At 53.0% G+C, this 115,343-nt stretch carries 106 protein-coding genes, 1 rRNA gene and 1 riboswitch (1 of these 108 running past the window's edge); of the genes, 68 read left to right on the top strand and 39 right to left on the bottom strand.

What is annotated here, in order from left to right; genetic code table 11:
- Together rrf and LGT44_RS09715 are read left to right on the top strand one after the other, a co-directional pair.
- Window positions 1–80, top strand: a 5S ribosomal RNA gene (rrf, locus tag LGT44_RS20325); the annotation flags it as partial.
- 135 nt (window positions 81–215) lie between these two features.
- Window positions 216–1,601, top strand: coding sequence for a DEAD/DEAH box helicase (locus tag LGT44_RS09715; RefSeq protein WP_230330393.1), 1,386 nt, complete (start codon window positions 216–218; stop codon window positions 1,599–1,601).
- Between the two features lie 56 nt (window positions 1,602–1,657).
- On the opposite strand, the gene LGT44_RS09720 is transcribed toward LGT44_RS09715, so the two are convergent.
- From LGT44_RS09720 to map, 3 genes are all read right to left on the bottom strand, one after another.
- Window positions 1,658–2,500 carry a pirin family protein gene (locus LGT44_RS09720; protein ID WP_230330394.1) on the bottom strand — a complete coding sequence of 281 codons (843 nt, stop codon included), beginning with the start codon at window positions 2,498–2,500 and terminating at the stop codon, window positions 1,658–1,660.
- Window positions 2,501–2,600: 100 nt separating this feature from the next.
- Window positions 2,601–5,294, bottom strand: a complete 2,694-nt coding sequence (gene glnD, locus LGT44_RS09725) for a [protein-PII] uridylyltransferase (RefSeq protein WP_230330395.1) — start codon at window positions 5,292–5,294, stop codon at window positions 2,601–2,603.
- 3 nt (window positions 5,295–5,297) lie between these two features.
- Complete coding sequence (map, locus tag LGT44_RS09730; RefSeq protein ID WP_225690959.1) at window positions 5,298–6,077, bottom strand: type I methionyl aminopeptidase; 780 nt, start codon at window positions 6,075–6,077, stop codon at window positions 5,298–5,300.
- 370 nt (window positions 6,078–6,447) lie between these two features.
- On the opposite strand from map, the gene rpsB reads away from it, so the two are divergent.
- The 15 genes from rpsB (at window position 6,448) to rnhB (ending at window position 20,967) form a co-directional block, all read left to right on the top strand.
- Entirely contained in the window at window positions 6,448–7,197 is a 750-nt protein-coding gene (rpsB, locus tag LGT44_RS09735; protein ID WP_145469984.1) for a 30S ribosomal protein S2, read from the top strand.
- Window positions 7,198–7,281: 84 nt separating this feature from the next.
- Window positions 7,282–8,136, top strand: a complete 855-nt coding sequence (gene tsf / locus LGT44_RS09740) for a translation elongation factor Ts (protein ID WP_145469985.1) — start codon at window positions 7,282–7,284, stop codon at window positions 8,134–8,136.
- Between the two features lie 225 nt (window positions 8,137–8,361).
- Window positions 8,362–9,096: a UMP kinase gene (gene pyrH, locus LGT44_RS09745; RefSeq protein WP_145469986.1), complete on the top strand. Its 735-nt coding sequence runs from the start codon at window positions 8,362–8,364 to the stop codon at window positions 9,094–9,096.
- A gap of 2 nt (window positions 9,097–9,098) precedes the next feature.
- The gene (frr, locus tag LGT44_RS09750) at window positions 9,099–9,656 is read left to right on the top strand and encodes a ribosome recycling factor (protein WP_145469987.1); all 558 of its coding nucleotides are present in this window, start codon (window positions 9,099–9,101) and stop codon (window positions 9,654–9,656) included.
- 13 nt (window positions 9,657–9,669) lie between these two features.
- Complete coding sequence (locus LGT44_RS09755; protein ID WP_145469988.1) at window positions 9,670–10,437, top strand: isoprenyl transferase; 768 nt, start codon at window positions 9,670–9,672, stop codon at window positions 10,435–10,437.
- Complete coding sequence (locus LGT44_RS09760; protein WP_145469989.1) at window positions 10,430–11,275, top strand: phosphatidate cytidylyltransferase; 846 nt, start codon at window positions 10,430–10,432, stop codon at window positions 11,273–11,275. Before LGT44_RS09755 ends, LGT44_RS09760 begins: the two co-directional genes overlap by 8 nt.
- The gene (ispC, locus tag LGT44_RS09765; RefSeq protein WP_230330396.1) at window positions 11,272–12,465 is read left to right on the top strand and encodes a 1-deoxy-D-xylulose-5-phosphate reductoisomerase; all 1,194 of its coding nucleotides are present in this window, start codon (window positions 11,272–11,274) and stop codon (window positions 12,463–12,465) included. The genes LGT44_RS09760 and ispC overlap by 4 nt, the downstream gene beginning before the upstream one ends.
- Window positions 12,462–13,802 carry an RIP metalloprotease RseP gene (rseP, locus tag LGT44_RS09770; protein ID WP_230330397.1) on the top strand — a complete coding sequence of 447 codons (1,341 nt, stop codon included), beginning with the start codon at window positions 12,462–12,464 and terminating at the stop codon, window positions 13,800–13,802. The genes ispC and rseP overlap by 4 nt, the downstream gene beginning before the upstream one ends.
- Window positions 13,803–13,834: 32 nt before the next feature.
- A complete protein-coding gene (gene bamA / locus LGT44_RS09775) occupies window positions 13,835–16,393 on the top strand; it encodes an outer membrane protein assembly factor BamA (protein WP_230330398.1) in 2,559 nt (852 codons plus the stop codon).
- Window positions 16,394–16,425: 32 nt separating this feature from the next.
- Window positions 16,426–16,920 (top strand): OmpH family outer membrane protein, encoded by a 495-nt coding sequence (locus LGT44_RS09780; protein ID WP_230330399.1) that lies wholly within the window; start codon window positions 16,426–16,428, stop codon window positions 16,918–16,920.
- 19 nt (window positions 16,921–16,939) lie between these two features.
- Window positions 16,940–17,962, top strand: coding sequence for a UDP-3-O-(3-hydroxymyristoyl)glucosamine N-acyltransferase (lpxD, locus tag LGT44_RS09785; protein WP_145469994.1), 1,023 nt, complete (start codon window positions 16,940–16,942; stop codon window positions 17,960–17,962).
- Window positions 17,962–18,426, top strand: coding sequence for a 3-hydroxyacyl-ACP dehydratase FabZ (fabZ, locus tag LGT44_RS09790; RefSeq protein ID WP_145469995.1), 465 nt, complete (start codon window positions 17,962–17,964; stop codon window positions 18,424–18,426). Before lpxD ends, fabZ begins: the two co-directional genes overlap by 1 nt.
- On the top strand, window positions 18,423–19,193 hold the full coding sequence (gene lpxA, locus LGT44_RS09795; RefSeq protein WP_145469996.1) for an acyl-ACP--UDP-N-acetylglucosamine O-acyltransferase: 771 nt from the start codon (window positions 18,423–18,425) through the stop codon (window positions 19,191–19,193). The genes fabZ and lpxA overlap by 4 nt, the downstream gene beginning before the upstream one ends.
- 2 nt (window positions 19,194–19,195) lie before the next feature.
- Window positions 19,196–20,329, top strand: a complete 1,134-nt coding sequence (gene lpxB, locus LGT44_RS09800) for a lipid-A-disaccharide synthase (protein WP_225690954.1) — start codon at window positions 19,196–19,198, stop codon at window positions 20,327–20,329.
- Window positions 20,329–20,967 (top strand): ribonuclease HII, encoded by a 639-nt coding sequence (rnhB, locus tag LGT44_RS09805; protein WP_145469998.1) that lies wholly within the window; start codon window positions 20,329–20,331, stop codon window positions 20,965–20,967. The genes lpxB and rnhB overlap by 1 nt, the downstream gene beginning before the upstream one ends.
- 21 nt (window positions 20,968–20,988) lie before the next feature.
- On the opposite strand, the gene LGT44_RS09810 is transcribed toward rnhB, so the two are convergent.
- Window positions 20,989–21,795 carry a lysophospholipid acyltransferase family protein gene (locus LGT44_RS09810; protein WP_186435986.1) on the bottom strand — a complete coding sequence of 269 codons (807 nt, stop codon included), beginning with the start codon at window positions 21,793–21,795 and terminating at the stop codon, window positions 20,989–20,991.
- A gap of 78 nt (window positions 21,796–21,873) precedes the next feature.
- On the opposite strand from LGT44_RS09810, the gene LGT44_RS09815 reads away from it, so the two are divergent.
- The 10 genes from LGT44_RS09815 to LGT44_RS09860 all read left to right on the top strand — a co-directional run bounded on the left by LGT44_RS09815 (window position 21,874) and on the right by LGT44_RS09860 (window position 34,204).
- Window positions 21,874–23,076 carry a BaiN/RdsA family NAD(P)/FAD-dependent oxidoreductase gene (locus LGT44_RS09815; RefSeq protein WP_328296346.1) on the top strand — a complete coding sequence of 401 codons (1,203 nt, stop codon included), beginning with the start codon at window positions 21,874–21,876 and terminating at the stop codon, window positions 23,074–23,076.
- A gap of 136 nt (window positions 23,077–23,212) precedes the next feature.
- Window positions 23,213–23,752: a heme NO-binding domain-containing protein gene (locus LGT44_RS09820; protein WP_230330400.1), complete on the top strand. Its 540-nt coding sequence runs from the start codon at window positions 23,213–23,215 to the stop codon at window positions 23,750–23,752.
- On the top strand, window positions 23,752–24,699 hold the full coding sequence (locus LGT44_RS09825) for a sensor histidine kinase (protein ID WP_145470001.1): 948 nt from the start codon (window positions 23,752–23,754) through the stop codon (window positions 24,697–24,699). Before LGT44_RS09820 ends, LGT44_RS09825 begins: the two co-directional genes overlap by 1 nt.
- Before the next feature lie 206 nt (window positions 24,700–24,905).
- A complete protein-coding gene (locus LGT44_RS09830) occupies window positions 24,906–26,504 on the top strand; it encodes an isocitrate lyase (RefSeq protein ID WP_145470002.1) in 1,599 nt (532 codons plus the stop codon).
- 315 nt (window positions 26,505–26,819) lie between these two features.
- A complete protein-coding gene (locus tag LGT44_RS09835; protein ID WP_230330401.1) occupies window positions 26,820–27,899 on the top strand; it encodes a GGDEF domain-containing protein in 1,080 nt (359 codons plus the stop codon).
- A gap of 313 nt (window positions 27,900–28,212) precedes the next feature.
- On the top strand, window positions 28,213–29,370 hold the full coding sequence (locus tag LGT44_RS09840; RefSeq protein WP_230330402.1) for a ferredoxin reductase: 1,158 nt from the start codon (window positions 28,213–28,215) through the stop codon (window positions 29,368–29,370).
- Between the two features lie 8 nt (window positions 29,371–29,378).
- Window positions 29,379–30,479 (top strand): fatty acid desaturase family protein, encoded by a 1,101-nt coding sequence (locus LGT44_RS09845; protein ID WP_145470005.1) that lies wholly within the window; start codon window positions 29,379–29,381, stop codon window positions 30,477–30,479.
- A gap of 288 nt (window positions 30,480–30,767) precedes the next feature.
- Complete coding sequence (locus LGT44_RS09850) at window positions 30,768–31,850, top strand: BMP family ABC transporter substrate-binding protein (protein WP_145470541.1); 1,083 nt, start codon at window positions 30,768–30,770, stop codon at window positions 31,848–31,850.
- A gap of 303 nt (window positions 31,851–32,153) precedes the next feature.
- On the top strand, window positions 32,154–33,134 hold the full coding sequence (locus LGT44_RS09855) for an isopenicillin N synthase family dioxygenase (RefSeq protein WP_230330403.1): 981 nt from the start codon (window positions 32,154–32,156) through the stop codon (window positions 33,132–33,134).
- 14 nt (window positions 33,135–33,148) lie between these two features.
- Window positions 33,149–34,204, top strand: coding sequence for an adenosine deaminase (locus tag LGT44_RS09860; RefSeq protein WP_230330404.1), 1,056 nt, complete (start codon window positions 33,149–33,151; stop codon window positions 34,202–34,204).
- A gap of 130 nt (window positions 34,205–34,334) precedes the next feature.
- Here LGT44_RS09860 and LGT44_RS09865 read toward each other — a convergent pair whose 3' ends face one another.
- Both LGT44_RS09865 and LGT44_RS09870 read right to left on the bottom strand, forming a co-directional pair.
- Window positions 34,335–34,853, bottom strand: coding sequence for a hypothetical protein (locus LGT44_RS09865; RefSeq protein ID WP_230330405.1), 519 nt, complete (start codon window positions 34,851–34,853; stop codon window positions 34,335–34,337).
- 400 nt (window positions 34,854–35,253) lie between these two features.
- Window positions 35,254–35,715 carry a carboxymuconolactone decarboxylase family protein gene (locus tag LGT44_RS09870; RefSeq protein ID WP_230330406.1) on the bottom strand — a complete coding sequence of 154 codons (462 nt, stop codon included), beginning with the start codon at window positions 35,713–35,715 and terminating at the stop codon, window positions 35,254–35,256.
- Window positions 35,716–35,914: 199 nt separating this feature from the next.
- On the opposite strand from LGT44_RS09870, the gene LGT44_RS09875 reads away from it, so the two are divergent.
- Window positions 35,915–36,715 carry a helix-turn-helix domain-containing protein gene (locus LGT44_RS09875; RefSeq protein WP_225690946.1) on the top strand — a complete coding sequence of 267 codons (801 nt, stop codon included), beginning with the start codon at window positions 35,915–35,917 and terminating at the stop codon, window positions 36,713–36,715.
- A 506-nt stretch (window positions 36,716–37,221) separates the two neighbouring features.
- Here LGT44_RS09875 and LGT44_RS09880 read toward each other — a convergent pair.
- Window positions 37,222–37,677, bottom strand: coding sequence for a hypothetical protein (locus LGT44_RS09880; RefSeq protein ID WP_230330407.1), 456 nt, complete (start codon window positions 37,675–37,677; stop codon window positions 37,222–37,224).
- Window positions 37,678–37,998: 321 nt separating this feature from the next.
- Here LGT44_RS09880 and LGT44_RS09885 point away from each other — a divergent pair, with 321 nt between their 5' ends.
- From LGT44_RS09885 to LGT44_RS09895, 3 genes are read left to right on the top strand one after another with little or no spacing between them, the layout of a single operon-like run.
- The gene (locus LGT44_RS09885) at window positions 37,999–39,117 is read left to right on the top strand and encodes a saccharopine dehydrogenase NADP-binding domain-containing protein (protein WP_230330408.1); all 1,119 of its coding nucleotides are present in this window, start codon (window positions 37,999–38,001) and stop codon (window positions 39,115–39,117) included.
- Entirely contained in the window at window positions 39,110–39,577 is a 468-nt protein-coding gene (locus LGT44_RS09890; RefSeq protein ID WP_230330409.1) for a DUF2269 family protein, read from the top strand. Before LGT44_RS09885 ends, LGT44_RS09890 begins: the two co-directional genes overlap by 8 nt.
- Entirely contained in the window at window positions 39,574–39,945 is a 372-nt protein-coding gene (locus LGT44_RS09895) for a DoxX-like family protein (RefSeq protein ID WP_230330410.1), read from the top strand. Before LGT44_RS09890 ends, LGT44_RS09895 begins: the two co-directional genes overlap by 4 nt.
- 167 nt (window positions 39,946–40,112) lie before the next feature.
- Here the strand turns inward: LGT44_RS09895 and LGT44_RS09900 are convergent, their stop codons facing one another.
- Window positions 40,113–40,868 (bottom strand): enoyl-CoA hydratase/isomerase family protein, encoded by a 756-nt coding sequence (locus LGT44_RS09900; RefSeq protein ID WP_230330411.1) that lies wholly within the window; start codon window positions 40,866–40,868, stop codon window positions 40,113–40,115.
- A 60-nt stretch (window positions 40,869–40,928) separates the two neighbouring features.
- Here LGT44_RS09900 and LGT44_RS09905 point away from each other — a divergent pair, with 60 nt between their 5' ends.
- Both LGT44_RS09905 and LGT44_RS09910 read left to right on the top strand, forming a co-directional pair.
- On the top strand, window positions 40,929–41,072 hold the full coding sequence (locus LGT44_RS09905) for a hypothetical protein (RefSeq protein ID WP_230330412.1): 144 nt from the start codon (window positions 40,929–40,931) through the stop codon (window positions 41,070–41,072).
- Between the two features lie 18 nt (window positions 41,073–41,090).
- Window positions 41,091–41,729 carry a DUF1287 domain-containing protein gene (locus tag LGT44_RS09910; protein ID WP_230330413.1) on the top strand — a complete coding sequence of 213 codons (639 nt, stop codon included), beginning with the start codon at window positions 41,091–41,093 and terminating at the stop codon, window positions 41,727–41,729.
- On the opposite strand, the gene uca is transcribed toward LGT44_RS09910, so the two are convergent.
- From uca to LGT44_RS09935, 5 genes are all read right to left on the bottom strand, one after another.
- Window positions 41,730–45,422: an urea carboxylase gene (gene uca, locus LGT44_RS09915; protein WP_230330414.1), complete on the bottom strand. Its 3,693-nt coding sequence runs from the start codon at window positions 45,420–45,422 to the stop codon at window positions 41,730–41,732.
- 137 nt (window positions 45,423–45,559) lie between these two features.
- Entirely contained in the window at window positions 45,560–46,195 is a 636-nt protein-coding gene (locus LGT44_RS09920; RefSeq protein ID WP_230330415.1) for an urea amidolyase associated protein UAAP2, read from the bottom strand.
- 11 nt (window positions 46,196–46,206) lie between these two features.
- The gene (locus LGT44_RS09925; RefSeq protein WP_230330416.1) at window positions 46,207–46,962 is read right to left on the bottom strand and encodes an urea amidolyase associated protein UAAP1; all 756 of its coding nucleotides are present in this window, start codon (window positions 46,960–46,962) and stop codon (window positions 46,207–46,209) included.
- A gap of 22 nt (window positions 46,963–46,984) precedes the next feature.
- Window positions 46,985–47,848 (bottom strand): ABC transporter ATP-binding protein, encoded by an 864-nt coding sequence (locus LGT44_RS09930; RefSeq protein ID WP_230330417.1) that lies wholly within the window; start codon window positions 47,846–47,848, stop codon window positions 46,985–46,987.
- Between the two features lie 45 nt (window positions 47,849–47,893).
- A complete protein-coding gene (locus LGT44_RS09935; RefSeq protein WP_145470020.1) occupies window positions 47,894–48,706 on the bottom strand; it encodes an ABC transporter permease in 813 nt (270 codons plus the stop codon).
- A 76-nt stretch (window positions 48,707–48,782) separates the two neighbouring features.
- A riboswitch (guanidine-I (ykkC/yxkD leader) is annotated at window positions 48,783–48,895 on the bottom strand.
- Between the two features lie 249 nt (window positions 48,896–49,144).
- Between LGT44_RS09935 and LGT44_RS09940 the strand changes: the two genes are divergently transcribed.
- Window positions 49,145–50,119, top strand: coding sequence for a DMT family transporter (locus tag LGT44_RS09940; protein ID WP_230330418.1), 975 nt, complete (start codon window positions 49,145–49,147; stop codon window positions 50,117–50,119).
- On the opposite strand, the gene LGT44_RS09945 is transcribed toward LGT44_RS09940, so the two are convergent.
- The 5 genes from LGT44_RS09945 to LGT44_RS09965 all read right to left on the bottom strand — a co-directional run bounded on the left by LGT44_RS09945 (window position 50,049) and on the right by LGT44_RS09965 (window position 53,555).
- Window positions 50,049–50,261: a hypothetical protein gene (locus tag LGT44_RS09945; protein ID WP_230330419.1), complete on the bottom strand. Its 213-nt coding sequence runs from the start codon at window positions 50,259–50,261 to the stop codon at window positions 50,049–50,051. The two genes, LGT44_RS09940 and LGT44_RS09945, sit on opposite strands and share 71 nt — an antisense overlap.
- 44 nt (window positions 50,262–50,305) lie before the next feature.
- A complete protein-coding gene (locus LGT44_RS09950; protein ID WP_230330420.1) occupies window positions 50,306–51,004 on the bottom strand; it encodes a glycine-rich domain-containing protein in 699 nt (232 codons plus the stop codon).
- 154 nt (window positions 51,005–51,158) lie between these two features.
- Window positions 51,159–51,575 carry a GFA family protein gene (locus LGT44_RS09955; protein ID WP_145470024.1) on the bottom strand — a complete coding sequence of 139 codons (417 nt, stop codon included), beginning with the start codon at window positions 51,573–51,575 and terminating at the stop codon, window positions 51,159–51,161.
- Between the two features lie 165 nt (window positions 51,576–51,740).
- Window positions 51,741–52,868 (bottom strand): NADH:flavin oxidoreductase, encoded by a 1,128-nt coding sequence (locus LGT44_RS09960; RefSeq protein WP_230330421.1) that lies wholly within the window; start codon window positions 52,866–52,868, stop codon window positions 51,741–51,743.
- A gap of 63 nt (window positions 52,869–52,931) precedes the next feature.
- Window positions 52,932–53,555, bottom strand: coding sequence for a TetR/AcrR family transcriptional regulator (locus tag LGT44_RS09965; protein WP_230330422.1), 624 nt, complete (start codon window positions 53,553–53,555; stop codon window positions 52,932–52,934).
- A 246-nt stretch (window positions 53,556–53,801) separates the two neighbouring features.
- On the opposite strand from LGT44_RS09965, the gene LGT44_RS09970 reads away from it, so the two are divergent.
- A complete protein-coding gene (locus LGT44_RS09970) occupies window positions 53,802–54,311 on the top strand; it encodes an NUDIX domain-containing protein (protein ID WP_230330423.1) in 510 nt (169 codons plus the stop codon).
- On the opposite strand, the gene LGT44_RS09975 is transcribed toward LGT44_RS09970, so the two are convergent.
- Entirely contained in the window at window positions 54,308–55,090 is a 783-nt protein-coding gene (locus LGT44_RS09975) for an SDR family NAD(P)-dependent oxidoreductase (protein ID WP_230330424.1), read from the bottom strand. The genes LGT44_RS09970 and LGT44_RS09975 overlap by 4 nt on opposite strands.
- A 185-nt stretch (window positions 55,091–55,275) precedes the next feature.
- Between LGT44_RS09975 and LGT44_RS09980 the strand changes: the two genes are divergently transcribed.
- The 10 genes from LGT44_RS09980 to LGT44_RS10025 all read left to right on the top strand — a co-directional run bounded on the left by LGT44_RS09980 (window position 55,276) and on the right by LGT44_RS10025 (window position 64,588).
- A complete protein-coding gene (locus LGT44_RS09980) occupies window positions 55,276–55,629 on the top strand; it encodes an ArsR/SmtB family transcription factor (RefSeq protein WP_225690930.1) in 354 nt (117 codons plus the stop codon).
- A gap of 2 nt (window positions 55,630–55,631) precedes the next feature.
- A complete protein-coding gene (locus tag LGT44_RS09985) occupies window positions 55,632–56,135 on the top strand; it encodes a DUF3087 domain-containing protein (RefSeq protein WP_230330425.1) in 504 nt (167 codons plus the stop codon).
- A 123-nt stretch (window positions 56,136–56,258) separates the two neighbouring features.
- Complete coding sequence (gene thrC / locus LGT44_RS09990; RefSeq protein ID WP_225690970.1) at window positions 56,259–57,662, top strand: threonine synthase; 1,404 nt, start codon at window positions 56,259–56,261, stop codon at window positions 57,660–57,662.
- Between the two features lie 142 nt (window positions 57,663–57,804).
- Window positions 57,805–59,079: a sensor domain-containing diguanylate cyclase gene (locus LGT44_RS09995; protein ID WP_230330426.1), complete on the top strand. Its 1,275-nt coding sequence runs from the start codon at window positions 57,805–57,807 to the stop codon at window positions 59,077–59,079.
- Between the two features lie 99 nt (window positions 59,080–59,178).
- Window positions 59,179–59,661 (top strand): DUF2947 domain-containing protein, encoded by a 483-nt coding sequence (locus LGT44_RS10000; RefSeq protein ID WP_145470032.1) that lies wholly within the window; start codon window positions 59,179–59,181, stop codon window positions 59,659–59,661.
- Between the two features lie 167 nt (window positions 59,662–59,828).
- A complete protein-coding gene (bfr, locus tag LGT44_RS10005) occupies window positions 59,829–60,293 on the top strand; it encodes a bacterioferritin (RefSeq protein ID WP_145470033.1) in 465 nt (154 codons plus the stop codon).
- A gap of 13 nt (window positions 60,294–60,306) precedes the next feature.
- The gene (bfr, locus tag LGT44_RS10010) at window positions 60,307–60,777 is read left to right on the top strand and encodes a bacterioferritin (protein ID WP_145470034.1); all 471 of its coding nucleotides are present in this window, start codon (window positions 60,307–60,309) and stop codon (window positions 60,775–60,777) included.
- Between the two features lie 229 nt (window positions 60,778–61,006).
- Window positions 61,007–62,035, top strand: coding sequence for an ATP-dependent zinc protease family protein (locus tag LGT44_RS10015; RefSeq protein WP_230330427.1), 1,029 nt, complete (start codon window positions 61,007–61,009; stop codon window positions 62,033–62,035).
- A gap of 17 nt (window positions 62,036–62,052) precedes the next feature.
- Window positions 62,053–63,597 carry an inactive transglutaminase family protein gene (locus LGT44_RS10020; RefSeq protein ID WP_145470036.1) on the top strand — a complete coding sequence of 515 codons (1,545 nt, stop codon included), beginning with the start codon at window positions 62,053–62,055 and terminating at the stop codon, window positions 63,595–63,597.
- A gap of 1 nt (window position 63,598) precedes the next feature.
- Entirely contained in the window at window positions 63,599–64,588 is a 990-nt protein-coding gene (locus tag LGT44_RS10025; protein ID WP_225690925.1) for an alpha-L-glutamate ligase-like protein, read from the top strand.
- Window positions 64,589–64,648: 60 nt separating this feature from the next.
- Here the strand turns inward: LGT44_RS10025 and LGT44_RS10030 are convergent, their stop codons facing one another.
- Entirely contained in the window at window positions 64,649–65,476 is an 828-nt protein-coding gene (locus tag LGT44_RS10030) for an HDOD domain-containing protein (protein WP_230330428.1), read from the bottom strand.
- A gap of 225 nt (window positions 65,477–65,701) precedes the next feature.
- Between LGT44_RS10030 and LGT44_RS10035 the strand changes: the two genes are divergently transcribed.
- Both LGT44_RS10035 and LGT44_RS10040 read left to right on the top strand, forming a co-directional pair.
- Complete coding sequence (locus LGT44_RS10035; RefSeq protein ID WP_230330429.1) at window positions 65,702–66,586, top strand: NAD(P)-dependent oxidoreductase; 885 nt, start codon at window positions 65,702–65,704, stop codon at window positions 66,584–66,586.
- Complete coding sequence (locus LGT44_RS10040; protein WP_230330430.1) at window positions 66,583–67,377, top strand: hydroxypyruvate isomerase family protein; 795 nt, start codon at window positions 66,583–66,585, stop codon at window positions 67,375–67,377. The genes LGT44_RS10035 and LGT44_RS10040 overlap by 4 nt, the downstream gene beginning before the upstream one ends.
- Window positions 67,378–67,399: 22 nt before the next feature.
- Here LGT44_RS10040 and LGT44_RS10045 read toward each other — a convergent pair whose 3' ends face one another.
- Both LGT44_RS10045 and LGT44_RS10050 read right to left on the bottom strand, forming a co-directional pair.
- Complete coding sequence (locus LGT44_RS10045; protein ID WP_230330431.1) at window positions 67,400–68,038, bottom strand: DUF1289 domain-containing protein; 639 nt, start codon at window positions 68,036–68,038, stop codon at window positions 67,400–67,402.
- Between the two features lie 166 nt (window positions 68,039–68,204).
- Complete coding sequence (locus tag LGT44_RS10050; RefSeq protein ID WP_145470041.1) at window positions 68,205–68,414, bottom strand: cold-shock protein; 210 nt, start codon at window positions 68,412–68,414, stop codon at window positions 68,205–68,207.
- Between the two features lie 317 nt (window positions 68,415–68,731).
- On the opposite strand from LGT44_RS10050, the gene LGT44_RS10055 reads away from it, so the two are divergent.
- On the top strand, window positions 68,732–69,640 hold the full coding sequence (locus LGT44_RS10055; protein WP_230330432.1) for a class I SAM-dependent methyltransferase: 909 nt from the start codon (window positions 68,732–68,734) through the stop codon (window positions 69,638–69,640).
- Between the two features lie 19 nt (window positions 69,641–69,659).
- Here the strand turns inward: LGT44_RS10055 and gloA are convergent, their stop codons facing one another.
- Genes gloA through LGT44_RS10070 form a run of 3 tightly spaced genes read right to left on the bottom strand, consistent with a single transcriptional unit; the run spans window position 69,660 to window position 71,998 of the window.
- Entirely contained in the window at window positions 69,660–70,061 is a 402-nt protein-coding gene (gloA, locus tag LGT44_RS10060; protein WP_145470043.1) for a lactoylglutathione lyase, read from the bottom strand.
- A 9-nt stretch (window positions 70,062–70,070) separates the two neighbouring features.
- Window positions 70,071–70,706: an endonuclease III gene (nth, locus tag LGT44_RS10065; RefSeq protein ID WP_145470044.1), complete on the bottom strand. Its 636-nt coding sequence runs from the start codon at window positions 70,704–70,706 to the stop codon at window positions 70,071–70,073.
- A gap of 50 nt (window positions 70,707–70,756) precedes the next feature.
- Window positions 70,757–71,998: a GGDEF domain-containing protein gene (locus tag LGT44_RS10070; protein WP_230330433.1), complete on the bottom strand. Its 1,242-nt coding sequence runs from the start codon at window positions 71,996–71,998 to the stop codon at window positions 70,757–70,759.
- A 115-nt stretch (window positions 71,999–72,113) separates the two neighbouring features.
- Between LGT44_RS10070 and LGT44_RS10075 the strand changes: the two genes are divergently transcribed.
- The 6 genes from LGT44_RS10075 (at window position 72,114) to rfbB (ending at window position 82,787) form a co-directional block, all read left to right on the top strand.
- Window positions 72,114–72,506 carry a thioesterase family protein gene (locus LGT44_RS10075; RefSeq protein WP_230330434.1) on the top strand — a complete coding sequence of 131 codons (393 nt, stop codon included), beginning with the start codon at window positions 72,114–72,116 and terminating at the stop codon, window positions 72,504–72,506.
- Between the two features lie 180 nt (window positions 72,507–72,686).
- Window positions 72,687–77,717: an alpha-2-macroglobulin family protein gene (locus LGT44_RS10080; RefSeq protein ID WP_230330435.1), complete on the top strand. Its 5,031-nt coding sequence runs from the start codon at window positions 72,687–72,689 to the stop codon at window positions 77,715–77,717.
- A 40-nt stretch (window positions 77,718–77,757) separates the two neighbouring features.
- Window positions 77,758–80,175 (top strand): penicillin-binding protein 1C, encoded by a 2,418-nt coding sequence (gene pbpC, locus LGT44_RS10085; RefSeq protein ID WP_230330436.1) that lies wholly within the window; start codon window positions 77,758–77,760, stop codon window positions 80,173–80,175.
- A gap of 115 nt (window positions 80,176–80,290) precedes the next feature.
- Window positions 80,291–80,833: a dTDP-4-dehydrorhamnose 3,5-epimerase gene (rfbC, locus tag LGT44_RS10090; RefSeq protein WP_230330437.1), complete on the top strand. Its 543-nt coding sequence runs from the start codon at window positions 80,291–80,293 to the stop codon at window positions 80,831–80,833.
- The gene (gene rfbD / locus LGT44_RS10095; protein WP_230330438.1) at window positions 80,830–81,717 is read left to right on the top strand and encodes a dTDP-4-dehydrorhamnose reductase; all 888 of its coding nucleotides are present in this window, start codon (window positions 80,830–80,832) and stop codon (window positions 81,715–81,717) included. The genes rfbC and rfbD overlap by 4 nt, the downstream gene beginning before the upstream one ends.
- On the top strand, window positions 81,717–82,787 hold the full coding sequence (gene rfbB, locus LGT44_RS10100) for a dTDP-glucose 4,6-dehydratase (RefSeq protein WP_230330439.1): 1,071 nt from the start codon (window positions 81,717–81,719) through the stop codon (window positions 82,785–82,787). Before rfbD ends, rfbB begins: the two co-directional genes overlap by 1 nt.
- Before the next feature lie 41 nt (window positions 82,788–82,828).
- Here the strand turns inward: rfbB and dapD are convergent, their stop codons facing one another.
- Window positions 82,829–83,860, bottom strand: coding sequence for a 2,3,4,5-tetrahydropyridine-2,6-dicarboxylate N-succinyltransferase (dapD, locus tag LGT44_RS10105; protein WP_230330440.1), 1,032 nt, complete (start codon window positions 83,858–83,860; stop codon window positions 82,829–82,831).
- A gap of 51 nt (window positions 83,861–83,911) precedes the next feature.
- Window positions 83,912–84,247 carry an ArsC family reductase gene (locus LGT44_RS10110; RefSeq protein ID WP_255605610.1) on the bottom strand — a complete coding sequence of 112 codons (336 nt, stop codon included), beginning with the start codon at window positions 84,245–84,247 and terminating at the stop codon, window positions 83,912–83,914.
- A gap of 203 nt (window positions 84,248–84,450) precedes the next feature.
- On the opposite strand from LGT44_RS10110, the gene LGT44_RS10115 reads away from it, so the two are divergent.
- The 3 genes from LGT44_RS10115 (at window position 84,451) to LGT44_RS10125 (ending at window position 92,432) form a co-directional block, all read left to right on the top strand.
- Window positions 84,451–89,331: a PAS domain S-box protein gene (locus tag LGT44_RS10115; protein ID WP_230330441.1), complete on the top strand. Its 4,881-nt coding sequence runs from the start codon at window positions 84,451–84,453 to the stop codon at window positions 89,329–89,331.
- Window positions 89,328–90,278 carry a diguanylate cyclase domain-containing protein gene (locus LGT44_RS10120; RefSeq protein ID WP_230330442.1) on the top strand — a complete coding sequence of 317 codons (951 nt, stop codon included), beginning with the start codon at window positions 89,328–89,330 and terminating at the stop codon, window positions 90,276–90,278. Before LGT44_RS10115 ends, LGT44_RS10120 begins: the two co-directional genes overlap by 4 nt.
- Before the next feature lie 159 nt (window positions 90,279–90,437).
- Window positions 90,438–92,432 (top strand): methyl-accepting chemotaxis protein, encoded by a 1,995-nt coding sequence (locus LGT44_RS10125; protein WP_230330443.1) that lies wholly within the window; start codon window positions 90,438–90,440, stop codon window positions 92,430–92,432.
- Window positions 92,433–92,449: 17 nt separating this feature from the next.
- On the opposite strand, the gene LGT44_RS10130 is transcribed toward LGT44_RS10125, so the two are convergent.
- The 7 genes from LGT44_RS10130 to LGT44_RS10160 form a co-directional block, all read right to left on the bottom strand.
- A complete protein-coding gene (locus tag LGT44_RS10130; RefSeq protein WP_230330444.1) occupies window positions 92,450–93,148 on the bottom strand; it encodes an alpha/beta hydrolase in 699 nt (232 codons plus the stop codon).
- A gap of 75 nt (window positions 93,149–93,223) precedes the next feature.
- Window positions 93,224–94,021, bottom strand: coding sequence for an SDR family NAD(P)-dependent oxidoreductase (locus LGT44_RS10135; protein WP_230330445.1), 798 nt, complete (start codon window positions 94,019–94,021; stop codon window positions 93,224–93,226).
- Window position 94,022: 1 nt separating this feature from the next.
- Window positions 94,023–95,213 carry a DUF819 family protein gene (locus tag LGT44_RS10140; protein ID WP_230330446.1) on the bottom strand — a complete coding sequence of 397 codons (1,191 nt, stop codon included), beginning with the start codon at window positions 95,211–95,213 and terminating at the stop codon, window positions 94,023–94,025.
- Between the two features lie 40 nt (window positions 95,214–95,253).
- Window positions 95,254–96,516 (bottom strand): DSD1 family PLP-dependent enzyme, encoded by a 1,263-nt coding sequence (locus tag LGT44_RS10145; RefSeq protein WP_230330447.1) that lies wholly within the window; start codon window positions 96,514–96,516, stop codon window positions 95,254–95,256.
- A 270-nt stretch (window positions 96,517–96,786) separates the two neighbouring features.
- Window positions 96,787–98,052, bottom strand: a complete 1,266-nt coding sequence (locus tag LGT44_RS10150; RefSeq protein WP_230330448.1) for an inorganic phosphate transporter — start codon at window positions 98,050–98,052, stop codon at window positions 96,787–96,789.
- A gap of 143 nt (window positions 98,053–98,195) precedes the next feature.
- Window positions 98,196–100,490 carry a Fe(2+) transporter permease subunit FeoB gene (gene feoB / locus LGT44_RS10155; protein WP_230330449.1) on the bottom strand — a complete coding sequence of 765 codons (2,295 nt, stop codon included), beginning with the start codon at window positions 100,488–100,490 and terminating at the stop codon, window positions 98,196–98,198.
- Window positions 100,487–100,726 carry a FeoA family protein gene (locus LGT44_RS10160; protein WP_145470063.1) on the bottom strand — a complete coding sequence of 80 codons (240 nt, stop codon included), beginning with the start codon at window positions 100,724–100,726 and terminating at the stop codon, window positions 100,487–100,489. Before LGT44_RS10160 ends, feoB begins: the two co-directional genes overlap by 4 nt.
- A 368-nt stretch (window positions 100,727–101,094) precedes the next feature.
- Between LGT44_RS10160 and LGT44_RS10165 the strand changes: the two genes are divergently transcribed.
- The gene (locus LGT44_RS10165; protein ID WP_145470064.1) at window positions 101,095–101,562 is read left to right on the top strand and encodes a hypothetical protein; all 468 of its coding nucleotides are present in this window, start codon (window positions 101,095–101,097) and stop codon (window positions 101,560–101,562) included.
- Between the two features lie 79 nt (window positions 101,563–101,641).
- On the opposite strand, the gene LGT44_RS10170 is transcribed toward LGT44_RS10165, so the two are convergent.
- The gene (locus LGT44_RS10170) at window positions 101,642–103,570 is read right to left on the bottom strand and encodes a VacB/RNase II family 3'-5' exoribonuclease (RefSeq protein ID WP_225690903.1); all 1,929 of its coding nucleotides are present in this window, start codon (window positions 103,568–103,570) and stop codon (window positions 101,642–101,644) included.
- Window positions 103,571–103,840: 270 nt separating this feature from the next.
- Here LGT44_RS10170 and LGT44_RS10175 point away from each other — a divergent pair, with 270 nt between their 5' ends.
- The gene (locus tag LGT44_RS10175; protein WP_230330451.1) at window positions 103,841–105,643 is read left to right on the top strand and encodes an alkaline phosphatase D family protein; all 1,803 of its coding nucleotides are present in this window, start codon (window positions 103,841–103,843) and stop codon (window positions 105,641–105,643) included.
- Window positions 105,644–105,687: 44 nt separating this feature from the next.
- Here LGT44_RS10175 and LGT44_RS10180 read toward each other — a convergent pair whose 3' ends face one another.
- Together LGT44_RS10180 and LGT44_RS10185 are read right to left on the bottom strand one after the other, a co-directional pair.
- The gene (locus LGT44_RS10180) at window positions 105,688–106,368 is read right to left on the bottom strand and encodes a class I SAM-dependent methyltransferase (RefSeq protein WP_230330452.1); all 681 of its coding nucleotides are present in this window, start codon (window positions 106,366–106,368) and stop codon (window positions 105,688–105,690) included.
- Window positions 106,365–107,117 carry an MBL fold metallo-hydrolase gene (locus LGT44_RS10185; protein WP_230330453.1) on the bottom strand — a complete coding sequence of 251 codons (753 nt, stop codon included), beginning with the start codon at window positions 107,115–107,117 and terminating at the stop codon, window positions 106,365–106,367. The genes LGT44_RS10180 and LGT44_RS10185 overlap by 4 nt, the downstream gene beginning before the upstream one ends.
- Window positions 107,118–107,171: 54 nt before the next feature.
- Between LGT44_RS10185 and msrA the strand changes: the two genes are divergently transcribed.
- Together msrA and LGT44_RS10195 are read left to right on the top strand one after the other, a co-directional pair.
- On the top strand, window positions 107,172–107,786 hold the full coding sequence (gene msrA, locus LGT44_RS10190; RefSeq protein WP_230333587.1) for a peptide-methionine (S)-S-oxide reductase MsrA: 615 nt from the start codon (window positions 107,172–107,174) through the stop codon (window positions 107,784–107,786).
- Window positions 107,787–107,824: 38 nt separating this feature from the next.
- Window positions 107,825–108,562, top strand: a complete 738-nt coding sequence (locus LGT44_RS10195; RefSeq protein WP_230330455.1) for a ParA family protein — start codon at window positions 107,825–107,827, stop codon at window positions 108,560–108,562.
- On the opposite strand, the gene LGT44_RS10200 is transcribed toward LGT44_RS10195, so the two are convergent.
- Window positions 108,549–108,986 carry a hypothetical protein gene (locus LGT44_RS10200; protein WP_230330456.1) on the bottom strand — a complete coding sequence of 146 codons (438 nt, stop codon included), beginning with the start codon at window positions 108,984–108,986 and terminating at the stop codon, window positions 108,549–108,551. The genes LGT44_RS10195 and LGT44_RS10200 overlap by 14 nt on opposite strands.
- Window positions 108,987–109,086: 100 nt before the next feature.
- Here LGT44_RS10200 and LGT44_RS10205 point away from each other — a divergent pair, with 100 nt between their 5' ends.
- From LGT44_RS10205 to LGT44_RS10235, 7 genes are all read left to right on the top strand, one after another.
- The gene (locus LGT44_RS10205; RefSeq protein ID WP_230330457.1) at window positions 109,087–109,905 is read left to right on the top strand and encodes a TatD family hydrolase; all 819 of its coding nucleotides are present in this window, start codon (window positions 109,087–109,089) and stop codon (window positions 109,903–109,905) included.
- A gap of 151 nt (window positions 109,906–110,056) precedes the next feature.
- Window positions 110,057–110,659 (top strand): Yip1 family protein, encoded by a 603-nt coding sequence (locus LGT44_RS10210; protein WP_145470073.1) that lies wholly within the window; start codon window positions 110,057–110,059, stop codon window positions 110,657–110,659.
- Window positions 110,660–110,809: 150 nt separating this feature from the next.
- Window positions 110,810–112,153, top strand: a complete 1,344-nt coding sequence (locus LGT44_RS10215; RefSeq protein ID WP_225690897.1) for a DUF1329 domain-containing protein — start codon at window positions 110,810–110,812, stop codon at window positions 112,151–112,153.
- Window positions 112,154–112,328: 175 nt separating this feature from the next.
- The gene (locus tag LGT44_RS10220) at window positions 112,329–113,321 is read left to right on the top strand and encodes a murein transglycosylase domain-containing protein (RefSeq protein ID WP_230333588.1); all 993 of its coding nucleotides are present in this window, start codon (window positions 112,329–112,331) and stop codon (window positions 113,319–113,321) included.
- A gap of 61 nt (window positions 113,322–113,382) precedes the next feature.
- Complete coding sequence (locus LGT44_RS10225; RefSeq protein WP_230330459.1) at window positions 113,383–114,048, top strand: class I SAM-dependent methyltransferase; 666 nt, start codon at window positions 113,383–113,385, stop codon at window positions 114,046–114,048.
- 49 nt (window positions 114,049–114,097) lie between these two features.
- Window positions 114,098–114,655, top strand: coding sequence for a hypothetical protein (locus LGT44_RS10230; protein WP_225690894.1), 558 nt, complete (start codon window positions 114,098–114,100; stop codon window positions 114,653–114,655).
- 169 nt (window positions 114,656–114,824) lie between these two features.
- Complete coding sequence (locus LGT44_RS10235) at window positions 114,825–115,280, top strand: ferritin family protein (protein ID WP_145470077.1); 456 nt, start codon at window positions 114,825–114,827, stop codon at window positions 115,278–115,280.
- Window positions 115,281–115,339: 59 nt separating this feature from the next.
- On the opposite strand, the gene LGT44_RS10240 is transcribed toward LGT44_RS10235, so the two are convergent.
- Window positions 115,340–115,343, bottom strand: the end of a protein-coding gene (locus tag LGT44_RS10240) for an AraC family transcriptional regulator (protein WP_186435995.1). Its footprint extends 1,049 nt past the window's final position; only the last 4 of its 1,053 coding nucleotides appear in the window; its start codon lies beyond the right edge, outside the window — the gene reads right to left on this strand; the stop codon is at window positions 115,340–115,342.

A 115,343-nucleotide genomic window follows, 5' to 3' on the forward strand; every position in this document is an offset into this window, starting at 1 on the left:
ATTCCGAACTCAGAAGTGAAACGCAGCATCGCCGATGGTAGTGTGGGGCTTCCCCATGTGAGAGTAGGTCATCGTCAAGCTCTTATTCTAAACCCCCGTCAGCTGAGCTGGCGGGGGTTTTTCTTTGTCTGAAGAAAATACCTGCAATAACTTAAACGGTGGTGATGCCTGGCTTTTGTTATACTGCAGCTTCGTTTACACGTGAGAGTAATCCCTTGTTTGCCAATATCGAATTTAACGCCCGTCTGCTGACCGGCCTGGAACAGCTTAGTATTTCTACCCCGACTGAAGTTCAGGAGCTGATGCTTCCTTTGGCACTGGCTGGAAAGGATGTTCAGGTCTGTGCGGAAACCGGTAGTGGTAAAACACTGGCTTATCTGTTGCCGATCATGGAGCTTTTGCTGAATAAAGCAGCGGTGCCGAATGCGGCGACCCGTGCACTGGTCATGGTGCCAACGCGGGAGCTGGCCCGTCAGGTCTTTAAAACGGCTCAGCAATTCGCTGATCTGACTCATCTGAATGTCGGCTTACTGACTGGCGGTGATGAATTCAAATATCAGGCCGCTGTGTTGCGTAAAAATCCGGAAATTATTATTTCTACACCGGGTCGTCTGGTTGACCATATTAAACGTGGCACGGCAGAACTTAAGGACCTGGAGTTTCTGGTTCTGGATGAAGCAGACCGCATGCTGGACATGGGCTTTGCTGAAGACATGAATCTGGTGGTTTCGCATGCCAATAAAGATCGCCAGACCTTTATGCTGTCTGCGACTCTGCGTCATGAAGGTATTGGCCGTATTGCCCGTGCCATGCTGCGTGAGCCGGAAGTAATCACCACCCATACTGTGCAGGATCAGCATGAGTATATTCGCCAGCAACGCATTCTGGCGGATGACAATGCCCACAAAGACCGCTTGCTGGTGTGGTTGCTGGCCAATGAGACTTACGATAAAGCCATTATCTTTGTGAATAAGCGCATTGAAGTGCAGCGCCTGAACGAATTTCTGCGTCGTCACCGTAACGGTATTGCTATGTTGCATGGCGATATGACCCAGGACGAGCGTAACTATGTGATGCAGTCTCTGCGTGAAGGTAAGCGCAACATTCTGATCGCCACAGATGTTGCAGCACGCGGTCTGGATGTTGAAGGGATGGATCTGGTGATTAACTACGATCTGGCCCGTAAAGGTGATGAATATGTTCATCGTATCGGCCGTACAGGTCGTGCCGGAAAAACCGGTTTGGCCATCAGTCTGATTGCTGCCCATGAGTGGAATCTGAAAGCTTCTATCGAGCGGTATTTGCAGCAGCTGATGGAATCCCGTGAAATTCCGGAATTAAAAGGCAGCTATCGCGGTCCGAAAAAACTGAAGTCGTCCGGCAAGGCGGCCGGAGCCAAGAAAAAGCCAAAAGCCGGTAAAAAAACAGCGGCGGCTAAAGGTTCCGGGGCTAAAGGTGCGGGGGCTAAAGGCAGTAAGAAAAATGTGTCGGAGAAAAAGAAACTGGGTCCGCGTCCAAGTCGTCCGAAAGCAACAGGAACACTGATGGATTCTGAAGGTTTTGCTCCTATTAAGCGTAAAAAACCATCTCCGGATGCATAGAATGTAAAAGGGCCCCTGGGGCCCTTTTTTATTGTCTGTTTTCTGAGAGATGGCGTTCAGTCTCGGCCAAAGCGCCCGGCATTGTAGTCCTGAATAGCCTGTTCAATTTCTTCGATGCTGTTCATGACGAAAGGTCCGTAGTGAACGATTTTTTCTCCGATCGTGTTGCCACTCAACAGCAGAAGTTTTGTGTCACTCTGTGCATTCAGGATGAGCTGCTCACCTTTGCCAAATACCAGTAATGACTTTTCTGGTGCCAGCGGCTGTGTCTGTAATTGCCCCTGATACACAAAAGCGACGACATTCTGCTCTGCCGGTGTCGGCAAGCTGAGTGAGCTGCCGGCGGGTAATTCAATATCCAGATAACCGGCATGAGCGGCGAGATCCGTCAGTGGCCCCTGAATGTTGTTGCCTTCAATCTGCCATTGACCGGCAATCACCCGAACCTGCATACCATTGCTTTGAGTGATCAGCGGAATTTCTGCAACGCTGACATCACGGTATTTCGGTGCCTGCATTTTGTCTTTGGCAGGAATGTTGATCCACAGCTGGAAGCCATGCAGCTGTTGCATTTCACGGGCAGGCATTTCGCTGTGAATCACTCCGCGACCGGCGGACATCCATTGGGCGCCGCCGCTGTTGATCATGCCACGGTTGCCCATATGATCGCGGTGTTCCAGGCTGCCATGACGCAGGTAGGTCAGGGTTTCCATACCACGGTGCGGGTGTGGCGGAAAGCCACCGATAAAATCATCCGGGTTATCGGAAGAGAGTTCGTCGAGCATCAGAAAAGGGTCGGCTACCGGCTGATCGAACAGGGCGACGCGGCGGATTTTTACACCGTCGCCATCGGAGGTCGGATGGCTGGGAATAATGTGTTGCAGTTGGCGTTCGTTCATCGGATATCTCCTTGCACCTTTTTCAGATGTATTTATCAGAGATACTCTAGCCTGAGTCCGGTCGAAAAAAGAGCGCTATTTTTCGACCGAACCTTTCGAGTTATACGGCAGATTGTGCCTCTACCTGCTCTTCCAGGCCGTGGATGATGGCATCTTTCAGTTTGTGGCATTGTTCAGCATCGGAGAATGGCTGACCATTAGCATCGAGAATAAAGAAAATATCTGATACCCGCTCACCTTCCGTCAGAATTTTTGCGCCCTGCATCTGCGCACCGAATTCGGCAAAGATAGCGCCCATGCGCGCCAGTAAGCCCGGTCGGTCGGCGGCAATCACTTCCAGTACCGTACGTTGCATTACCGGGTCATTACTCATGGAAACCTGGGTTTCAACCTGAAACTGTTTCAGCGCACGCGGTGTACGGCGCTGAATAATGGTGGAGTAGTCTTCCGGATGTGACAGGGCTTCGATCAGGGTGGCGCGGATTTTTTCTATGCGCTGCGGGTCCTCAATCGGTTCGTTGTTTTCATCCAGTACGATGTAGGTGTCGACGGCATTATGTTCCTGCTCGGAGGTCATAATGCGGGCATCCTGAATATTCAGATTCAGCTGATCCAGTGTCGCGGTTGTGGCTGCGAATAAATTCAGCTGATCCTTCATAAAAATAAAGATCTGCGTCGCGCCTTCAAACTGACGGTCTGATGTCGGACGAATGGAAACCAGCGGTTTATTACTGCTGCCGTGGGCGTGAATTTCCAGTGTCTGCCAGACAATATTGTCGATTCCTTCGCGCAGGAAATAATCATCACCGGGCTCGCCCCAGATCTGCAGAATACGTTCTTCGCTCAGACCTTTGGCGGTGAGCTTGCTGATGGCTTCCTGCTGAATTTCTTCGATCCAGTCTTCTTTATTAATTGGATTGCCAAGACCGCGACGCAGCGCAGCCTGAGTATTGCGGTACAGGTCACGCATCTGTTCTGCGCGCCAGCTGGTCCACAGTTTCGGATTTGTACTGACAATATCGGCAACGGAAATCAGATACAGCAGATCGAGGTGGTTCTGGTCGCCCATTTCCAGCGCGAACTGGTGAATATCATCCGGATTATTCAGATCCAGACGCTGTGACGCCTGTGACATCGTCAGATGCGATGCACACAGCCAGGCCACCATATGGCTGTCGGTCGGGCGTAAATTATGTTGGCGGCAGAAAGCGGCAGCAATATCGCCGCCATTGGCGGTGTGATCACCTTCAATACTTTTACCTGTATCGTGCAGCAGGGCAGCCAGATACAGAATTTCTTTTTTCTGCACTTTATGAATCAGGCGCGAGGCGATTGGGAAGCGCTCGCGCACATCGCCAAAGCGCAGGTGACGCAGAAAACGCATCATGCGGAAGCTGTGTTCATCGACGGTATAAATATGAAACAGGTCGTGTTCCATCATGCCGATAATATGGCCGAACTCCGGAATATAACGGCCCAGAATGCCGTAGCGCATCATACGTGACAGCTCACGGACTACCCGTGAGCGGTTACGCATCAGTTGCATAAAAATCTGATTGTGTCCGGCGTTGGTGCGGTATTCGTCATTAATCAGGTTGCGGTGATCACGCAGGGCGCGGATGGTATCGGAGTGAATACCTTTGGCTTGCGGTGTTTTGGCCATCAGCAGGAATACCTGCAGCAGCCAGCCCGGCTCGCGCTTAAACAGATCTTTATCGATTAACTGCAGATAGCCATTACAGAGAACGAAATATTCATTCAGGGTTTCTATCTCATTGACCTTGTCGCATTTCATAAAGTCTTCGTTGAAGTGCAGCAGTAACAGGTCGGACAGTTCGGTCGTTGCCAGTTGGTTGCGGTAGAAGCGTGACATAAAGCGCTCTACGCCCAGTAACTTTTTATCATCAGCAAAACCGAGTAATTCGGCGATTTCGCGCTGCAAGTCAAACAGCAGGCGGTCTTCTTCACGCCCGGCGAGCATATGCAGGGCGTAGCGCACCTGCCATAAAAAATGGCGGCTGCGTTCCAGGCGCTCAAACTCAAAAGGGGTCAGAAAGCCTTTATCCTGCAGGGCGAGCAGGCTGCCCTGACCAAAGTGGCGCATGGTTACCCAGGTAATGGTCTGGATATCGCGCAATGCGCCGGGAGAGTTTTTAACATTGGGTTCGAGGTTGTATTCCGAATCGTTGTGCTTGCGGTGACGTGCCTGCACTTCCTGCCACTTGGCATTAAAGAATGCCTGAGCGGGCCAGATTTTATCGGCGGCGGTCGCCTGTTTCAGCAGCTGGTGCAGCTCTGTATCGCCAGCCAGTGAGCGGCTTTCCATCATATTGGTGATGATGGTGAGATCTTTCTCGGCTTCGCTGACGCATTCATCCAGCGTGCGCACGCTGTGGCCAACATCCAGCTTCAGATCCCACAGCAGGGTGATAAAGCCCTGCAGGGCCTCGCTGTTGGCATTAATGGCTTCTTCATTGCGCGCGAGGAGCAGTACATCAATATCGGAATGCGGATGAAGTTCACCACGGCCGTAACCACCTACCGCGACGAGAGCGAGATCGGTGGCGGGTAAGCGGCTGTTCTGCCACAGACACTGCAGTATCTGATCAATCAGCCGGGCCCGCAGCGGTACCAGTGTGCTGGCATCCAGCGTGGCGCGGAAATAAGCGTGGGCTTCTTCCTGAATACGCTTCAGGACTGGCTTGACCACCGGCAGCGGAGAAACCGCAGCCTGCAGATCAGCCAGTAACTGCTGCGAGTCGATCGACGGTAACGCAGGCGCCACAGCATCCATGGATTATTGTCCGAACCGGGTTTCTTCCTGACGACGGGTCAGCACTTCTGCGCCGGTTTCCGTTACCAGAATGGTGTGCTCCCACTGAGCAGACGGCTTGCGGTCTTTGGTGACCACGGTCCAGCCATCTTTCATCAGCTTATTAAAACGGGTGCCCTGATTGATCATTGGCTCGATGGTAAAAATCATACCGGCTTTCAGCTCCAGACCTGTGCCCGGACGGCCGTAATGCAGTACCTGAGGATCTTCGTGGAAGACAGTACCAATGCCGTGACCGCAGTACTCGCGTACGACTGAATAGTGGTTGCTTTCGGCGTGCTGCTGAATCACATGGCCAATATCCCCCAGGCGGGCGCCGGGTTTGACCAGATCGATACCCAGGTACAGACACTCCTGAGTAATTTCCACCAGGCGCTGGTTGGCCGGACTGGCTTCGCCGACAAAGAACATCTTGCTGGTGTCGCCGTGGTAACCATCTTTGATGACGGTGATATCGATGTTAATGATGTCGCCTTTCTTCAGGATCTTGTCATCACTCGGAATACCGTGGCAGATCACCTGATTGATTGAGGTGCAGATAGACTTCGGAAAGCCGCGGTAATTCAGCGGTGCGGGAATGGCTTGCTGAACATTCACAATGTAGTCATGGCAGATGCGGTCCAGCTCACCGGTAGAAACGCCGGGTTTTACATATTCACCGATCATTTCCAGAACTTCAGCCGCCAGACGGCCGGCAACGCGCATTTTCTCGATGTCCTCAGCGGACTTGATGATGACACTCATGGGGAGTTGTTTACCTGTTCATCAGACTTGTTTAGGACGCCATTGTACTGGTTGTGGCCACGGTATTGAACCAATGGTCTTCATAGTTAGCTTTAATCAGAAATTGCGCCTGTCGTTTGTGATGCTCAGCGGCGGCCGGGGCGTTCCGGATTACGTGGCGGAGGCCGTCGTCAGGCTGTTTTGTGCTGGCGTTGGCTGGGTAAAAGTGGTATAAAGCGCCCGCGAAAAAATCGCCGTGAAACGGACTGATCCGTTCCATGTAAATGACACACACGTATCACAACGTTGATCCGGGGTGCCCGGCCAGAGATGGCAAGGGTCGGAGAGATGGGTACGTGGAGGCCTAACCCAACTTATTAAGGTAGTTATCATGGCACAAGTAAGCATGCGTGACCTGCTGAAAGCAGGCGTACACTTCGGTCACCAGACCCGTTACTGGAACCCGAAAATGGGCAAGTACATTTTCGGCGCCCGCAACAAAATTCATATCATCAACCTGGAGCACACCGTTCCTGCGCTGAACGACGCGCTGAAACTGGTTGAGTCTATGGCTGCCCGTAACAACAAAGTTCTGTTTGTTGGTACCAAGCGCGCTGCAGGTAAGATCATGAAAGAGCAGGCTGAGCGTTCCAGCATGCCTTTCGTCGCACACCGCTGGTTAGGCGGTATGCTGACCAACTACAAAACCATCCGTCAGTCTATCAAGCGTCTGCGTGACCTCGAAGCGCAACAAAACGATGGTACTTTCGAACAGCTGACCAAAAAAGAAGCTCTGATGCGTACCCGTGAAATGGAGAAGCTGGAGCGTTCTATCGGTGGTATCAAGGAAATGGGCGGTCTGCCGGACGTACTGTTCGTGATCGACGTTGACCATGAGCGTATCGCTGTTCAGGAAGCCAACAAACTGGGTATCCCGGTTATTGGTGTGGTTGATACCAACTCTAACCCTGACGGTATCGATTACGTTATCCCAGGTAACGACGATGCTATCCGTGCTATCCAGATCTACGCTTCTGCAATCGCAGACGCCGTACTGGAAGGCAAGCAGCAAAATGGTGTGGCTGCAGACGAATTCGTCGAAGTAGCAGAAGAAGCGCCGGCACAGGAAGCAGCTGAGTAATCTCAGACGCTCGGAAAAAGGGGGCTTGCCCCCTTTTTTTTAGGTGCAATTTACTGACAAGTTAACTGATAGAGGATTACACACATGGCAAATATTTCTGCTGCTCAGGTTAAAGAACTGCGCGAACGTACCGGTCTGGGCATGATGGAGTGCAAAAAAGCACTGACTGAAACCGACGGTGATATCGATCTGGCGATTGAAAATCTGCGTAAAAACTCTGGTCTGAAAGCAGCTAAAAAAGCAGACCGTGCTGCTGCTGAAGGTAAACTGCGTATCGAAGTTAAAGATGGCGTTGCTTTCGTTGTTGAAGTTAACTCTGAAACTGACTTCGCTGCCGGCGATGCAAACTTCTCTGCTTTTGCTGACACTGTTCTGGCCAAACTGGTTGCTACCAAAGAAACTGACGTTGCCAAACTGATGGAAGGTGAACTGGAAGAAGCCCGTATGGCTCTGGTTCAGAAAATCGGTGAAAACATCACTGTACGTCGTCCGTCTGTTCTGGAAGCTCCGGTTCTGGGTGCTTACCTGCACTCTAACGGTAAAGTGGGCTGTATCGTTGCCCTGACCGCTGGTGATGAAGAACTGGCTAAAGACATCGCAATGCATGTAACTGCTGCTAACCCACGTGTTGTGCGCGCAGAAGATATGCCTGCTGAAGTTGTTGAGAAAGAAAAAGAAATCATCAAGGCTCAGCCAGATATGGCTGGTAAGCCAGACGAAATCGTCGAAAAAATGATGGTTGGCCGTATCAACAAGTTCCTGAAAGAAAACAGCCTGCTGGATCAGCCGTTCGTTAAGAACCCGGAGCAGACTATCGCTCAGCTGGCTAAAGCAGCTGGTGCTGACGTTGTTTCCTTCCTGCGTCTGGAAGTAGGTGAAGGTATCGAAGTTGAGAAAGTAGACTTCGCTGCTGAAGTTGCTGCGCAGCTGAAAGGCTGATTGTAAGCACGGGGTAGGATAACCAGCGGTTGAATACCCTATGATATGCCGGGCTCGCCCGGCATATTTGTATTTGACGTCAGGCAACTAACGCGGTTGTCTGGTGTCTGTTGATACGCCAAGTATCAGCGGCGGTTTGTGCCGCAGGGCGGGGTGCCCATCCCGTAACGCAACAGTCAGGCGGGTCTGCCTGTTGCCGAGTTTATTATCTATCTGGAGATCTCCATGGCCGAGCAAAAAAGTCCCAAGTACAAACGCATTCTGCTGAAACTCAGTGGTGAGGCCCTGATGGGCGAGCTGGATTTTGGTATCGATCCCAAAGTACTCGACCGCATGGCACTTGAGATCGGCCAGCTGCGTGGTATTGGTGTACAGATCGGTCTGGTGATTGGCGGCGGCAACCTGTTCCGCGGTAAAGCGCTGAGCGAAGCCGGACTCGACCGTGTTGCCGGAGATCATATGGGCATGCTGGCAACGGTTATGAACGCGCTGGCCATGCGCGATGCTCTGGAGCGTGCCAATATGCCGACCCGCGTTATGTCGGCCATCCCGATGAGTGGCGTGGTTGACCACTACGATCGCCGCAGTGCCATCCGCGCGCTGGAAGGTGGTGATGTGGTGATTTTCTCTGCCGGTACCGGTAACCCGTTCTTCACCACCGACTCCGCAGCCTGTCTGCGTGGTATCGAAATTAATGCCGATGTTGTTCTGAAGGCAACCAACGTCGATGGTGTGTATACTGCCGACCCGAAGAAAGACCCGAATGCCGAAAAATACGACTGCCTGACCTATCAGGAAGTGTTGGAAAAACAGCTGGGTGTTATGGATTTAACCGCGATCTGTCTTGCCCGTGACCATAACATGCCACTGCGTGTTTATGATATGAATGAGCCCGGAGTGCTGGCCCGCCTGATGACAGGTGGCGATGACGGCACCCTGATCGTGAGTGAGGAAAAATAACGATGGTTAACGATATTAAAAAAGACGCCGAAGAGCGCATGGATAAAAGTCTGCAGGCGATGCTGGAGTCTTTTAAAAAGATCCGTACCGGCCGTGCTAACCCGGCCATTCTGGACGGTGTAATGGTCGACTACTACGGTACGCCGACTGCGATTTCTCAGGTTGCTAACATCATTGTTGAAGATGGCCGCAGCCTGGCGATCAACCCGTGGGAAAAGAACCTGGTGCCACAGATTGAGCGCGCCATTCTGAAATCCGACCTAGGTCTGAATCCGGCGACCAACGGTGACACCATTCGTCTGCCAATGCCGGCACTGACCGAAGAAACCCGTAAAACCTACATTAAGCAGGCCCGCGCTGAAGCCGAAAAAGGCCGTGTTGCGATCCGCAATATCCGTCGCGATGCCAACGGTAAAGCCAAAGACCTGCTGAAAGAAAAACTGATTTCTGAAGACGAACTGCGTGGCAGCGACGATCAGATTCAGAAACTGACCGACAAGTTTATTGCCGACGTGGATGCCGCACTGGCAACCAAAGAAAAAGACCTGATGCAGGTATAAACCGGCAAATTTTATGTCAACCAGTATTGATGATACGCAGGCCGTTCAGGGCCAGGTGCCGCGCCATGTTGCCATTATTATGGATGGCAACAACCGCTGGGCTAAGCGCCGTTTTATGCCCGGAGTGGCTGGCCACAAAGCTGGCGTCGATGCCGTACGTGCCGTGGTGGAAACCTCGGCACGTGCCGGTGTTGAAGTGCTGACGCTGTTTGCCTTCAGCAGTGAAAACTGGCGGCGACCGGCGAATGAAGTCAGCGCGCTGATGCAGCTGTTTGTGGTGGCACTGGAGCGGGAAGTCAGAAAACTGCATCGCAACAATATCCGCTTGCGGGTAATGGGGGATCTGCAGGGATTTTCCAGCAAAATTCAGCAGCTGATTGCCGATGCGGAAAAACTGACCGCCAATAACGACGCAATGACTCTGGTGATTGCAGCCAATTATGGTGGGCAGTGGGATATTGCCCAGGCCGCACAGCGTATTGCACAGGATGTGCAGGATGGAAAATTACAGCCACAGGATATCGACGAACAACTCTTTCATCGTTATACCTGGCTGAGTGACTTACCGGCACCGGATTTGTTGATCCGTACCGGAGGTGAGCAGCGCATCAGCAACTTTATGCTGTGGCAGACTGCTTATTCGGAATATTACTTTTCCGATGCCTTCTGGCCCGACTTCAAAGAAGAAGAATATCAAAAAGCGTTGGCTGCGTTTGCAGACCGGACAAGACGGTTTGGCCGCACGGACGACCAGTTAGAGGAAGTGAAACAAGGTGTTTAAGGAACGCGTACTGACAGCGCTGGTGCTGGCCCCCCTGATGATCATCGGCATTTTTTTTCTGCCGCTGAAAGAATTCGCTATTTTCATCGCAGCTATCGCCACCATTGGCGCCTGGGAATGGGCAAATATTGCCGGTTACCAGCGTAACTGGAGCCGTGTTGCCTATGCGCTGGTAGTGTTTGTGTGCCTCTATATCAGTGCCCGGGTTCTGAAAATGCACCCGCAATACCTGATTGGTTATCTGGCGGTTGGTACTGCCTGGTGGGTGGTTGCCTTTGCGCTGGTGAAGCGCTATCCGGGAGGTACCGATCTGTGGGCGGCGCGTCCTGTCCGGGCACTGCTGGGCCTCTGTGTACTGGTTCCTATGTGGGTGGGGTTTATGCACCTGAAAACCCAGCCACACAGCTCGTTGCTGATTGTCTACGTGATGCTGATTGTCTGGGGTGCTGATACCGGTGCTTACTTTGCCGGTAAAAAGTGGGGCAATACCAAGCTGGCGCCGCATGTCAGTCCGGGTAAATCCTGGGCCGGTTTCTGGGGTGGTCTGGTAACCACTCTGCTGGTCGCGCTGATATTCGGTGCCTGCGTCCATACCTGGGTGCAGCCGATGGATCTGCACGATGCCTGGCGTCTGCTGGCCATCACCGTTATCACCATGGTGATTTCTGTGCTGGGGGATCTGGTGGAAAGTATGATGAAACGCCACCGTGGTATCAAAGACAGTTCCTCCCTGTTGCCGGGTCACGGCGGCGTACTGGACCGCATTGACAGCATGGCAGCGGCCGTTCCTGTATTTGCCTTCTTTATGCTGATTCTTGACTGGGGTCTGGCTGGATGACAAGCCAGATTACCGTGCTGGGTGCCACTGGCTCGATTGGTCAGAGCACCCTGGACGTCATTCGGCGCCACCCTGAGCGCTATCAGGTTTTTGCGCTTACCGCCGCTACCCGTGCCGATGAAATGGCGGCACTGGTACGCGAATTCTCTCCCCGCTATGCCGTGATGGCAGACAGTGACGCTGCCCGGCGTCTTCAGGCGCAGCTGAACTGTGGCTGCGAGACCACGGTTCTGAGCGGAACCCGTGCGCTGCTGGAGGTTGCTGAAGCCGAAGAAGTTGATCAGGTCATGGCCGCCATCGTTGGTGCAGCCGGGTTGCTGCCAACACTGGCCGCGGCCGAAGCCGGTAAGCGGGTGCTGCTGGCCAACAAAGAAAGTCTGGTCATGGCCGGTCCGCTGTTTATGCAGGCGGTGCGTGCCGGTGGTGCCACGCTGTTGCCGATCGACAGTGAACACAACGCGATTTTTCAGGCTCTGCCGCACAACTATGGCGGTGACTTCAGCGCTCACGGTATCCGTAAAATTCTGCTGACGGCCTCCGGTGGACCTTTCCGCGGCTGCACGGCCGCAGAACTGGAAAACGTTACACCAGCGCAGGCGGTGGCTCATCCTAACTGGTCGATGGGGCAGAAGATCTCCGTCGATTCCGCCACCCTGATGAATAAAGGGCTGGAGCTGATCGAAGCCTGTTTCTTATTTAACTGTGTGCCCGATGATGTGCAGGTGGTGGTGCATCCGCAGAGTGTTATCCATTCTATGGTGCAGTACTGTGACGGTTCGGTCATTGCCCAGTTGGGGCAGCCGGATATGCGTACGCCGATCGCTTATGGCCTGGCCTGGCCTGAGCGTATTGATGCGGGCGTGCAGTCGCTGGACCTGTTCAGTATCGCCCGCCTTGATTTTACCCCGCCGGACGAAGAAACCTTTCCCTGTCTGCGACTGGCAAAAGAAGCGTTCAGCGCCGGTGGCACTATGCCTGCGGTACTGAATGCCGCCAACGAAATCGCCGTCGAGGCTTTCCTGCGGGAACAAATTCCGTTCAGTTTTATTCCAACCCTGATCGCCCGGGTTATGGCCCGGCATGATGTGCAGCCGATTCAGCATCTGGCTGATGTGATGGCCGCGGATCAGTGGGCACGTGACTGTGCAGGCGCACAGCTGGATGCCGCTAACGGGAGAGTGAACGCGTGACGTTACTGTATTTTATTATCGCCATCAGTCTGCTGGTGGTGATTCATGAATTTGGCCACTTTTGGGTAGCACGCCGTTGCGGCGTGCAGGTGCTGCGCTTTTCGGTCGGTTTCGGTAAGCCCTTCTGGTCGTTTACCGATAAGCAGGGTACTGAATTTGCCATTGCTCCTATCCCGCTGGGCGGCTATGTGAAAATGCTGGATGAGCGCGAAGCCCCGGTGCCCGAGCACCTGCTTGACCAGGCTTTTAACCGTAAGTCGCCATGGGCGCGCATTGCCATTGCTTCGGCGGGCCCGGTTGCCAATTTTATTTTCGCCCTGCTGGCTTACTGGCTGCTGTTTGTTTCCGGTACCAGCGGCTTTGTACCCGTGGTGGGTGCTGTGGCAGAAGACTCGGTAGCGGCGGTGGCCGGGGTGCGCAGTGGCGATGAAATCGTTGCTATTAATGATCACGAAACCACGACCTGGCAGGAAGTCAGCTGGCAGCTGGTGGGTTTTCTGGGTGAGGACGCCGATGTTCGTCTGACTCTGGAAGGTAGCGATGGCAGTCGCCGTTCGGCGCTGCTGCAACTGAATGACTGGCTGACCGATCAGGAAGTACCGGACCCGTTAGCCGGGCTGGGTATTGAACCACGCCGGCTGGATGTACCGGCGGTGGTCGGTGAGGTTCAGCCTGGCGGTGCTGCCGCAGCGGCGGGTATTCAGGCTGGGGACCATGTGGTTGCGATCAATGGCAACCCTGTTGCCGACTGGTATGGCTGGGTTGAGCATGTCCGTGCTGCGCCCGGAGTCTCTCTGCAGCTGACGCTGGAGCGTAAGGGGGCACTGGTTGACCTTACCCTGACGCCTGGCAGTAAGACACTGGACGATGGCTCCGTTATCGGTTTTGTCGGCGCCGGAGTGGTCGCGCCAGAGATTCCTGAAGACTGGATGCGAACCAGCCATGCCGGTGTTGTGCAGGGTTTGTGGCTGAGTGTGAACAAAACCAGCGATCTGATTGTCTTTACCCTCGATTCCCTGTGGAAGATGGTACTGGGTGATGTGTCGGTAAAGAACTTGAGCGGGCCTATCACCATTGCTAAAGTAGCCGGCGCTTCGGCTTCGGGAGGGCTGGAAGCCTTTATCGGATTTTTGGCATTGTTGAGTATTTCTCTCGGAGTACTGAATTTATTGCCGGTGCCCATGCTGGACGGCGGGCATATCCTGTTTTACCTCGTTGAGGTAGTACGCGGCAGACCTCTGCCAGAACGTGTTCAGATCATTGCCGTGCAGTTCGGTTTATTCCTGCTGTTAAGCCTGATGCTGGTTGCTTTTTACAACGATATAAGTCGGCTGTAGTTGATTGCCGAGTTGCTTGGATAACTATTTACATGCGTTCTTTGCTGTTTACGCTTTTTCTGGGGTTACTGTCGTCCATCGTCCGCGCCGAATCCTTTGTCGTTGAAGATATCCGTCTTGAAGGTCTGCAGCGGGTATCTGCCGGTACGGTATTCGAAGCTTTTCCTGTCAATGTGGGCGATCAGGTGGATTCTGCCCGTCTGGTCACGGCCTCCAAGCGCTTATTTAAATCCGGCTTATTTAATGATGTGCAGCTGCTGCGTGATGGCAATATCCTGATCGTACAGGTGGTTGAGCTGCCGACTATTACCGGTATCGAAATTGACGGTAACAAAGCCATTCAGACGGAAATGCTGCTGGATGGTCTGAAGCAGTCGGGGCTGGCGGAAGGCCTGGTATTCAAACGTTCTACGCTGGAACGCATCTCGCTGGAACTGGAACGTCAGTATGTGGCGCAGGGCCGTTATGATGCCGGTATTGAAACCGAAGTTGTGCGTCTGCCGCGCAACCGTGTGTCGCTGAAAATTCATGTCGAAGAGGGCAGCGTCGCCACCATCGAACATATCAATATTGTCGGCAACGAAGCGTTCAGCGATGACGAACTGCTGAAACAATTCCAGCTGCAGACCAGTAATTTCTGGTCCTGGTATTCCAGCGACAACAAATACAGCCGTGAGAAATTATCCGGCGATCTGGAAAAACTGCGCTCTTATTATCTCGACCGTGGTTATATCCGCTTTAACATCGAATCCACTCAGGTATCGGTATCCCCGGATAAAGAAGGGGTTTATATCACCGTTAACCTCACTGAGGGCGATGTGTATTCGGTGAAAGACATCAAAATGGCCGGTAACCTGGTGCTGGATGAAGCTGAGTTTACCCGCCTGCAGCTGATTAAAACGGGCGATACCTTTTCCCGTCAGTTAGTCACTTATTCCAGCGACCTGATGTCTAAGCGTCTGGGCAACGATGGTTACACCTTTGCCAAGGTTGATGGCATTCCGAAAATTCATGACGAAGATAAAACCGTCGATCTGACCTTCTTTGTTGAGCCGGGTAAGCGTACGTATGTTCGCCGCATTAATTTTACCGGTAACGAAGGCACCAAAGACGAAGTGCTGCGCCGTGAAATGCTGCAAATGGAAGGTGGCTGGGCCTCGACCGATAAAATTGATGCCGGTAAAAACCGTCTGAATCAGTTGGGCTTCTTCAAAACCGTAAACGTTGAAACACCAGCGGTTCCGGGCTCCGACGATCTGATTGACGTGAATTACAACGTTGAAGAACAACTCAGTGGCAGTCTGAACTTCAATATCGGTTACGCCGGTGGCAGCGGCATGATTCTGGGGGCCAGTGTCAGCCAGAATAACTTCTTCGGTACCGGTAACCGTATGTCGCTTGGTGTGCAGAAAAACAACACCGTGCAGTCGTATAACTTCTCTTACCTGAATCCGTATTACACCATCGACGGTGTGAGCCGTGGCTTTAACCTGTTCTACCGTAAAACCGACTATGCCAGCCTGAATACGGTCAGTGATTATCAGACCAACACCAAAGGCGGTAACGTGACCTTCGGCTACCCGATTTCCAGCCGTCAGCGTTTGTCGTTCTCTGTTGGTTTTGCCAATACCGAAATATTTGAAGGCACCACGGTGCCGGCGGAAATTGTCGACTTTCTGGAGAAAGAAGGTGACAACTTTGATGAATACACGCTGGGCCTGAACTGGCGTTATAACAACCTGAACCGTGGTCTGTTCCCAACGGCAGGTACCGAGCATAAATTGTCTGCAGACGTTTCCGTGCCGGGCAGTGACCTGACGTACTTTAAACTGGGTTACACCGCTAACTATTACTTCCCGATTGCTGAAGAATGGGCGCTGCGTCTGCGTACCGATCTGGGTTACGGCGATGGCTTCGGCGATCTTGAGCGCCTGCCGTTCTTCAAAAACTTCCGTTCCGGTGGTATTGGTTCGGTGCGTGGTTACCGCTCCAACAGTCTCGGGCCTAAAGGTCTGCCTGAATATGCACCGGTCAGTGTGGTACAGACCGATGCTGATGGTAATGTCGTGTATGAAACCGATGAGCTGGGTCGTCCGGTGGTGGACACCTCCGCGCCAACCGTGGTGTATAAAACCGACGAAGATGGTGCGGCGGTACTGGTCAGCAACAGCAATCAATATAAGCCGAAATACGAAACCAACAGCGATGGCTCCGTTGTCACCGCGCCTTACTATCTCGAAAGTGAACGTGCTCTGGGCGGTAATGTCCTGGCTGAAGCCAGTTTCGAGCTGATTTTCCCGCTGCCTTTTATTGAAGATCGCCGCTCGGTACGCAGTGTTCTGTTCTTCGATGCGGGAAATGCATTCACCAGTGAATGCTATGTGCCTTATGATGCTGATGTTCCGACACTCACCAAACACCCTTATTGTAATGAGGGGATTGATCTGGCTGAGATGCGTTTGAGCACCGGGGTAGGGCTGACCTGGATTACAGCGATCGGACCTCTGACCTTTACCTATTCGGTACCGCTGAACGAAAAACGCGGTGACCGTACAGAAGGATTCGAGTTCTCGCTGGGACAGGTTTTCTGATTGTATAACGACAAATAAATAAGGAGTCTGGGATGCGTTGGTTTATTGCGGTAATGGCGGCACTGTGTGTTCAGGTTGCAACAGCAGAGGCAGGTAAAGTAGGCGTTGTCGATATGGAGCGTGCACTGTTCCTGTCGGATGCAGCAAAAGTTTCGATTAAGCAGTTCGAAGCCGATAACAAAACCGATATTGAAAAGCTGAAAGGTCTGGAAACAGACCTGTTGGCGCTGAAAGAAAAAACCGAGAAAGACGGTGACGTAATGAGCGATGATGAGCGTCGCAAATTGGCCAATGACTACGAACAGAAGTCAACAGAATACAAATTCTATGGCCGTAAGCTGCAACAGCTGGAACAGAAATGGAAGCGCGAATTTTTCCAAACACAGTTGCCTCAACTTGAAAAGTTGCTTAAAGCAATCATCGATGAGGGCGGTTATGATGTGGTGCTTCAGTCCGGTGCGGTGATTTACTCATCACCAAAGACGGATCTGACCAAGTTGTTGTTGGAACGCTTGAACGCCAAGTAAGCGATTTCGGGACATGATGATGCAATTAAGCTTAGGTGAACTGGCTCAGCGACTGGGAGCCGAATTGATTGGTGATGCCGATACGGTCATTCGTGGGGTGAATACCCTGAAAGATGCGACCGCGACCGATGTCAGTTTCCTGGCCAATGCCAGTTACCGCCGCCAGCTGTCAGACAGTAATGCAGGAGCGGTAATCGTTGGTGCCAAAGAAGCGGCAGAGGTAAAAGGCGCTGCTCTGATTGTGGCCAATCCTTACCTGAGCTTTGCGCTTGTGACCCAGATGTTTGATAACCGTCCGCAACCAGTGCGTGGCGTCCACCCCTCTGTGGTGGTGGCTGCCAGTGCAACTCTGGGGGCGGATGTCAGTATCGCTGCCAATGTGGTGATCGGTGAACATTGTGTGATTGGTGACGGTTGTGAAATCGGCGCCAATACCGTGATCGGCGACCACTGTGTGCTGGGCCGTGATTGTCTGCTGCGCGCTAACGTTACGCTGTACCACGATGTGGTGCTGGGTGATCGGGTGCAGATACATTCCGGTGCAGTGATTGGTGCGGATGGTTTCGGCTTTGCGCCGGACAAAGGCCGCTGGCATAAAATTGCCCAGCTCGGCGGGGTTCGTATCGGTAATGACGTCGACATCGGCGCCAATACCTGTGTTGACCGTGGTGCCTTGGCCGATACCGTCATCGAAGATAACGTCATTCTCGACAACCTTATTCAGATTGGCCACAACGTGCGTCTGGGTGAGGGAAGCGCAATGGCGGCCAATGTAGGTGTTGCCGGCAGTACTACTATCGGAAAACACTGTACGGTTTCTGGTGGTGCTGGTATCGCCGGGCATCTGACCCTTGCTGATGGCGTACATGTGGCTGCTATGACCACGATCAGTAAATCGATCACCGAGTCAGGGGCATATGCGACCGGGACTGCACAGATGCCGCTGAATGAATGGCGTCGCAGTGCAACTCGCTTCCGACAACTGGATTCTATGGCCAAACGGCTGCAACAGTTAGAAAAAAGTCACGAAGGTAAAGCTTGATGCCAGCGCACACTATTCAAGAGATACAGGAATTTTTGCCACATCGTTATCCGTTCCTGTTAGTTGACCGAATTAAGGAAGTGAATCTGGACGCCGAGGACGGCGCCAATATCCGGGTCATTAAAAATGTCACCATTAATGAAGAGTTCTTTAATGGCCATTTTCCCGGACACCCAATCATGCCCGGCGTATTAACGCTGGAAGCTATGGCCCAGACAGCAGGATTGTTGGGGCTGACCATGCTGGGCGATAAACGTAAGCCGACAACACTGTATTATTTTGCTGGTGCCGATCATGTGCGCTTCAAGCGCCCGATTGTGCCGGGTGATCAGGTATGTCTCGAAGCCCGCTTTATGAGTGGCCGTCGTGGTATCTGGAAATTCGATTGCCGTGCACTGGTTGATAATAACGTGGTCTGTGCGGCAGAAATCACCTGTGCAGAGAGAGAGCTGGAGCAAGCATGATAGACCCGAGAGCCATCGTTGATCCCGGTGCCCGTATTGCGGCAAACGTGGAAATAGGGCCTTTTTCCATTATCGGTCCGGATGTAGAAATCGGCGAAGGTACAGTTATTGGCCCGCATGTGATTGTTCGCGGGCCAACGACTATTGGGAAGAATAACCGCATATTTCAGTTCTCCAGCATTGGTGAAGAGTGCCAGGACAAGAAATATGCCGGAGAGCCAACCACTCTGGTGATTGGTGATAACAATGTGATCCGTGAGGCCTGCACTTTCCACCGCGGAACAGTGCAGGATAATGGCACCACCATCGTCGGCAGTAATAACCTGTTTATGGTGAATGTACATGTCGCACACGATGCCATTATTGGTGATAACTGCATTCTGGCCAACGACACCAACGTTGCCGGCCATGTAAAAATTGGTGATTGGGCGATTCTGGGCGGTGCTACGCAGGTGCATCAGTTTTGCCTGATCGGCGCACACTCTATGTGTGGCGCCGGTACTGTGGTGTTAAAAGATATTCCTGCTTATGTGATGGCGCTGGGTTATCCGGCGACTCCGCATGGCATTAACAGTGAAGGCCTGAAACGCCGTGGTTTCAGCAAAGAAAGCATTATGCTGATCCGCAATGCTTATAAGATTCTTTACCGTCAGGGGCTGACTCTGGCTGAGGCACTGGAAGAACTGGTACCTCTGGCCGGGCAGGACGATGGCGTGCGCTTATTGGTTGACAGTCTGCAGGCTGCGTCACGGGGCATTATCCGATAATTATGCGTATTGCTATTGTTGCCGGTGAGACGTCGGGCGATATGCTCGGCGCAGGCCTGATTAAATCTCTTAAAGCCCGCTACCCCGATGCCCAGTTTGAAGGTATTGGCGGCCCGTTGATGCAGGCTCATGGTTTCCACAGTTTTGTACCGATGGAACGTCTGGCGGTAATGGGGCTGGTGGAAGTTCTCGGGCGCTTATTCGAGCTGCTGAAGGTCCGCCGTGATCTGGTCAAATACTGGAAGAAAAATCCGCCGGATGTCTTTATCGGCATCGATGCCCCGGATTTTAATCTCACTCTGGAACAGAAATTACGTGCAGCGGGTATTAAAACCGCGCATTACGTCAGTCCTTCGGTCTGGGCCTGGCGGGAAAAGCGCGTGTTTAAAATCGCCAAAGCCGTCGATCTGATGCTGACGCTGTTTCCGTTTGAAGCCCGGTTCTATGAAGAACATCAGGTGCCGGTGAAATTTGTCGGCCATCATCTGGCAGATAAAATCCCGTTTGAAACACCGGTCGCTCCGGCCCGGGAAACGCTTGGGCTGGATAGCAAACGTCCGGTGGTTTGTCTGATGCCCGGCAGTCGCAGTGGTGAGGTCGAACGTCTGGGAGCTTTGTTTCTGCAGACTGCTGAACGCATGTTGCTGAAGCGCAACGACCTGCAATTTATTATTCCGGCCGCCTCGGTCGAGCGCCGCAATCAGATTGAAGCTATGCTCGCCGCCTATCCGGCCAGCCTGCCGGTTAAAGTGGTGCTGGGTCAGTCGCATACCTGTATGGCCGCTGCCGATACTATTTTACTGGCGTCCGGTACAGCGACTCTCGAAGCCATGCTGCTGAAAAAGCCAATGGTGGTGAGTTATATCGTGGCGCCACTGACGTATAAAATTCTGAAAAAGCTGGTCACTCAGCCTTATATTTCGCTGCCTAATTTACTGGCCGGACGCGAATTAGTACCGGAGTTTATTCAGCACGAGGCTACGTCTGAAAATCTGTCTGAAGCACTGCTGGTGCGTCTGGAAGATTCTGACGCCATGCATCAGCTGCATGAAACTTTTCTGTTTATTCACCGCCAGCTGAAGCGTAATGCCGATGATGAAGCGGCGGATGCGATCAGCGCTTTGCTGCAGCGATAATGACTGACGCTATTACGACTGAAAAAGCCACTGCTTTTCAGACTGAGATCGAAGCCTCCCTGTTCGAGCAGGGCATTCCTTATTGCGGTGTGGATGAAGCCGGCGCCGGCCCTTTATGCGGTGACGTTATGGCTGCGGCTGTCATTCTTGATCCGGAAAATCCGATCGAAGGGCTGAACGATTCGAAAAAACTCACGGAAAAAAAGCGTGAAAAATTATTCGATGAAATCCGTGAAAAAGCGCTCGATTATTGTATTGCCCGTGCCACGGTAGAAGAGATTGACCGGCTGAATATTCTTAATGCGCGTATGCTGGCAATGAGCCGCGCGATTGACGGCCTTAAATTGCCTTGCCAGCACGCGCTGGTGGACGGTAATAAAGCGCCGCAAACCCCGCTCGAAGTAACCACCATCATTAAAGGCGACAGTCTGGTAACGGCGATTTCCGCGGCCTCGGTACTGGCTAAAGTTCAGCGCGACCGGGAAATGCTGGAACTGGATAAACAATATCCGGGGTACGGTTTTGCCAAACACAAAGGTTATGGCACCGCCGCGCATATGGAAGCCTTACAGGCGCTTGGTCCCTGCGAAATTCACCGGCGCAGTTATGCACCGGTAAAAGCCCTGCTGCAGGACTGAACAAACGGATTTAATGCGCACTTAACGGCGGAATTTAATCGCCTGTTCGTAGGTGCGGCGACGCAGAAGATCGCGCATGGCCTCATTGCTTTCCAGCTGTGCCAGTTCCTGCCATTCTATCCGTTCACCAATTCCCATCTGAATCGTTGAGTTTTGTTTCTTCAGGAATTCTGCCGGAATCCGCAGCGTGCGCAGCGCAGGGTGCACTTTTCCCAGCATATGAAAACTGCGGCTGTTATGACCATGAAAGTAAATCGGGATGACCGGCACTTCGGCTTTGCGGATCAGGCGCATGCTGGAAATTGACCAGGGGCGGTCATAAACACCGGATTGGCCTTTATACCAGGTAGACACTTCTCCGGCGGGGAACAGCCCCAGCCCTTCACCACGTTCCAGCTGAGCCAGAGATTTACGCATACCGCCCATGCCTTTCGGGCCTGAATTTTCAAATGGGTTTACGGTGATAAACAGGTCGGAAATCGGTGCAAAATAGCTCAGCAAGAAATTAGCAACCGCACGGAATTCGGGGCGCTTCCGGCCAATCACCAACAGCAGAATAACGCCATCAAGAAAGCCAAAGGGGTGGTTGGACACGGTAACAAAAGGCCCTTCTGCAGGAATGGCCGCATCAAGGGCTGCAGGGTCGTAATCCAGATGGATTTTCAGGTGGTGCAGGGCATTTTCAATCATATCGATGCCCTGTTTTTCGTCCAGCTGATTGTAGATACGGTTCAGTGTCGGACCTTTCAGCAGGCGCAGCAGAAATTCCAGTTTACGCGGTGTCAGGCCGGTGGCCTGCAGTAAGCCCTGACGATCAAACAACTCCATAGCGCAACTACTCTTTATTATTGGATTCGGTGGCATAATAGCGCCCTGTCCACAGACCGCGGCGCGTTGAATAATTTTATGACCGAAATGCTACAGAAATTTGATGTTATCGTCATTGGCGCCGGTGCCGCCGGATTAATGTGTGCTGCACAAGCGGCTGCCCGTGGCCGTTCGGTACTGATTGTTGATCATGCCAATAAAGCGGGTAAGAAAATTCTGATGTCGGGTGGTGGGCGTTGTAATTTTACCAATTACTTTGTCGCCCCGGATAAATACCTCAGCCATAACCCGCATTTCTGTAAGTCGGCGCTGAAACGTTATACCCAGTGGGATTTTATTGCGTTGGTGGAATCCCATGGTATTGCCTATCACGAAAAGAAAGACGGCCAGCTGTTCTGCGATAACAAAGCATCGGACATCCTCAATATGCTGCTCAGCGAGTGTGAGCAGCAGGGCGTGCAGATCTGGCTGGACACCGCAGCCAGTGATATTGCTCAGAGCGATCAGTCAGGCTGTCGTTATCAGATGAAGGCGGGCAGTCGCTTGCTTGGCTGTGAGTCGCTGGTGGTTGCAACCGGCGGGCCGTCAATTCCAACGTTGGGAGCGACAGGCTTTGGCTATGAACTGGCGCAGCAGTTTGGTCTTAAGGTATATCCGCCGCGGGCGGGTCTGGTGCCTTTTACCCTGACCGATCATAACAAGCAGCTGAGTGAGGCATTGTCCGGCACGGCACTTAATATAGAGGTGGAGTGCGCGGGCCAGGTTTTCCGCGACGATATGCTGTTTACCCACCGGGGTCTCAGCGGCCCGGCCATGCTGCAGATTTCGTCTTATTGGCAGGCGGGACAGAGCCTGATGATTAATCTGCTGCCTGAACAGGATGTGGCAGCGCTGCTGCGCCAGTTGCAGCATGAGCGGCCAAAGCTGACGCTGAAAAACTGGCTGGCGGAGCTGACCACACAGAAGTTTGCCGAGTACTGGCTGGCATCCTCTGTCTGGCAACAAAGCACGCTGGCTCAGCTGTCCGGTGCCGATATGGATGCCATTGCTCAGGGGCTGCATCAGTGGCAGGTTAAACCGGCCGGAACCGAAGGTTACCGCACCGCCGAGGTGGCACTGGGCGGGGTCGATACCGCTGAGTTGTCATCCAAAACCATGGAAGCGCAACGCTTCCCGGGCTTGTTCTTTATTGGCGAGGTGGTGGATGTCACCGGTCATCTGGGCGGGTTTAACTTCCAGTGGGCCTGGTCAAGTGCAGTGGCAGCCGCTGAGTTTGTCTGATGCATTCGCGTACAAGACGGTCTTAAAACCACATTATTAAGATACTTTTCTTCTGACAGCCGGAAGGTAGATCTGAGTGACCGGAGATTGATTGGCTAAACTGAAGTCAAACTGGTCTGTTACGGGAAGACTTCCGATGAAAGGTGTGGTTTTTGACATCCTGCGTGACATGGTCGAGGAGCAGTTCGGCCTTGCTGGCTGGAATGCGCTACTCGATAAGGCCGGTGCTGATGGGCTGTATATCTCAACCCAGACCTATCCGGACGAGGAGTTACTGAAACTGGTTGCTGCAGCCAGCGAGGTAACGGGTAAACCTGCCGATGAGCTGGTGTTCAGCTTTGGTGAGTTCATGGTGAAAGAGTTCTACAAGTGCTTTCCGGGATTTTTCGATAACGCCAGTGGCCTGATTGATTTCCTGATATCGGTTGACCGCATCGTGCATGTCGAGGTGAGGAAACTCTATCCGGATGCGGCCCTGCCCAGTTTCACCTATGAAGGTGGCAGCAGTGACGAAGTCACGATGAATTATCGCTCTCCGCGTAAGCTTTGCCGGCTGGCAGAAGGCCTGATCGCCGGCAGTGCCGAGCATTTTGGCGAGAAATATCAGCTGCAGCATGATCCTTGTATGCACCGGGGCGCAGATTGTTGCAGTCTGCACATTAAGCTGGAGAGGTAATGGTCGCGATGTCTGAGATGGATTACGAAAAAGCCTACCTGCGGGAGAAACAGCTGCGTAAACAAGCGGAGCAATTGTTGGAAGACCGTTCGCGTGAACTCTTTCTGACCAATGAACAGCTGAAAGAAGTAAACCGCAATTTGCAGGAGCAGCAGCAGATTGTTGTGCAATCAGAAAAAATGGCTTCGCTTGGCGTCCTGGCCGCCGGGGTCGCCCATGAAATTAATAATCCACTGGGCTATATCTACAGCAATTTTTCCAGTCTGGTGGAAGGTCTGCAGGATATACAGCGCTTTCTGCATCATATGGACGGTATCATCGCTAAAGGCGACACTGCCGAATCTCTGCGTGATGGCTGGCGTAATGCCTTATTACAATATGATATTGCCTACCTGCTCAGTGATTATCAGAGTCTGGCACTGGAAACCATTGAAGGGCTGGAGCGGGTAAAGCAGATTGTGGCCGATCTGAAATCCTTTATCCGCCAGGATGATGGTGAAAAAGCGCCGGTGGATGTGAATGACTGCCTGCGTGGGGCGCTGAATATTCTTAATAATCAGACCAAATACCATGCGCAGGTCGATGTTGATTATGGTGAGCTACCGGTTATTCAGGGCTATTTTGGCAAGCTCAATCAGGTGTTTACCAACCTGATCGCCAATGCCAATCAGGCCGTACCGGAAAATGGTCTGATCCGTATCAGCAGCCGGCTGGTGGATGGCTGGATTGAGGTTGCGGTCAGCGATAACGGCCACGGCATCAGCGAAGAGAACATGCGCTACCTGTTTACCCCGTTTTTTACCACCAAGCCGGTTGGGGAAGGCACGGGCCTGGGATTGTCGATTTCCCATGGCATGGTGCAGGAGCACGGCGGCGAAATACTGGTAAAAAGTAAACCCGGCGAAGGCTCGACCTTTACCGTCAGACTGCCTGTTAAGACCGATTAGCCGGGGCTTCCCGCGTATCTGCTCAGCCTTGTCGGGCTGACATCTCTTGTTTGATTCCTTCATTCATATAAGAAATATCAGGTATACATGGTATTGATTTCAATTATGGGGATGAAATCACTACTATTCGCCTGCATTTAACGTATTGCCCGCAGTCATTGTGACTGTCAGGACGAACGTCACCCACCAACTTGAAGGACTGATTCATGTCATACCAAGCTGAAACCAAAACCGCTCAGGCGCTGATCGAACAGAACGGTGCTCAGTGGTCTGCTATCAAGCCAGAATCTGTAGCCCGTATGCGTCTGCAGAACAAATTCAAAACCGGTCTGGATATCGCTAAGTACACTGCCGCTATCATGCGTCGTGACATGGCTGCATTCGATGCAGACAAAACCAAATACACTCAGTCTCTGGGTTGCTGGCACGGTTTCGTAGGTCAGCAGAAACTGATCTCCATCAAGAAGCACTTCGGTACTACCGAACGTAAATACCTGTACCTGTCTGGCTGGATGGTTGCTGCTCTGCGTTCTGACTTCGGTCCACTGCCTGACCAGTCTATGCACGAGAAGACTGTTGTTGCTGACCTGATCGAAGAACTGTACAAGTTCCTGCGTCAGGCTGATGCACGTGAACTGGGTGGCCTGTTCCGTGAACTGGACGCTGCACGCGCTGCTGGCGACGAAGCTAAAGCCAAAGAAGTTGAAGCTAAGATCGATAACTACGAAACTCACATCGTACCTATCATCGCTGACATCGACGCTGGTTTCGGTAACGAAGAAGCCACTTACCTGCTGGCTAAGAAAATGATCGAAGCTGGTGCTTGTGCACTGCAGATCGAAAACCAGGTTGCTGATGAGAAGCAGTGTGGTCACCAGGACGGTAAAGTTACTGTTCCACACGCTGACTTCCACTCTAAAATCCGCGCTCTGCGTTACGCTTTCCTGGAAATGGGTGTTGACGACGGTATCATCGTTGCACGTACCGACTCCGAAGGTGCTGGCCTGACCAAGCAGATCGCTGTTGTGAACGAGCCAGGTGACGAAGGCGACATCTACAACTCCTTCCTGGACGTTGAAGAAGTAACTCCTGAAGAAACCAAAGCTGGTGACGTACTGATCAGCCGTGATGGCAAACTGGTTCGTCCTAAGCGTCTGGCTTCTGGTCTGTTCCAGTTCCGTGAAGGTACTGGCCATGAGCGTTGCGTATTCGACTGTATCCACGCTATCAACGCTGGTGCTGACCTGCTGTGGATCGAAACTGCGATCCCAACTGTTCACGAAATCCGTGACATGATGAACGACGTTCGTAAAGTTCACCCAGATGCGAAACTGGTTTACAACAACTCTCCATCTTTCAACTGGACTCTGAGCTTCCGTCAGCAGACCTATGATGCATGGGTTGCTGAAGGCAAAGACGTTTCTGCTTACGACCGTAGCAAGCTGATGTCTGCTGACTACGATGCGTCTGAGCTGGCTGCAGAAGCTGACAAGCGTATCCAGAACTTCCAGGCTGAATCTTCACGTGAAGCGAACATCTTCCATCACCTGATCACTCTGCCTACTTACCACACCACTGCTCTGTCTGTGGATAACCTGGCTAAAGAATACTTCGGCGAAGCCGGTATGCTGGGTTATGTTGCTGGCGTACAGCGTAAGGAAATCCGTCAGGGTATCGCTTGCGTTAAGCACCAGAACATGTCCGGTTCTGACATCGGTGATGATCACAAAGAGTACTTCTCTGGTGATTACGCACTGAAAGCAGGCGGTGCTAAGAACACTTCTAACCAGTTCAACAACATCTAAGATCTCTTAGAAAATGTTGACACGTTAGTGTTCAGAAAAAGCGACCTTCGGGTCGCTTTTTTTATGGCTGTTATCCGCTGCCGGGGAAAGGGAGGGGCATACTGCAGGCTGTAACATTCTGCAACGGCATGTTGCCTTTAGGCGTTACCAAAACTCACAGAAGATCCATCGTCTCGGTAGGTATTACTCGTTAATATCAATATCAGTGGCGTATATTTACCAATAGCTGTGGCTCTGCAGTTGTCTGGTCATGCCTTATCGCCTTGCCGTTCCCGTCTTCTTCTTACGTGGTGGCAGGCCCTGACAGGAAACATCATGGCGGTTACCCCGGAATCCCTTCACCAGCGTGTGATTTTTAAGGTTTTGCTGTTAATGGTCAGCGGTGCTGGCATCCTGTACTTCCTTATTAATATTCAGCGCGGACTGGTCGGGTTGGCCTGGGCTGAGCTGGCGATGAGCATCGCCTCGTTGTGGTTATGGCGTAATGTCGATGCTTTGAAAGCCCTGCGGCTGTGGTCTTTTCTGTACCTGATCCCGTTTTTCTCCATCATCCTGTTTGCATTGTCTGACCCACGTATCAGCTACGGTATGTTTGTCTGGGTACTGCTGATTCCGATTGTTTCTTATCTGTTGCTCGGTTTGTGGCGTGGCTTTGCTATGGCTTGCCTTTTTATGACGCTGGCAGCCATCGTTTATATCTGGCGCTTCCACAGTAACCCGGAAGTGATTAATACGGTTGTACTGGCGAATGTGATGGTGTGTGCCGCTGCCTTGTGGGCCTTCTCTCATATTTATGAGTTAAGCCGCGAACGTTCGCAAAGAATCCTGCTGAAGCTGGCATCCAGAGATGCTCTGACCGGTTTATATAACCGTCTGCGTCTGACTGAAATCTTTAACCGTGAGCGTCAGCAGGCCGAAGTCCAGCGACAGCCGCTCAGTCTGCTGCTGATCGACCTCGATTATTTTAAGAAAATTAACGACCATTACGGCCATGACACAGGCGATCAGGTTCTGGTGGCTGTCGCGTCTCATATTCAGCGGAATATCCGTCGCCGGGATTCGGCCTTTCGCCTCGGTGGCGAAGAATTCTGCATCCTGCTGCCCGGGAGTGGGCGGGAAGAAGCACATGCTGTTGCCGACGTTTTACGTACTGGCCTGGCGGAACAGCATCCGCTGGTCGCGGGTCTGCCGGTCACACCGACGCTGAGTGCCGGAGTTGCTACCCTCGGTGATGACGGAAAGGATTTTGTTCACCTCTACAGCATGGCCGATCAGCGATTGTATCTGGCCAAGCATTCCGGCCGGAACCGCGTGGTCAGTCAGGGGCAGGCGCTGCAGGGCGATACTGTTGAGGGAGAAAGAGCATCGTCTCCGGTATTGCAGGCAACGCTGTAATTCTGATGTGCGGATTACCTCTTTATGGTCGTGATTGTCTGGCCATTTTCATAATATTAATTCCTTTGGTTCATCAATTCTTAAAGAGTCGGTGTGTTTTCTCTGAGCTGAAAGTCAGTCCTGCAAGCGCGGCTAAGCCTGATGGCTGATTGTGGGTTAGGGAGCACTTACTCGGCTTGTGTGTATTGAATCTGCTGAAAAAGAGCTGACTTTGTGCTGGATTTTCGCTGTTGGACTTTAGTCGGATGAGTCGTTAAAACACGCGCTGATAACCAAACACACGCAGATGTGTCCACATTGAATCAGGTGCATTATGACGACCATGACCGACCCGGCGCTCTCACCGCGCTCCTCCGGGCCAGCTCCGCTTGCTGCAGCAACAGGTGTGGGGCTGCGCCGCTGGCTGGCATCCAGCCTGACCCAGCACGACCATTTTTCTGCTTATTTTGAACCGCTGATCCAGCTTTTTCTGCCTCACTGGAGTACCGCTGGCTGGCGTGCCCGCGTACTCGAAGTACGTACGGAGCTCGAGGATGTGTATTCACTGGTGCTGCGTCCGGCTAAAGGCTGGGCGGGTTTTCAGGCCGGACAATACGTTGAAATCAGCGCAGAACAGGATGGCCGCCGGGTCAGCCGGATCTTCAGCATTTCATCCTCTCCCGCCTATTTTGCCCGTACCGGACTGATTGAACTGACCATCCGCGTACAGGATCAGGGACGTATAACGCCCTGGTTACGCCAGCATTTTGCCGGTGGTGGACTGGTAACTCTGTCAGCGGCACAGGGGGATTTTATTGCGAGCGAGGGCAGTGCTCCCTTGCTGCTGATTGCCGGTGGCAGTGGCATCACACCTTTCCGTTCGCTGTTGCAGCAACTGCAGCGTCAGGGCTCTGCGCGCCCGGTGCAGTTGCTGTATTTTGCCCGCCATGCACAGCACTTTCTGTTCCGTGAAGAATTCGACCGTCTGCTGCTGGATATGCCGCAGTTCAGTCTGATACTGCTGAACAACGAAGATCATGGTTTTATCAGTGCAGAGCATATCCGTGAATATTGCCCGGACTTCTCCGCCCGCGACATTATGATTTGTGGCCCGACGCCGATGATTCAGGCCGCGCGTGCCGTACTGAGTGAGCTTGCGGTTGATCCGGCGCAGATCCGTTTTGAATATTTTGGTGCGGCACCCATTGATATGCAGCGTGCCAATGCCAGTGACACGCTGGTGGCCTTTAAACGTTCGGCAATTAATGCCGACGTTGCCGCTGAACCGGCACAGACACTCCTTGATGTCGCAGAACAGGCCGGACTTAAACCCGTCAGTGGTTGCCGTATTGGCGTCTGCCATCAGTGCATCTGCAAAAAGGAAAGCGGGGTGGTGTTTAACACCAAAACCGGTACCTATTCCGATACCGGCAGCGAAGATATTCAGCTGTGCATCTCGGTTGCCGCCAGCGACCTGATTCTGGATTTGTGAGGCCAATAATGACAACAAGTATTCCATCAGCAGAAACCCTGTTAAGTTTTGAACAGGAAATTAATGCCATCCGCGATGAAACCCTGAGCAAAGTCGGCCAGGCCGATGCCGATTATATTCGTCGTGTTATCCGTTTTCAGCGGGGGCTGGATTTAAGCTCCCGGCTGGTGATTGTGCTCGGTTTTATACACCCGTTATTCTGGGTTGCCGGGGTTCTTATGCTGGCGCTGGCTAAAATTCTCGACAATATGGAAATTGGTCATAACGTGATGCACGGCCAGTATGACTGGATGAATGACCCGCACATTAATTCGCGCAATTTTGAGTGGGATATTGTCGGCGATGGTGATTCCTGGAAGCGTTATCACAACCACGAGCACCACACCTATACCAATATTATCGGTAAAGACCGTGACTACGGTTATGGTCTGCTGCGCCTGAGTGACGATATTCCATGGCGAAAGAAAAACCTCTGGCAGTTTTTTACTTACCTGAATCTGAGCCTGTTATTTCAATGGGGCGTGGCGTATCACGAGTTAGCTGCCGAACGTATTTTCTTTGGCAAACGGCGTAAAGAGAGTCATCTGCCGATCAGCCGCAGTGAATTAAAATCGGCTTTTTTCAGCAAAATCGGCAAGCAGGTTTTTAAAGATTATATTTTCTGGCCGTTGTTGTGCTTTCCGGTTTTCTGGTCGGTATTGCTGGGCAACCTGTGTGCAAACCTGATCCGCAATCTGTGGACCTCGACCATTATTTTTTGCGGACATTTTACTGAAGACGCGCAAACCTTCAGTGAAGAGGAATGTAAAAACGAAACCCGCGGTCAATGGTACTACCGCCAGATTCTGGGTTCGTCCAACCTTGAAGGTGCGCGCTGGTTTCATATTCTGACCGGCCATTTAAGCTGTCAGATTGAACATCATCTGTTTCCGGATATTCCGGCACGTCATTATCCTGCGATGGCGCAAAAGGTAGAGCAGGTGTGTAAGACGCATGGCATTCCTTATAACACCGGCTCGTTTGCTCATCAGTACCTGACGGTGGTTAAACGCGTGTTGCGTTATTCCTTCCCGGATAAAGCGGGGCAGGAACCACTGACCAACCACTGAGCGCATCTGCGTTCGGGTTCTGACGGGGAAGCCGCTAACGGCTTCCCCGTTTTTGTATCTGCATGATCCGTCTTGGTGCGCAGACGGTGCATCACGGCTGTTTTTTAGTGCGGATTTTTGCTGGTTTCCATCTTTATGGGCCAATCTTGCCCTGCAACTCTGGCATAATGTGGCGGTTTTATTCATATTTCTGTTATTCCTGACCAGTTGGCCAAGTTATTGCTAAATTGGCAATGAATCTGTTTTTAACAGCCTGCATGCAGGTACTACCTTTGGAGCAAAACCATGATGAAGAAACACAAGAACTGGCAACGCTGGGTAACGTCTGCGGCTCTGGCGCTGGGTCTGAGCACTGGCGCAATGGCCGAAGATCCGATGAAAGTTGGCTTCGTGTACGTTGGCCCGGTGGGTGATTATGGCTGGTCTTATGAGCATGACCGTGGTCGTATGGAAGCGCAGAAATTCTTCGGCGACAAAATCGAAACCACCTTTGTTGAGAAAGTACCTGAAGGCGCTGATGCCGAGCGTGTGATCCGTCAGATGGCGCAGAGCGGTCATGATCTGATTTTCACCACCTCCTTCGGTTTTATGAACCCGACTGAAAAAGTCGCCAAGCGTTTTCCAAAAGTATTCTTTGAGCACGCAACCGGTTACAAGCGCGCCAAAAACCTCTCTACCTATGTACTGCGTACTTATGAAGGTCGCTATGTTTCCGGTATCGCTGCCGGCATGATGACCAAAACCAACACCATTGGTTACATTGCTTCTTTCCCGATTCCGGAAGTTATCCGCGATATCAACTCCGTATATATGGCGGCTAAATCCGTTAATCCGGATGTAAAAATCAAAATCATGTGGGTAAGCACCTGGTATGACCCGGTTAAAGAAAGCGAAGCCGCCAATGCTCTGATTGATCAGGGCGTTGACGTGCTGATTCAGCATACCGACTCACCAGCACCATTGATGGCCGCTGAAAAGCGTGGCGTAAAAGCCATTGGTCAGGCATCTGATATGAGCAAGTTTGCACCGAATGCACACATGTTCTCTATCCGTGATGACTGGGCTCCGCATTACATCAAAACCATTCAGGAAATTATGGATGGCACCTGGAAACCGGAAGATTTCTGGGGTGGTTTTGCTGAAGACATGCTGGTGGTTGCCTCTGTTAATGACAACCTGCCCGCTGATGTAAAAACCGCGGTGACAAAAGCGCATGATGACATCAAATCCGGTAAGCTGAAGCCATTTACCGGCCCGATGAAGAGCAATGAAGGTAAGCTGGTGATCGAAGCCGGCCACACCCTGACCGACGAAGAACTGGCCGGTGTAAACTGGTTTATCGAAGGCATTGACGCTACTATCCCGAAATAATACTGACCTGCGTGTCATTGTTCCGGCAGGGCGGCTACGGCCGCTCTGCCTGCATGGAAGCCAGACCATAAGAGCCCAAGACGCCATTCTCTTGGTAAGAAGGGAAACGCCTTTATCGGTTGTGCCGCAAGGCATCGCAGCATAAACGCGGTTCCAAAATACCCTCTTGGTAAGAGTGAATACCGGACTTCTTTTTGCGCCAGATAACTATCCACAGCGTAAAAAGACACCTGCCGGGTACGGATGTTCGCAAGACTCTTGTTGGCCGCCAGGTGCTTATTTTTAATAAAAAAGGCACGAACTATGACGATGAATAATGTTCCCCTCATTGATATTTCCCCACTGTTCAGTGACAACCGTGAAGACTGGCGACCGGTCGTGGACAAAATCGATCAGGCCTGCCGTGAGATCGGGTTTTTCTATCTTCAGGGACACGGTATTTCCTCAGCCCAGCTTGAGAGTATGTTTGCCCTGGCAAAAACATTTTTTGCCCAGCCGGAAGAGCTCAAACAGCAGATACTGATTGCCAACAGCAGCAACCACCGTGGTTGGGGCAGTGCCGGTGCTGAACAGCTGGACCCGGGCAAGCCAAGCGACTGGAAAGAAACCTTCGATATGGCGCTCGATATCCATCCTGAGCATCCGGTTGTAAAGGCATGTCCACAGCTTTACGGCCCGAATCAATACGGTGTATTGCCCGGTTTTCAGCAGCAGATGAATCAGCATTACGGATTGCTGATGAGCGTTGCCCGTCGCCTGTTAAAAGCCATGGCGATTGCACTGCAGTTACCCGATGACTTTTTTAATCAGTATTTTGATGATCAACATATTTCCGTGCTGCGCATGATCCATTACCCGCCACGTCCGGCCGATCAGGTGGTGGATGCCGATGCCAAGGCCGCTGGCGCGCATACCGATTACGGCTGCCTGACCCTGCTGTTGCAGGATGATGTCGGTGGTCTGGAGGTACGTAACGCCCGCGATGAATGGGTTGCGGCGCCGCCGGTTAAAGATGCGCTGGTGGTGAATATCGGTGATTTAATGCAGCGCTGGACCAACGATTACTACCGCTCCACCGAGCATCGTGTACGCAATCTGGCCCCCGGTGTGCATCGTTATTCCATGCCGTTCTTTGTCGAACCTCGTTACGACACACCGGTAAGCTGTATTCCCAGCTGTATTACCGCCGAGCGTGATGCACGCTATCCTTTAATTACCAGTGGCGAGTGGATTTTATCGCGCTTTGCTGCCACCTATGCCTATCGTACCCAGAACAAAGGCTAATCAAGGAGATCAACATGAGCGGATTTGAACACATCCTGCAGAATACACGGGCAGCCGCTGAGCTGGCCGACGAAGCCTTTTTACGGGCCTTGCCAAAAACCGAACTGCACCTGCATCTGGAAGGTTCGCTGGAGCCGGAACTGATGTTTGAGCTGGCTGCCCGTAATGGCATTCAACTGCCGTATCAGGATGTGGATCAGATCCGCCAGGCATACAACTTTACCAATCTGCAGTCCTTTCTCGATATTTACTACCAATGTGCTGACGTGCTGCGTACCGAGCAGGATTTTTACGATTTAACCTGGGCTTATCTGCAACGCTGCCATGACGAGGGCGTGGTGCATATAGAACCCTTCTTTGACCCGCAGACACATACCGAGCGCGGCATTGCCATGGAAACCGTGCTGGACGGCATCAGCCGCGCGTTGGCGGATGGCCAGGAGCAACTTGGCATCAGCAGCGGCCTGATTCTGTGTTTTCTGCGTCACCTGAGCGAAGAAGCGGCTTTTGTCACTCTTGAGCAGGCCATCCCTTATCTGCATTTATTTATTGGTGTCGGGCTCGACTCTTCCGAACTGGGTAACCCGCCGGAGAAATTTGCCAAGGTGTTTGCCGCCGCCGCTGAGCTCGGTTTGCATCGTGTGGCCCACGCCGGTGAAGAAGGCCCGATTGCCTATATCGAAGGTGCTCTCGACGTATTAAATGTAGAGCGTATTGACCATGGGGTGCGCTGCACAGACAGCGAAGCGATGATGACACGCCTTGCAGCCGAAGGGATTCCATTAACCGTTTGCCCGTTGTCGAATACCCGCTTAAAGGTGTATCAGCACATGAGCGAGCACCCGATTCTGCAATTACTGCAACGTGGTCTTTGCGTTACCGTTAATGCCGATGATCCGGCATTTTTTGGTGGTTATCTGCTCGCCAATTATCAGGCTCTGGCTGATCATCTGGGTATGACCCGCGGTCAGGCAGCACAACTGGCCGCCAACAGCATTCAGGCCAGCTTTATTGCGGTAGAACAAAAAACCTTATTGCTGGAAAAGCTGGAACAGGTGATTGCTGCCTGAGGTTTTTACACCCGCCCGCGGCTTTACTTGCCAACCACGATAAAAAAGAAACCGCATACCGGAAACGGAATGCGGTTTTTTACGAGCGGGGATAGCTCCGTGCCGGCGAGAGAAACGTGTTTATCAAGAATCAGCAGGAATGGCTCCCGGTGACTGTTAGCCGTTTGGCTGCTGCAGCCAGTAAGCATCTGGAATATAGATGATGAAAGCCTCCCAGTGCATGAAACAGAAAACCAAATTTCCCTCCGGCGCGTGCCGGGAATACTGCAGAGCCAAAGTATAAGCGGGTTGCAGGTGCCTCTCCGTTCTTTAATATCTCAGCAGAGGGTTCAATATAAAGCCATGAGCGCGTCTGACCAAAGGCCAGCAAAATTTCACGATCCGATCTCTGTTCCACGCGCCATGCTGAAAAGCGCTTGGCTGCACTATAGGCCAGATCCCGCACCTGGCTGTCACTGGATGGGCAAGCCAATATTTTAGCCAGCAGCCAGCGTTCGGTTTTAAACAGCCGCGTCGTATAAAAGGCTTCTATAAATTCAGCTAAACCCAAATTTCCAGGCACTGTGATGGTGTAGCAATCGGTAAAGGCTCCGGAAGTCTGGCAGCTGGCAAGAAAAGAATGTTCAGGAACGGAAGACAGAGCAGGCATCGAATATAACCTCTTAAAGGAGTAATGATTGCTGATAAATGTCCGTATTCAGCACCCATTCAGATTAAAGCCTGGGGCCTGTTAACACTAATTAAACAGGCCGGATTTACTTAGAGTTAACAGGCCCTGGTATTTCCGGTAATAAGCGGCTGTTGTTCAGTCCCCGTTGTTCAGACCCCGCATTACTGGTGCGGACAGAGGCTCCTTGTGTGACCTGAGTAAAGGATTCTGCTGGGGAGGTCTGTTGCTCCGTATACTGACGTTGCCGGAATTCAGCGACGACGATGCAGTCACTGCGGCTGGCTCCGCTGGCGCAGCAACCGACCCAGCCGGAAGCCGGCGATGAGCTGGCCCTGAATGGCCAGCCCGGATAGGCGATCAGCGCTCTGAGCTGGCAGCCTCAGTCAAAGTCACCCGGCTGGTAAGAGCCCACATCAGCACCAAATCCCACGGCAAAGCGGTTCCAGCTGTTGATATTGCAGATGGCCAGCGTCAGGCTGGTAAGCTCGGCATCGGTAAAGGACTGACGCACATCATCCAGAAGCTGCTCTGCCGGATGCTGTTGAGACAACAGCGTCAGGGCTTCTGCCCAGGCCAGTGCCGCCTGTTCGCGCGGACTGAAAAAGGGGGCTTCACGCCAGGCGCTGAGCGTGTAAAGACGCTGTTCGCTCTCGCCGGCTGCGCGGGCATCTTTACTGTGCATATCCAGACAATAGGCACAGCCGTTCAGCTGCGAAACCCGCAGTTTCACCAGTTCCAGCAGCGATTTTTCCAGTCCGCATTCTTTCAGATATTGCTCACCGGCCATTAAGGGCTTCATGGCGGCGGGGGCCGCCTGATAGTAGTTAAGACGCTGAGTCATAAGGCTCTCCTTATTGCGTTTGGTTAATCGTGATGAGGTTGAAATACCTGTGCAGAGTAACGGCCAGCTCCCGGCAGAAATTGTAAAAATACGACATGCGCAAGGCTTTTACGGTGCTGTGAGGCGCTTGGGAGGTTTGTTAGACTGTCGATAACCGCCGTCTGCAATGCAGCGGCAGAACCGCTGCACGGGTATGGCAATGACACAGCATCTTACTCATCTTGGATTCCGGTTTTTCCGGCCAACAACGGCATTACAGCCGCTGGTACAGTGTTATTGGCATATCCGCTGTCATGTGGGGCAGTCGGCACTGGCCGATGAATTTCTGCACCCTGAAGGAGGTTCGGGTGTGGTGTTTAATTTTGCCGATCCGCTGATTTTCAATGGCCAGCCTTATCTCAGCCCCTGTTTGTTAATTGGTCCTGCGCAACGTACGGGCACCTTGACACTGAGCGGTCAGGTCGATGCTATTGGCGTGCGCTTTTATCCTGGTGCGGCACATGCATTTTTTCAGCTGCCGCTGGCCGAGCTGAATGGTTGTCTGTTACCGGTTACGGATCTGCCTTTGGAAGCAAGCTGGCAGCAGGTATGGGAAGTGGATGCGGTCAATGAACGTTTGCAACAGATTGAACTCTGGCTGCTGCGCCAGCTGGATGTGCAGATTCAGGCAAAAAATCCTCTGGTGGCGTTGTTGCCTTCATTGCCAGACAGCGGGCAGTTTTCTACCGCCGACCTGGCCCGGCGCATGGCACTGGGAGAGCGTCAGGTTGAGCGATTATTCCGGCAATGGGTCGGTCTGACACCGAAACAGCTGGCCCGTATCCGTCGCGTTCAGCACGCACGGGAATTACTGAAAACAGCGCCAGCCGATCTGACGGGAACGGCTTATAACGCCGGCTATTTCGATCAGGCACATTTTATTCATGATTTTAAACAGGTGGTGGGCCTTACCCCCGGGCAGTACCGGCAGCGACTGAAGCAGCGCGATCGTTTGGAGTAAGCCGGGCGAAAAACAGTGGGTTTAGGGCCTGTTTAATTAGTGTTAACAGGCCCTGGTGCGGTAAAAATAAAAGCGCGGGTTATTTAACCGGCGCTTTTGCACGGCTCAGCGGAAGTTTAACCGCCAGCGTTAAAACGGGTTATCCTAGGGCCTGTCGACACTAAGTAAATCCGGCCTGCTGAGAGCCAGCTTTTCTCAGAACAAGGAGAGAGGAGTGATATTAGCGGGCTAAATGAATGACGAACGACGAAGTTAATGAGGAAAACTGGCCACAGCCCGAAGGGTTATGGCTAAAAATCCCTCATCCTGCGTTGCTGTTCGTTCGCTTAACCCGTTAGGCCACACTCTCAGCGCCTTGTTTGAGATATTTTTAGCCAATAACAGGCCTGTTTAATTAGTGTCGACAGGCCCTAGGCACCTCTTAATAATTCAGCGCCGGCTCCGGCTTACTGAAAAAGTTCAGATCAAGGTGCCCTTGTTCAGTGAGGCGGAATATCGGCACTGTGCTACTGTGTTGTGCGGTTTTTAATGAGACTGAACAGGGCATAAAGGTTTACAAGATTCAGGCTGGCGACGATCGTGCAGAACAGATAACCAAAGAGCAGGGCATCGCCCAATAAAAAAACAACGACAACACTGAAATAAAGTAACCATCCACCTGCTGCTAACTGTGCAATGTTGTTCAACAGCTTCATCCGGTAAGACTCGGGGTTGAGCAGGTTAATGAACAGCGGTGCAAAAAAGGTAGTAATTAACAGGAATGCTTCAATGAGATCGGTCGAAATCTGCGACATAATTTTATCGTAGACAACGTAGGTTTCTGTCACCCTTTCGCGGCTCAGTTCGTTGACCCCCTCACCTCCGCCATTGGGTGTCAGTACGATCGTCCTCGTGCATTGAGAGAGTGGTGCAAACATAAATGCGATGATCATGACTGTCAGTATCGTGCGTATTTTTCTCATAATGCTCCTTGAATCCCGTGTTCTTTTTACGCCCGGCAGAAAAAATCCTGAATATTTAAAGCGGTTTCTGATACCGCTATCCCTGCCTTATCACTGGGTTATTGAAGGTAAGGGTATTGAAGGTGAGGGTACTGAGGTTGCCGGGTTCAATCAATGCCAGAAAGAGTGATTAGCGGAGATGGCTGGGTATCTGCAGATTTACCACTGCACACAACGGGGAAAAACAGCGGAGAGTGTGTAGTACAGCATGGTTACCCGCTCCGGCACTCCGTTATACTGCGTCTGCTATCAGAAACCAGGAGCGAGGCACCAGTCATCAGGATGAAAACAGTCGTTGTATTGGGCGGTTATGGAAACTTCGGTAAGCGCATTTGTGAGACTCTGGCGCAGGACAGCGGTATCCGTTTACTGTGCAGTGGGCGTCATTCTGATAAAGCCCGTGCCCTGGTTGCTCAGTTGCAGCCGTCAGCCAAAGCAGAATTACAGGCCGTTGTGCTGGATATCAACGCGGCCGATTTCCGCGCACAGCTGCAGGATTTAACGCCGTTTCTGGTTATTCATACCGGTGGGCCTTTTCAGGGGCAGAATTATCGTGTTGCCGAAGCCTGTATTGCTGTTGGTGCGCATTATCTGGATCTTGCCGATGACCGTCGTTTTGTCTGCGATATAACCTTACTTAATAAACAGGCTGAAGATGCCGGAGTGCAGATCATCAGTGGTGCCAGCTCGGTACCGGGGTTGTCGTCGGCGGTTATTGAACATTATCAATCAGACTTCCGGCAGATCGACAGCATTGATATTGCTATCGCACCGGGTAATCAGGCTGAACGCGGTGAAGCAACGCTGCGTGGCATTTTGTCGTACACCGGCCGTCCTTTCTCTGTGTTTGAACAGGGACGTGTACGTACGGTGTATGGCTGGATGAATTCCCGGCGTAAATATTTTGGCCCAGGGTTGGGATGGCGTTGGCTGGCGAATGTGGATGTGCCCGATCTGGAACTGTTCCCGGCGCAGTTTGCGGTTACTGAGCGGGTACGTTTTCAGGCCAGTCTTGAGCTGACGTTTCTGCATTTTTCGATGCTGGCGATGGCTTCACTGGCGCGTCTGCGCCTGATTAAAAACTGGGCACCGGCAACGGCTCTGATTTATCGGATGAGCCATTGGTTCAGTAAACTGGGCAGCGCTGATGGTGCGATGCAGATTGATATCGCCGGACTGAATACGCAGTGTGCAGCCAGCAGGCTTTGTTGGCGTCTGGAGGCTTATGATGGTATTGGCCCTTTTATCCCCACATTGTCGACCATCATCATCGCCAGACAATTGCTGGCAGGGCAGGTGAATCCCGGTGCCAGAGCCTGCAGCGGTGAATTTTCGCTGGCGGAGTTTTATCCTTATGCACAGAGCTTAGGGCTGGTGATCAGGGAGGAGCAGGGTGACTGATTATTTTCTGCTGAAAACGCTGCACATTCTCTCGGCGGTCGTATTAATGGGCACCGGCAGTGGCATTGCTTTTTTTATGTTAATGGCGGTTCTCAGCCGCAGTCAGGAAACAATCCGTAATGTCAGCAGGATCGTTATTCTGGCGGATTGGTTGTTTACCGCTCCGGCGGTTTTAGTGCAGCTGATCTCCGGTGTGTGGTTGATGTCTCTGCTGAATGTCAGTTTTACCTCGCCGTGGTTTCTGACGGTCGCTGCGCTGTTTATATTGATTGGTTGCTGCTGGCTGCCGGTGGTCTGGATTCAGTATCAGTTACACCGCGAAGCCTGTATGGAAAATGGTTTTTTAAGCGCACGCTTTAAACGTCTGATGCGACTCTGGATTGTATTGGGAATACCGGCATTCGCTGCAATGCTGGTGCTTTTCTTGTTGATGGTGGCCAAGCCTCTGGCGGTAATATGACGGCATTACAGCAAACGTTCGGTCGCTGGACGCTGAGCCTGCTTTGGCTTATTACGGCGCTGGTGTCGGTCGCGACGGCGCAGGATATTGGTCTGGTGATCTTACAGCAGGGTGGCGTAGCCGATGCTCTGGCTCCCTGGCTGCTCTATGGTGGCAGTATTGTAGATGCGCTTTTAGGACTATGGCTGTTACTGCCCTGGGCGCAACGTCTGTGTTTTCAGATACAGCTGATCACTATTGCGGTTTATAGCGTACTGCTGTCGGTTATTGCTCCTGAGTTCTGGTGGCATCCGTTTGCGCCGGTGGTTAAAAACCTGCCGATTATGGTACTTATCTGGATTCTGATGCCAGGAAAATCAATATCCTGATCGCGGTCAGGACGGCGCTTTATTCAGATCCTGTGCTGCGCTTAAACCGGAGCTTAAAATAAAAAACCGCCGGTTGTTCGCAACCGGCGGTTTTTTATTGAACGTCTTAAACAGGCCCTAAAACACCGCTGAATTATTTATTCAGCGGTGCTTTAAAAGTACTGAACTTATTTACCGCCTTTCAGCACGTGATTAATACGCGCCTGAGTTTCTGGCGTGCCGAGAAGGCCGGAGAATAATTCCATCTCCAGTTTAACGGCTTTATTAACACGCTCACGGTGGCCTTCGGCGCGACCCAGTTTTTTAATGGCGCGGATAGAATTCTGAGAGTTTTTCAGTAATTCGTTGGCGGTGGCCATCGCTGTTTCCAGTGCTTTACCGTCTTCCACAGCGGCGGTTAACAGGCCCCATTTTTCGGCTTCGGCGGCGGTGAAGAAACGGCCGGTGTACAGCAGTTCTGCCGCACGCTTAGGACCAATGGCTTCAGACAGCAGTACCGAGCAGGCTCCTTCAGACGTTACACCGATTTTGGCAAATGGCAGGCTGTAACGGATGCTGTTACCGGCGTAAGCGATATCGGCATGCAGCAGCATGTTGGCGCCAATACCGATGGCCACACCTTCCTGCGCCATAATCAGGGGCTTTTGCAGACCGGCGAAGGCATCAAAAATGCCGGCGACACCTTCCTGAACGGCAGGCAGATCGCCGCCTGGCAGCAGGTCGGCCAGATCGTTACCGGCGGTAAAACGGCCTTCGGCACCGGTCATCACGATGACTTTAACCTCATCGTTGGCATCGCTGTCGAGCAGGGCGGCGATAACATCTTTGTAAGTCTGTACGCGGATGGCGTTCAGTACCTTCGGGCGGTTCAGAGTAATCACGGCAATGCCGTTTTCCAGACTGTAGGTAATGTCCTGATACATAGGGAAGATCTCATCGGTTCAGTATGGCGGGCATGATGGCAAACCCGGAATAACAGAGCAATGATCAATATGCACAGATTGCTGGTTGAAACCGAGGTCTGGCGTTTATTGCTGTTGGCACTAACGGCGGGAATTCTGGTCAATCCGGATGCGGGTAAGGCTAGGGTTATGCCTTATGATGCTCAGATATCCGCTGACCATTAACGAAAGGAATCTCAGGGTATGAACAGGATGCAGACATTGAAATGGTTGCCCGGCGTAACGCTGCTGGTCTTTATACTGGCCACAGTGCAGGTTAATGCCGGGGAGGGCAGCGCCGCGGCTTTCCGTCAGGAGCTGGTGGCCGCGGCATTGCAGCGTACGACTCTGCAGGTGCGCTATGACGGCGCTTACCAGAAAATTGCCTATCCCAATGGTGATGTGGCGCCAGACATTGGTGTGTGCACCGATGTGGTGATCCGCAGCTACCGCGCTCTGGGTATCGATTTACAGCAACGGGTGCACGAAGATATGGTGGCTGATTTTGCCGCTTATCCATCGCGCCGTATCTGGGGTATGACCCGTACCGATACCAATATTGACCATCGCCGGGTGCCGAATTTACAGGCGTTTTTTCAGCGTAATGGCCAGAAATTAGCCGTCAGTGATAACCCGGCCGATTATCAGCCGGGGGATCTGGTCACCTGGATGCTGCCGGGCAACCTGCCGCATATTGGCGTGGTCAGCGATCGCTATGCGCCGGGCTCCGGCAGGCCGTTAATCGTGCATAACATTGGCGCCGGTCCGGTGCTGGAGGATATGTTATTCCGTTACCGGATTAGCGGGCATTACCAGTATCTGCCACAGAGGAGTGGGGAGTGATTACCCCCCGTTACCGGCTGTTTGCAGAATGACCAGGGCTTTGCCCGGACTGACGCTCTGGCCGGTTGTGCGCAGCACTTCCACCACGGTACCGCCCTGATGGCTGCTGACTTCAATTTCCATCTTCATGGATTCCAGCACCACCAGAGGCTGACCGGCGCTGACCTGATCGCCGGGTTTAACCAGACATTGCCAGACGTTGCCGGATACATGGCTGTCGATGCTGAATTCACCCTCTGCCAGCGGACGTTCATCGCTTTCTTCCAGCACCGAAGGTTCGCTGTCGTAATGGAATTTGCCTGAGGCTTTCCATTCTTCCAGTTCTGCCTGAAAGGCTTTTTGCCGTTCCTGCTGGAAGGCTGAAATACCTGCGCCCTGTTCCTGCAAAAAGCGTTCGTATTCCGCCAGATTAAAGCGGGTTTCTTCAATTTTTATTGGGTACTGGCCATGGGGAAACTGCTGGCGGATCGTCATCAGTTCGTCGTGGCTGACCTCGTAAAAACGCACCTGATCGAAAAAGCGCAGCAGCCAGGGCTGGGTAAATTCGCGGGTGGTTTTATAGCGGTTCCACATCTGCAGGGTACGGCCAACAAACTGATAACCGCCCGGGCCTTCCATGCCGTAAATGCACATATAAGCGCCACCGATACCGACGGAGTTTTCTGCCGTCCAGGTACGCGCCGGATTATATTTGGTGGTGACCAGACGGTGGCGCGGGTCCATGGGCGTTGCCACCGGAGCACCTAAATACACATCGCCTAAGCCCATCACCAGATAACTGGCGTTAAAGACAATATCTTTCACTTCATCAATGGAATTCAGGCCATTAATGCGGCGGATAAATTCAATATTATCCGGGCACCAGGGCGCATCGGCCCGTACCGATTGCATGTATTTATTCACCGCCAGCTGGCAGGCTTCGTCGTTCCACGACAGTGGCAGGTGAACAATGCGCGACGGCACTTCGGCATCCTGCAAGTCGCCCAGCTGATCTTCGGCGGCAATTAATATCTGCAGTAATTCCTGCTGACTTAAGCGGGTGGAATCGTAGTGCAGCTGCAGCGAGCGGATGCCCGGTGTCAGCTCCCACAGGCCGGTAATATTCTGTGTGTTTAAATACTGCATTAAGGCATGAACGCGGAAGCGCAAGCGGATATCCAGCTGCAGCGGACCGTATTCCACCAGTAAATACTGATCCCCACTGGGGCGATAAACGACACCGGTCGGGTGTGAGTCTGCCTGACCGGTATAAGCGATGCTATGCACAATCGGGCTTTGCGGTAACCAGCGCTCAACCGCACAATCCTCTGCACTCAGTGTTGTCAGGCTGTTTTGCTGCGCGCGGTTTAAGGCCACCGCGGTTTGCTGGCTGACCGGCAGAAAGCGGATTTTATCGCCGGCTTTTAACTGGCCGAGTTTCCATAAATCCGCGGTTATCACCGTGGCCGGGCAGACAAAGCCGCCCAGACTCGGGCCGTCCGGCCCTAAAATCACCGGCATATCACCGGTAAAATCGACGGTACCAATGGCGTAGGCATTGTCGTGGATATTGGATGGGTGTAACCCGGCTTCACCACCGTCGGCCCGTGCCCATTCCGGTTTGGGGCCAATCAGGCGCACACCGGTGCGGCTGGAGTTGTAGTGCACTTCCCAGGTGTGGGCAAAGAAGCGCTCAATATCGCTGTCGGTAAAAAATTCCGGCGCGCCGTGTGGGCCATAAATAACCCGTAATTCCCACCCGTTGGCAATCGCGGGCAGCAAAGCCGGATCGTTAAGAGTTGCGGGTTCTGCTTTATTATCTGCGGAAAAATGCAGCACATCGCCCGGTAATAATGCGCGACCGTTATGGCCGCCAAACTGACCAAGCGTAAAGGTAGATTTTGAGCCCAGATAATCCGGACAGTTAAAACCACCGGCAATTAAACAATAAGCCCGTGCACCAGCACTGCCAACGCTGCCGCAGTCGAGAATATCGCCGGCATTAATATCAATGACCTGCCAGAATTCAATATCACTGGTTGTACTGTTGTGGCTCAGGCTGCCAGGGGGTAGGCCCGCTCGGGTCAGGCTGGCGTTGGTGGTGGCACCGGCCAGTAATATCCTTGTCGGTGCGTTAAATTTAAGCACCGGGCCTTTTAAAGTAATTTCCAGACCCGCGGCCTGCTCTGCATTGCCGAGTAAACGGTTACCGAGAGCAAAAGAATAGCCATCGAACGGGCCTGACGGTGGCACGCCAATATCCCAATAGCCAATGCGCGCGGGTAAATCCTGAACGGTGGTTTGTGTTCCGGCGGTTAATACCTGCACGCTGGTGGGCTGGTGTTGCAGTGTTTTTAATAACTGGGTGTACACGTCACCGGCTTGTACGCGCTTATCCTTAAGAATATCGAGCAGATAACGGCGGTTACATTCCAGTCCGTACAATTCTGTGTCGGCCAGCGCCTCCGCCAGGGTTGCCAGCGCCTGATCGCGGTTGGCGGCGGTGGCAATCACTTTGGCCAGCATAGGATCGAACAGAGCCGGTACTTCTGAGCCGCTTTCTACCCAGGTATCAATACGCAGTGATGGCCAGCCTGAGGCCTTATCAGACTGAGATTGCAACAAGAGGTGTTGTGGCCAGCGCACATTGCTTAATAAGCCGGCACAGGGCTGAAAATCCTGTGCCGGATCTTCGGCATAAATCCGTGCCTGAATGCTGTGGCCTTTGGGTGTGAAATGTTCTGTCAGTGGCAGCGTTTCACCGGCACCAAGGCGCACCATCCATTCCACTAGATCAATACCGTAGACTTCTTCGGTAACGCCGTGCTCAACCTGTAAGCGGGTATTCACTTCGAGGAAATAAAATTCGCCGGAATCTGCATCGTAAATAAATTCGACCGTACCGGCACTGCGGTAATTAACCGAGCGGCCCAGACGCGCTGCCGTGGTGTGTAATGCCTCCCGCTGCTGGGCGGTTAAACCCGGTGCCGGTGTTTCTTCCAGCACTTTCTGATTGCGGCGCTGAATGGAACAGTCGCGCTCGCCCAATGCCAGTACCTGGCCCTTACCGTCACCAAAAATCTGTACTTCGATATGGCGGGCTTTTTCGACAAATTTTTCGATAAATACGCCATCGTTGGCAAAGTTATTGGCGCTTAAGCGTTTCACCGAAGCAAACGCCTGTTGCAGTTCGGCCTCGCTGTAACACAGTTGCATACCAATACCGCCACCACCGGCGGTGCTTTTGAGCATCACCGGATAACCAATACGCCCGGCCTCAATGATGGCGCTGTGAATATCGGTCAGCAGTTCGGTGCCCGGCAGCAGCGGAACCTTATTGTCCTGCGCCAGTGCACGCGCTGAATGTTTTAAACCAAAGGCATCCATTTGTGCGGCGCTGGGGCCAAGAAAGACCACGCCAGCCTGATCACAGGCATGGGAGAAGCCGGTATTTTCGCTTAAAAAACCATAACCGGGGTGAATGGCTTCAGCACCGCAGTCTTTGGCAATCTGCAGGATTTTATCCTGATTCAGGTAAGTATCCGCGACCGTGCCATCACCCAAGCAGAAAGCCTCATCGGCCTGCTGGACATGCAACGAATGCTGGTCGGCCTGATGGTAAACCGCAACCGCCTGAATATTCATTTTTTTCAGGGTGCGGATAATACGGCTGGCAATGGCGCCACGGTTGGCGATTAAGACTTTTTTAAACATGGTCTTGCCTCATTCTTAAATGTCTTGTTTCACTTCACGTATGTTGTTGCACAAGAGGCAGGTCGTCCTGCATAAATACTGAAGCCTGCCGGTCGTCCGGCTGCTTGAAATATGAATTTTCTGATCGGCAGGCAGATTTACCAGACAATCACTTCAATCGGTGTCGGGTTATAGGCATTGCAGGGGTTGTTCAGCTGCGGGCAGTTGGATATCAGCACGATGGTGTTCATCAGGGCTTTCAGCTCGACATATTTACCGGCATCGGAAATGCCATCGGCAAAGGTCAGTCCTCCTTCAGCGGTGACCGGTACATTCATAAAGAAATTAATATTGTGGGTAATATCGGCTTTATCCAGCCCGTATTCTTCATGCTCGTTAATAGCCAGCATCCAGCTGTCACGGCAGGCGTGCATGCACTTTTTTTCCAGACTGTAGCGCACGGTATTCGATTCGGTGGCGCAGGCACCGCCTAAGGTGTCATGCCGGCCACAGGTGTCGGCGACAATTTCCAGCAGCGGACGGTTTTCGTTAGTCATTAATACCGAGCCTGCCGTCAGATACACATTACCCTGGGCGCGGATGGTATCGGTGGCGCTGTAGCGTTCACTGGGATCATCGGCATTATAAAACAGCGTATCGGCGGCCTGATTACCTTCCAGATCGAGAATACGCAGGGTCTGACCGGCTTCGATGCGGTGAATAAAATAGTCACCGGCCAGTACTGTCTGGCGGAAACTGGCATCCTGGGGCTGCAGTGTGCTTGCTTTAATCATGGTACGGCTCCTCAGGCTTCGCAGAAGTTATAGAGAAAATTGTTGTGAAAACCGCGCTGATTTTCTGCGCAGTGATTTTTACACTCATCATCACCGGCAACGACGGCGGCTCTGCCCAGATGGTAATGCACCGGCCGCACAGGATATTCGGCGGCATTGCTTAACGGATGCGGACAGGTGTGCATGATCAGCAGGGTGTCCATTTCGAAACGTAAAGTGATGGCATTGCCGGCCTTTGATGCATCGCCGATGTAGCGCATATTACCCAGATCATCGGTCTGCACCTGACTGAACAGATTGAGGTTGGCGGCCATATCTTTGCGTGACAGACCGTATTTGGCGAATTCCACCAGAAAGCTGTCATAGCCGTTCTGTGTCCAGCCATTACGGGCTTCCTGATAGGTTTTAATGCCCCATTTTTCTGCCACCATGGCTTTATTAATATTGCCGCAGACGGTGTCGTGCCAGCCGCAGTCATCGGCCACAACAGAGGCAAAAATACGGCCCATATCGGAATACAGACAGTGGCCCTGAGTCAGCTTGAAGGTATGCTGGCATTTTAAGGTATCCGGTGCGTTGTACTTTTCCAGCAGGTCGTATGGGTTAAACATTAACAGACCAAGATTGGCGCCGCCGTGCAGGTCGGTAAAGGTGATGACCGTGCCTTTTTTTACCCGCATCGACCAGTGGCAGCCGCCTCCCAGCGTATCCTGATAAACGGCCTCGCCCTGATAAAATTGCTGATGTTTTTTGCTTAACTGAGTCATATGTTCTCCTTCAGGCGCCTATTCAGGCACCTACTCCGGTACTTATTCCAATGCTTGGGCCTGCCTCGTCCTGCACACGGGCTGTGGCATGAACGGAGTGCTGAATATCGTTGTATAAAGAATGTTCCTGAGCGCTGTCGCCGCTTTTGGCCAGCTGGCCATGATTGGCCTGGTTCAGTTTTAAATCGTAGGTAATGGTCGCCCCCCAGGCATTGGGAGCCATAGGGTCGTGGCGGACTTTATCGAATACCAATAAACGGCTGCCGAGATAAAAGCCCTCACCAATATCGTGGGTGACCATAAAAATAGTGGTGCCGGTCTGCTGCCATAAATCCAGAATTAACTGGTGCATATCGGCACGGATACCCGGATCAAGGGCGCCGAAGGGCTCATCCAGCAGCAGGATTTTTGGCTCTTTAATTAATGCCTGAGCAATGGCCAGACGCTGCTGCATACCACCGGAAAGTTCATGTGGATACTTATTGGCGGCGCTGTGCAGTCCTACCCGCTGCAACAGATTCATGGCTTTTTCTCTGGCCTGAGCGCGGGCTTTACCAAACAGGCGGGCCAGCAATTTACTCTGGGCAAATTCCAGCCCGAGAATGACATTGTCCAGCACGCTCAGATGGGGGAATACCGAGTATTTCTGGAACACAATACCGCGGTCGACACTGGGCTCGTCGGTTAATGGCTGACCATCCAGCAGACACTGGCCTTTGCTGGCGCTTTCCTGACCGGAGAGCATTTTCAGAAAGGTCGATTTGCCGCAGCCGGATGCTCCGACCATGGTCACAAATTCGCCTTTTTTAACGCTCAGATTGATATTGTCCAGCACCGGCTGATCGCCGTAGGTTTTGCTGACTTTTTTAAATTCGATAAAACTCATACATATTCCACCTTATGGTTATCCTGCGTCTGAAGATCAGTGCATTTATTGCGGCTGATACCAGGGGAATAATTTGCGGTTCAGTTGCTTCAGTAACTGATCAGAAATAATTGCCAGCAGGCTGATCCACACCACATAAGGCAGGATGACGTCCATTGCCATATAACGGCGTACCAGAAAAATCCGGTAGCCAAGCCCTTCGGTTGAGGCGATGGCCTCGGCGGCAATTAAAAATAACCAGGCAGCACCCATCGACAGGCGCAGCGCATCGACCAGGCGTGGCAGCATTTGCGGCAGCACCATGCGCAACATTAATTGCCAGCTGTTGGCGCCCAGAGTCTGTGCCTTAATCCACTGTTCGGTCGGCAGTTCCGACACGCGGCTTTGTAATTCGCGGATTAAATACGGCGTGATACCAATCACAATCAGCACTACTTTCGATACTTCACCGAGGCCGAAAACAATAAACAGTACCGGCAGCAGGGCCATGGGCGGCACCATCGAGATGGCGGTGGTAAAGGGTGATAAATTTGCGCGCAGCAGCGGCAGGGCGCCCAGTGTTAAACCAAACAGCAGAGCAATCGTTGCGCTGATACCAACGCCCATGGCCAGACGTTCAAGGCTGGCGAGGGTATCGACCCAGAGCAGAATATCGCCGCTGCGTTTATTTTCTTCGGTCGCCATGCGCAGCAGCGTGTCGCCCATGGTGCTGAAGGCGGGCAGTAATTTGTCGTTCGGATTGTCGCTCAGGCGCTCGGTTGAGGCTGCCATATAGAGCAGGATGGCGATAATAAAGGGCAGGGCGCCCAGAAAAAAAGCCAGTGGGCGGGAAATTCTCTGATTAATCAGCCGGCGCATAAGCGCACTCCTGTTCGGGTTAACGGAGCGGATACAAGGGGCATTGCACAGGCTGGCCTGAGCGAATGTTCCAGTGATCTCCCGGGCTTTTATCCCTCCGTGTAACCCCCGCACGCGGCTGAGGTCGGTTGCTCTCGGACCAGTCGTTCGTGTTTAACAACACAAACCGGAACCCTAGCGACCTATTAACGGAACTCAGTGTAGCAATTCCGCGAGCGATGCAGAACACCCCATTGTTTTCGCATCTCTACGGTATTTGCGAATGGTGTGCCAATTCTTACAAAGCACAGAAATGAATGATTTTTGCGCACAGGGCATACAGAAATGCCCTAAATTGTCGGGCGAGAAACGTATCAATAAATCTGAAACAGAAAATTATGCCGCATTTAAGGGCAGTTTTTATCCGCATGTTTTGTTTTGGTGCTTCGGGGAGTATGTATGCGTGAATTTCTGAATCCTGCGGCGGTGCTGTTTCTGGCGTCGGTTCTCTGGGGCAGTGCCTGGATACCGCTGAACGCTATTGAAAGCGCCGGAATCAGTCATTCATTACTGCTGCTAATGGCGTACAGTGTGGCCAGTGTTCTGACCACGGTGATCCTGTGGCGTCAGTGGCACAGGGTACTGGCGCACTGGCAGCAGAATAAAGCGTTGTTAGCAGGAATATTTCTGGTCGGTGGTCTGGCCAATGCCAGTTTTTCGCTGGCGCTGCTGGAAGGCAATGTGGTGCGGGTGATGGTGCTGTTTTATCTGCTACCTGTGTGGAGCACCTTGCTTGGACGATTATTTCTGCATGAGACCGTCAGTGCCGGCAAAGCGCTGATGATTATACTGGCTTTGCTGGGGGTGGTGCTGGTTGCGGGTATTCAGCCGGGTAGCGACTGGCAGGCGGCTTTACTGAAAACGCCCTGGGGAACAGGCGATACTCTGGGGCTGATTGCCGGCTTTACCTATGCAGCGAATAATATTTTATTCCGTAAAGGGCAGCAGGTTGCGCTGGTATTAAAAGCAGAAAGTATGTTGCTGGGAGCCGCATTTTTTATGTTGCTGAGCTGGCTTTGGCAGGCAGGTACAGTTAATGCCGATCAGCTGTTGCAGGTATCGGCAAGCGCCGTTTGGCTGGCCATGCTGTACGGTGCAACCTGGCTTCTGGCGGTGTCTTTCGGGTCGCAATGGGGAGTCAGTCATTTACCTGCCAGCCGCTCGTCGCTGATTATTATTATGGAACTGGTCACCGCGGTATTAACGGCCTGGTGGCTGGGAGAAGCGCAGTTGAGTGTATGGGGCTGGCTGGGTTGCATCTGTATTATGAGCGCAGCATTGCTGGACAGTATGAGTGCTGAGGTTAGTCCAGACGTAAAAACCTGGGCACCAGCATCAGGCCAACTCCGGTCATCACCATGGCGTAGTGATTAGATACAAAGTAGGGGTAAATCATCAGGGCAACGCCGCTCCACAGTGCGATTTTATGGCTTTGGCGCTTACCGTAAATAAAATAACCAAAACCGATGGAGCCAAAAATCAGCGATAAAAACAGCCCGGTTGTATCCGTTAACATGCTTGAATCCTTTGTTGTGATTGTGAGTGTTTGATCACTCTCGTTTAATCTCCTCCACAGCCGCTGCTGCAGCCACTGTCGGAGCCCGATGAGCAACTGCCGCTACAGCCGCCACTGCCGGAGCAACCGGAAGCGCAGCCAATATGGCTGGCACAGTAAGGCGTTGTGTCGTGTTGTGTTTTCTTGTTTGGGCCTGTTGCTGCCATCTGACAGTTGAGCTGGTAAAAAAATCCGTCGTCAATATTCAGCTGGGCATCAAGCGCAAACAGTAACGGCAGTTTGCTGGGCTGTTTGGCTGACAGCCATTCCCGGGCGCAGGCAATACGCCAGGCGCGTTTAATGCCGTTGGCGGCGGTGGTTGGCGTGCTCATGGCTTCGGCCGGTGTGTGGTGCAGAAAACGGCCAAAAGCGGAACGGCAGAATTCCTGATATTTTCGGGTGAACAGAATAAATTCATGCCAGGCGAGGTCGACCACCTGCGAGGGCATGGCAACGGGTTTGCGTCCGGCGATATTACAGATCTGAAAATATTCACGTAATCCGTCGATCACCAGCGCCAACTGAGCTTCGTCCAGATGGGGGTAGCGCTGTGCCACCTTGCGTTTTAAGGTGCCGGGAAAGGCATAATTCTGTATATGCCGGGCACGCAATTTAATGGCGATTTTACGCCATAGTTTCCAGCCCAGGCTGATAATAATAATGGCCAGAATAATGCTGAAGAGGTTGTTGAATATCCAGTTCATAAAGCGTCCTGCGTACAGCCTGAAAAGTTGGCTGAACTATGCCGGGGCTTCGGCCGCTGGTCAATGCTGACACTGCCTGATGGTTGGCTGTGTCAGCAACGCGCAGGATGGCGCAGGGGGCGGATTGCTGCTGAGCTGGTTACTGGTGGTTCGGTTACATTTTTTCAGCAAAAAACGCCATGATTTCAGCGGTTGTCATTTCCTGAGTTTCATTTGAAAAACAGTAGTAATCAGGCCGGGCATCACTGAAATATTGCATCACCATTTTCAACCCTTCCAGCTTTGGAAACAGGCCAACGGGCATGTTGTATTCACCGCTTTCTTTTAATTTATAAAACAAGTGAGTGCCGCATTCGCTGCAGAATCCGCGAGATGCCCAGGCGGATGACTGGTACATTTTCACATTGTCTTCGCCTTCGAATGTAACCTCTGTACCACACTGAACAGCAAAGAAAGGCGCGCCTCCCCAGGTGCGGCAGGATTGGCAGTGGCATACCGTAAATTTAGGGTTGATATTGGTTGCGGTTATTTTTACTGCACCACAGAGGCAGCTGGTATGAGAAGCAGGCATATTGCGGGAATCCGGATGGATAAAAACAGCAGCATGCCAGATGGTTGCGGAAATGCCTACTCTGTTGCTGGCGGGGAAATATAAAAGCGTTTTTATTGCCCGTATTAACGGACAGAAATAAAAACGGGCCCTGATCAGGCCCGTTCTGTGTTATCTGCGTGGTATTTACACCAGCTGCATTAACGATTTTTTATCGTAGTCTTCCAGTTCGTCATAGCGGCCTGCTTTGACTTTCAGTACCCACTCAGGGTCCTGCAGCAGTGCACGGCCAACGGCCACCAGTTCAAACTCACCGGCCGCCATGCGCTGGCCAAGTTCATCGATGGAGGCGGTGGCAACACCGGAGGCGTCAACCATGTCGCGTTTGTCTTCATCAATAAAGCTGGCATTCAGGCCAACAGAACCGACGGTAATCACCGGCTTACCGGTGATTTTTTTGGTCCAACCGGCCAGATTCAGGTCGGAACCTGCGAATTCTTTTTCCCAGAAACGGCGGGTTGAGCAATGGAAAATATCGACACCGGCTTCGATCAGTGGCTTGAGGAAAGCTTCCAGTTCTTCCGGGGTTTCACACAGACGGGCGCTGTAATCCTGCTGTTTCCACTGGGAGAAACGGAAAATAATCGGGAAATCCGGGCCAACACGGTCGCGGATGGCAGAGACAATTTCGCAGGCGAAACGGGTACGGGCAACCAGATCACCGCCGTATTCGTCAGTACGCTGGTTAGAGCCTTCCCAGAAGAACTGGTCGATTAAATAACCGTGGGCGCCGTGTACTTCCACCGCATCAAAGCCAATGCGTTTGGAATCTTCAGCCGCCTGAGCGAAGGCTTCAATCACTTCCTGAATATCTTCTTTGCTCATGGCTACGCCATTTTCTTTACCGGCTTTGACCAGACCGGACGGGCTGTAACCCGGTACTGACGGATCAGGTTCCACGCCTTCTTTACGGATGGCGCCAACGTGCCACAGCTGTGGAGCGATTTTGCCGCCTTTGGCGTGTACTGCATCGACCACTTTTTTCCAGCCGGCCAGTGCGTCTTCACCATAAATAAAAGGAACACGCGGATAGCCGTTAGCGGCTTTATGGCCAACACAGGTGCCTTCGGTAATGATCAGACCCACTTCATTTTCGGCGCGGCGGGCGTAGTAGGCGGCGACCAGCTCATTGGGAACGTTGCCCGGCGAGTAGGTGCGGGTCATCGGAGCCATAACAATACGGTTGCTCAGTTGCAGCGGGCCGAGGGTGATGGGTTCAAACAGGGCGCTGACGGCGCCGTGGACATTGCTCATATCGGTATTCCTGTTGGCTGTTTTTTACTGTTTCGGAAATGGTTAAAAGGCTGTCGGAAATTGTTAAAGGGTTGTGCGTGATTGCGCCGCTTGTGCCTCCGGCAGCCATTGTTGCAGCAGCAGCGACATGCTCTGCTCAAAGTGTTCACGCCCTAACAGGCGGGCGTAATACAGCGCGCCTTTGCAGGCAAAAATAAATAATTGTGCCAGTTCCTGAGCATTGGCGGTGGCCGGAGCCTGCAGCTCGCCGTCTGCCAGCCCCTGGCTGAACACCGCAGCAACCCAATCCACTTCGAGCCGGCTTAGGTCACTCAGGCGTGCGCGCATGGCATCCGGCAGTTGTGCCAGATCGCTGTGCAGGGCACTGAGCGGGCACTGTTTGTGTTCGTTAAAGGTATGTTTGGCGGCGGCGCGCAGATAACGCTGCAGTTTGTCCGGTGCATTTTGCCCATGCTGATCAAAGTGCGCGAAACCGTCACGCAGCCATTGTTCGGTCCAGTCACACAGTGCCAGGCCAAGGTCGGCTTTCTGTGCGAAGTGGTGATGCACGCTGGGTTTGCTGATGCCCAGTTCGCGCGCCAGATCCTGATAGCTGAAGCCGGTATAACCACGGCGGCAGAGCAGGTCAGCGCCAACATCAATCAGCTGCTGACGGGTCTGGCGGGCATTGGCAGATTTTGTGGTCATTGCGGCATCGCTCTGGGCGTTTGTTGGTATCGACAGTGATTAGCCTACCTACTGGTAGGTAGGCTTGCAGGAGGCATTTGTGCCAGAAGTCGGCAGATAGCCACTGCTTTTTGCAACGGTTCATGTTGCTGTCAGGTTTAAGCAGTTATAACTGGGGAAACGTGGGATGTGCGTGGCGCCGGTTTTGCTGCGTTTCGTTTCAGCATTTCATCGCAGCGTTACATTGATGTTTCAGGAGAAAACAGAATGCCGGAATTTCGTTATTGCCCGCATTGTGCGGCTGAGTTGCAACCCGGGAAGGTGGATCAGCGACGGGTCTGCGTGCGGATTGGCTGTGGGTTTATCCACTGGAATAACCCGGTTCCGGTGGTTGCGGCAATTGTTCTGCACCGTCCGCAGCCAGAGACGCAAGAGCATGTACTGCTGGTGAATAATGTCGGTTGGCCGGAGGGGATGCTGGCGCTGGTCAGTGGTTTTGTGGAGTCTGGTGAAACGCCGGAGCAGGGTATTGTGCGCGAGATTAAAGAAGAGTTGGGGCTCAGCAGTACCGCCGTTCGTTTTCTGGGTCATTACCCCTTCGCTCAGGCCAACCAGCTGTTGCTGGTGTATGAGGTGCACGCCGAAGGGGAAATCGTGATGGATACCAGCGAGCTGGCTGCCTATAAGCACATTGCGATTAATAAGCTGAAGGCCTGGCCCATAGGCACAGGCCCTGCCGTTCAGGCATGGCTGGATCAGCAGAACAGCAACGCTTAGCGCGTTGCCGCTTCGCCGAAAATGGCCTGCAGCTGTCGCGGAATAAAGCGGATGCCAAACACCGAGGCTTTATACAGCAGCCCGGGGACAACGCTGGCCCTGCCTTTTATCACGCCTTTCAGACCGGCGCGTGCGACTGAATCGCTGCTCATAATGGCGAGGGTGCGCAGGCCTTCAATCTTCTGTCCGGATACATCCATAAACTCGGTGGCCGTACCGCCGGGGCAGAGAGCGCTGATGTGAATTTTGTGCGGGCGCAGTTCCCGCGCCAGCGATTCGGCAAAGTTGAGTACATAGGCTTTGCTGCCGGCGTAGCTGGCAAACTGCGGGCCGGGTAAGAAGCCGAGCAGGGATGACACCAGCAGAATATGGCCGCCGCCGCGTTGTTTCATATCGGCGGCGTACAGCCAGGTCAGCTCGGTCAGGGTGGTGACCATCAGCTGAATCATCTGGCTGTGAACCGGCATCGGCACGTCCAGCAGATAGCCATGCTGGGCAAAACCGGCGTTATTAATCAGCAGGTCGACGGGCAGCTGCAGTGTCTGGGTTTTATTAAACAGCTCTGTGGCCGAGCCGGGTTGAGCCAGATCCTGGCTGATCACCTGCACGCGGATGCCGGCGCTGTGCTCCAGCTCCTGTTTTAACGCCAGTAATTTGTCTTCGCGTCGTGCCACCAGAATCAGATGGCAACCGGCGGCGGCCAGCTGGCGGGCAAAGGATTCGCCAATGCCACTGGAGGCACCGGTAATCAGAGCGGTTTTGTTATGGAAGGTGCGCATGGCAGAACTCCGTTGGCTGATACGGTTATTTTTGTTTTGCGGCTGTTTATAGTTTGACGATTGTCGAACTGACCGGATGCTAAGAAACAGTTTGATCATTGTCAAAGTGTTATCCTGCCATCGTGTTAAAACGACGGAGGCTGAAGTACACTGCCGCCCACTTTCCGGATGTTCACAGTGAATCTATGTGCCGACTGACCGATAAAGGGGTGAACCTGCTGGCCGATGCCTTTAAAGCACTGGCTCATCCCAACCGTTTGCAGATGTACCTGGAAGTTGTGCGTCATCATCAGGCGGAACAGCCCTTAACAGAGCACAGCCGCACGGGCTTACCGGCCCCGGTAGCTGGCTGTGGTGTCGCCGACTTTATCAGCAAACTCAGCATTGGCGCGCCGACCGTCTCTCATCATGTAAAAGCGCTGGTGGATGCAGGACTGATCCGGGTCGAAAAACAGGGCAAATATGTGTCCTGCTTTTTAAACGAAGATTTATACCGCGAGCTGGGCGATTTCTTTCGTCCGCTGTCGTCGCAGGAGTAAGCATGAAACTTGAGAATATTGATAAGGCCCGCTTTAAAAAACATCTGAACCGTTTTCAGGCGGCACTGGTCGCGACGCTGCTGGTTCTGTCGCTGGGGTTTTCAACGTTATATATCGCCCTGTGGGGCGGTGCAGAGTCCAATTTCTGGCTCAATGCGGCGGGTGTGGCAACCGCCGCCATCGTGATTGCGGTGCTGATTAACCGCTTTAAAGATCATCCGGCACTGACTGAAGTGATGTACGTCTGGCGCCTGAAGCAGGCGCTGAACCGGATTTACCGGGCCAGTGCAAAGCTGAATGCGGCGCTGGAGGCTGATAACCCGCTGGCGGTGACCATCCAGTACTATTTCCTGCACGGTTCAAAGCATCTGCACCAGCTGGAAGACAACACGCTGACCATGGATGAACTGAACACTCAGATTGCCCAGCTGGAGAAGCAGATTGAGCGACTGGGACTGACGCCGAGCGTGGATGATTACCGCCCGGAGCTGCTTGAGCAGCTGTAGCCGGCCGTTGTCGGTAAACAGGCCGCAGGCAAGATGCAGCGGCGGCCTTAACCATGTAAACTACGCGCATTTTTTACACACCCCTTTTCATACCTTTGGAAGACACGCAGGCTTTCGCCCATGATGAAATACATTTCTACCCGCGGTAATGCGCCGGAACTGACCTTTGAAGACGTACTGCTGACCGGCCTGGCCACCGACGGCGGCTTATATGTGCCGAAAGACGTACCGCAATTCTCCCTCGAAGAGATCGAATCCTGGCGTGACCTGCCGTACACCGAACTGGCACACAAGGTGATTTACCCGTTCGTGGAAGGCTGTGTGGATTCCGCCGCATTACAGAAAATGCTGAATGAGGTGTATTCAGGCTTCGGTCATAAAGCGGTTGCTCCGCTGCAGCAGATTGACCACAACGAATACGTACTGGAACTGTTCCACGGCCCGACGCTGGCATTCAAAGACTTTGCTCTGCAATTGCTGGGTCGCCTGCTGGATTACGTGCTGGAACGCCGCCACGAGAAAGTGGTGATCATGGGGGCCACCTCTGGCGATACCGGTTCTGCTGCGATTGAAGGCACCAAAGCCTGTCGTAACGTCGACATCTTTATTCTGCACCCGCACGGCAAGGTGTCTGAAGTTCAGCGTCGCCAGATGACCACGGTTAAAGGTGACAACATCTTCAATATCGCCATCGAAGGTAACTTCGATCAGGCGCAGGACATGGTTAAAGCCAGCTTTGGCGACCAGCAGTTCCTGCGTGGTGAGCGCAAACTGGTAGCCGTAAACAGCATCAACTGGGCGCGCATCATGGCGCAGATCGTTTACTACTTCTATTCCGCACTGAACCTGGGTGGCCCGCTGCGTCCGATGGCGTATTCCGTTCCAACCGGTAACTTCGGTGATATTTTCGCCGGTTACATGGCGAAGAAAATGGGCCTGCCGGTTGAACAGCTGATCATCGCCACCAACAGCAACGATGTTCTGCATCGTCTGATGAGCAAGAATCAGTACGAAGTACATCCGCTGCAGCACACCATCACGCCGTCGATGGATATCGCGGTATCCAGCAACTTTGAGCGTCTGCTGTTCGATCTGTATGACCGTGACGGTGCCAAACTGGCTGATCTGATGGCACGCATGAACGCCAAAAAAGATGTGGTGTCTCTGGACGAAGATAAGCTGGCCAAAGCCCGTGAACTGTTCGACAGCTATGCAGTCAGTGAAGATATGACTGTCGCCACTATGCAGGAAGTCTTCGGTGAAACCGGATATCTGCTTGATCCGCACACCGCCATCGGCGTGAAAGCTGCGCGCGAGTGCCGTCGTAACCAGAACATTCCGATGATCACTCTGGGAACTGCGCATCCGGTTAAGTTTGAAGAAGCGGTACTGCGTGCCGGTTTCGATATGCCAAAACTGCCGCATCACCTGACCGATCTGATGGAACGTGAAGAGCGCCTGAATGTGCTGCCTGCTGATCTGGCAACGGTACAAAGCTTTATCGCAAAAAACACCTTTAAGGACTGATACCTTAAACGGTGCTGCTGAAGGCCACTCTTGAGTGGCCTTTTTTATGTCTGGCATTCCTGTACAGGGGCACAATTGGTCTATTCTTTGAGACAAAGGTTTGGATTGTCCTGCCGGAAATACCGTCTGAACAGGTATTGATATGAGCCATGAATATGGTCCGGAGCTGCTTGGTTATCTGCAGGCATTCGACCAGCTGAAAGAAGCCATTTACATCGTCAATCCGCAGACGGCGGAAATTGTGGCGGTGAATGATGAAGCTGGCCGCCAGCAGAAGCTAAGCCGGGAGCAGCTGGTGCAGCGTACGGTCTTTGATCAGCAGCGGGATATCCGCGACCTCGCTCACTGGCAGCTGGTCGTACAGGCAATCCGCTCAGACCCTGACTATGTCTTTTCCGGTCGTCATATCCGCGCCGATGGCAGTGAGTTTCCGGTAGAAGTTTCCAGCCATGTGGTGGTTTGGGATGGTACGGAATATCTGTTGTCATCGGTCCGCGATATTACCCAGCGCAAGGCAATCGAGAAAACGCTGCATGATCTTGAGCCGATTATGCAGTTTGTACTCAATGAAGCTTCGGACGGTATCTGGGACTGGGACCTGACCACCAACGACGTGTTTTATGCCCCTCAGCTTAAACGTATGCTGGGTTACGGCCCTTACGAAGTGCAGCACACCCTGTTTACCTGGCAAGACAGTCTGCATCCGGAGGATGCCGAACGTATTCTGGTTGCCACTGAAGAATACGTCTCCGGTAAACAGGATATTTACGATATTGAATACCGTCTGCGAACCCGCAACGGTGACTATATCTGGGTGCATGACCGCGGTTATGTCTGTGCCCGCGATGATAATGGCCGGGCACTGCGGGTGGTGGGCATGGTGCACAATATTGATGAATACAAAAAGCTGGAAGTCCGGTTGCGGGAACTGGCGACCATTGATGAACTGACCGGCCTGCTCAATCGCCGTGCCGGTTATGCGGTCTTTGAACAGCAGTTACAGCTGGCGATCCGGCAACGTACCGTGCTCACGATTGCTTTACTGGATCTGGATACCTTTAAAAACATCAACGACCAGTTTGGACATCAGGTGGGTGACAGGGCACTGCGACTGGCATCTGACACCTTCCGTTCACGGCTGCGGGCGAGTGACACTCTGATGCGCTGGGGAGGCGAGGAGTTTCTGTTGCTGATGCCGGATACCAGTCTTGCGGCTGGTCTGAGTGTGTGTGAAGAGCTGCGCCAGCAACTGGAAAATGCCAGCCTTAAAGCATCCGGCCGTCGTATCCCGCTGACGGTCAGTGCGGGTCTGGCGGCTTGTCCTGAACATGGAAAAAGTATCAAAAATCTGGTGCAGAGTGCCGATAAAGCGCTGTACCGTGCCAAATCGCTGGGCCGTAACCGCATTATTGGCTGAGCCCTGCCGCTCAGTGGTCATGCGATAATTCCCGCGGATCAATTCCGCAGTTGCCGTTGAAAATGTTACCCTTATGGCTCTTTTACGCTGTGAGTCTGTATGAATTACCTTGCCTGGCCGGATTACAAACAAGGCTGGATTTTCCGCCATCGGGAGTTACCCGTGGCTGCAGAAGATCTGGAACATATCAAACCGCTGACTGCCGTGGCAGCCTTGCAGTTCTGGCGCCAGAACATCAGTAAAGAAGCGACCCATGCCAGCCACTTTCTGGGTGATGACTGGCCGGCACGTAATGGCGTCTGGGCAGAGCAGGGCGACTGGCAGACATGCTGGGACAGTGACAGCAATGAATTACCTGAGCTGATTGCTGCGCATTTAAGCTGGGACGACAATACGGTGGTGTATTTCTGCTATCACTCCGAGCATGTGGTGCAGACCAGCTGGAAAATATTCCGCCGTTACTGGAAGAATTTTTTATTCTACGACGACGAACCTTTTCTGTTAGGGAAAAAACGCTCGCAGGTTATACAGTTTCACTCCGATGGCAGCTTCCATATCGGCACCAAACCGGCGGACCACTGAGCTCACAGTGGCCGTCCGTTCGCTTGTTACCAATGCAGGTAATAATCGAAGTCATTTATATTGTCTTCTTACGGCCAGGGCACCTCTGAATCATTCAGTGCCCTAAAGCTTGCGCAGCCCGGCGCTAATTCATAGACTGGTTTATTCAGTTTTTAAGGAGCGCGGCCATGAAGGGTGACGTCAAAGTAAACGAGTATCTGAATCAGATTCTCAGCATCGAACTCACATCGATTAATCAGTATTTTCTCCATGCCCGCATGTTTAAAAACTGGGGTTTTTCTGAGCTGGATGAAAAGGCTTACAAAAAATCCATCAAGGATATGAAACAGGCCGACAAACTGATTGAACGCATTTTATTTCTCGAAGGTCTGCCTAATCTGCAGAAGCTGAATCGTCTGCGCATTGGCGAAAATACCGCCGAAATGTTGCAGTGCGATCTGGATCAGATTGTCGAGCAGCTGGAAGTCCTCAAAGAAGCCATTGCCTATTGTGAATCGGTTAAAGATTACGTTAGCCGCGAACTGCTGGAAGAGATTCAGGAATACGAAGAAGAATACCTCGATTGGCTGGAAACCCAGCAATCTCTGATTGCCCAGGTTGGCATCGAAAATTATCAACAGTCCATGATGTAAGAGGAGGCCGGATATGAAAGGTAACGCACAGGTTATTGCCAAATTAAACGAGTTATTGGCCGGTGAATTAAGCGCCATGGATCAGTATTTTATCCATTCCCGTATGTACGATGACTGGGGACTGAAAAAACTGTACGAGCGCATTGATCACGAGTTCGAAGATGAAAAGGGCCACGCTTCAAAGCTCATTGAGCGCATTCTGTTTCTGGGCGGGACACCTGATATGGTGACCCGGGTGCCGCTGAATATCGGTAAAGACGTACCGGCAATGCTGAAGAGCGATCTTGATCTGGAGTACAAGGTTATCGTCGATCTGCGGGAAGTCATGGCCCTGTGTGAACAGGTTCGGGACTATCAGACCCGTGATATGCTGCAGGTGCTGCTGGATGATACCGAAAACGATCACACTCACTGGCTGGAACAGCAGCTGGGTCTGATCGACAAAATCGGCCTGCCTAACTATCTGCAGTCGCAGATGTCCTGACCGGAACAGCCTGTTGCTCACAAAAAAGCTCCCATCGGGAGCTTTTTTGTTATGTGCCGGTCGAACCCCGCCGTATGCGCCTGATCTGTTGCTGCAGGAGCCCTGGCTCTGAACCGGGGATAAATCAGTATCACTGTAAATAACGCGGTAAAAGGTTGTACCTGTGTTCAGATTCCCCCGCTTTCTGTGGTTAAATGCCGCACGCATTTCTCTGTTGGTGGAGGTTGTTATGCCCCCTCGGGCATCGTTTTTCCTCATAGCTTGTATTGCCCTGATCACTTCGGGTTGTTCTGTCTGGCCAGGCCGGGAACACCGTGAACTGACATTGGCAGACATTGAACAACTGCTGGATCAGAAGATGCCGGTTGCTCAACCGGCGCCTGCTGCTGCGGCCTGTACAGACGTTGCTGCGCTGGATGACAAACTTCGTCGTCAGCGTTTACAGCTGGTCCGTATGAATAAACAACTGCAGGCGCTGACGGCCGCATCGCCGACTTTTTCCGGTGCTGAGTGCCCACCACGGGAAGCTCCGGCGACCCTGATGGATGGCAAAACCATTATTGGTGCCAGCGAATGGATTTACCTGTCTCCGCCAGGCCATCATTATCAGGCGCGAATTGACAGTGGTGCGGCAACTTCATCACTGAGTGCCGTGAATGTTGTGCGTTTTGAACGCAATGGTAAGCGTTGGGTGCGTTTCTGGCTGCAGCACGATGATGAGGCTGAGCCGATTGAGATCGAAGCACCGCTGGTGCGTCATGTGCTGATCCGTCAGGCTTCCAGCGATGAAGTAGACCGCCGGCCGGTGGTCTCCCTGACCGTAAATCTTGGTTCAGCGCTGCAGCAGGATACCGAGTTTACCCTCACTGACCGTTCACAGATGACCTATCCCATTTTGCTGGGCCGTGAGTTTTTACGTGACGTAACCCTGATTGATGTTGGTCGTCGCTTCCTGCACGCCAAATTTGTACCGGATACTGCACCGGTGACAAAAGCGCCTGTACCATCAGCAAAAACGCCAACGGTAACAGCACCGCCTGCTGCTCCGGCCAAAAAATCGCCGCCCGCGGCTACCGCTCCCGCAACAAGCGAACCGGCTGAATTGAAAAAGAAAGCAGCGGAGCCGGATGTTAAAACGCCGATAAAAGCCGTTCCTGAAAACAGTACCTCAGCCCCGGCGGCAGATGCTGTGGATGGCAGCAAGCCGGCCACTGCAGAACCTCCGGTGAACGCTGAACCGGCTCCCAACACACCGTAGCCTGCGATGCTAATATTATGAACATCCGATCCCTGTCATTTTCCCGCGCGCCTTTTTTTCTGCTGGTTGGTTTTTTACTGGTGGTCGGTATCGTACTGACATTGCATCGTCACTGGATGTATGAAGTACCGCTGGTGTATGGCGAAACCCAGACCATCTGGTCGGTGGAAGCCAAGGTCGAATTTAATGCGCATGGCGGGCCGGTCAAAGTATCGATGGCTCGTCCGTCAGCACAGGATGGCTTTACCGTATTAAAAGAAGCCGGTGCATCACCAGGTTATGGTCTGAATTTTATGGACAGTGATGAACCCCGTGCCGAGTGGACCGTGCGTGGTGCCAAAGGGAAACAGGAACTGTTTTATCGTGCCGAAATTCTGGTCAGCCAGATGCAGTCCGGTGCCGATCTGCCGCCACCGGCAATCGATCCGGTCAGCTGGCCGGAGCCTTATGCCAGCGCCGTCAGTGAAGTGCTGGCTGCGGCTTATGCCACCTCGGCCGATAACTACAGCCTGACGCGGGAATTATTAAAGCGTTTCCGTGAAGATGAAACCGCACAGCATATTGAATTACTTCGTACCCACTATGCCGATCAGCTGCCGGAACTGTGGGTAGAAATGTTGCATAAAGCACGTGTGCCGGCATCGGTAGTGTATGGTCTTAACCTGCAGGATGGCCGTCGCCGCCAGAGTCTGACGCCTTTGTTACGGGTGTGGAATGGCAACGACAGCCAGATATTTGAGCTGCCTGGTGAGAAGAGCAGCGCCTCGGTATTGTTGGCTGCTGATACGCCGTTATTATTGTGGGAGCAGCGCGGGGCTCCGGTTCTTGATGTTACCGGCGGTACCGATTCCAGTATCCGTTTCTCAATGCTGAAACGGGAAGAGTCCACTTACGCAAATATTGCTGAAAATCTCTCCAGTCAGCATGATTTCCTGAATTTCTCGATTCACAGTCTGCCGGTGGAAGAGCAGGCGATGTTTAAAACCATTCTGCTGATTCCGATTGGTGCGCTGATCGTCTGTGTTCTGCGTATTATTATTGGTATCCGTACATCGGGTACCTTTATGCCGGTATTGATTGCTCTGGCATTTATTCAGACTTCTCTGGTTACCGGTCTGGTCGGTTTTTTACTGGTGGTTGCCACCGGATTATTTATCCGCGGTTATTTATCCCGTCTGAATTTATTATTGGTGGCGCGGATTACCGCTGTGATTATTACCGTGATTGCCATTATCAGTATTTTCAGTGTTCTGTCTTATAAACTGGGGCTGACTGAAGGTCTGAAAATTACCTTTTTCCCGATGATTATTCTGTCCTGGACCATCGAACGGATGTCGATTCTGTGGGAGGAAGAAGGTGGTCGTGAGGTAATGGTGCAGGGCGGTGGCAGTCTGTTGACTGCTGTGCTGGCTTACTGGGCGATGAGTGACCCCTGGGTGCGGCATTTAACATTCAACTTTATTGGTATTCAGTTTATTGTGCTGGCACTGGTACTGCTGATCGGTTCTTACACCGGCTATCGTCTGTTGGAGCTGAAACGCTTCAAGGCGTTTGGGAACTAACGTGTTTACCTTGCCATGGCGTCTTGAACGGCGCGGAATTCTGGGCATGAACCGGCGTAATATCAGCTATATCAGCCGTTATAACCCACGCCGTTTATATCCTCTGGTTGATAATAAACTGAAGACCAAATTACTGGCACAAAAAGCAGGAATAACCACGCCGGCATTAATCGGCACTATTCAGAGTCAGCACGATGTTTCGTTGCTTGCTGATCTGTTGCGTGATGTTCCGGGTTTTGCCATTAAGCCAGCGAAAGGCAGTGGTGGTAAAGGCATTCTGGTTCTCAGCCGGTATGATGATGAGCAGTACGTCAAAAACAGCGGAACTCTGGTGACCCTGGCGGAATTACAGCGTCACGTATCGAATATTCTGTCTGGCCTGTACAGTCTGGGCGGCAGTCCGGATATTGCCATTATTGAAGAACTGATCGAATTTGATCCCAAGCTTGGTGGTTATTCGTTTGAAGGTGTGCCGGATATTCGTGTGATTGTTTGCCGTGGTTATCCGGTGATGGCGATGATGCGTCTTTCTACCCGCAGTTCTGATGGCAAAGCAAACCTGCATCAGGGAGCGGTTGGTGTCGGATTGGATATTGCTACCGGGCGGCCGTTAAATGCGGTGCAGGATGGTTTAAGTGTCGAGCGTCATCCGGATACCGGACGGGAATTATCAGAACTGGTTATTCCGCAATGGGGACAGTTACTGGAATTGGCCGCACGCTGTTATGAGGAGACGGGTCTGGGGTATCTGGGTACCGATATGGTTCTTGACCGTCGTTACGGCCCGATGTTGCTTGAGTTAAATGCCCGTCCGGGACTGACCATTCAGGTTGCTAACGGTTGTGGTCTGTTACCACGCTTACGCAAAATTGATGCTCTGTCCGATGCTGATATTTTCCGGCCGGCAGCGGAGAGGGTAGAGCTAAGCCGCCAGTGGTTTGCGGCAGATCCGTTGCAGCAGGTGGGTTCAGCTGAATTATCAGAAACATAAAATAAATAAAAAGGCCCAACCGGGCCTTTTTATTTATTGTTTGTTTTGCGCTGACCGCGTTTATTCCAGCAGGCTGTCTAGGCCGGATTCCAGTGAGGTGGTTTTCGCCACATCCGCATAAGCCCGGGTCGTATCCATGCCAATCACTTCGGCAACGGCCAGAGGGAACTGTTCAATAATCTGCTCGTCAGTCCAGTTTTTTTCGTGAGCATCTTTCAGATATTTAGCGATGTAAATTACGCCCGCCAGTTGAGAATAAGGCTGGTCACTGTCGGGATTATGTTGCTGCAGTATGGCTTGCTGCATTTCTTCCGGGAATTTCCAGCGTTTGGCCAGCTCTGCGCCAACATCCGCATAGTTGTAGCCCAGCAGGCTGGTTTCCAGTGTATTGCGTGTTGCGCCCAGCGTTTCAGCATCATCAATGTTTTTGAGTTCATCAGGAATGACCATATGCATCAGCAAGGTGCCGATGGAGTGCAACATGCCGCAGGTAAAGGCAGTTTCCCGGTCGCAATCTTTAACATAGCCGGCAATCCACTTGGATAACGCGCCAATAGCAAAAGAATCACGCCAGAATTTTTTCTGATCAAAGCCTTCCGGTGCCTTGAAAGCACCTGTGACGCCGGAGGCCAGTACCATGGTACGCAGAGTATTAAAGCCGAGCAGCATAATGGCATCGTGGGGATTGGAAACTGTGCGTGACACACCATAATGGGCGGAATTGGCCAGACGCAGAACCTTTGCGGTGAGTGCCTGATCCAGTGCCACTTTATTGCTTATGTCATCAACGTTAACGTCTTCGTCGCGGAAACTTTCAATTAATTCCTGCACGACGCGTGGAATATGGGGCAGTGCCTGGGACTCAGCGAAAATGTTAGCCATGCTCATAGTTATACTTCCTTTGGGTTTCACTGCAATAAAGCATAGGCGAGGAATCCGGAACGGGTAATCTGAGGTGATTCTTTATTGTAATTTTCTGAATCTGTCCTGGTGGGAAAATACTGCTGCTCCGGACAGTAAAAAATGTCACATAAAAGGCGGAAAGCGCCAATAAATCCACATACAGCAACGCTAAGTCTTTGATATTATTGGATGACTTCGGGAGAGCAGGTTATGCAGCAACAACGAATCGGTTTTATTGGCATGGGGTTGATGGGTGTACCCATGAGTCAGCGTTTATTAGCTGCTGGCTATCCGCTTATGGTCTGGAACCGTAATCCTGATAAAACCACTGCTCTGCTTCAGGCGGGAGCGCAGGTTGCAGCTTCTGTTGCTGAGCTTGTGGCAGCAAGCGATGTAGTGATGCTCTGCGTAACCGATACCGCGGCGGTTGAATCTGTTGTTTTCGCGGCTGATGGTATTGCAGCTCATGGTCGTACCGGCCAGGTGCTGATTGATTTCTCCAGTATTGACCCGGCGGCGACCCGGCAGATGGCCGAGCGTCTGGAGGCGGCCTGCGGCATGCGCTGGATTGATGCGCCGGTTTCCGGTGGCGTGGCCGGGGCGGAACAGGGCACTCTGGCGATTATGGCCGGTGGTGACGAAACGCTGATAGACATGCTGCGCCCGTTGCTGGCACCGCTATCGCAGCGGGTTACCCATATGGGGCCTGTGGGAGCGGGTCAGGTGACCAAGATCTGTAATCAGATGCTGGTAAGCTGCAATGTACTGGTCATGGCTGAAGTGATGGCGCTGGCGGAAAAATCCGGCGTCGATGCGGCACAGATTCCGGCGGCTCTTAAAGGCGGATTTGCCGATTCAGTGCCTCTGCAGCTGACCGGCCCGCGTATGGCAGAACGCGATTTTGACCCTGTGAAGTGGCACGTAAAGACGCTGTTAAAAGATCTGGATATGGCCAATGATCTGGCCAGAATAATGAAAAGTGCCATTCCAATGGCCGGACTGGGTGCAGAGCTGATGCGTCTGCACGCAAGCCAGGGTAACGCAGAAAAGGATCCCTGCACTCTGGTGACTATGTATACGGAGAAACAAGGGTGAAACTCACCGCAAATCTGTCCCTGATGTACACTGAGCTGCCATTTTTGCAGCGTTTTGCCGCAGCGCACCATGATGGCTTCGGGGCGGTGGAAATCCAGTTTCCTTACGACACACCGATAGAACACATTCAGCAGGCGCTGAGCGAAAATAATCTGCGCTGCATCCTGATTAATGTACCGGCCGGCGATTTAATGGAAGGCGGTGAGGGGCTGGCTGCTGTACCAGGAAAAACCGCCGAATACGCAGCCGCGATGGTTGAATGCCTGTACTATGCGCGGGCATTAAAAGTCTCGTGTGTGAATGTTTTGCCGGGGCGTTGTAACGACGAAAATAAACGGGTTTTTTACCTCGATACATTTAAAAAGAATCTGCTGAAAACCGCTGAAAGCCTGGCGCCTTTTGGTATCACCACCACCTTTGAAGCAATCAATACCCGCGATATGCCGGGCTTTCTGATTTCATCGGGCCAGCAGATGCTGGATATTATCGCCGAGTTGAATCATCCGGCGATTAAAGCGCAATTTGATATTTATCATATGGCGCTGATGGGGCATAACGTCTGCGATTTTATTAATCTGCATGCGGCGAAAATTGGTCATATTCAGTTTGCCGATATCCCGAAACGCGGCGAGCCAGGCAGTGGCACGCTGGATTTTCCTGCTATTTTCCGCTGTATCGAAACCTCGGGTTATAAAGGCTGGGTTGGCGCTGAATATAAGCCAACACGGGCAACCTCGATGACCATGCAGTGGAAGCGTGATCTGGCGGTGAATGTCGCCCTTTGTTCATAGATAGCTGACAGAATGAGCTGACTCAGCTGAACATATCCAGCTGAGAATCATCAGCTTTGCGCGTTCTGGTCTGTGACCGGGCGCGTGGTTTCTTCTCTTCTTTCTCTTCTTTCTCTTCTTTGCTGTCTTGAGCCGTGATTGTCTGTTGCAGTGCAGCGTTCTCTGTTGCGCTGCTGGCAGGCGTGTCTGTGTCAGTACTTATGGGCTCTTCGAACAGGCTGACATTCACGTCATGCTCACGCTTTTCGGCTTCGGCTTCGGCTTCGGAAGGATGGCTTTCGGTAGTAGCCCTGTGTTCCGGTTCAGCAATGCTTGCGCGGATGTCGGTGTCCGGACTGGCAGTATCTGCTGGTGCAACAGGCATATCCTGCTGCGGGGCAAACATATCCAGCTGCGGTATGACAATTTCTTCTTCGTTGCTGGCAGCGCTTTGTTGTTTGGCGCTGAGCACCTTAAGGCGGCGCTTTTCACACAGATTCACCACCAGTTGCTTCTGGAAGGTCGTGAACTGGTTCCAGTAGAGACGTTCGTCGCGGCTGCGGAAGCAGCCTTTGCAGTAGCCGCGGTTGTTCAGTTCGCAGATACGGCGGCAAGGACTGGGAATGTCAAAGAGTTCGCCCTGATCAATCATCGGAGTAACAATCAGCTGATAATGACCCAAGATTAACAGGTTCTGCGCCGCAGGAAAGCGTTGGGCAGGCCAATTCTGTACCGTGAGCGGCAGGAAAACAGGGGAGGCAGAAATGAAACAGCCCACAGACACCGGAGTGCATGTGGGCTGCCAGAAGATGCTTGATCTGACCCGAAAGTCAGATCAGGCGAAAGGCTTACAGAGGAGTTACGTTTTCCGCCTGTGGGCCTTTCTGACCTTGAGTAACTTCCATAGTTACTTTCTGGCCTTCTTGCAGAGTCTTACGACCACCGCCGTTGATAGCACTGAAATGTACGAATACATCTTTGCCAGATTCCTGCTCGATGAAGCCGAAACCTTTTTCGTCATTGAACCACTTGACGGTGCCTTGAACTAAATTTGCCATGCTTTATTTCCTGAGTAATGCGCCAATCAACGATCGGCCTTGCTATATCTTCTGGCATTTTCATCGATACTGGCCGGCGAACCGGGAAGACAATCAATAAATGCCGCTATCGACCAGTATCTTGCATATCTTACGAATATGGAGCACTCGCCAACACACCTGCACACCTGCACAGGCGCGATTATAGTATCTTACTTATTCCCCCTTACCAAGCCTTAGCAAGGCAGTTTGGCAACTATTTGCAACTGTCTGGCAGTTACAGGCGCAGGTGGCGATCTTTTGCTAAACTTGCGCGCCCAAAATCACAGGAAAGCCCGGTGTTTCAGCATATTCAGTGGCCTGCTGACGATCAGGCACAACGACTTTTCCACGGCCGCGGGCATGCCTGGCCGGGCTTCGAGCACCTTAATATTGACTGGTATGCGCCTCTGGTACTGGTCACCCTGTACGCCGAAGTGGACGAATCCTGGCTGACAGAGCTGCAACAGCAGTTGCTGACGGGTCTTAAGCACTGCCGTCCTGAGCATGCCAGTCAGCTCAGTGTGGTGGTTCAGCACCGCTGTCGTCCTGGCGCACCTTTTACCCTGCTGGCCGGGCTGATGCCGGAACAGCTGGTCATCAACGAAGACGGGCTGGATTACTGGCTGCACCTTAACCGTTCGCAGAACACAGGGCTGTTTCTGGATATGGCCAATGGCCGCCGCTGGGTGCGGGGGCACAGTGATGGGCGGCGGGTACTCAATCTGTTTGCCTATACCTGTGGCTTCTCGCTGGCTGCGCTGGCCGGTGGTGCCAGTAAAGTGGTGAATGTGGATATGAGCCGCGCGGCCTTGAGTCATGGCCGCGAGAATCATCGTCTGAATGACCACGATCTGAGCCGCGTGGTGTTTGAAGGGGTGGATATCTTTAAATCTTTTGGACGGCTGAAAAAGCACGGTCCTTACGATCTGTTGATCTGCGATCCGCCGACCTTTCAGAAAGGCAGTGTTGATATCCGCCGTGACTACGCCAAACTGTTGCGGCGTCTGCCGGAGCTGATGGTCGCCGGTGGCGATTGTCTGCTGTGTCTGAATGCCCCGGATCTGGGCGAAGATTTTCTGCTGGCAGAAGTGGCTCAGCATGCTCCGCACTGTGTGCTGGTGGAGCGGCTGGCCAACCCGCCGGTCTTTATTGAAGCTCAGGCCGGGCGCGGCTTAAAGGTACTGCATTTCCGCTACCAGTCCTGAGCTATAAAACCGTCTCCGCTCAGAAATTATGGGCGTCGGCGCGTTTCTCTATCAGTTCAATTTTATAGCCGTCCGGATCTTCAACAAAGGCAATCACCGTGGTGCCGCCTTTAACCGGGCCGGCTTCACGCACGACATTGCCACCATTATTACGGATGCGTTCACAGGCTTCGGCGGCGTTATCCACTTCGATGGCGATATGGCCGTAAGCGCTGCCCAGATCGTATTCGCTGGTGCCCCAGTTGTAGGTCAGCTCCAGCACTGCGCCTTCGCTTTCCGGCTGATAACCGATAAAGGCCAGGGTGTACTGGTATTCTTCGTTGTCGTGCTTGCGCAGCAAGGTCATGCCCAGCACTTTGGTGTAAAACTCAATGGCGCGGTCCATATCGCCGACGCGCAGCATGGTGTGTAACAGTCGCATGGGAAGCTCCTAGTCAGATGTCTTTTGTTTGAATTCGCACAGGTCTTCGATGATACAGGCGCCGCATTTGGGTTTGCGCGCCACGCAGACATAGCGGCCATGCAGAATCAGCCAGTGGTGGGCATCAAGCTGAAACTCTTTTGGCACGACCCGCATAAGACGCTGTTCCACCTCATCAACATTTTTGCCCGGCGCAATTTTCGTGCGGTTGGATACGCGGAAAATATGGGTGTCGACGGCAATGGTTGGCTGACCAAAGGCCGTGTTCAGCACAACATTGGCGGTTTTGCGCCCGACACCGGGCAGGGCTTCCAGTGCTTCACGGGTTTGTGGCACTTCACCGCCATGTTGTTCAAGCAGAATCTCGCACAATCTGATGACGTTTTTGGCTTTGCTGTTAAACAGGCCGATGGTCTTGATGTATTGCTTTAAACCTTCTTCCCCCAGCGCGCGAATACTTTCAGGGGTATTGGCTACCGGGTAGAGTTTACGTGTTGCCTTGTTGACGCTGACGTCGGTGGCCTGAGCCGACAGCAGCACGGCAATCAGCAGTTCGAAGGGGGTGCTGTATTCCAGTTCCGTTTCCGGGTGCGGATTTTCGGCCTTCAGGCGGGAAAATATTTCGATGCGTTTTTCTTTATTCATGCAGATAACAGGCAAAAAGAATCAGCGCCTATGATAACGCTGATCCGGTTCTATTTCGCCTTTTCCACCCGGTTGCGGCCATTTTCTTTGGCTTTGTACAGCGCTTTGTCGGCGCGCTTCATTAACTCCTCGATGCTTTCGCCGCTGTTACGCCGCGCGGCACCAAAGCTCATGGTGACATTCAGGGTTTTGCTGTTATTGCTTTGGCCGCGCTGTTTTTTGCCCTGACGCTGGGTCTCCGGGCGTTGCTGACGGTTGCGTACAACCAGCGGATAGCTGGCGATGCGCTCGCGGGTTGCCTCAATAAAAGGCAGGCATTCGCTCAGCTCAGATGACGGAAATATCAGGGTAAATTCTTCGCCGCCATAACGGTAAGCGCGTCCGCCACCGCTGGTTTTATTCAGTTGGGCGGCAACCAGACGCAGTACGTCATCGCCGACATCATGGCCATGGGTATCGTTGAATTGTTTGAAATGATCGATATCCGCCATCACCAGCAGGTAGCGGCCATGGCGATGTTTCAGGTCATTCATCAGGGCCCGGCGACCGGGCAGGCCAGTGAGCTCGTCAATAAAGGCCAGGTGGTGATTGTTGATCAGCAAAGTGGCAAACAATAAAAGCAGCGACAGGCTGCTGACCAGCACAGAAATCTGGCTCGCATCCAGCCGGTAAAATAACCAGCCATGCAATAGCAGAAGCGCCAGCAGGGCCAGTGGTGTATCGCTCTGTTGTGGCAGACGGTTGATAATCAGCGCGGCGCTAAGGGTAAAACTGATCCACGCTGGCAGTGGCAACAGGCCGGCGCTGGCCTGTTCACGGAAGCCAGCCGTCCAGTTCAGGCTGGCGCTATGCCAGTCGCTGACGCTCAGTGCCGCCAGCACCAGAAACTGCAGGCTGAGAATGGCGGGAAATATCATGCCGCCAAGAGAGAACGGCCGCCGTTCGGGTAAATAACGGATCAGCGCCACATTGACTGGCCACAGCAGGCACAGCCAGAAAAATACCCAGTAAGTGTCAGCGTCACTCAGCTGAACCTGTAAGCGTTGCTGTACCAGTGCGTAGGTCACCAGCGTCAGGATGGCCATCTGGCCGATACGGCCCTGATTAAACAGCTGGGTTAATAAAAGCAGCAATACACCTAAGCCATACGGCAGTGCCTGCAGCAGCAGAGCGTAGTCGGCATGCCAGCGAGGCATATAAGGCAGAGAAAACCAGGCTGCCAGCAGAACAATAAACGGCAGGGCTGCCGGACGCAGAGAGCTGAGGTAAGGCAAAGTTAATCTCAAAGTCATTAATAGTAAGACAGACCCTAACTATAGACGTCTGTGCTGGCCGCAATTGCAACATTGTGTTGGAGAATGGCAACGAATCTGCGATAAAACGCCTATTTCCTCCGGAGCAGCCCCTATGCAGATTGGTGACCGTTACGAGCTGGAAGTGGATATTACCGCGACGTATACGGCGCAGGGATTGTGCACAACAATAGAAGACCGTTTTCCTGAGGTACTGGCAACAGTCAAAATGATTGCCCTAATGGAGCTGGCTGCGGCACGGCTGATGACGCCATTATTGGCTGCGGGTGAACTTTCGGTCGGAGTGCATGTGAATGTGACCCATATAGCGCCGACGCCAGTCGGAGCGAGTGTGAAAGTCAGCGCTGAGTATCTGGGCAAACCGGCCGACTTTTACGAATTCGAAGTCCGCCTTGAAGATGCGGCAGGAATAGCCGGGGCGGGCACCCATGGCCGTGCCATCGTAGCCGAAGAGCGCTTGCTGCAAGGAGCTGCACGGCGACGTTAATGTGTGACATAGACCGCTTTTGCGGCAGAATTTTCAGGTGAAGGTGGCTTCCCCCTCGGATATACTTCGCGGCTTATCAATAAAGCGGCTTCTGTCGTTTTCAGGATGGCGGCTCTGCTGTCAGCAGCGAATGCACAATGGACTACAGGCCCGGTTAAGGGTACTTCTAAGGACTACATCATGATCAGCCCACGTCTGGCGCTTGTCGCCATTATTTCCTCCGCTTTATTGCTTGCCGGGTGCAGCGATAACGATTCCGGCAGCTCGTCAGCCAGTTCTGCTCCGGCAGTCAGTGAGCCGTCACTTGATCAGGTAGCCGAGGCTCCGGCGTCGAGCACCATTCCGGCTGAATCCGTCGCTCCGGCAGGGACAAAAGCCCAGGCCGATGCTAAAGCCCCCGGCGAAAAGCTGACAACGGCCGAACTGTACGCTGGCGTACCTTTACAGGTAGCGGATATCAGCGAGCAGAATTATGACGATGGCAGTGCCATAGGAATTACCTTTTCTGTGCCGCTGGATGGCAGCAAAAACTTTCAGGGCTATTTATTGGTTGAACGCGAACTGGATAACAGCAAACGCGAGCCGGTGAATGGTGGTTGGGTGTTATCCGATGATGGCCGTACCGCGTATTTTGAAAGTGTTGAGCCAGACAGCCGCTATTGGGTAACCGTTGATGCCGGTATCCGCGCGATTAATGGTGAAACCCTGCACAAACCCAGCCGTGGTGATGTGAAATTCGGCTCGCTGAGTGCCAGCCTCGCTTTTGCCAGTAATGGCCATTTCTTACCATTAAATCTGCATACCGGTCTGCCGTTGTATGCCTTAAACGTCAGCGAAGCCAATGTGGCTTTTCACCGGGTTAATCCGGACAAACTGGTGCGTCTGGTTAACTGGAAAAACCGTGGCCAGAGCGAAAGTTATTACCGTTTGGATGAATTGCCACAGTTCTCCGATTTAGTGCACGAAGGCCGCTTCACCCTGCCGGCCGAGCGTAACAAACGCCGCCAGATTAATTTACCGCTGCAGGATATTCCGGCGCTGCGTGAACCGGGTGTTTATCTGGCCGTGATGGCCCGTCCCGGACAGTACGATAACCAACTTGCCGTCACCTATTTCATGGTTACCGATATCGGTGTGCATATCCGCAATTACGGCAACGGCTTTGATGTTTATCTGAATACCCTGGGCAGCCCAGAACCGGTCGAAGGCGCGCAGGTTCAGCTGTTAAACAGCAACGGCAGTGTTGCCTTTGAAGCAAGCAGCAGTGCTGCAGGACGTGTCAGCGTACGCCGTAAAATTGATTACGGCCAGGTGCTGGTGGTGCGTAAAGATGAATCCGTCAGTCTGGTAAATTTAAATACTCCGGCGCTCGACCTGTCCGATTTCCGTCTGGCTGATCGTCCGTATAACAGTGCCGAACTCTTTATTTATGCACCGCGCGATATTTACCGTGGCGGCGAGACTGCTACCTTCAGCGCTTTATTGCGTGACGATGATGGTAAGAGTGTTAATTCACGGCCATTAAAAGGCCGCATCATCCGCCCGGATGGTCAGAAAGTAAAAGATATTAACTGGCAGCCGGCTGCCGGTGGTTATTATCAGTATGAATATCCGTTATCGGCCGATGCCCAGACCGGTAACTGGCGTTTAGAAGTTGAAGGCGTGAGTAAAAACCGCGTGGTGTATCAGTTTAAAGTCGAAGACTTTATGCCTGAGCGTCTGAAGCTGACCTTTAATCCGGGGCAAAATACCACCCGTTACTTCACCAGCCGTGAGCGTCTGAATATTCCGGTACTGGGCGAATATTTATACGGTGCTCCAGCGGCCGGTAACCGTTTTGATGCCAGCATCCGTGTATCGTCACTGGCGCATCCTTTTGAACAATGGCCGGATTTCCATTTTGGCAATGTACGTGAAACCGACTGGAATCAGCAGTTTATTGAGAACGGTGCGGTTCTGGATAAAGACGGCAAAATCACTCTGCAAATCGATTCCCGCTGGGACGGTGCCAGATCGCCGCTGGCCGTTACCGTTACCGGCAGCCTGTTCGAATCCGGCGGTCGTCCGGTGGTGCGCCGCCATGTTGCCCGCGTATTGCCAGGCAATGAGCTGGTCGGTATCCGCCCGCTGTTTGGCGACCGTGCGGCACGTAATTCACAGGCCGAATTTGAACTGGTTAAAACCAACGCCAAAGGTGAAAAACTGGCGGCCGATAATCTGCAGGTACGGTTAATAAATCAGAATCGCCGTTACCACTGGCGCTATTCCAGCAACCGCGGCTGGTATGTGGAAACCAGCGAACGTGAATTTAATGAACTGACACTGACACGCAGCATCAGTGCCGGTAATACCGAAAAAGTATCGGTGCCGGTCAGCTTCGGCAGCTATCGTCTGGAAATTACCGATAAAAGCACCGGTTTAATCAGCAGCATGACCTTTGATGCCGGTGAAGACTGGTACTGGTATTGGGAAGATGCTCAGGATGCCGAACAGGGCGCACGCCCGGATAAAGTTGTACTTGCGCTGGATAAAGCTGCTTATGCCGCCGGTGATGTCGCACAACTGAAAATTGTACCGCCAGCGGCCGGTGAAACGCTGGTGCTGATTGAAAGTAATCAGTTGTTGTGGAGTGCCCGGGTTACGACGCCGGCTGAGGGAGCCACGCTGGATATTCCGGTCGATGAATCCTGGAACCGTCACGATATTTATATCAGCGCGCTGCATTTACAGCCGGCCGACAACAAACAGCGTATTACCCCGACCCGTTCCGTGGGGCTGATGCATCTGAAACTGGATCGTGAACCACGCCGGCTGAATATTGCCCTCGATGCCCCGAAAAAGTGGACGCCGAACCAGCGTGTCGTCACCGAAGTGAAGATCAGTGACAGCAATGGCGCAGCGGTAAACAATGCCTGGGTAACCCTGGCGGCGGTGGATGTTGGTGTGCTGTCGATCACCGATTTTAAAACCCCCGACCCTTTTACCTGGTTCTTCAGCCCGCGCCGTTATCTGGTGGATATGTACGACATGTACAGCCATTTAATTGGTCTGAATAACAACCGCATGGCGACTCAGCGTTTTGGTGGTGATGCCCCGGAATTAAGCCGTGGCGGTAAAAAAGCCCGCGCCGAAGTACAGATCGTATCGCTGTTTTCCGGTCAGGTGGCGGTGAAAAATGGCGTTGCCCGCATTCCGCTGCAATTACCCGATTTTAATGGCCGTCTGCGTTTAATGGCGCTGGCCTTTGATGACGAACGTTTCGGCAGTCTGGAACAGGAAGTCACGGTCGCAGCGCCGGTGGTTACACAACTGTCGTTGCCGCGTTTTGTCGCCGTGGGTGATGAAACCAGCGTAGCGCTGGACGTTACCAATTTAAGTGGTGAACAGCAGGCACTGACTCTGCAATTCAGCCTCAGCGGCCCGGCAGTCGTACGTGATAACACACCATTAACCCAGCAGCTGACGCTGGCCGATGGTGAAAAACAAACCCTGTTATTACCTCTGCGTGCAGAATTTCCGGCCGGACAGATTGAAATTGGTCTGCAGTTAACCGGTGCCGGTGATTACTCACTGACCCAGAGCTGGAAACTCAACAGCCGTGCCGCCCATCCGGCGCTGACCAAAAAGAAACAGATGGTGCTGCAGCCGGGCGAACGTCTGGTTCTGGATGGCAGCGAGATGGATGGCTGGATTCCGCAGTCGCTGGAAGCATTGCTCAGTGTGAATAACCGCGTGAATTTAAACCCGCGCAGCCAGCTCGAATATCTGCTGCGCTATCCGTATGGCTGTCTGGAGCAATCGTTAAGCTCCACCTATCCGTGGATTTATGCAACGCCTGACCAGCTTTCCGATCTGGGTCTGAAAAACAGTACCGGCCGTAAGCGTGAAAGCGCGCTGGACAGCGGTATGGATCGTATTGTTAAGCGCCAGATGAATCATGGCGGCTATGGCTTATGGTCAAACCATGATGATTATGAGCAGCACTGGCTGACCGCCTATGCCGGTGATTTCCTCACCGATGCACAGGATGAAGGTGTACGTGTTGATGCCGATGTACTGCGTAAAACCCTGAGCCGTCTGCAGGAATATCTGCGTGGCCGCGGTAATTTCAGCGAACGCTGGAATGATCGTCCGGAACTCTACCGTCAGATTTATCAGAGTTACGCGGCCTATGTTCTGGCGCGGCATAAAAAAGCATCGCTGAGTGATATCCGTCGCCTGGCGGGTGAAGCGCGTCTGGATTTACCGGCCCTGCCATTACTGCACTTGGCACTGGCGGCGAAATTACAGGGCGACCAGCAGCTGTCTGATCAGTTAATGGAAAAGCTGAAAACCGTACAGCGTGAAGAAAATTATTACCTCGGTGATTATGGCTCACGCGTGCGTGATACCGCACAGGTCGTACGCCTGTTACTGCAGTATCGTCAGCAGCAGAGTTTTGCGCTCAGCCGTGCTGAAGCGCTGGCGCGTATGCTGGAGCGCCGTACCTATCTGAGCACCCAGGAACGTAATGCGGTCTTTATGGCGGCGGTGCAGCTGGATCGTGTGCCGGGTGATGAGTGGAGTGGTGAACTGAGCATGGGCAGCGTATTAAAAACCCTGCAGCAGGCCGGTGAATTTAACCTGCTGGAAAGTGGCAGCAGCCTGCGTGATGGCGTAACCCTGAGCAATACCAGCAGCGATCCTTTATTCGCCACTCTGATGTATCAGGGCCACAGCAAACTGGCACCGCCGGCAGAAAGTAATGGTGTGAGTATTCAGCGCCGTTATTTCACCACCGATGGGCAGGCAATTATTCCGGATGACGGTGCACTGCGCATGAAAGTCGGTGAGCTGATGCTGGTGCAGCTGGAAGTAAAAGCCGATAAACGCCGTCCGGATTTATTACTGGTGGATTTATTACCGGCCGGTCTGGAGCTGGAAAATCAGAACTTAAGCGCATCGATCAAGCTGGATGAAATCAATATCGATACTCAGCCGGTGGCCGAATGGCAGCGCCGTTCACGTATTTCTCATCAGGAATACCGTGACGACCGTTATGTCGCCGCTATTGATGCCGATTCTTACAGCACCACCCGGGTATTTTATCTGGTACGGGCGGTAACACCGGGTAATTATCAGGTGCCGGTACCGCTGGTCGAAGATATGTACGACCCGGAAACCCGTGCGCTGGGTACCACGCCGGATATTCTGTTTGTTACTCAGCCCTGATTCTCTGATGTTGAATGTGTAAGTCAGAAGAGTCCTCTGAGTGAGTAATCCTCCTGCCAATCGTGCCGCGTTTAACGCGGCACGTTTTTTCCGCCAGCCACAGAACAGGGCAGCCCGCTTTTTGCTGTGGCTTGTATTTTTTTGTTTGCTGTTAAAAAGTGCCGATTGGTTATGGCCGCTGGCCGTACCCGATCCGCAACGCCAGACAGAAGGCGCGCAGAATGATTTTGCCCAGCTGGTGGTTGATCGCCATGAACGGCCGTTGCGTGCCTTTGCCGACAGCAGTGGTGTCTGGCGCTATCCGGTAGAACTGAACGAAGTATCGCCTTTTTATAAAGACGCATTACTGAATTACGAAGACCGCTGGTTTTATTATCACCCCGGAATAAATCCTTTCGCGCTGCTGCGTGCCGCCTGGCAAAACTGGCGCTGTGGTTGTGTGGTATCCGGTGGTTCGACTATATCCATGCAGGTGGCGCGGCGTTTTCACCCGCATTCCCGTTCCGTTGGCGGCAAGCTGGAGCAGGCACTGCGGGCATTACAGCTGGAATGGCATTACAGCAAAGATGAAATATTCACTCTGTATTTAAATTACGCACCCATGGGCGGTGTGATTGAAGGCGTGGGAGCGGCCAGCCGTTTATATCTGGATAAACCGGCGCTTGGTTTATCGCTGGCCGAGTCGGCATTAATGGCGGTATTACCGCAGGCGCCGTCACGCCTGCGCCCCGACCGCTATCCCCAGCGGGCGTTAAATGCGCGTAATAAAGTGCTGCAGCGGATGCTGGAATTTGGCGTGATTACAGCGACGGATTATCAGCAGGCGCTGCTGGAACCTGTATTGGCCTATCAGCCGCATACGCCGCAGCTGGCACCGTTACTGGCGCGGGAATTACGCCGGCAAAATGCCGATAAAAGCCTGATTAAAACCACGCTGGATGCCGATTTACAGTACGAGATAGAAGATTATCTGGCGCAGGAAATTCAGCGCTTTCCACCCAGTCATTCTGCCGCCATTCTGGTGCTGGATAATGCCAGCCACGAAGTCCGGGCCTATGCCGGATCGGCCGATTTTGCCGACGATTCACGCTTTGGTCATGTCGATATGGTGCAGGCGCAGCGCTCGCCGGGGTCAACCTTAAAACCTTTTATTTATGGCCTGGCGATAGAAGACGGGTTGATTCACTCCGCCAGTTTATTGCGTGATGTGCCGCGCTATTTTACCGATTATCAGCCGGAAAACTTTACCCGCCATTTTTCCGGCCCGGTGTCGGCCACCGAGGCGTTACGGCAGTCGCTTAATTTACCGGTCGTGCAGGTACTGGAAGCCGTTACTCCGGAGCGCTTTGCCGCCGCTCTTGCCAATTCCGGAGCACGCTACCGTATTCCCGGTGACGGTAAAGCCAACCTGAGTATGGCGCTGGGTGGTGGTGGATTATCGCTGGCGCAGCTGGTGCAGCTGTATTCCTCCATCGCTAATCAGGGGCAGGTGTGGCCGCTGCGTTATCTGACGGAAGAGTCACTATCTGCTGCCGGCTCACGCTGGTTATTTTCTGCAGAAACCGCCTGGGTGCTGAATGATATGTTGCGCAGTCCGCGTCCGGACCGTGCGCGCAGTTATGCCCTGCAGGATAACGACCGCAGCATCGCCTGGAAAACCGGCACCAGTTATGGCTTCCGTGATGCCTGGGCGGTGGGTGTGACTCCTGCTTATACCATTGGCGTGTGGTTTGGCCGCCCGGACGGCACGCCATCGCCCGGCCATTATGGTGCGCTCAGTGCGCTGCCGGTGTTGTTCCAGCTATTTGACCGCATCGAACATAAACCTGAGCTGTTGCCGCAGCCAGAGCAGGTCAGTCAGGAAACCATTTGCTGGCCGTTGGGTAAGAGTGCCGCGGAAACACCGGCCGATCAGTGCTTCCAGACCCATAAAGCCTGGCTGGTACGGCGTCAGCTGCCGCCGACCTTGCGCGATGAACGCAGCGATGGTTTATGGCGCAACCCGTTAACCTACTGGACCAGCGAGCGCGGCCTGCTGGTTGATGGCAGTTGTGATGTGCCCGCACGCACAGCGCACCAGCTGGCACTCTGGCCACGGCCGCTGGAACACTGGCTGCCGGCCAGTCAGCGCCTGCGTAACCGTTTACCCGCCGTTGATCCGCGCTGCAGCGAGCCACCGGCGCTGGCGCTGGAGCCACTGCAGATTACCGGTATTCAGGATGGCCTGATTCTGCGCTCCAGCCGTACCCGTGCCGGCGGCAGCGCTGCCTTACCGGAAATCTCGCTGCACGCTCAGGGCGGGCTGGGACAGCGCGACTGGTATGTGAATGGCCTGCACGTTGGCAGCAGTGGCGAGGCCGAAACCCTCAGTTACCGCTTCAGCGTGACCGGTGAACAGGAAGTGGTGGTGATGGATGCCCAGGGCGAGCTTGACCGGCGAACACTGCAGGTAGAATAACCTGACCCTTGTGCTTTCCCGCCGCGTCACACTGTTGGTTTAAGCGGACGCGTGCTATAACGCGCGCGCTTCGTATTTATTTACTCCGCTGCTGCTTTCTTTTGTGGATACCACCATGCTGACGCCGTCTTCCGTCTTTAACGATGTGTACATTATTGAACCCAGACTCTATGAAGATGAGCGCGGCTTCTTTATGGAAACCTTCCGTCAGGAATGGCTGGACGATCTGACCGGGGGCGCGGTTTTTGTGCAGGATAATCATTCGGCTTCCCATCAGGGGGTTTTACGCGGACTGCACTATCAGCTGGAACAGCCGCAGGGCAAATTAGTGCGTGTGGTGGCAGGCCGTGTGTTTGATGTGATTGTCGATATGCGCCGCTCTTCGCCAACCTTTGGCCGCTGGCAGGGCTTCGAATTATCCGCTGAGAACCGCCACCAGTTATGGGTGCCGCCGGGTTTCGCCCACGGCTTTTATACCCTGAGTGAACGGGCTGAATGTCTGTATCGCTGTAGCGGATATTTTCACGCACAAAGTGAACGCATTCTGCGCTGGGATGACGCGGATCTTGCTATCCGCTGGCCGTTACAGGGCGAGCCAAAATTGTCTGAAAAAGACGCCCGGGGTAGCTCGTTTAAACAGGCTGATTATTTCGCATGACGCCGGTTAACGTATTACTGACCGGTGCCGGCGGCCAGCTGGGTCAATGCTTACAGGCAAGCTGCCCGGACTGGGTCAGACTGCGCGCCTGCGATCATCAGGCACTGGATATCTGCGACGACAACGCATTGCGCCAGGCCTGTGAAGGACAGCCGCTGGTGATTAACTGCGCCGCGTTTACCGCCGTCGATCAGGCAGAAATTCAGCCAGAAAAAGCGTATCGCATAAATGCTCAGGCCGTTGCGGTACTGGCCGAAATCTGTCGTCAGCAGGACGCGCGTTTACTGCATCTTTCCACCGATTATGTGTTTTCCGCAGGCGGCAATACACCACTGACGCCAGAGGCTGAGACCGGCCCACTGAATATTTATGGTCAGTCTAAATTAGCGGGTGAACAACAGGCGGCCAGTATTTTAAAAGACGATCTGCTGGTTATCCGCAGCGCTTGGTTATACAGCCATTATGGCCATAATTTTTTACGCACCATGCTCAACTTAATGCAGGCCGGTCGTGATCTGCAGGTGGTGGATGACCAGTACGGGTCACCGACTTCTGCAACAGAGCTGGCTGAAGTTATCTGGCAGTCTGCGTGGTTGCTTTATAACGGGCAATTACAGGGGATTTATCACTGGGCGGGCAGCGGTGTGGCCAGCTGGTATGAATTTGCCTGTGAAATACAGCGGCAGGCGCTTAGCTCCGGCCGGTTAACACAAAAGGTCGAAATTACCCCGCTCAGCAGTGTTGCCTATGCTGCAAATAATCCGGCGATTCTCGCTCAGCGTCCGGCGTTTAGCGCGCTTGATCCGGCGGCATTAAATGCCCTGCTGCAACGACAACCTGTCTGCTGGCGAGAAAGTCTGCAGCGTAGTCTGGAATCTCTCTGATGAAACGTTTACTGGTAACCGGCGGTGCGGGATTTATCGGGGCCAACTTTGTTGAATACTGGCAGGAAGAGCATCCGCAGGATTTTATTGTGGTGCTCGATATCCTCAGTTACGCCGGTAATAAAGCCAATTTAGCTGAGGCGTTAAAACGGCCGAATACCGTATTTGTACAGGGCAGTATTAACGACCGCAGCCTGGTTGAATATTTACTGGCTTTTTATCGCCTGGATACGATCGTTAATTTTGCCGCAGAGTCCCACGTCGACCGTTCGATCAGTGCACCGGAACAATTTGTCGAAACCAATATTGTCGGCATGCTGAATTTGTTACAGGCAGCCCGGCAGGTCTGGATTGAAGAGCCGCTTAAGGCGGGCGATACGGTGTTGCCGCATCGTTTTCATCATGTTTCAACCGATGAAGTGTTCGGTGATCTGGGTGAAGAGGGTGAACCTTTCAGCGAGCACAGCCGTTATCAGCCGAGTAATCCTTATGCTGCCACCAAAGCGGCGTCTGATCATTTGTTAAATGCCTGGGCGAGAACCTACGGGCTGAATGTGAGTTTATCGAATTGTTCCAACAATTTTGGCCGTTACCAGTATCCCGAAAAATTGATGCCACGGATGATTACCAACATTCTGTTTGAGCGGCCTTTAACGGTATTCGGTAATGGTCAGCAGGTACGCGACTGGTTATATGTAAAGGATCACGCAGCAGGTATCGATTGTATTCTTGGCGCCGGAAAAGCAGGCAGCAATTACAATATCGGCGGCCATAATGAACAGACCAATCTGCAGTTTATTCAGTTGTTGTGCGGCCTTCTCAACGATGAGTTTGCCCGCGATGCCTCGCTGGCAGAACGTTATCCGCAGGCCCTGAGTGCCATCGCCGGACGTTCGCAACAGCTGATTACCCATGTGCAGGACAGGCCGGGGCATGACGTGCGTTACGCCATTAATGCCGGAAAAATCAGCAGAGAATTAGGATTTATGCCGCAGCATGATTTTGCCGCTGCGATGCTGGATACCGTGCGCTGGTATCTGCAGCATCCGCACTGGTTTGCGGCTCATTAACGGGCTGAGCAGAACGCTCAGCCGCATTAAATACTGCTGCCTCAGTTGTTGGCGTGCAGTTCTTCGTTGAGCTGAATGGCGCTCTTGTTGGTAACGCACTGAACAGCACCGGTGATGGAATCACGACGGAACAGCAGGTCGGATTTACCGGCCAGATCACGGCCTTTAACCACTTCAACCACGTTTTTCTGATCGTCCAGCACCTGAATTTTGGTACCGGCGGTGATGTACAGACCGGCTTCAACGGTGCAGCGGTCACCCAGTGGGATACCGATACCGGCATTGGCGCCGAGCAGGCATTTTTCACCCACAGAAATAATGATGTTACCGCCGCCAGACAGGGTGCCCATGGTCGAGCAGCCACCGCCCAGGTCAGAGCCGTCACCGACCACAACACCGGCAGAGATACGGCCTTCAACCATAGAAACGCCCATAGTACCGGCATTAAAGTTAACAAAGCCTTCGTGCATGATGGTGGTGCCTTCGCCAATGTACGCGCCCAGACGCACGCGCGCGGTGTGCGCAATACGCACGCCTTTCGGTACCACGTAGTCGGTCATGCGCGGGAATTTATCCACGCTGTTTACGCTCAGCAGGTCGCCGTTCAGACGGGCTTCCAGTTGTGCGGCCGGCAGTTCATCCAGGTCGACTGCGCCTTTATTGGTCCAGGCCACGTTGGGCAGCAGGCCGAACATACCGGCCAGATTCAGACCGTGTGGTTTTACCAGACGGTGAGACAGCAGGTGCAGCTTAAGGTAAACCTCAGGCGTGGATGTAGCCTGTTCATCGGCGGCCAGAATAGTCACCACAACCGGCTTTTCGCTTTCGGTGCAGGCGCGGGCCAGGGCAGCCTGCAGCGGATCGGCGCTGTCGAGTGCTGCGGCAAAGGCTTCCAGTTCGCCACCGTCAACATCCAGGGCAACGTTGCCTTCTTCATAGCCCAGAGCGCTTTTGGCCGCGTCAATCAGGGCAGCGGCCGGGTTCAGCAGTGGCTGCGGGTAAAATACTTCGAGCCAGTCACCTTTGCTGTTTTTGGTGCCGACACCAATGGCCAGGGCAAATGCGTTTGTCATAGTCATTCCTCAGATCGGGCGCTGATGCGCGTTCTATTTAATTAAGTCAGTTCAGAAGTTCAGGTCGGTGTATTCGGTAACACTGAAGCCAAGTACTTTGCGGCTGCCGGTATCCAGCAGCGGGCGTTTGATAATGGACGGATTATCCAGCATCACTGCACGGGCGCTGCTTTCATCAATATTGTCTTTGATGTCGTCTGCCAGTTTGCGCCATGTTGTGCCGCGCTTGTTCAGCAGGGCTTCATAGCCCAGTTCGCTGATCCAGCCATCGAGTAATTCAGGGCTTAAGCCGTCTTTTTTGTAGTCATGAAACTGGTATTCAACACCGGCGTCTTCCAGCCACTTACGGGCTTTCTTGATGGTGTCGCAGTTTTTAATGCCGTACATGGTGATCACGGTACGCTCCTGTTTGCGGATGAACATTGCGGCTGAACGCTGGCATTGGCGTTCTGGCAAAAAAGAGGCGCAAGGATACCAGAAGGTGGGAAAGGGTTCAGCCGCTGGTGATCCCTGCCGGGATAGCTAGTCTTAAAAGGCTTGGCGATAGCGCGCGAAGGCGCTTTTTTTGGGGACAATAAGGAGACGTCTGCGTGCCGAACGTTATAACCAAAGGGGAGCATCGCCAGCTCTGGCGCTGGGTATTGCTGGCGTTGACGCTGGGGCTGCTGATCAGCCTGTTTCTGTCGGTCAAAATCAGGCAGTTAAATGCAGAGCGTCTGCACGACTCGCTGAACAGGCAGGCGCATGGCCTGACCACTCAGGTAGAGCGTCGCATTGAGCTTTATCAATACGGTCTCAGAGGTATGCGCGGCGCCATTCTTACTGCGGGTGATGACCTGAGCCGCGATCTGGTAAAGCGTTACAGTGCCACCCGCGATGTTGATGAAGAATTTCCCGGGGCCCGCGGCTTTGGCTTTATTCGCCGGGTGGCGGAAGCTGATGAAGCACGTTTTATACAGACAGCTCAGGCTGATGGCTGGCCGGACTTCCGTATCCGCCAGCTCACCCCTCATGGCGGTGAACGCTTTGTTATTCAGTATATTGAGCCGGTAGAGCGTAATGACGCGGCGGTCGGGTTGGATATTGCGTCAGAACATAATCGCCGCGAAGCCGCCTGGTCATCCCTGCTCAGTGGTGAGGTACGCCTAACCGGACCGATTACGCTGGTGCAGGCAACCGGCAGCCCACAACAGTCATTTCTGATTCTTATGCCAGTCTATCAGGGCGGTAAAACGCCGCAGACCCAGGCCGGGCGTGAACAGTTTGGCTATGGCTGGAGTTATGCGCCGTTGTTAATGGCAGAAGTGATGGAAGATCTGCGCTTGCACGAGCATAAGCTGGCGCTGGAAATTGTCGATATTACCTATGCACAGCAACCGGTCAGTTTTTTTAATAACCAAACCCCCGCTGCGGTTGCAAATATTGGCAGCTATCAGATTGAGCGCACCATTTACGGTCGCCACTGGCAATTCCGCTTCAGGGTTTATCCCTCTTTTATCCGTGAACTGAATCTGCCTTCACCAGCGATTGTTTTTGCCCTGGGTTCTCTTATCAGTGTGCTTATCAGTGCGCTGCTGGCGATGCAGATCAACAGCCGCGTGCGGCGCAGAGAGTTTCTGGCGCAGCAGAGAAGGTTGGCTTCCATCGTTGAAAGCTCGGCCGATGGCATCATCAGTCAGGACTGCCATGGTCATGTACAAAGCTGGAATCCGGCAGCGGCCAGAATGTTTGGTATTGCTGAAGCGGATGCCCTGGGACGCCCGTTAATGGAGCTGATTATTCCACCTGAATTACAGGAAGAAGAGCATCAGGTATGCGTTGCTGCCTCAAAGGGGGAACACTTGCTGCCGAAGGAGGGACAGCGCTGCCGTGCCGACGGTACATTGTTGGATGTGTCGGTTTCCTATGCCGTAATCCGCAACACGGAAGGTAAAGTGGTAGGGGTGTCGGAAAGCGTCCGCGATATCTCCGGACAAAAAGCCGCGCAGGCGAAAATCCTCGAGCTGAACACCAATCTGGAACGTCAGGTGGAACAGCGTGCCGGTGAGGCACAACGCCTCAGTCAGCTGCTGCAAAGCGTGCTTGATTCCGCTTCTGAAGTTTCAATTATTGCCACCGACAAAGACGGTATCGTCACTCTGTTTAATCAGGGGGCTGAATGTATGCTGGGCTATCGCGCGGAAGAATTTGTCGGTGTTCAGTCGCCGGCGGTGTTGCACGCCGCAGAAGAGATTGAAGCCCGTTCGGTTGAACTGGAGCGCGAATATGGCGGAGAAATCCGCGGCTTTCGCGTCTTTGTTCATCAATCGGAACGGACGGGTGCCGAAACCCGCGAATGGACGTACATACGCAAAAACGGTCAGCGCTTGCTGGTCAGCCTGTCGGTAACGACGATGCGCGATACTGCAGGTGAGATCGTTGGTTATCTGGGCATTGCAGTCGATATCAGCGCGCGTAAAGCCAGTGAAGCAGCACTGGAAAAAAGTCTGGTGACTACTCAGGCTATTCTTGATACCGCAGTTAATCCGATTATTACCATCGACAGTTTTGGCACTATCCGCTCGTTCAATCCGGCCGGAGAACAAACGTTCGGCTATCTGGCTGAGGAGATAATTGGCCAGAATGTCAGCCTGTTAATGCCAGAGCCTTTTGCCTCACTTCACGACCTTTATATGCAGCGTTTCCGTGAAATGACCGGCAACCGGGTGATTGGTATTAACCGCGAAATTCAGGCCCGGCGTAAAGATGGCAGCGTCTTTCCGGTACAGATCAGCCTCGGCGTTATGAACCAGGGAGGGGAACACATTGTTGTCGGTATTATGACCGATATCAGTGAAGAACGGGCGCAGCAGAAGGTTCTGGCGGCAACCTCCGCTCAGCTGGCAATGGCGACTGAGGTTGCCGAATTAGGGGTCTGGTCCTGGACGCCGGAAAATAATGAGCTGCTGTGGAATGACCGTATGTTCGAGCTGTACCAGCAACCGCTCAGCCTGCGCAGCAATGGTCTGAATTATGAACACTGGCGGATGCGTCTTCATCCGGATGATCTGGCCCGCACAGAGGAAGCATTGCAGGCTGCTGTCCAAGGCCGCGGTGTTTATGATCCGGTTTTCCGCATTGTGCTGCCGGATGGCAGTGAACGCAGTATTCAGGCCGGAGCAGCGGTTGAGCGCTTGGAAAATGGCACCTTATTGCGGGTAACCGGGATTAATCGCGATATCACCGAGCAGTTGCAGTACGAAACCCGCCTGCGTGAAGCCAGAGACGCCGCGGATGCTGCCAGTGCGGCAAAATCAGCGTTTCTGGCCAATATGAGTCATGAAATCCGTACTCCGATGAATGCTGTACTGGGCATGCTGAAACTGGTGGCACAGACCAGCCTCAGCGCACGGCAGCGGGACTATGTCACTAAGTCACAGAGTGCAGCAGGTTCGCTGCTCAGCCTGCTGAATGACATTCTTGATTATTCAAAAATAGAAGCGGGCAAACTGCAGCTCGATATTCACCCGTTTAACCTTGATGAAATCATGCGCAATCTGGCCGTGGTGATTTCCGGCAATCTGGGCAGTAAGCCGGTCGAGGTGGTATTTGATCTGGATCTGTCGCTGCCACAAACCCTGTTGGGAGACAGCAATCGTCTGCAACAGATATTAATTAACCTGGCTGGTAACGCGCTGAAATTCACCCAGAACGGATACGTCAGAGTCCGTGTGCGGCAGCTGAAAATGGTGGCTGCAGATGTTTGCTTCCGTATAGAAGTTGAAGACACCGGTATTGGTATTTCTGCGGAGAATCAACAGCGTATTTTTGAAGGTTTCACCCAGGCAGAAGTTTCAACCAGTCGCCGCTTTGGCGGTACCGGCCTGGGCCTGGTGATTTGCAAACGTCTGGCTGCGATGATGGGCTCTGAACTGAATCTGCGCAGCGAATTGGGCAAAGGCAGCTGCTTCTGGTTTGATCTGGAATTACCTGTTGTGCTGGCCGAACCTTATAAGCCGCCGGTTTTCGCTCCGGCACTAGCGGAACCGCGGATTCTGCTGGTGGAAGATCACCCTCTGAGTGCAGAACTTCTGCAGCGCGATGGCCGTTCACTGGGCTGGCAGGTTGATCTGGAACCGGATGGTAACGCAGCAGTGGCTGCGGTTGTTGCCGCTCATCGTCAGGGAAAACCTTATCAGGCCGTGCTGCTGGACTGGCGTCTGCCGGATGCTGACGGAGTGGAAGTGGCTCAGGCCATCCGCGATGCTCTGGCTGAGCAGGCACCGGCGGTAATACTGATCAGCGCCTATGGACGGGAGTTTCTGGCTGAGGTTCTCTGCAGTGACAATCCACCATTCCGCGAATTTCTCAGCAAGCCTTTGACTCCGGTGCAGCTGTCAGAGGCCGTCGCCCGTGCACTGCGCCTGCCTGAACCATCCTCTGTGCTTCCTTCAGAAAGCGAGAAGCGCCTTGCGGGCCTGCAAATTCTGGTGGTGGAAGATAATGAAATTAACCGTGAAATTGCCTTTGAACTCCTGCAGGCAGAAGGGGCTGTTGTGGATCTGGCTGAAGGCGGTTTAACGGGTGTTAATAAGGTTGTCAGCCAGAACAGGGGCTATGACGCCGTGATTATGGATATGCAGATGCCGGATATCGATGGTCTGGAAGCCACACGGCGTATCCGTGCTGACAGCCGCTTTGCCGGGCTGCCAATTGTGGCGATGACGGCTAATGTTTCAGAAGCTGACCGGCTGGCTTGTGTTGCAGCAGGAATGAATGCCCACGTAGGTAAACCAGTCAATCTGGATGATCTGGTACATGTTCTGCGGCAGTTGGTTGGGGTCCCTTCAGCGCCGGAGCCTGTGGCAATGACTATAGTTGAGGATATGGACACCCTGTTACGGCGCTTTGGCCATAACCGCCGTTTGCTGGCCAGTATGACCGAACGCTTCCTGACGGATATGAGCGCACTGCTGCAGACACTGAGACAGCAATGGCAGCAGCGGCTCTGGCAGGACAGCTGCGCGACCCTGCATACCCTTAAGGGTACTGCCGCAACCATGGGAGCGGTTGCCCTGGCGCGGCGCAGCAGCGAGCTGGAAGAGCAATTTAAAGAAATAAGTGCTGCAAATGTTGCAGCTGAGGATTCCGATGGTGAAGCTCTGCTCGCTGAGCTTGAGCAGTTGCTGCAGGTTTCACATCAGGCGCTGGTGGATATGACTTCTTCTGCTGATGCTCAGCAGCAGAAAGAACAACAACGACAACAGCAAACGAGTGATAACTGGCCGGCCGAACGCTGGCGCGCAGCGTTAACTCAGCTCGGTATCCTGCTGGGGGAAAACAATATGGCGGCCCTGGCCTTGATTGAACAATGGCCGCGGGCGCGTTTTCCCGGAAATACACTAAAATTCAATAAGTTGCTGGAGCAGATTGAGCAGCTGGATTTCAGGGCAGCACAGCACACATTAACCGATGTGCAGGAGTGGGAATGAATTCAGGAAAGACACTGGCGGAGTTAATCCCCGGTCTGGCGCATAAACCACGTCTGCTGATTGTTGATGATCAGCCACTGGTTATCCGCACGCTGCATGAAATCCTGAAAGAAGAATTTGACGTCTTTATGGCCACCAGTGGCCGTCAGGCGCTGGATATGTGCAGCGAGAACCCACCCGATATTATGTTGCTTGATATTATGATGCCGGATATGGATGGCTATGAGGTTTGCACAGCATTAAAGGCCGACCAGACGCTGGAGGATTTCCCGGTTATTTTTGTTACCGCACAGCAGGATGTCGTCGATGAAGTACGGGCATTTGATGTGGGCGCCGTCGATTTTATAACCAAGCCCATCAACCCTGCGCTTGTTTCTGTCCGGGTGAGGACTCAGGTGGTGGTGAAACTGCAGCGTGATATTCTGCATTCAATTGCAATGCAGGATGGCTTAACCGGTGTGGCAAACCGTCGTCGTTTTGATGAGCAGGCGCAGTTGCACTGGCGTCAGGGACGGAGGGATAAGAAGCCGTTGTCGCTGATTCTTATCGATATTGATCATTTTAAACAATATAACGATCACTACGGGCATTTGGCCGGTGATAAAGCATTGCGCGATGTTGCCCATGCTCTGCGTTCTGCATTACAGCGTCCGCATGACAGCCTCTCCCGTTACGGCGGGGAAGAGTTCGCCTGTTTGTTGCCCGATACTGATAATGGCGGAGCCAGGTTACTGGCACAGCGTCTGCTGGATTCCGTCCGGGCACTGAATATTCCCCATGCCATGTCGTCTGCTGGTGAGCACCTGACCATCAGCGCCGGTGTTGCGACACTGCTGCCGGATTCCACTTCCGGTATTGAAAACCTGCTCAATATGGCCGATGAACAGCTTTATCGTGCCAAACATGATGGCCGTAACTGCGCCCGTTCAGCCGGTTTGTCGGATTAATACTCTCCGCCAGCCATATCAGCCTTATTTCTGGATATATATCTGCCAGTTCGTACAGATATCTGAGGCTTTTGTCGTATCTGTCAATCACCCTACCTGTGAGTTTTGTCAATCTGTCTATTCTGAATGCCAGACACCGGATTCACAGGGAGACTCAGCATGGGACTGCTGAAATCATTAAGCGTAAAAGGCAAATTACTGCTGTTAATTGCTGTGCCTTTACTGGCATTGCTGTCGTTGCAGGGGCGCTGGTTGCTCAGCAATCTGAATCATATGCAGGAGCTGTCCGATATTCAGGCACTGGTGCAGATTTCAGCACTGAACAGTGCGCTGGCGCACGAACTGCAGAAAGAGCGTGGTATGTCCGCAGGTTTTCTGGGCAGTAAAGGGCAGACGTTTGCTCAGGCGTTGCCGCAGCAACAGCGCATAGCCGATGAGCGCATCCGTGGCTGGAGCGACTTTCTGCAACAGCAGAGTTTCAATACTTACCCCAAGCTGAATCAGGCCATCAATGATGCACAGGCTAATCTGAAAACGCTCAATACATTGCGCCAGAGTGTACTGTCGCAGACCGCAGCGTTGCCTGATGTTCTGGCGTTTTATACCCAAACCATAGACCGGCTGCTGATTGTGCCGGCACTGGCCAGCGAATTTACCGGCCATGGTGAAACCGTGCGCCGGCTGCAGGCGTATTACAGTTTTCTGCAGGGCAAAGAGCGGGCAGGTATTGAGCGGGCGGTTTTAAGTAACGTGTTTGCCAGGGATGCTTTTACTCCACAACTGTTCGCCCGCTTTGTTCGTCTGGTATCGGAGCAGGATGCATTTCTGCAGAGCTTTGAACGCATTGCGGATGCTCAGGCTCTGGCAGCGTACCGTCAATTCCAGCAGTCAGCCGCAGTGCAGAACGTCTCACGTTTGCGCGAAAAAGCGCTGCAGGGCGACAGCGGCTTCGGGGTATCTCCCACCGACTGGTTTGCGGCAGCGACAGAGAGAATAGAGGCATTAAAAATTCTGGAAGACGGGCAGCAGCAAGCGTTGCTGGATAATGCCAGCGGGATTCTGCGGGACACACGGAATGAACTCTGGCTGGGAATACTGATTGCCGTTATCACCGTCAGTGTTACCGCATTGCTGGCCTTCTGGTTGTCGTATCTGCTGTACCAGCAGATACGACAACTGCATATCGGCCTGACCGCCGCAGGTAATGACCTGTGCCTTTACCAGCGGGTGCCGGTATTGCTGGATGATGAATTGGGCGAAGCCGCACGCGCCTGTAATCAGATGATGGCGCGGATGGCATCGATGGTAGAACACATTACCGCGATCTCTGAGCAGCTGACGCTGATTTCCATGCAGAACCACGTCACCATTTCACTCAGTACCAAGGGAATGGATCTGCAGCAGAATGAAACCGCGAAGGTTGTTACCGCAATCGGTCAGCTGGAGGTTGCCACCAAAGAAATTGCCGGCAATATCCAGCGGGTCGCTGATCAGTCGGATGCGGCTAACCATACGGCTGACAAAAGTGGCGAAGCGGTGCAGAGCAGTCTGAATTACATCGGTCAGCTGGATGAAAAGATGAATCAGGTATCGACGGTGATCCGCAGCCTGCACGACAGCAGCGGTGCCATTGGTGGTGTGCTGAATGTGATCAAATCCATTGCCGAGCAAACCAACCTGCTGGCACTGAATGCTGCTATTGAAGCTGCGCGGGCCGGTGAGCAGGGTCGTGGTTTTGCAGTGGTCGCCGATGAAGTGCGCACACTGGCACAGCGGACGCAGGATTCAACATCAGAAATTGAAAGCATTATCGGCCGTTTTCAGCAGGAATCGAAACAGGCCTTTGTGGCGGTAGAATCATCACAGGAAGCGGTACAGCACACGGTAAAACTGGCCTCATCGCTGGACGAAGAGCTGGGCCATATCCGCAGTGCGGTGCGAACCATCCGTGATATGAGCGATCAGGTAGCCGCAGCGGCCGAAGAGCAGGTGGCCACCAATCAGGAAGTCGCAGGCAGTGTGCGCAGTATTTATAAAATTGCCGAGCACACCGTCGCGACGTCTAACTTTATGAGAAAAACGGCGAAAGAGCAGCGGGAGCTGGCCGGCAAACTGACCAGCCTGGCGGCGGAGTTTGTGCTCAGCCCGAAATAGCACCTAAAGCCTTGTGCCTAAACCCTTGTGCTTAAACAGCGGTCGCCAAAGCGGCCGCAATCCTGAATTTCCTGCAGACACACTTCATGCGCCATCGGGTAACGGTGGCTTTCTGCATTGATACCAGACTGTGCCAGCAATAAGCTGGCTTCTTCGCCCAGCTCCGGGCTGACCACGGCATCATAATCACCATGAGCAATCAGCACCGGCAGATGCTGATTGGCGGCGTTTATCTGCAGCGGGCGGGCAATATAGGTTGATAACGCCATCAATCCGGCCAGTGGTTGCGGATAGCTGAAGGCGGTTTCATAAGCAACGGCTCCGCCCTGAGAGAAGCCGGCCAGCAGAATCCGGCGGCTGTCGATACCCGCGGCAATTTGCTGATCGATCAGGGTGTGAATGCGTTGTACGGAGTCGCTCAGTTGCTGGCCATCAATCTGACGTCTGGGGCTGGTGGCCAGTAAATCGTACCAGCTGGGCATCACCATGCCGCCATTAATGGTTACCGGCTGCTGTGGTGCATGCGGATAAATGGCACGCAGCACGGGGGGCTGAGTGGTATTGAGAGCCTGTAACAAATGCGGCAGCACCGGGACAAAATCATCACCGCTGGCGCCCAGACCATGCAGCCAGATAATACAGCTGTCAGCTGGTGTTGAAGGTTCCAGTACGATGAGGTCGGGAAAATTCTGGCGCTGATAGGTTGGACTGGTCATAAATGGCTCCACGAATAAGGTGGCCAGTATAACGCTTTGTTTGTCTGTGCGTTTTTCAGAGCACACGGTGCATTTTCAGAGTACGCGCCGCAACAGCCGCTTACTGACGCATTTGGGCAGGACACGTGCCAGACGGATAAGCCAGCTTAACGGGCCGGGAAACAGATAGTCGTCACGGCCACTCAGCAGGCCCTGCAGCATCCGTTCTGCGCCTTTGCTTTCGCTGATGGCAAAAGGGGCGGGCATATCGTACTGGTTAACCCGCGCGGTCTGCACAAAGCCCGGATACAGCGAAATAAATTTCAGCCCTTCAGGTTCCAGCTCAACCCGGCAGCTGTCCATCAGCAAGCGGGCGGCGGCTTTGGCTGCGCTGTACGGCCCCTGCATGGGTAAGCCAATAAATCCGGCCAGAGAATTGGTATGAGCGATGGTGCCACGTAATCCGCGTTTATCCGCCTGCTGGCTGCACATGGCAGTGATCAGCGGCGGCAGAAAATTCGCCAGACTCCGGTAATTCAGTTCCATACACTGGCGGATATCGGCAACGGAGGTTTCTGCCATACGCTGCTCAGGACCAGCACCGACATTCAGCAACGCCAGATCAATACGCCCGAACTGAGCCATTGCCAGAGATACGGCATTGTTAGTGTCTTCTTCCCGGCAGGCATCACCGCAGACTGTCAGTACCTCACACTGCTGTGCGCGTAACTGATCTGCCAGCTCCTGCAGTTCGTGCTGGCGGCGGGCAAACAGAATAAAGCGGTTAGGCCTCTGTGCCAGCAACAGCGCCAGCTGGCGGGCCATGCCGGCGGAAGCGCCGGCGATCAGGATGGTTTTATTCTGCAGGTCGCTGTTCGCGCACCGACTGAACATATCAGGCGCCAAGCAGCCAGCGGGTAAAGAAGGCGACGCCGACACCGAGATAATTACCGACGATATAGCCGATGATGGCCGCGGCAAAGCCCGGCAGAATGATCTCGCGGTTTTTCAGCGCTCCGGCAATCACCGGAATAAAAGGCACCGACATAATGGCGGCCGATGAGGTGATTAAAAACGTGTCAGTATCAATATTCAGCAGGCGGCAAATGATGGCCTGCAGAATCAGTGAACCGACCAGAATAATGCTGATATAGGCAAACAGGTCGACGTTCAGGTTGGTAACAATACTGGTATCGGTCATGGTGCCGGTGGTGAAACAGAACACCAGAATCAGGTACATCCCCAGCTGGAAACTGTTGGGCAGATTGCGGATGGCCGGCACAAAAGACGCCAGCACGCCGAGCGTGGTGATGGTGATGATGGTCACCGCAGAACTCATACTGCCCGGCACCAGTGAAGCCACGCCCACCGCGATGCCGACGCTGACGGCGGACAGCAGCAGAGCCAGTGCGGTCTTTGGCAGCGTTTTGACATTGGCCAGCACTTTGTAGGCGTTGGCGGTTTCATCGGCCATATGACCAAACTTTTCTTCTTCGCTGTGATAAGCGTGCTCGCCCTGACTGCGGTAAGGGCGCAGGAAGCGGCTGAAAATCGGCTTGGCCAGTGTCATCACAAACATCAGATACAGTGCCGACAACAGAATGTCGTAGGTGATCATGGTGGTGAAGATATTTTCATCGGCTTCGATAGCGGTCTTGATGGCGGCCATATTCGGCCCACCACCGGTGTAAGCGCCGACCGACATGCCGGCAATCTGCCAGACGTTGGCCAGCGAATCCGCATAAATAAAAGCCCCGGCGGCACTGGCAATAATGACGGCAATTAAGGCCACACCCATGCTTTTCATCGTGTCGCCGGCCATACCGAATGAGGCTTTTACATCAATGGAAAACACCAGCAGCGGCAAGGCCAGTGCGATGGCAATTTCTGACAGATTGGTTTGTACGGTCTTCAGGGTTTCGGCACCCGCCAGGTCCGGCAACATTCCGGTGGCGGCCAGGGCAATACCACTGGCAAATGACAGCACAACCACGCCGGCTTTATCCAGCCAGCTGACACGCTGGCAAAGAACAACCAACAGCGCTGGTACCAGCAGGTAGGCAATCAGGGTAATAACAGCAGACACGATGATTCCTCGGTATTTTTATTGTAGGGATAATGGCTGGTCAGGCATTCAGGGTTTCTGTGCCCGGCAGGCTCTGCAGCTGGCTGGTGGGCGGGAACTTGTCCGGATAACTGAATACCGGCCACCATTCGCTGATCCGGCCCTGCTCATACAACGCAATATTGCCGAATTGCAGGAATACGGATTCGCTCTGGGTCGGACGGAAAAACAGATAATCGTCAGGTTTAATGTCATGGCCGTCCGGTAACTCGTACAGTTCCTGGTTACTGGAATGGCCAAAAATACTGGCGCGCTGGCACGGAGCGGGATAGCAGGGCTGTGCCAGCCAATTGCCGCCGTAAATAAAACAGGCCTGATGAGGCAGGCGGCCAAATACCCGCAGCAGACGGGATAAGCCACTGGCCATCGGGATTTCCGGGTCTTTAACCACCTTCAATACCGGTGCGGCAATAAAGACCGCCGGCTGGTGATGCTCCAGTGTGAATACATCAAAATCGGTCGGCTTAACCAGTGCTGAGGCCGTGGCAATTTCGTTAACCAGACCAATGCTGTCCTGCTCGTAGAGCGGATAGGTTGAACTGCCGCCGGTATTCAGACAAAGCCCTTCCAGAGCGTCACTGCCAAGGGTGTCTGTAATCAGTGTGGTGAACTGGCGATAGCTGTTCTTTGCCTGTTCGAGCGCTTTTTCGCTACCGCCGAGAAAGGCCGGAATTTTACTGATATGTGCTTCGTAGCCCATCAGCCCTGACAGTGTCAGCAGGGGAGAGGCGGCAATGGTTTTCAGCGCGCGGACAAACAACTCATCAGGCTGAAATCCACCACGGTGCAGCCCTACATCAATTTCCAGATTGATACGCAAGCGCAGGTTAAGCTCCTGGGCCAGAGCCGCGTATTGCTGCAGGCGCTCGTTACTGTCGATCAGCCACTGCAGCTGCAGTTCCGGAGCAAAGCACATGCTGCTGGTTTGCTGGCTGTGCCATTGATAAAAATGGCGTACGGCGGCAATCGGCATTGGCTTACCCATCAATACATCTGCAGCCGGAATATGTTCAACCAGATGCATCAGAAACGGCAGATGAAAACTCATCAGGCGCTGAGTGCCGGTACGGCGCATGATGTATTGCAGCAAGGGAACCGATGGCAGAGACTTGGCGACAATGCGGTAATCGAAGCCGCGGTTCAGCACATCGATCAGGTGATCAATGTTGCGATCCAGGCGTTCTTTATCAATGACCAGTGTGGGAGTGCAGATACCTGCCTGCTGCAGATCCCGGGTCAGGTTCTGAAAATACATTTTGGTCATGGCGTTTGAGTCTTAGGCAGTTCCGTTATAAGCATGGGGCTGATCACTGATGTTTCTTTTTATTGGTGGTACATATGTACCATATTTTTTTGAGAGCGTCATGATCCAGTTATGCCACAGCCGCTTTATTCAACCCAGAAGCTGGCCGCAGGTGACCTTCACTGGCCGGTCTTAAGGGGGTTGTGAGGAGACGTGATGAGTTCGCTGCCTGACAGATTACAGGCATAAAAAAAGCGCCATACAGGCGCTTTATTATCAACCGCAGGCTGATTACAGCCAGATCGCGCGGAAGATAAAGAAGAAGATAATCGACAGTAGCGCACCAGCCGGCAGGGTTACCAGCCAGGAAACGAAGATAGAGCCGATTTTGCGGTAGTTCAGGGCATCGGTACCCATGGCCAGACCAACACCCAGGATTGCACCAACCAGAACATGAGTCGTGGAGATTGGCAGGCCGGTGCCGGAAGCAACAACAACGGTGGTGGCGGCAGCCAGGGTGGCGGCAAAGCCACGGCTAGGGGTCAGTTCGGTAATGCCGGAACCGACGGTGGCGATCACACGATGACCAAAGGTCACCAGACCAATCACAATGCCCACCGCGCCGACCAGCAGAATCCACATAGGAACTGCTGCTTTGGCAGCAATTTCACCACTGTGGCTGACCACGCTGTATACCGCGGCAACCGGACCAATGGCATTCGCCACATCGTTGGAGCCGTGAGCAAAAGCCATGGCGCAGGCGGTAAAGATCATCAGAACAGCGAATACTTTTTCGACGTTAGCCAGATGGATCTCTTCAGACACTTCCGGATCGGCATGGATACGGCCGACAAAGAAACGGCCAATCGCCATAACGCCAACACCGATCAGCAGAGAGATCCAGATAGCATCGGTAAAATCCAGCTTCAGACCCAGATGTTTGAGGCCTTTCAGCAGGGTTACCATGGAGATAACAAAGCCGACCAGCATGATGTAGAACGGCACCAGACGCTTGGACTGAGCAAAAGGGTCTTTGGTGTCGTGAATAAAATGTTTGACGCTTTTGTAGAGGACGTAAGAAATCGAGCCGGCAATCACTGGGGATACAACCCAGCTGGCGGCGATGTTGCCAACCTTGCCCCATTCAACGGCTTCCATGGAGATACCGACGGCGGCAAAACCAACAATGGCACCGACGATAGAATGCGTGGTGGATACCGGCCAGCCTGCATAAGAGGCGATTAACAGCCAGGTTCCTGCCGCGAGCAGAGAAGCCAGCATGCCGAATACCAGCAGCTCGGGGTGTCCCGACATGACCGCCGGATCAATGATCCCTTTACGGATGGTTGCGGTGACTTCGCCTCCGGCAAAAAACGCACCGGCAAATTCGAAGACAATGGCAATAAAGACAGCTTGCTTGATGGTGATGGCTTTGGAACCAACTGACGTTCCCATGGCATTGGCAACATCATTTGCACCAATTCCCCAGGCCATAAATACACCGAAAATGCAGGCCAGGATGATAAATAAATGTCCCTGGTCGGCTATAAGTTCCATTGTGAACTCCTCGAAAAAAAGCGCGCGCATTCTAACGCAGGCATGGCGAAGTGCCTAGAACTTGTTTCTTAGTTGAAGGGGAACTTTTGTCAAAAAAGGTCTGTCTGCGGTGAGCTCAGTCACCGCAGCACATGATCTGTAAATCAGACGGGGGTAAGAGGTATCAGACGGGCGCTGTGCTGCTGGCCGTAGCGGCGCATCTGCCACAGACTCAGAGCGATAAAGGCAATACTGCCACCTACCCACAGCACAGAGCTGAGCGGGTGCTGAGGGAGGCTGCCAAGCTGATACACAATCACTGCGGTGGTATAGGCCAGCCCGGTGCTCCAGCCGGCGACAAACAGCATCCAGCGTAAACCGGCTTCCCGGACCATCGCGCCAAGGGTCGCAACACAAGGGGTATAGAGCAGTACAAATACCAGATAGGAGAAAGCGGCCAGCTGGCTGCCAAACAGCGCATCCATGGTCGAGAAGGTGGTGGTATGTACCCCCTGTTCTTCACCCTGGTCGGCGCTGATCAGGCTCAGGCCGAGCGGATCAAGCAGGTTATCGGCGAGGCCGGCAATATTATCCGGGATGGTCTGCAGTGCTTCGAGCAAGCCGGCGCTGAGCGAGTATTCACTGTCGGCGCTGGTCTCCGGGCTGTACAACGCATCCAGCGTGCCCACGACAGCCTCTTTGGCGAAGATGCCAGTGATAATACCGACGGTGGCAGCCCAGTTATCTTCCTGTACGCCCAGCGGTTTAAAGACTGGGGTAATCACATGAGCAATTTTCGACAGCACTGAGTTTTCTTTATTCTGGTTACCGAAGGAACCGTCACTGCCCAGTGAGTTAAGGAAGCTCAGTACCACTACCACGGTAATAATGGTTTTACCGGCGCGCAGGCAGAAGGATTTCAGCCGCTCCCAGGTTTTGATCAGGATGCCTTTGACCGTTGGAATATGGTAAGCCGGCAGCTCCATAACGAAGGGCGTCAGATCCGGTTTGAACAGCGTGTTCTTCAGCGCAATACCGGTCAGCAGGGCCATCACAATGCCCAGCACGTAAAGGCTGAACACCATAAAGGCACCGTTTTCAGTAAAGAACGCGGCGGCAAACAGGGCGTACACCGACAGGCGCGCACCACAGGACATAAAAGGCGCCATGGCAATGGTGAGCAGACGGTCTTTATGGGTATCCATGGTGCGTGCGGCCATCACCGCCGGTACGTTACAGCCGAAACCGACAATCAGCGGCACAAAAGATTTACCCGGCAGGCCGACGGCGCGCATCAGGCGATCCATCACAAAGGCCGCGCGGGCCATATAGCCTGAATCTTCGATCACCGATAAAAACAGGTACAGACCGCCGATTACAGGGATAAAGGTAGCAACCAGCTGAATACCACCACCAAGACCATCGGCCAGCAGGGTTGCCAGCCATTGCGGGGCACCGATGCCATCCAGCAGATAATGTGTGCCGTCAACAAACACCGTGGCAAAGGCGATATCAAAGAAATCAATAAAGGCACCGCCAATGTTAATGGCGAAGGTGAACATCAGGTACATCACGCCAAAGAAGAACGGTATACCCAGCCAGCGGTTCAGTACCCAGTCGTCGATGCGTTCACTCAGTGTCCGGCCTTTGGTATTGACCGTCAGTGACTGCTGCAGAATATGCTGAATCGAGCGGTAACGGCTGTTGGCCATTAATACGTCAATCGGCTGACCATGCTGTGTCTCCAGCGACTGACGCAGTTGCTGGGCTAATGCCAGAACGGCAGTGCGGCGTTCGACCGGCAGCACTTCGCTGGCGTAGATGTCGTTTTCCAGTACGCGGGTAGCGCTCCAGAACGGGTTGGCCACGGCTTCCTGCAGCTGCTCTTTCAGCTGGTTAACTGCCTGCTCAAAGTCGCTATCCAGACGCAGCAGTGGCGTGGCAACGGTGGCATGTTCCAGATGATGAGCCAGGATGCGGCACAACTCTTCGATACCGCGCCCGGTAGAGGCAACAATAGGCACCACCGGCACACCGAGCTGCTGTGACAGCAGCTGAGTGTCAACATGAATACCTTCGCGCTCGGCAACATCGAGCATATTAACGGCACAGATAACCGGTACGCCCATATCCAGCAGCTGTGAGGTTAAGAACAGATTACGCTCAAGATTGCTGGCATCAAGGATATTAATGATCAGCTGGGCTTCGCCGCTTAAGGCAAATTCGCGGGCAATTTTTTCATCGGTCGACAGTTCATCGTCGTGGCTGTCGAGGGCGTAGGTGCCGGGCAGGTCTACCAGTTTATGGCTGACACCGCGCAATACCAGATTGCCTTCTTTACGCTCAACGGTTACGCCAGGCCAGTTGCCCACTTTTTGTTTGGCACCGGTCAGGGCGTTGAAAAGGGTGGTTTTACCGCAGTTCGGATTGCCGATGACACCAATAACAGCTCGGTTCATACGATGACTTCTACCTGAATAATGGAGGCTTCCTGCTTACGCAGGCTGACAGAGGCGCCGCGCAGCTGAATCTGCATCGGATCACCTAACGGAGCGAAGCGCCGTACTTCAATCTGAGCACCCGGCATCAACCCGAGGGCCAGCAGTTTACGGCGGAAGTTGGCTTCGGTGGCGGTAAATCCGATGATACGGGCCTGGGTACCAACGCTGAGCTGATCAAGAGTTTGCGATGTCATGCTGATCCGGCGGGAAGGAGTAAACAGAAAAGATGATAATGTTTATCATTTGATTGCACAAGAGGCCCTGCGCTTATTCATAGATTCCATTGTCTCATGACAAGGTCGTGCAATTTATTGGTGCTTTAACCGATAAGTTCCTGCGTTATTCGTATGTGTTTATAAAACAGTCTGTTGTCATTTATATGTTGAGTTTTATTGATTGTTTAATATATGGCGGCACCGCTATAATCACGGCGGAACGTAATATCTCCGAACTGTACGGCGTCTGCCGTAATAGTCCGCGTGAATACCCTATTCTTAGTATTGATATCCTATTTACAGATATCAGTCGTATTACTATGCCGTTAACACACAGAGGTTAAGCAGTGAGCGTATTTGACATTGATATTGATAAGCAGATTAAACAGCACCAGCAAAAAATTCAGGAGCTGGAGCAACTGCGTAAAGATCAGGAACATAAGCTGGAAGGCCTGAAAGAGTTCGACGTTACCATTAAACGTCTGTGTAATCAGAATCGTCTGACGGAAGAAGAACTGTACGTTTCCCGCTCAGAGCAGATTGAAGCCTGGCTGGTTGGTATGGCTAAGCAGGACAACCCTTCGTCAATTTATAACAATCTGAAAAAGCATTTTGCCCGTACTGCACCACGCGGACCAAAAGCCGTTAAAACCGAGAAAGAATCTTCTCTGCCAAAACCAAAGCTGCCGGTAGGTACTTACCGTAATCCGGCTACCCAGGAAAAAGTCGAAAAAATTAAGCGTAATCCACGTCAATTGGACGAATGGATTGAGCTGCACGGTTTTGCCGTTGTTCGTACCTGGAAAATCGATTAATCCATTACAGTGATTAACGATTAATAAAAAAGGGAGCTTAGCTCCCTTTTTTATTATCTGTTGCAGATATTAACTGTTTCTATGCCAGTACAAAGCGGGCGATACGAGCCTGAGGTTGTACGTCCGTCAGTTTTACCCGTACTGACTGGCCAAGGATAAAGCGTTGTTCTTCGTTGCGGTGTGTCAGGGTTTTGGTTTCGAATGTCCAGCCGTTACCAGCCTTACGACGGTCGATTGTTCCTTCGATACCGGTATTGTCCAGTCGTACGGTGAAGCCGGTTGAGTTCATATGCACAATGCTGGCGTCGTACAGCTGTTCTTTATCCTGTTGTGCAAGCCAGAGCAGTTTCAGCCAGGTTTCCGCCTGATTGGCGGCCATACGGGCATTGCTTTGCGCATTCTGGATATTAAGCAGAATGCTTTCATCCGGCAGTTGCACGCTGCTGTCTGTCAGCAAGGCTTTTACAATGCGGTGAATCAGCAGGTCGTTGTACTTGCGCAACGGCGAAGTAAAGGTGGTGTAGTACGCAAAGCCCAGACCCATATGCGGCTTGGCATCCAGCGATAAATTACTGCGCTCCAGCTGGCGACTGATAATCATACGCAATGGTAAGTCGCTGTTGCTGGCATCCGCCTGTTGCATCAGGCTGACATAGTCTTCCAGACTGTTGAGGCTGGGTTTTTTCTCCAGTGGCAGATGTTCTTTTAATAACGCAGCCACTTCACCCTGGCGTTCGGTACGGACACCGGCGTGTTCAATAAAGAAGCCACTGCCTTTTTCTGCCAGCCAACCGGCAACCGCACGGTTACAGGCCAGCATGCATTCTTCTACCAGACGATGGGCCTGATTGCGCTCGATACGCACAATGTCTTTAACCTTGCCTTGCTCATCGGTGATGAGCTTAAAGTCCGGGCGGTCTTCCATCACCAGACAGTGGTTCTTACGGAAGGCGGCCAGTGCGCGGGCGCAGTTATCCAGGTGCACCAGATGACCATGCAGTTCGGCCGGAATATCACTGCTTTCGCCATCAATTAATTGTGCAACCTGGTTGTAACTGAGTTTGGCGCGGCTGCGTATGGTGGCGTTATAGATATGAATCTGTTCGATCTCACCGGCTTCACCGATGCGCAGTTCAACCGCCATGGCCGGACGCAACTGGTCAGCCTGCAGCGAACAGAGCTGTTCAGATAATTCCGCTGGCAGCATAGGTACAACCTGGTCGGGGAAATACACCGAGGTCGCGCGCTGCAGGGCTGCATGATCGAGCGCTGTACCGGGCTGAATTAACGCCGCCGGATCAGCAATGGCAATCCACAGAGCCCAGCCCTGACTGCGGGCTTCGGCATAGAGTGCATCATCAATATCGCGGGTGCCTGCCGAGTCGATAGTAACAAAGGGCAGATGAGTCAGGTCTGTGCGCTCGCTCAGAATATCGTCCAGCCCTTTAGCGGTCAGCTCGGCGACCTGAGTGCTGACGGCATCGTCAAACTCAGTAGGCAACTGCCACTTAGCCTTGATAAAGGTTTGCTCAATATGGGCGTCGGTTGGCTTACCGATAATGGTATCGATATCTGCCTGAGCTTTACCTTTCGGGAATGGATGCTGGCTGATATGAGCCTTTACCAGATCACCATCACTGGCATTCATGCGCTTGGCCGGCGGCACAAAAATCCAGCGATTAAGAGTAGGGTGATCAGCCTCCACGAAGTGACCTTTACCCCGCACAATGTATTTGCCGAAGAATTCGTTCAGCTCGGTGCTCAGCAGTTTTTCAATAATTGCCTGTTCTTTGCCTTCGCCCGCGGGTTCAACCCGGAATTCAATACGGTCGCCGGGCAGGACTTTATCCATTTCATCCGGGGCGAGAAAAAACTGTTGGCCATCGTCGGTATTGACGAAACCAAAGCGGCCACCGGTAGAGCGTACCCGGCCCTCAAAGTGGGGCGTGCTCAACTGGATTTCCTGCTTCAACGACTGTAATTGCGAGAGGGCGTTTTTATCGAGCATCCGCACTGGACCATGACTGAAAATAAAGGAGCAGGAGTTTACTGGATCGGGCCGTTCAGAGCTACCGCGGAGCAGGGGAACATCGGATTGTGAATCTGTTTCGCTTTAAGTGGTTCATATGTACCAAATGTATTCACCTAAGCGGACAGCGCAGTGCTTTATTGAGCCAAACCGTATTTTGCGCTGGAAAAGACATTGCCCTTGTAATACTTCTGACTCAGAAATGTAGTCCTATGCCCACAATAAAATACGACAATACAAGGTGCCCTAATGTCTAACCGAGCTGATCTGAGCCGCCGTAGTTTTTTAAAGTCTGTTGCCGCCGGTGCCGGCGCAGTTTCCGTTCCTGCCGCATTAACCGGCTGTTTTGGTGACGATGACGACGATAAACGTGACCTGACCGTGTTTGTATTTGGTCATGGCGTGGCCTCTGGTGATCCTCTGGCTGATGCCGTGATCATCTGGACCCGTGTAACCCCATCCGACACTGGCGCTGAAGCTCAGGTAGGTTGGGTCGTGGCAACCGACGAAGCCATGAGCAACGTGGTGGCCAGTGGTTCCGTTTACACCGACAGCCGCCGCGACTTCACCGTGAAAGTCGATGTTACCGGCCTGAATGCCGATACGCTGTACTACTACCAGTTCGCCGGTAAAGACGGCGCTGTCACTCCGGTTGGTCAGACCCGCACTCTGCCAGTCGGCAGTGTGGATAGTGTGAAACTGGCGGTGTGCTCCTGCGCCAACCTGCCCGCCGGTTACTTCAACGTATACAACGAAATTGCTAACAGCGATGCCGATGTTGTGGTGCATCTGGGTGACTATATCTATGAGTACGGTGCTAATGAGTATCCACCTGCTGCCGCTCAGGTTCGTGACCCTGACCCGCTGGTTGAAACCCTGACCCTGACCCATTACCGCGCCCGTTACGCCAAATATCGTACCGATACCGCGCTGCAGCTGGCACATCAGAAAAAGCCGTTTATCTGTGTCTGGGATGACCATGAACTGGCCAACGATACCTGGAAAGGTGGCGCTGAAAACCACGATGAAGACGAAGGCTCTTTTGAAGAACGTCGTGCCGCAGCTATTCAGGCGTACCACGAGTGGCTGCCGATCCGCAGCGGCAGCGATACCGCCAAAATCTGGCGTGCTTTTGAATTCGGTAATCTGGTCAACCTGACCATGCTGGATACACGAATGTATGCCCGCGATAAGCCGCTTGATTATAAAAATTATCTTGTTCCGGGCACCACGGATATCGATGCCGATGCTTTTGCCGCCGCTTTAGGTGAACAGAGTCGCGGCTTGCTGGGCAGTGAACAGCAGCAGTTTGCTATCGGCTCAATATTTAACAATAACGCCACCTGGCAGGTGCTGGGCCAGCAGGTGCTGATGGGGCGAATTACCATTCCGCAAACACTACTGGCTTTGCTGGGAGAGTTAACCGAAATGCTGGAAGCTGGTATTAGCACTGAGGCACAGCAACAAGCTTTGTTGGCGCAACAGGGAAAAATTGAAGCAAAACTGATCGAATTGTATAACTTGAAAGGAACAGATCCTGATAACGCGGTTTTTGTAAAACCAGCACCTTACAATCTGGATGCCTGGGATGGCTATTTCCCGGCCCGTGAACAAATTCTTCGTCGTGCGCAGTATTTTAATAAGAATCTGGTGGTACTGGCGGGTGATTCCCACAATGCCTGGGCCAGTGATTTGTATACCGCCAATGACAGCGGAGAGGTGCAGCATGCAGCGGGTTCCGTTGGGGTTGAGTTTGCTACTTCCTCGGTCACTTCGCCGGGTTTTGAAACCTATGTTGGTTTTGGTACCGACGCCGTTAAGCAGGCTCAGTTTGAAGCTGCGGTCACGACCCTGGTCGACGATTTGAAGTACTTCAATGCAGCTCAGCGCGGTTATATGCTTGTGGAATTTACTCCGGCGAAATCCAGCTGTGAGTGGATTTATGTGGATACCATCACCAGCGAAACCTATACCGCGTCGGTACAGAAGAAGATGGAAGTTAAACCTGGTCAAGGTAAGCGTACCCTGACTAACGTTCCTCTGGTTTCCTGATTCGGCATACTGAGGTACAGAAAAGGCCGCAATCGCGGCCTTTTTTATGCCCGGTACAGATTTACCCAGCGGAATTCATCCAGTTCGTCGAGGTCAGGTACGGTGAAGGATTCACTGCGACCGGTGGCCACATAAGGCGGAAAATGAAAATCCCTAACGCGTGAGTCGGCGACGATGACTTGCCGCGCCTTCTGGCGAAACACTTCCAGTAATGGCAGGTTGGCGCGGTCGTACAGCACATCAGCGGCAATCAGCAGGTCGAGGTCTTCGTCAAAGGCGAATAAGTCCGGATGCAGGCGATAACCGACGTTATTCAGCCGCGCATTGGCGGCGCAGGATAACAGTGCATCAGGGTCGATATCGCAGGCGATGACTTCGCGCGCGCCGGCTAATACGCAGGCAATGGCGACCACACCGGAACCGGCACCGAAGTCCATCACCTTTTTACCGGCGACCCAGTGCGGGTTGGCAAGAATCTCCCGCGCCAGCACCTGACCGCTGGCCCAGCAGAAGGCCCAGTAAGCGGGGTAGGTCTGAATACGCAGGATTTCTTCCTGACTGAACGCCCGGCGCATGCTCTCCGGTTCAACCAGCCAGAGGCTGATTTGCGGGCATTGTGGCAGTGACTGTGCGCTGACGCGGGCATCGTCGAGCATGGCACTGATGGCCTGATTCAGCTGCTGTTCGTCCTGCTCTTTGTGGTGTGGCTGTGAGCTGGTATTCATGGGTTGCTTCCCGTACCAAGGCTGATGCTGTCGCCGGGGCGGGCGACCTGATAGCCAGCCTGCTCCAGCGTCGCGGCGGCCTGTTCATTGGCATAGTGATAAAGCACGAAGCGCTGACGCAGTGCGGGCGGATATTCGCGCGCCAGATCGTCCAGACCGGTATGGGAAGGATTGGGCTGAAGGCCGCAGTCATGGAAGATCCGCTCCTGACCGCTCAGCTCATGGCAAAGTATTTCCGGTATTGGGCGGGTGTCGCCACTGTAAAACAATACGCCGGGCAAATGCAGGGCGTAGCTGAAACCGGGCTGGTGATGGCGTGTGGCGTGCAGCCGGAAGGTCAGATCCTGATGAATAAAAGCATCGGTCACCGGCAGCAACTGAAACGACTGCCAGAAGTTGTGCCCGCCTTCGGCCATGGCGCCCGGGTAGGTTGCCAGCCGCTGATGCAGTAAGGTAATCAGATTAAGCGGCACATATAAACGTATGGGAGGGTGCTCCTGCAGGCGTGCCTGAACCGTCAGAATCTCCAGATCGGCGATATGATCAAGATGGCCATGGGTGATAAAGATCGCTTGCGGCAGGCGTTTATAGTGTTTCTGGTAAGCACTTAAAGTGCCGTAACCACAGTCAATCAGCAGTATCGGTTGCTGGTTAAGTTCCAGTACCGCGGCGGAGCAGCCCATGTCGGGTTGGCCGCCGCTGCCGGTACCCAGAAATTTGAGCGAATAATCGGATGCGTTTCGGGTCATAATAGGCCATATCAGCGCAGAGAAATGAGGTGCATTATGTGGCGTCCAAAACTGATGTCTATCCCCACAGCCGATCAGGCACTGCCGGGCAGGGCTGAACCGTTGTATCAGGTGCCGCAGCAGCATTATGTGAACGGTAACCTTATCGCCGGTGAACGTCCGGCCGGAGTCAGTGAGATTCTGCTGGGCATGGGTTGTTTCTGGGGGGCTGAGCGCAAGTTCTGGTCATTGCCCGGTGTTTATTCAACGGCAGTCGGCTATGGCGCCGGGCATACGCAGCATCCGACCTATGAGGAAGTCTGCAGTGGCATGACCGGCCACAATGAGCTGGTGCGGGTTTGGTTTGATGAGCAGCAGCTGACGCTGGAGCAACTGCTGGCGGTGTTCTGGGAAAGTCATGATCCGACTCAGGGCATGCGTCAGGGCAACGATATCGGCACCCAGTACCGCTCCGGCATTTATCTGTCGCAGGCCGCCGATCTGGCACGGGCTGAGGCCAGCCGGGAGCACTATCAGCAGCGCTTATATGCCTCCGGCATGGGGGATATCACCAGCGAAATTCTGGTTGATGTGCCATTTTATCTGGCCGAAGGCTATCACCAGCAGTATCTGGCCAAAAATCCCAATGGCTATTGTGGACTGGGCGGCTGTAACGTCAGTTTTGACTGACCGCTCAGGGCGGCAGGATTTTTAACAAGGAGTTAATCATGCGGGCAATGGCTGTTTATCAGCTGAAGGGCGGGGTTGGTAAAACGACTACTGCAGTGAATCTGGCGGCGCTGGCAGCGCGGGACAAGATTCCAACCCTGCTGTGGGATCTCGATCCGCAGGGGGCAGCCAGCTGGATTCTGGGAATCGATAAGGGCCATAAACAGGATGGCTTATGGAGCAGTGATGAGCCCATCAGCCGCTACATTCAGCCCAGCACGGTGCCGCGCCTGGATGTACTGTCGGCCGATAGTTCGCTGCGCAAATTTCATCAGAGTCTGAGCGGTAAAAAAGAAGCCCGGCAACGGATGGCGGAAGCGCTCGGTCGTCTGGCCGAAGACTATGGCCTGATTATTATCGATTGCCCGCCGATGATTACGCCGCAGATGGAGGGGGTCTTGCGGGCAGTGGACCGCATCCTGATTCCGGTTGAGCCTTCGGTGTTATCGATTCGTGCCTACGACCAGATCAAATCCCAGTTTGACTGGGCGAAAAAATCCCAGTGGCTGCCCTTTGTTACCATGATTGACCGGCGTAAGCCGGCACATCTGCGCTGGGTGAATACCGAGCTGCAGAATTATCCGGAAGTGTTGCGCACTTTTGTGGCCTTTTCTGCCAGTGCTGAACGTATGCTGGAGTTGCGCAGCCCGATTGTAGAGCAGCAGCCAGCGGTGCCGCTGGCACGTAATTATCAGGCGTTGTGGAAGGCGCTGAAGCCTAAGCTTAACCTGCGCTGACTCCGGACAGCGGTGCCGTGCTTTTAGTCAGTGGGCAAGGGGACGGTTTGGAATTGCCTGATGTGCAGGCTGTTGTCGCGTGCTTTACCTGTGGAAAGGCCAGATACACTGCCCAGGCAATAGCCGTGGCATAGGCCAGATTGGTAATCAGCTCAATGTGCGGGTTATTGAGGAATTCACGCTGTGAGGCCAGGCCGCGGATTTTACTGGCCAGCTCAGGATCGAACGCAAGGTGCTGGTTCCATACCTTCTGGTGCAGTCCGGCGTCAATCGGGTAGATACCTTCGGTGCGTCCCTGAGGATGTTGTTGCTGCCATTGAGCAATGGCGACCAGAATATTCTCGGAGGCATGGCAATGCTTGCCGAGATAGTGCAGGGTTGGGCGAACAATGCGCTCACGCAGTTCTTGTGAAGCCAGTTCCATGGGCAGTTCCGCAACTAAACCTCGATTATTGATAGCAGACTAGCGGCAGATACTCCATGAGTGGAATGAAATTTTTGTTTTTAATGTGGCATTCCAATAAATGACATTAATGCATGACACAGTATCGGGCTGGTTCGACAGTCATTGCCACTTTGATTTTGCCTGTCTGGATGACGAGCGTGACGAACAATGGGCGCTGGCTCAGCGTCTGGGGGTTCGTGGTTTATTGGTTCCCGGCGTACAGCGTTCTCAGTGTGAACAGCTGGCGGTGTTCTGTCGTCAGCGGCCATTCTATTATGCTCTTGGATTGCATCCGTACTTTATCGCTCAGCATCAGCAGGATGACCTGAACTGGCTTGAGCAAACCCTGCAGGATCAGCTTTCTGGTCAGAAACTTGTGGCATTGGGAGAAACCGGACTCGACTGGGTGCTGGCGACGGATGCGACACAGCGCGAAGAGCAGTGGTTCTGGTTCCGGGCGCAAGTGATGCTGGCAAAAAAATATCAGCTGCCATTGGTTCTGCATATCCGCGGAGCACATGATGAAGCAGTATCTTATCTGCGTCAGCAACAGTTCCCCTGCGGTGGAATGGTGCACGCCTTCAGTGGCAGTGAACAGCAGGGCAGAGCCTGGCGTAAGCTGGGTTTTCGTCTGGGGATTGGCGGGGCAATGAGTCATCCGCGGGCACATAAGTTACGGCGTACAGTGGCTTCTCTGCCGTTGGATTGCTGGTTGCTGGAAACCGATAGTCCGGATATGAAGCCGGCGTTCTGGGGGCCTGATAACAACAGTCCGGCCAGTATTCCACTGCTGGCAGCAATTCTGGCCAGTCAGCATCACCTGAGCCTGCCGGTATTAGCAGTGCAGCTGGAGCAAAATTTGCGACAAACGTTCCCACGTATGATGGCGGTGGGATAAGGCCGAATGAGCCATTTTGCGTTCCTTTATTGCTGCTGATGCTGAAGGCGCGGGTTTTTAGACAAGCTTATTGCATAAAACGGTGCCAGCTTGCTTTGTCTGTTCAGAGCGCATAATCCTTGTAACGTAGTCACACAAAGAGGTGAGCACTATGTTTGCAAATCATATGTTCGGACTGCTGTACCATCCACGTCGTGAGTGGGATGAAATTCGTCGGGAGCGGGCCGGTTCCATTCTGGAAGTGTTTGTCCGTAACCTGATATTTCTGGCACTGATTCCGCCAGTATCGCTGTATATCGGTACCACACAATATGGCTGGAGTATCGCCGGCGGTGATGTGGTAAAACTCAGTGCTGAAAGCGCTCTTCCTATGGCTGTTGCTTTCTATTTTGCTCTGCTGTTCGGCGTGGCGATGGTGGCTTACGCAATGTTCTGGATGGAGCGGACCTTTGGTGTCAGTGCCAGCTATGAGCGCTGTCTGATTTTTACCATCTTTACCTCCACACCTATGTTCTTGTCTGGTTTTATTGGTCTGTTACCGATTCTCTGGCTGGATGTCATGGTCGTGCTGGCTGCGGTTTGTTACAGCGTTTACCTGCTGTATTCGGGGGTTCCCATTTTTATGGATATCCCGGAAGAGCGCGGATTCATTTTTGCCAGCTCGATGCTCACTGTAGGGCTTTGTGCGCTGGTCGGATGTATGGCGGTGACCGTTATCCTATGGGGTATGGGAATGGCGCCAGCATTTGTTTGACTGCATGTAGTGCTCATCGGCCGCGGAGGGACTTTTTGCGCCCCTACCGCGGCAGACAGAGTTTTGTAGTGATTTTGTAACACGTGGTTGATCATAGAATCACCAATCAGTAGCCTGCACGCCCCCTGAATATGGCTCAATGGTGATGTGATGAAACGACGGTTTTTGTTTGCTGCATTGATGTGCTCTGTTTTACCGGCCATTGCTGCCGTTGCGCCGGAAGATATTGCCCGCCTTGGGAAAGACCTGACGCCGGTTGGTGCCGACAAACTGGGTAATGGTAAAGATATTCCTGCCTGGAAAGGTGGTCTTCCTCTCGATAAAACGCATAAACCCGGCGCATTTCATGCCGATCCTTTTGCTGCCGACAAACCACGCTTCCGTATCACTTCCGCTAATATCGCAGAGCACCGTTCGCGTCTGACTGATGGCCAGGTCGCACTGCTGCAGCGTTTTCCTGATCTCTACTTTGAGGTTTATCCGACTCATCGCTCCGCGTCTTATCCTGACTACGTTTATCAGGCGATTAAGACCAACGCCAGTCGTGCTGAACTGATGAAATACGGCGCTGGTGTTACCGGTGCGACGATGTCTTCCCCGTTCCCGGTGCCCGAGAACGGTCTGGAAGTGCTGTGGAACCATACCTTGCGCTTCCGCGGTCACTCTATGGCCTATACCGCTGTTGCATCATCGGTAACTCAGGGCGGACAGCGCATTGATGCATTACGTGAATACGAATACTTTATTCAGTACAGCATTCCGGGTGCAGAACCTACCGATCTGGATAACAAAATTTTCTTCCTGAAGCGTAAAACACTGGCACCGGCACAGCTTGCCGGTGGCATTACGCTGGTGCATGAAACGCTGGATCAGGTTCGTTCACCACGTAAATCCTGGATTTATGTGCCGGGCCAGCGTCGTCTGCGCCGCACTCCTGATCTGGCGTATGACACAGCTGACTCCAACACCAACTCCATCCGTACCGTCGACCAGGTTGATATGTTTAACGGCGCACCGGATTACTATGACTGGGAGCTGAAAGGTAAGCGTGAAATCTATATTCCGTACAACGCTTACAAGGTTCATCAGGGCACGCTGAAAATTGATGATATTTTGCAGGATCATCACATTAACCCGTCACTGTTGCGTTACGAAGCGCATCGCGTGTGGGTGGTTGAAGCGAAGTTGCGTCTTGGTTACAGCCATCGTTACTCAACCCGTCGCTACTACGTGGATGAAGACTCATGGTCGATTATCTACGCCGAAGAGTACGATGAAGAAGGCAAGTTGTGGCAGGTTACCGAAGCACACACCATTAACTACTATGATGTTCAGCTGGTTTATCCGACTCTGGAAGTAACCTACGATCTTGAGAGCGGCCGTTATTACGCTGAGGGGCTGGATAACGAACGTGGCGCCACTATCGATTTCAGCCAGGAGCTGGATGCCGACGACTTTTCGCCGAATGCTATCCGCCGCGAGGCTGTGCGCTGACATTCAGCGGTATGGCGATTACACTGGGCAGCAATCTTTGCTGCCCGTGTATTTTGTGACTTTAAATCTCTTCCCGCTTTTCTCTTCTTATTCCCGCCTGTTAAGACTGCCACTGTTTTGTCTTTGTTTGCCGCTGTGTTCTTTTTGTCTGCCGACGGTGGCAGACGACGGACGCTTGCCGGATAACTTTGCTGAACTCTCTGATGATGTGCAGGCGGTGATTCTTGAATACGCCTTCTTTTCGGAAAAAGCCAATCAGGTCTGGGGACAGGACTTCGAAGAAGCATCGGCCCATGCGATGGTGAAATATCTGGATGATTACCACACCCGGGTTCATATCGACTTTGCAGCCGGGCGTATCCGTGTAGAAAGTGAGCGCAGTAAAACGCCGTTAACGGCAATCCGCCAGGCATTGGTGGCTACGCTGCTGACTCCGGCGGATCCTTCTGCCGTGGATCTGTACACGGCTGCCGATATGGGTATTACCGGCAAACCTTTTCTGGCCGGGCAGGTGCTTGATCAGGACGGCAAAAGTATTGAATACCCCTGGCGGGCAGAGCGTTTCGCGCAGTACCTGACCGAGCATAAAGTACAACATAAAGGCGCACGCTATTGGGTGGACGTCGCCATGGTGCGCAGCCATAAGCAACGTAGTGCGGAAGGCTACCGACCACAGGTGGAGCGGGCTGCAACTCGCTATAAATTGTCGCCGGCACTAATTCTGGCGGTGATTGAAACAGAAAGCAGTTTTAACCCTTTTGCCGTTTCACACTCCGGCGCCTATGGCCTGATGCAGGTGATGCAGAACACTGCGGGGCGTGATGTCTATCAGCGTATTTATGGCCGTGATGACCGGCCGACACGCAGCTACCTGTTAAATCCGGCGAATAATATTGACGCTGGCAGTGCGTATTTATCGATTCTGCGGGATGTTTATCTGCGTGATATTCAGGGATGGCAAAAGCGGGAGTATTGCATGATTGCTGCTTATAACGGCGGTGCAGGAAACCTGCTTAAAGCATTTCACCCTGACCGCAAAAAAGCTGTTCAGCGCATTAATTCAATGTCGGCCGAGGAGGTGTACCGCACTATTGTGCACAAACACCCGAAAGCCGAATCCCGGCGTTATCTGGAAAAAGTGATAGCTTTTAAAAAACACTGGCTGTAAGCGTTCTCTGGTCTGCTTTTGTGCATATTAATAATTTAAACCGGCGAGTTCTGAGTTCTTTATGTCAATCAACCATGCACCGCTAAAACAGCTGCAGCAGGCATTAATACTGCCTGGGGCGCAGCTTGTTACGGAAAAACTCATACAGGAGCAGTTAACGCTGTGGCTGCTCAGCCTGCCGGACAGTGAATTAACTCTGGATACGCAGGCCATCGGAGCTTTCTGGCAGCGTCTGCCATACTGGGCCTTTGCCTGGGCAGGCGGGCGGGCACTGGCGCAATGGATTGTTGCTAACCCTGATGCTGTTGCCGGAAAGAAGGTACTGGATTTTGGCTGTGGCTCAGCGCTGGTGGGGATTGCTGCAGCAAAGGCCGGAGCTGCTGAGGTCTGGGTTGCCGATCTGGATGATCATGCACTGCAGGCCGCAGCCGAAAATGCCGCGCTGAATGGGGTAAAGGTTTGGCCGGTAAAAGGGGAGTGGCCGCAGGTTGATCTGCTGCTGGCCAGCGATGTGCTGTATGACATCAGCTCCAGTGCCGACCTTAAACAGCTGATGCTGAGTATTCCAGACTGGATTCTGGCCGAAAGTCGTTTTGTTGCGCCGGACTTTGTTGAGCTGGATTGCCTGCATTCCATGGTCAGTTCGACACTTCCCGTCATTGGTGATTTTGATGAAGCGGTTGAGGTTGAGATTTATTGCCGCGCAGGTCAATCTCGACTAACGTAACCGACTTATCATTAATAACGTTTTAATAAACACTCTCAGGGAGATACTCATGCGCATCGTTATGACGCTGTTGTTCAGCTTGTTGGCACCACTGGCAATGGCCGCTGATCTGACAGAAAAAGATGTAAAACATTGGATGGAAGCCATGCCAGCACTCGAAAACTGGCTGGACCAGCATGAAGATCAGCTGCCGGAAGAAGACTTCACTGCCGGTGAATCCAGCATTGATGCGATGTTCAATAAAGGGATTGAGCAACTGAAAGCCGCTGGTTTGTACGACGACTTCAGCAAGCAGGTAAAGGCTGGCGGTTATAAGAATATCGAACACTGGGCTGAAATTTCGCGTCGTGTAACCATGGGCTATATGGCGCTGGAAATGGAAAACGAGCAAGTCAGCCTGTCACAACTGGAAGCCCAGCTCGAACAGATCCGTCAGTCTGAAGGTATGCCTGCTGAGCAGAAAATGATGATGGAGCAAATGATGGGCGCTTCGCTGATGATGATGCGTGCGGTGGAAAATGTCAGCGAGCAGGATAAATCCGCTGTGCGTCCTTTCCGTCAGCAGCTGGCTGATCAGTTTGCAGAATCCGGTGATGACGACGAATAAAGCCTGCGCTGGCTGCTCTGCTTGATCCTGCGCAATGGCGTATGCCGCTACGGACGCTATGCTTTAACTATCCACTGTGTTTTATGCCTTCAGGTGATAGTGCCGGAGGGCCACAGGGGTTTTTGAAGCTTGAACGTTGAGCCAGAGCCTTTGAACAGGAAGCAGAGATATGAGTTACTCCACGGTCAAAGATGTACTTGAATACGGCCGTCGCTTACACGAGCATGCGCGTAATCTGTACCAGCAATTGCGGGATCAGACGCAGCGCGAGAGGGTCGATATGATGCTGCAGCTGCTGGCTGCTCATGAGGATACTCTGGCCAAATCGATGGTCAGTATGCAGGAACATGTCAGCCAGAAAGTTCTGACGGAGTGGCACCAGTTTGAACCAGGTTCAATCAGCGATGCTCTGAAAGGCTGCCGCGATCTGCATCCGGATATTTCGGTGGATGAGTTAACCAGGGTTGCATTGAAAATCGATGATTATCTGATCGGCCTGTACCGGCAGATGCTCAGTGAGGCAACTAATAACGACTCCCGGCAATTGTTTGAAAATCTGATTGCACTGGAAGAGTCTGAAAAAATGCGTACCGTCCGTGCTGCCCTGTCTGCCAGTGATTGGTAGTACAGCACAGCACCTAGCAATAAAAAAAGCGGCTACTGGCCGCTTTTTTATTGTCTGAGTCAG

The sequence above is a fragment of the Thalassolituus alkanivorans genome, from assembly GCF_020447205.1.
GTDB classification, from domain to species: Bacteria; Pseudomonadota; Gammaproteobacteria; order Pseudomonadales; family Oceanobacteraceae; genus Venatoribacter; species Venatoribacter alkanivorans.

Bases quoted from the DNA above. Each gene is read 5' to 3' on its own strand.
- LGT44_RS10015 (WP_230330427.1), top strand. From the start codon at position 61,007: ATGCCCCCTCGGGCATCGTTTTTCCTCATAGCTTGTATTGCCCTGATC.
- LGT44_RS09955 (WP_145470024.1), bottom strand. From the start codon at position 51,575: ATGCCTGCTTCTCATACCAGCTGCCTCTGTGGTGCAGTAAAAATAACC.
- uca (WP_230330414.1), bottom strand. From the start codon at position 45,422: ATGTTTAAAAAAGTCTTAATCGCCAACCGTGGCGCCATTGCCAGCCGT.
- LGT44_RS10235 (WP_145470077.1), top strand. From the start codon at position 114,825: ATGAGTTACTCCACGGTCAAAGATGTACTTGAATACGGCCGTCGCTTA.
- LGT44_RS09910 (WP_230330413.1), top strand. From the start codon at position 41,091: ATGAACAGGATGCAGACATTGAAATGGTTGCCCGGCGTAACGCTGCTG.
- dapD (WP_230330440.1), bottom strand. From the start codon at position 83,860: ATGACAAACGCATTTGCCCTGGCCATTGGTGTCGGCACCAAAAACAGC.
- LGT44_RS09720 (WP_230330394.1), bottom strand. From the start codon at position 2,500: ATGAACGAACGCCAACTGCAACACATTATTCCCAGCCATCCGACCTCC.
- LGT44_RS09815 (WP_328296346.1), top strand. From the start codon at position 21,874: ATGACCGAAATGCTACAGAAATTTGATGTTATCGTCATTGGCGCCGGT.
- LGT44_RS10175 (WP_230330451.1), top strand. From the start codon at position 103,841: ATGTCTAACCGAGCTGATCTGAGCCGCCGTAGTTTTTTAAAGTCTGTT.
- LGT44_RS10225 (WP_230330459.1), top strand. From the start codon at position 113,383: ATGTCAATCAACCATGCACCGCTAAAACAGCTGCAGCAGGCATTAATA.
- LGT44_RS10020 (WP_145470036.1), top strand. From the start codon at position 62,053: ATGAACATCCGATCCCTGTCATTTTCCCGCGCGCCTTTTTTTCTGCTG.
- LGT44_RS09830 (WP_145470002.1), top strand. From the start codon at position 24,906: ATGTCATACCAAGCTGAAACCAAAACCGCTCAGGCGCTGATCGAACAG.
- LGT44_RS09925 (WP_230330416.1), bottom strand. From the start codon at position 46,962: ATGACTCAGTTAAGCAAAAAACATCAGCAATTTTATCAGGGCGAGGCC.
- rfbD (WP_230330438.1), top strand. From the start codon at position 80,830: ATGACGCCGGTTAACGTATTACTGACCGGTGCCGGCGGCCAGCTGGGT.
- LGT44_RS10035 (WP_230330429.1), top strand. From the start codon at position 65,702: ATGCAGCAACAACGAATCGGTTTTATTGGCATGGGGTTGATGGGTGTA.
- LGT44_RS09885 (WP_230330408.1), top strand. From the start codon at position 37,999: ATGAAAACAGTCGTTGTATTGGGCGGTTATGGAAACTTCGGTAAGCGC.
- LGT44_RS10030 (WP_230330428.1), bottom strand. From the start codon at position 65,476: ATGAGCATGGCTAACATTTTCGCTGAGTCCCAGGCACTGCCCCATATT.
- LGT44_RS09845 (WP_145470005.1), top strand. From the start codon at position 29,379: ATGACAACAAGTATTCCATCAGCAGAAACCCTGTTAAGTTTTGAACAG.
- LGT44_RS09880 (WP_230330407.1), bottom strand. From the start codon at position 37,677: ATGAGAAAAATACGCACGATACTGACAGTCATGATCATCGCATTTATG.
- LGT44_RS10195 (WP_230330455.1), top strand. From the start codon at position 107,825: ATGCGGGCAATGGCTGTTTATCAGCTGAAGGGCGGGGTTGGTAAAACG.
- LGT44_RS10150 (WP_230330448.1), bottom strand. From the start codon at position 98,052: ATGGAACTTATAGCCGACCAGGGACATTTATTTATCATCCTGGCCTGC.
- LGT44_RS09895 (WP_230330410.1), top strand. From the start codon at position 39,574: ATGACGGCATTACAGCAAACGTTCGGTCGCTGGACGCTGAGCCTGCTT.
- LGT44_RS09920 (WP_230330415.1), bottom strand. From the start codon at position 46,195: ATGATTAAAGCAAGCACACTGCAGCCCCAGGATGCCAGTTTCCGCCAG.
- LGT44_RS09860 (WP_230330404.1), top strand. From the start codon at position 33,149: ATGAGCGGATTTGAACACATCCTGCAGAATACACGGGCAGCCGCTGAG.
- pyrH (WP_145469986.1), top strand. From the start codon at position 8,362: ATGGCCGAGCAAAAAAGTCCCAAGTACAAACGCATTCTGCTGAAACTC.
- LGT44_RS09820 (WP_230330400.1), top strand. From the start codon at position 23,213: ATGAAAGGTGTGGTTTTTGACATCCTGCGTGACATGGTCGAGGAGCAG.
- LGT44_RS10200 (WP_230330456.1), bottom strand. From the start codon at position 108,986: ATGGAACTGGCTTCACAAGAACTGCGTGAGCGCATTGTTCGCCCAACC.
- LGT44_RS09960 (WP_230330421.1), bottom strand. From the start codon at position 52,868: ATGAGCAATGTCCACGGCGCCGTCAGCGCCCTGTTTGAACCCATCACC.
- LGT44_RS09810 (WP_186435986.1), bottom strand. From the start codon at position 21,795: ATGGAGTTGTTTGATCGTCAGGGCTTACTGCAGGCCACCGGCCTGACA.
- LGT44_RS09875 (WP_225690946.1), top strand. From the start codon at position 35,915: ATGACACAGCATCTTACTCATCTTGGATTCCGGTTTTTCCGGCCAACA.
- lpxB (WP_225690954.1), top strand. From the start codon at position 19,196: ATGCGTATTGCTATTGTTGCCGGTGAGACGTCGGGCGATATGCTCGGC.
- LGT44_RS10070 (WP_230330433.1), bottom strand. From the start codon at position 71,998: ATGACTTTGAGATTAACTTTGCCTTACCTCAGCTCTCTGCGTCCGGCA.
- LGT44_RS10130 (WP_230330444.1), bottom strand. From the start codon at position 93,148: ATGACCAGTCCAACCTATCAGCGCCAGAATTTTCCCGACCTCATCGTA.
- LGT44_RS09905 (WP_230330412.1), top strand. From the start codon at position 40,929: ATGATCAATATGCACAGATTGCTGGTTGAAACCGAGGTCTGGCGTTTA.
- bfr (WP_145470033.1), top strand. From the start codon at position 59,829: ATGAAGGGTGACGTCAAAGTAAACGAGTATCTGAATCAGATTCTCAGC.
- nth (WP_145470044.1), bottom strand. From the start codon at position 70,706: ATGAATAAAGAAAAACGCATCGAAATATTTTCCCGCCTGAAGGCCGAA.
- map (WP_225690959.1), bottom strand. From the start codon at position 6,077: ATGAGTGTCATCATCAAGTCCGCTGAGGACATCGAGAAAATGCGCGTT.
- LGT44_RS10210 (WP_145470073.1), top strand. From the start codon at position 110,057: ATGTTTGCAAATCATATGTTCGGACTGCTGTACCATCCACGTCGTGAG.
- LGT44_RS09825 (WP_145470001.1), top strand. From the start codon at position 23,752: ATGGTCGCGATGTCTGAGATGGATTACGAAAAAGCCTACCTGCGGGAG.
- LGT44_RS10160 (WP_145470063.1), bottom strand. From the start codon at position 100,726: ATGACATCGCAAACTCTTGATCAGCTCAGCGTTGGTACCCAGGCCCGT.
- LGT44_RS09945 (WP_230330419.1), bottom strand. From the start codon at position 50,261: ATGTTAACGGATACAACCGGGCTGTTTTTATCGCTGATTTTTGGCTCC.
- lpxD (WP_145469994.1), top strand. From the start codon at position 16,940: ATGCAATTAAGCTTAGGTGAACTGGCTCAGCGACTGGGAGCCGAATTG.
- LGT44_RS10000 (WP_145470032.1), top strand. From the start codon at position 59,179: ATGAATTACCTTGCCTGGCCGGATTACAAACAAGGCTGGATTTTCCGC.
- rfbB (WP_230330439.1), top strand. From the start codon at position 81,717: ATGAAACGTTTACTGGTAACCGGCGGTGCGGGATTTATCGGGGCCAAC.
- LGT44_RS09965 (WP_230330422.1), bottom strand. From the start codon at position 53,555: ATGACCACAAAATCTGCCAATGCCCGCCAGACCCGTCAGCAGCTGATT.
- LGT44_RS09780 (WP_230330399.1), top strand. From the start codon at position 16,426: ATGCGTTGGTTTATTGCGGTAATGGCGGCACTGTGTGTTCAGGTTGCA.
- LGT44_RS09970 (WP_230330423.1), top strand. From the start codon at position 53,802: ATGCCGGAATTTCGTTATTGCCCGCATTGTGCGGCTGAGTTGCAACCC.
- LGT44_RS10080 (WP_230330435.1), top strand. From the start codon at position 72,687: ATGATCAGCCCACGTCTGGCGCTTGTCGCCATTATTTCCTCCGCTTTA.
- LGT44_RS09840 (WP_230330402.1), top strand. From the start codon at position 28,213: ATGACGACCATGACCGACCCGGCGCTCTCACCGCGCTCCTCCGGGCCA.
- LGT44_RS09975 (WP_230330424.1), bottom strand. From the start codon at position 55,090: ATGCGCACCTTCCATAACAAAACCGCTCTGATTACCGGTGCCTCCAGT.
- LGT44_RS09950 (WP_230330420.1), bottom strand. From the start codon at position 51,004: ATGAACTGGATATTCAACAACCTCTTCAGCATTATTCTGGCCATTATT.
- thrC (WP_225690970.1), top strand. From the start codon at position 56,259: ATGAAATACATTTCTACCCGCGGTAATGCGCCGGAACTGACCTTTGAA.
- LGT44_RS09940 (WP_230330418.1), top strand. From the start codon at position 49,145: ATGCGTGAATTTCTGAATCCTGCGGCGGTGCTGTTTCTGGCGTCGGTT.
- rfbC (WP_230330437.1), top strand. From the start codon at position 80,291: ATGCTGACGCCGTCTTCCGTCTTTAACGATGTGTACATTATTGAACCC.
- frr (WP_145469987.1), top strand. From the start codon at position 9,099: ATGGTTAACGATATTAAAAAAGACGCCGAAGAGCGCATGGATAAAAGT.
- rpsB (WP_145469984.1), top strand. From the start codon at position 6,448: ATGGCACAAGTAAGCATGCGTGACCTGCTGAAAGCAGGCGTACACTTC.
- LGT44_RS10185 (WP_230330453.1), bottom strand. From the start codon at position 107,117: ATGACCCGAAACGCATCCGATTATTCGCTCAAATTTCTGGGTACCGGC.
- LGT44_RS09935 (WP_145470020.1), bottom strand. From the start codon at position 48,706: ATGCGCCGGCTGATTAATCAGAGAATTTCCCGCCCACTGGCTTTTTTT.
- LGT44_RS09850 (WP_145470541.1), top strand. From the start codon at position 30,768: ATGAAGAAACACAAGAACTGGCAACGCTGGGTAACGTCTGCGGCTCTG.
- LGT44_RS09980 (WP_225690930.1), top strand. From the start codon at position 55,276: ATGTGCCGACTGACCGATAAAGGGGTGAACCTGCTGGCCGATGCCTTT.
- ispC (WP_230330396.1), top strand. From the start codon at position 11,272: ATGACAAGCCAGATTACCGTGCTGGGTGCCACTGGCTCGATTGGTCAG.
- LGT44_RS09865 (WP_230330405.1), bottom strand. From the start codon at position 34,853: ATGCCTGCTCTGTCTTCCGTTCCTGAACATTCTTTTCTTGCCAGCTGC.
- LGT44_RS10230 (WP_225690894.1), top strand. From the start codon at position 114,098: ATGCGCATCGTTATGACGCTGTTGTTCAGCTTGTTGGCACCACTGGCA.
- LGT44_RS09755 (WP_145469988.1), top strand. From the start codon at position 9,670: ATGTCAACCAGTATTGATGATACGCAGGCCGTTCAGGGCCAGGTGCCG.
- msrA (WP_230333587.1), top strand. From the start codon at position 107,172: ATGTCTATCCCCACAGCCGATCAGGCACTGCCGGGCAGGGCTGAACCG.
- tsf (WP_145469985.1), top strand. From the start codon at position 7,282: ATGGCAAATATTTCTGCTGCTCAGGTTAAAGAACTGCGCGAACGTACC.
- LGT44_RS09930 (WP_230330417.1), bottom strand. From the start codon at position 47,848: ATGAGTTTTATCGAATTTAAAAAAGTCAGCAAAACCTACGGCGATCAG.
- LGT44_RS10120 (WP_230330442.1), top strand. From the start codon at position 89,328: ATGAATTCAGGAAAGACACTGGCGGAGTTAATCCCCGGTCTGGCGCAT.
- LGT44_RS10215 (WP_225690897.1), top strand. From the start codon at position 110,810: ATGAAACGACGGTTTTTGTTTGCTGCATTGATGTGCTCTGTTTTACCG.
- LGT44_RS10125 (WP_230330443.1), top strand. From the start codon at position 90,438: ATGGGACTGCTGAAATCATTAAGCGTAAAAGGCAAATTACTGCTGTTA.
- LGT44_RS10170 (WP_225690903.1), bottom strand. From the start codon at position 103,570: ATGCTCGATAAAAACGCCCTCTCGCAATTACAGTCGTTGAAGCAGGAA.
- gloA (WP_145470043.1), bottom strand. From the start codon at position 70,061: ATGCGACTGTTACACACCATGCTGCGCGTCGGCGATATGGACCGCGCC.
- LGT44_RS09900 (WP_230330411.1), bottom strand. From the start codon at position 40,868: ATGTATCAGGACATTACCTACAGTCTGGAAAACGGCATTGCCGTGATT.
- lpxA (WP_145469996.1), top strand. From the start codon at position 18,423: ATGATAGACCCGAGAGCCATCGTTGATCCCGGTGCCCGTATTGCGGCA.
- LGT44_RS10145 (WP_230330447.1), bottom strand. From the start codon at position 96,516: ATGACCAAAATGTATTTTCAGAACCTGACCCGGGATCTGCAGCAGGCA.
- LGT44_RS09985 (WP_230330425.1), top strand. From the start codon at position 55,632: ATGAAACTTGAGAATATTGATAAGGCCCGCTTTAAAAAACATCTGAAC.
- LGT44_RS10050 (WP_145470041.1), bottom strand. From the start codon at position 68,414: ATGGCAAATTTAGTTCAAGGCACCGTCAAGTGGTTCAATGACGAAAAA.
- LGT44_RS09995 (WP_230330426.1), top strand. From the start codon at position 57,805: ATGAGCCATGAATATGGTCCGGAGCTGCTTGGTTATCTGCAGGCATTC.
- LGT44_RS10205 (WP_230330457.1), top strand. From the start codon at position 109,087: ATGACATTAATGCATGACACAGTATCGGGCTGGTTCGACAGTCATTGC.
- feoB (WP_230330449.1), bottom strand. From the start codon at position 100,490: ATGAACCGAGCTGTTATTGGTGTCATCGGCAATCCGAACTGCGGTAAA.
- LGT44_RS09870 (WP_230330406.1), bottom strand. From the start codon at position 35,715: ATGACTCAGCGTCTTAACTACTATCAGGCGGCCCCCGCCGCCATGAAG.
- LGT44_RS09855 (WP_230330403.1), top strand. From the start codon at position 32,154: ATGACGATGAATAATGTTCCCCTCATTGATATTTCCCCACTGTTCAGT.
- fabZ (WP_145469995.1), top strand. From the start codon at position 17,962: ATGCCAGCGCACACTATTCAAGAGATACAGGAATTTTTGCCACATCGT.
- LGT44_RS10180 (WP_230330452.1), bottom strand. From the start codon at position 106,368: ATGAATACCAGCTCACAGCCACACCACAAAGAGCAGGACGAACAGCAG.
- LGT44_RS09835 (WP_230330401.1), top strand. From the start codon at position 26,820: ATGGCGGTTACCCCGGAATCCCTTCACCAGCGTGTGATTTTTAAGGTT.
- bfr (WP_145470034.1), top strand. From the start codon at position 60,307: ATGAAAGGTAACGCACAGGTTATTGCCAAATTAAACGAGTTATTGGCC.
- bamA (WP_230330398.1), top strand. From the start codon at position 13,835: ATGCGTTCTTTGCTGTTTACGCTTTTTCTGGGGTTACTGTCGTCCATC.
- glnD (WP_230330395.1), bottom strand. From the start codon at position 5,294: ATGGATGCTGTGGCGCCTGCGTTACCGTCGATCGACTCGCAGCAGTTA.
- LGT44_RS10135 (WP_230330445.1), bottom strand. From the start codon at position 94,021: ATGTTCAGTCGGTGCGCGAACAGCGACCTGCAGAATAAAACCATCCTG.
- LGT44_RS10110 (WP_255605610.1), bottom strand. From the start codon at position 84,247: ATGTACGGCATTAAAAACTGCGACACCATCAAGAAAGCCCGTAAGTGG.
- LGT44_RS10075 (WP_230330434.1), top strand. From the start codon at position 72,114: ATGCAGATTGGTGACCGTTACGAGCTGGAAGTGGATATTACCGCGACG.
- rnhB (WP_145469998.1), top strand. From the start codon at position 20,329: ATGACTGACGCTATTACGACTGAAAAAGCCACTGCTTTTCAGACTGAG.